Consider the following 114,267-nt stretch of genomic DNA (forward strand, 5'->3'; position numbering starts at 1 on the left):
GACATGGGCAATCCTCGCCCGCCAAATCTAGCAGACCACATCCCGAAATCAAAAGCGCCCGGCTTGTGGCCGGGCGCTTCGGTTACCTGAGATCTGAATGTGCTAGGCGCCGCGCATCATGCAGCCGGCGGCAAGCACGATGTAGCCGATGAGAACAATCCACACTGCGGCAAGAGGAATGAACGCAAGAACGCCAAGAGCGGCGAGAACGCCGATGATGGCGATGACAAGGGATATGATGAAAATAAGCTGAGTAGGCGCACTGAGATTCATGTGTGGCTCCTCCAACATGATTCGTACGCCGGCATTGTATCAGTGGGACCGTCACACACCAATGAGCAGGCGTAACGGGTTCGCCGGGTCGGCCAGAAGCTTCACCGCCAGGGCAACGCAGACGACAACCAGCAGCGGCTTGATCAGCCTCGCGCCGATGCGGATGGCAAGGCTGGCGCCGAGGCGCGCGCCGAGGAACTGGGCAACGCCCATCATCAGGCCGATCTTCCAATACACGACGCCGACGGCGGCGAAGACAGCGAAGCCGCCAATGTTGGAGGCGAAGTTGAGCAGCTTGGTGTGCGCGGTCGCCTTGAGCACGCCGTAGCCGGCAAGGCTGACGAAGGCCAGCATGTAGAAGGAGCCGGCACCAGGCCCGAACAGGCCGTCATAGAAGCCGACAAGAGGTGGAATGACCAGTCCGAACAGGAAGGACGACATGCGCTCGGCGCGGTCGACATCGTTCATGTTGGGTTTGAGCGCGAAATAGAGCGCGATGGCGATCAAAAGCACTGGCAGCAAGGCGCGTAGAAAATCACCGGGCACGATTGTAGCCAGCAAGGCGCCGACGGCGCTGCCGACCAGGGCCAGCAGTGCGGAAGGCAATTGCCGGCTAAGGTCGACTTGGCCGTTCGCGGCATAGTGGATGGTGGCCGAGCCGGAGCCGAACATGCCTTGCAGCTTGTTGGTGCCGAGCGCGGCGGTCGGCGAGAAGCCGGCCAGCAGAAGCGCGGGAATGGTGATCAGGCCGCCGCCGCCGGCTATCGAATCGACGAAGCCGGCAGCGAAGGCGGCGAAGGCAAGCACGGCAAAAGTGTGGACACTGAGATCGATCATCGACGTTGTGGGTCTTGCGGCGAGAGAATATGTGGGCTTCGACCACGGCCACCCCGTTTGCGCAAGACCGATTCCGCGCTACCTATCTCGGATGAATGCAAAGGGGAGGCCGAAGGCAATGGCATTGCTCGACCAGATACGCTCGATCTTCGATGGCGACCCCGGCGTGCGCAAGGTCGCTGACGATCCGGTTCTGTCGGCGGAACTGTTGATGCTGTTCCGCATGATCCTCGCCGACGGATCCGTCTCGGAGAGCGAGATGGTCGCCTTCCGGCGCATCTGCAAGGAGGCGTTCGGCATTCCCGAGACGAGCATCGACAGCGTCATCGAATATCTCAACGACTTCGGCTACGAGACCAACGGTTCGCAGGCCATCGCGCTGTTCCGTGACCTCGACGTCGAGCGGCGCAAGTTGCTCGCCCAACACATGGCCGAGATCGCCAAGGCCGATTCGAAGCTGGCCGAGAATGAGGTCAGGCTCCTGCGGCGCACGCTCGACCTGCTCGACATCAGCCCGGTCGACGTGGTGAAGCCGCAGGACTAGGCGGTTTCGATGGCAGCCGGTGAGCCTGGCTGCCTATCCTTGTTCCTGTAATTTCCGCGCGATCGCCCGGTGCAGATCGGGCGCGCCTCTTACCAGTGCCTTGGCCGCCTCGGACTGTGGACGATCGAGCACTGTGCCGGTCTGGCCGCGCTCCACGATCCTGCCTTCGTGCATGACCAGCACCTCGTCGGTGATGGCGCGGGCGACGGTCAGGTCATGAGTTATGAACAGGTAGGCGACGCCGAGCTTCTGGTTGAGCTCGGCGAACAGGTCGAGGATCTGGGCGCGGATCGAGACGTCGAGCGCCGAGACCGGCTCGTCGGCGACGACCAGCTTGGGGCGCGTGATGATGGCGCGCGCGATCGACAGGCGCTGCCGTTGGCCGCCCGAGAATTCATGCGGGTATTTGTCCATGTCGCGCGGCCCGAGGCCAACCTCGTGCAAGGCGTGCGCCACCATCTCGCGCCGCTCGGCATTCGTTGGTTTTTTGTCCAGCACATGCAGCGGTTCGGCGACCAGTTTCTCGACCTTCTGGCGCGGGTCGAAGGAGCCGTAGGGATCCTGGAACACGACCTGCATGTCACGCCGCGCCGGCTTCAGCTCCGCCTCACTCTTGCCGGTGATGGCCTCGCCGCGGAAGTGGATCGTTCCGGCAGTCGCTTTATCCAGCGCCAGGATCATGCGGGCGAGCGTGGACTTGCCGCAACCGGAACGCCCGACCAGCGCCACCGACTGGCCCGGCTCTATCGACAGCGAGACGTCGTTGACGGCGCGGATGGGGGCGGCACGCGCGAAGAGCGAAGCGCGTCGTCCCGGATAGTCGCGCGTCACGCCCTCGACCTGAAGCAGCGGCTTGGCCGAGCCGGCGACGTGGGTTCGGGGGCGGGCCGGCACATGCATGGAGGCCTGCGCCAGTTGGCGCGTGTAGGGATGGAGCTGCTCCGACAGCGTGCGCGCCGTGTCGCCGGTCTCCATCACCTCGCCGTGACGCAGGATGGTGATGTTGTCGGCCATCTCGGTCACCACGGCGAGGTCGTGCGAGATGAGCAGCAGGCCCATGCGGTTTTCCGCGACGAGGTCGCGCAGCAAATCGAGGATCTGCGCCTGCAGCACCACGTCGAGCGCCGTGGTCGGCTCGTCGGCGATCAGGAGCTTGGGCTTCAGCGCGCAGGCAATCGCGATGACGACGCGCTGGCGCTGGCCGCCGGACAGTTCGTGCGGGTAGCGCGACAGCGGGAATTTCGCCTCGGGCAGGCCGACGCGGTCGAGCATCTTGCGCGCCCGGTCCTCGGCCTCGGCGCGGCTCGCCTTTGTGTGCCAGCGAATGCCTTCCGCCACCTGCTCGCCGATGGTCTTCACTGGATTGAGCGCCGTCATCGGCTCCTGGAACACCATGCCGACGTCGTCGCCGCGCAGCGCGCACATCTGGTCCTCGCTTGCCGCGAGGACGTCGATGCCGTCGAAAGTGATGCGCCCGCTGGCACGCGCCGCGTAGGGCAGGAGCCGCATCACGGTGAGCGCCGTCATCGACTTGCCGGAACCAGACTCGCCGACCAGCCCCATCACCTCGCCGGTCGCCACGGCAAGCTCGACCCCCTTCAGGATCGGCGTGTCGCCGATCGCCAGCGACAGGTTCTCGATCTCGAGCAGGCTCATCGCTGCCGCCGCGATTTGGGGTCGAGGATGTCGGCGATGCCGTCGCCGAGCAAATTGAGGCCGAGCACGGTGATGACGATCGCCATGCCCGGAAAGATCGCCATCCACGGCGCCACCACCATGCGCGTCTGCGCGTCGAACAGCATGCGCCCCCAACTCGGCATCGGTGGCTGCGCGCCGAGGCCGACATAGGAAAGGCCGGCTTCGGCCAGGATGCCCAACGCGAACTGGATGGTGCCTTGCACAAGGAGCAGCGTCGCGATGTTGGGCAGGATGTGCTCGATGGTGATCAGCGTTGGCCCCTTGCCGGCGGCGCGCGCGGCGAGGATGAACTCGCGCGGCCAGATGGCGAGCGCGCCGGCGCGGGCGACGCGCGCGAACACCGGGATATTGAAGATGCCGATGGCGATGATGGCGTTGATTGCGCCGGGTCCGAAAATGGCGGTTATCATGATCGCCGAAAGCAGGGCCGGGAAGGCGAAGACGAGGTCGTTCAGCCGCATCAGCGCCTCGTCGGCGAGGCCGCCGCGCGCAGCGGCAAAGGCGCCGAGCGGCACACCGACACCCATGCCGATGCCGACGGCGACCAGCGCCACGGCGATCGAGTTGCGGGCGCCGACCATGATCATCGACAGGATATCGCGGCCGAAATGGTCGGTGCCGAACCAGTGCGCCGATGAGGGCGCCAGCGTCTTGTCCGATATCACCAGCCTGGTGACTTCGTAGGGCGTCCAGGCATAGGAGAGGATCGCCACCGCCGCCACAAGTGCCGTGATGGCGAAACCGATGAGGAAGGATCGGTTGCGAAACGCCTTGGCCAGGAGGCTGGCCAAGGTCTCTTCGGGGATGTCGACATGCAGCGTCATTGCCGGCTTCTCAGGCGCGGATCGACGACCGCGTAGGAGAGGTCGACCAGGAGGTTGACGGCGATGACAGCGGCGACCAGCAGCATGACGACGCTTTCGACGACGATCAGGTCGCGCTGGGTGATGGCCTGGAACACCAGCCGTCCGAGGCCGGGCAGGTAGAACACATTTTCGATGATGATGGTGCCGGCGAGCAGGAAGGCGAATTGCAGGCCGAGAATGGTGAGCACCGGGATCATGGCGTTGCGCAGCGCGTGCCGCCACAGCACGGCGCGGTAGGGCATGCCCTTGGCGCGGGCGGTGCGGATATAGTCCTCGTTCAGCACCTCGATCAGCGCCGAGCGAGCGACGCGGGCAAGGATCGCGGCTTGCGGCAGCGCAAGGGCGACCGCTGGCAAAAGCAACGATTTCAGTGCCGGCCAGGCGCCGGCGCCCCAGCCGGGAAAGCCGCCGGCCGGCACCAGTCGCAGCCAGACGGCGAAGAGATAGATCAGCATCAGCGCGAACCAGAAGTTCGGCACGGCGACGCCAAGCTGGGCGGCGCCCATGGCGATAGTGTCGCCGGCTCGTCCGCGCCGGCTGGCGGAAAACAGGCCGACAGGAATGGCGATGGCGGTGGAGAGCGCCAACGCGATCAGCGCCAGCGGCAGCGAAACGACGACGCGTTCGCGCACGAGATCGATGACCGGCACCGAATAAGTGTAGGAGCGGCCGAAATCGAGGCTGAGCAACCCGCCCGCCCAATGCAGGTAGCGCAGGGCCAATGGCGCGTTGAGCCCCATCTGGTTGCGCAGCACCTCGACCTGTTCGGCGCTGGCGTTCATGCCCAGCATCAGTCGCGCGGGGTCGCCGGGAATGATCTCCAGCACCGCGAACACCACCATCGAGGCCAACACCAGCGTGGCGGCGGCGATGATCAGGCGCTTCAGGAGATAGGCACTCATCGGCACAACCTGCCGGAAAACCAACGGCCCCGGAAGCGGCTTTCGCCACCGGGGCTGTGCATTTCCGCCGGGATCAATCCGACCACTTCACCTTGGTCAGGTCGTTGGCCTGGATCGGCGCGTTCTCCCACAGGCCTTGCAGCTTGGCGTCCCAGACGCCGACTTTCGGCAGTTCGTAAAGGAAGCCGACCACGGCTTCGTCGGCGAGGATCTTTTGCGCCTGGCCGAGCAGTTCCTTGCGCTTGGCCTCGTCGGAGGTGAGGTTGAGGTCGGCGATGACCTTGTCGAAGGCCGGGTTGTCGTAATTGAAGTAGTAGTCCTTGCGCGAATAGATATCGATGTCGTTCGGCTCGGTGTGGGAGACGATGGTGAGGTCGTAGTCCTTCTTGGTGAAGACCTGGTCCAGCCACTGCGCCCATTCGACCGGGATGATCTCGAGATCGATGCCGACGTCGCGCAGCTCCGAGGCGATGATCTCGCCGCCAAGCCGTGCGTAGGAAGGCGGCGGCAGCTTCAGCGTCGCCTTGAAGCCGTTCTCGAGGCCGGCTTGCTTGAGCAGTTCCTTGGCCTTGGCGACATCATGCGGGTAGCGGCCGGTGAGGTCGACATAGTCCTTGTTGGCGGGTGACATGTGCGAGCCGATAGGCTGGCCGAGGCCGGCCGAGGCGCCGTCGATGATCGCCTTGCGGTCGAGCGCGTAGGAGATCGCCTGCCGGACCTCGAGCTTGTCAAAGGGCGGCTTCTTGTTGTTGATCGACAGGATGGTCTCACCCTCGGTCGAGCCGATCACCACATGGAAGCGCGGGTCGTCCTTGACCTGGGCGACGCTGTCCGGATCGAAGAAGGGGAAGGCCTGGATGTCGCCGGAAAGCAGCGCCGGCACGGCCGCCGCCGCATCGGGGACGATGCGGAACTCGGCCTTGTCGAGGGAGACGGGCGCGCCCCAGTAGCTGTCCGATTTCACCAGCGTGATCGACGAGCCCTTGACCCAGCCCTGGAACTTGAACGGGCCGGTGCCGATCGGCTTTTCCTTATTGGTGTCGGCCGATTTCGGCGAGACGATCACCGCGTCGCCCCAGCCCATATTGTAGAGGAAGGAGCCTTGCGGGTTCTTCAACGTCACCTTCACCGTCGCCGGATCGACGACGTCGACCTTATCGATCGCCGCGAACAGGCCCTTCTGCGCGTTGACCGAATTGTCGGCGCGGGCACGGTCGAGCGAGAACTTCACGTCGTCGGCGCTGAAATCGGCGCCGTCATGGAATTTGACGCCGGTGTGCAGCTTGAAGGTGTAGACCTTGCCGTCGTCGGAAATGCTCCAGCTTTCGGCGAGGTCGGGCAGCACCTCGCCGTTCGGACCGATGCGGGTCAGGCCCTCGAACACATTGGCGTAGAGCACCTCGTCGATCGCCGCGGCAGCACCCGCGGTCGGGTCGAGATGCGGGGGTTCGAGCGGAATGCCGATGACGAGGTCGGTCCTTGCGGCGAACGCCGAGGTGGCGGTGACGAGTGTCAGAGCCGCGGCGGCGAGAATGGTCTTCCACAATTTCATCGGGCAACTCCCCTTTGCTCAAACCGGGTGGATAGAAGCGTGATTTCGAGGTCGAGTAAATTGCGTTTCGTGCTGTCGGGCAGCGCCAGGCGGAATGTTTTTCCAGAAACAGGCGGGTTCGCCGGCCGGCGCTTGCCCCCTCGCGCCGGGATCAGCCAGCGACGGTGCCCCTCAGCAGCACGTTGAGGCCGATCGCCATCACCTTGGCCGATTCGACCATGTCGGTGATGCCGACCCATTCGTCGGGCCGGTGAGCGAGGTCGAGGATGCCGGGGCCATAGGCGATGCAGTCATAGATGTGGCCGATGCGGGCCACGTGCTTCTGGTCGTAGGTGCCAGGCGAAATCACATAGTCCGGCTCGCGGTCGAAGATCGCCATGATGCCTTGCGCCACGGCCTTGACCACGGGGGCGTCGCGTTCGGTCATCAGCGGCAGCACCTCCATCAGGTCGCGGATCTCGTAGTCGAACTTTTTCCGCTCGCGCTTCAGTCGCTCCAGGATGCCGGTCACCTCGCTCTTGACCGTGGCGAGGTCCTCTTCGAGCAGGAAGCGGCGGTCGATGGTGAGCCGGCACGAATCGGGCACGTTGGGCGAGGGCAGGCCGGGGCGGAAATCCTCGGTCTGGCCGCCATGGATGGAATTGATGTTCATGGTCGAGCGCTTGGCGCCTTCGGGCACCACCGGCATGCGCGTCACCTTGCGATCCAGCGCCGGGAACAATTCATCCTCGAAAGCCTGCAGCACGGCGCCCATGTGGCGTACGGCATTGTCGCCGAGGAACGGCATCGAGCCATGCGCGATCTCGCCCTTGGTCTCGATCTCGGCCCACCAGACGCCGCGGTGGCCGAGGCAGATGCGGTCCTTGTTCAGCGGTTCCGGAATGATGACGTGGTCGACTTTCGGCTTCGAGAAATAGCCGAGCCTGGCCAGATGGGCGACACCGCCGAAGCCGCCGGACTCTTCGTCCACCGTGCCCGAAATCTCGATGGCGCCCGGGAAGTCCGGAAACACCTCCATGAACGCCTCGGCGGCGATGATCGAAGCGGCCAGCCCGCCCTTCATGTCGCAGGCGCCGCGGCCGTAGACCCTGCCGTCCTTCACCACGCCGGCGAACGGATCGACGGTCCAGCCTTCGCCGGCCTCGACCACGTCGATATGCGAGTTGAAATGCACGCAGGCGCCGGGCGAGCGGCCGTCGAAGCGGGCGACGACGTTGACGCGCGGGTAGCGGTCGGTGTCGCCGGGCGTGCCCTCGGCACGGATGAACTCGGTTTCGAAGCCGAGTCTGCGCAGGCGCTCACCGACATATTCGGCGCAGGGGCGATAGGCCTCGCCTGGCGGATTGATGGTCGGGAAGCGGATCAGGTCCGCGGTCAGCGCAACGAGATCGTCGATCCGCGCATCGACGGCCTTAAGGAGTCGTTCGGTCATCTGTGAAGTTGAGCAACGAACAAGGCGATTTGGCAAGCACGATGGTGAAGCCGTTGAAATTACGTGTCACGACGGCAACTATGGCGGGAAAATCGTTCAAATTCGCTGCTTTGGATTGGCGAATTCATCAAGGAGTGTGTGTTACTTCATTCACCTGCCGTTAAAAAGATGAAAAACCGCGTGATGGCAGGCAAGGGGCAATCAAAGGGGTTTGATCGCATGAAAAAGACCGTTCTCATGGCAGCGGTTCTGGCAACGACACTGTTCGGCGCGTCGATTGAAAGCAAGGCCGCCGCGCTGGTGGCCAATATCGACGTGTCGTCGCAGACAATGACCGTCAGCAAATACGGCCAGGTGCTTTATCGCTGGAGCGTTTCCACCGCCCGCAAAGGTTACTTCACGCCGCGCGGCAGCTACCGTCCGCAATGGACGGCGCGGATGTGGTATTCGCGCAAGTACGAGATGTCGCCGATGCCCTATTCGGTGTTCTTCCGTGGCGGCTACGCCATCCACGGCACCGGCGCGGTGAAGTATCTCGGGCGCCCGGCTTCGCATGGTTGCGTGCGCCTGCACACCGCCAACGCCGCGACTTTCTATTCGATGGTGCGCGAAGCCGGCTACGGCAACACGCGCATCGTTGTCACCGACTGAGCGTACGCGATCGCGCCTTTCCGCGCCAAAGATGTTGCAGCAATGCTGCACTGCAACCGGAACTCGCATCGTTGCACGGTTTCCGGCGCTGGCATTGCTTGCGCAAATCCCTGGCGATGGTAGGTCTGGCAACGTTACTTTTTGATGCTTGGGGATTACAATGTATCGACTTGTTTTGAGCGCGGCGATTGCCGCAACCACTACTTCTGCCTTTGCGGCCGACGCGCCCGTCGTCCTGGATCAGGAACTCGCGCAGCCGCATATCTCCGGATACGGCGAAGTGTATCTTGGCGGCCTCTATTTCGCGACCCCCGGGGACGACGCTGACGGCACGACGGCGGGCGCCGCCGCTCGGGTCAACTTCCCGATCGACGCCCGCTGGAATATCCAGACCGACGCGGTGATCGACTCGCTTTGGGTCGAGGGCACGAACATCTACAGCTACGGCGGCGCCATCCATGGCTACTGGCGCGATCCGAGCGCCTATGCGCTCGGCGGTTTTGCTACGATCACGGGATATGGCGGCGAAGATTTCGGCGGTGTCGACCTATACTCCTTCTCGGTCGGCCCTGAAGCTCAGGCCTATTTCGGCAACGTGACCGTCTACGGACAAGTCTACTACGGCCAGTTGCGGGCCTCCGGTGAATCCGAGCATCTCGATAATTGGGGTGGTCGCGGCGTGGTGCGCTACTTCGCCCAGGACGACCTTCGTTTCGACGGCGAACTTGGCTTCGCGAGACTTTCGGCGAACGGCGCACACTTCGACACCGTCTCGGCGGCACTGCAGGCCACCTACCGGTTCACCGGCACGCCGTGGTCCGTCTTCGGACGCTACCAGCTGGATCACCTGACTTTCTCCGAAGCTTCGGGCAGCGTGAACATCCACAAATATGTGATCGGCCTGCGGGCCAGCTTCGGCTCGGACACGCTACTGTCGGAGGACCGCAACGGCGCCACCATGGATACGTACCGGTCGAATTTTAGCGTGCCGTTCCTCTAGGACCTGTTCCCCGGGTCAGGTAGGCAAGAGCTACATCAAGGCCGCGAAGATCAGTCTTCGCGGCTTTTCTCCACATAGAGGGCCTTAGTCCTCGATCTCCAGAAAACCTTCAGGCAGTGCAGACCGCGCGGGGGAAACCGCCCCGGGTGCCGGGGTGGCGTTGTGCGACGCTCAGATGGCCTCTTGCGCCCGCCCACGCCGGCTGCGCCGCCGGCCGCTCATCTCCCAGCGCTTGTGGAACCACATCCACTGGCCGGGATCCTCGCGCACCCAGCGTTCGACCACATCGGCGAGGAGTTGGGTGGTGGCGTGGACGTCGACGCTGCCGCCTTCGGTGCGCGGCAAGGTCAGCTTGTCCTCGATATCGAGGCGGAAACGGTTGCCCGGCAACCTGACGCAGCGGGCCGGATAGACGTCGCAATCGTAGTGGCGGGCCAGCATGCCCACCACCGGGTTGCTCTGGCACGGGCGACCAAAGAAGTTCGTCTCCAGTCCGCTGGAGAATTTCTGGTCGACGAGCACGCCGATATTGCCGCCGTTCTCAAGGATGGCGGCAAGCGCGAACGACGCGCCGGTCGAGGACGGCAGCAGTCCCCCCATGGTCGAGCGGCGCGTCGAGTGGATGTAGTCGGCGAGATAGGGGTTGTTGGGCGGGCGAAACAGCGCGGTGATGCTCATGCCGAACGTGGCGGCGGCCACCGGCAGCAATTCGAAATTGCCGAGATGGCCAGTGAACAGGATATGCGGTTTCTTCTCGCCGGCGATCTCGACGAAATGCTCCACGCCGCGAACCTCGACCCGGCCGGGCTTGGTCGCTTTCGGGTCATAGTCGAAGAGCGCGTCGAGGAAGATGTACTCGGCCGCGAGGCGGGCCATGTTGCCCCACATGTCGAGCGCGATGGCCTCGATCTCGGCGTCGCTCTTTTCGGGATAGGCCAGGCGCAGATTGTTGACCGCAACCCGGTGGCGTCCGACCCGCGGTCCGATGCGCCGGGCGACGCGGTCGGCAAAGTTGAGCGCCCGGTCAGGCGGCAGGCGGCGCAGCAGCGAGATCATCGCCATGGCCAGGCGAGCCACCAGCCAATGCTCCATCTGGCGCAGCCGCCGGCCGTAGCGGAACATGAAGTCCCGGCGGGCTTTCTTGAGCACCTTGCCGACCATTTGCCCTAAACGCGCAGAATGATCTTGCCGAACACGTCGCGGCCTTCCATGCGCTTCAGCGCCGCGTCGATGTCGTCGAAGCCGACCTCGGTGTCGATGACGGGAGCGACGAGGCCGGCCGCCATCTTCTGCATGGCATCGGCCATGTTCTCCATGCGGCAGCCGAAGGAGCCGAGTAGCTTCAGCTGCTGCTGGAAGAGCTGCATCAGATTGACCTGCGTCGAGACGCCGGAGGTGGAGCCGCAGGTGACCAGGCGGCCGCCGCGCTTCAGGCACAGCATCGAGCCGGCGAAGGTGTCGGCGCCGACATGCTCGAAGACGACGTCGACGCCCTTCTTCTTGGTCAGCTTGCGCACGACGCCTTCGAAACGGTCCTCGCGGTAGTTGATGACATGGTCGGCGCCGAGCGCCTTGGCCCTGTCGATCTTGTCGTTCGAACCGACCGTGGTGATCACGGTGCAACCCATCTTCTTGGCGAGCTGGATCGCGGCGGTGCCGATGCCGGAGCCGCCGGCATGGACGAGGATCGTCTCGCCGGGCTCGAGTTTCGCATTGTCGAACAGCATGTGCTCGACCGTGCCGAAGGTGACCGGTGCGACCGCCGCGCCGATTTCGGACACGCCGGGCGGAGCGGGCACCAGGAGGCGGGCCGGCAGGTTGATCTTCTCCTGCGCGAAGCCGTCGAGATGGAAGCCATGGACGCCGGAGACGTGCTCGCAGAGATTGTCTCGGCCTTCGCGGCAGGCGCGGCAAAGGCCGCAGGTGCGCGCGCCATAGATCGACACGAGCTGACCAGGCAGGAGGTTGGAGACGCCGGGGCCGACAGCCTCGACTTCGCCCGACGCCTCTGCGCCGACGACCAGCGGCAGCTTGCGCTTGGCGAAGGCCATGCCGCGCCAGCCCCAGACGTCGATATGGTTGAGCGCCACCGCCTTGATGCGCAGCGTCACTTCGCCGAGCGATGGCGGCGGGGGAGGCGGCAGGTCCACCGTTTCAAGACGGCGGTCCTCGATAAGTTGCAATGCGCGCATGGGGCCTGTCAGTTCAGTCTGGCTGAAAAAGGTCGCTTAGACCGGTTCCCGCGCCATGACAAGGCAGGTGTTCTGGCCGCCGAAGCCGAAAGAGTTCGACAAAACGGTGCCGACCTCGGCGTTCCGCTTCTTGTTTGGCACCACGTCGAGCACGATCGCCGGATCGGGATTGTCGTAGTTGATGGTCGGCGGGATGACGCTTTCGCGCATCGTCATCAGCGAGAAAGCGGCTTCGACCGCGCCGGCGGCCGACAGTGTGTGACCGATCATCGACTTGTTCGACGAGATCGGCATCGATCCGATACGCTCTCCGAAGACGGTCGACAGCGACAGATGCTCCATCTTGTCGTTTTCGGGCGTCGAGGTGCCGTGGGCGTTGACGTAGTCGATCTCGTCCTCGCTCAGGCCGGCGTCGGCAAGGGCGGCGCGCACCGCGGCGATCGCTGGCGAGCCGTCCGGCTTGGAGCGGGTACGATGGAAATCGTCGGCCTTTTCGCCGCAGCCGCGCATGATTCCGAGGATGGTGGCGCCGCGGGCAAGCGCCGCTTCGAGCGATTCCAGCACCAGCGCGCCGGAGCCTTCGGCCAAGACGAAACCGTCGCGGTCCTTGGAGAAGGGTTTTGACGCCTTTTCCGGGATGTCGTTGTGGGTGGAGAGCGCCGACAGCAGCGAGAAGCGGATCAGCGCCTCGGCGGTCGCCGAGCCATCGGCGCCGATCGACAGCGCCTTGTCGCATTCGCCGCGGCGGATCGCCTCGACGCCAAGCTGGATGGCGGTGGCGCCCGACGCGCAGGCGGTCGACAACGTGATCGGCAGGCCGCGCGTGCCGAAGCGGTCGGCCAGCCGGTCGGCGATCGAGCCGAACTGGGTGGTCTCGAAGATGTCGAGCTCCTTCAGCGCCCGCGCCACCCGCAGCAGCCTTTCGGCGCCGGCGTCCTTTTTGTCGGAATTGTAGAGCGAGAAACGGTCGGCCCAGTCGAGCTCGACCGGCGGCGAGGCAAGGAAGAGCGGGCCGGCGAAATCGCCGCTGGCGAGGCCGGCTTCCGCCACCGCTTCCTGCGCCGCGGTCTCGGCAAGCTCGTAGGTGAGGAGGCTGGCGCCCTTCGAGCTCGACGGCAGGAAGTCGACCATGCCGGAAATGCGGGTGTTCAGATGATCGACCGGAAAACGGGTGATCGGATGGATGCCGGATTTGCCGGACGTGAGCGCTGCCCAATTGTCGGCCTTGCCGACGCCAAGCGACGTCACCACGCCGATGCCGGTGACGGCGACGATCGGCCTGCCCATGTGGTCGTTCAGATTGGCCATGATTTATCCCTGGTGGTCACTCAGGCCGCCTTGATCAGCCCCATGCCCTCGAATTGGTGATAGCCGATCGCCGTTGCAAGGACGGTCGCGGGAATGCCGGCAAACGGCTTCTCGGTCGCGGCATCGAAGGCGGGATAGGCGGCCTTGCGATCGACGGCCAGCGCCGCCAGCGCCACGGCGAAGGGGAATTGCGCTTCCTTCATATGGCCGGTCAGCGTCGAGAAGGCACGTGCCGCGATCGCCGGATTGGCGTCGAACGCTGCTTTCTCGGCGGTGGTGGCGGCATGGGCGCCGGAAGCGCCCGAGATCGCCAGCAACTCGCCCTTCGGCAGCGCGGTCTGTTCAAGCAAGGCCGCAATCTCGGCATCGAGCCCGCCATTGCGCCGTCTGGCGCGACCGGACACGATGGGGCCAAGCTCGGCGTAGATCCTGCGGCCGCGGCTTGCCGCGTGCTCGCGCTGCTCCAGCACCAGGAAGGCACCGCCGGAGCCCGTCACCACGCCGCCGCCTTCGCCGCCCTGCCTTTGCCAGACCGGTTTCCAGGCGCCACGATGCAGGTAGCCGGCCAGCTCATAGCCGAGCAGCATGTCGGAATGTTCGGTCTGGAAGGCGCCGCCGACCAGCACATGCGTCGACTGTCCCGAGCGGATGCGCGCGGCGGCCGTCTCGACGGCGGCGACGCCGGCCCCTTCCTCGCCCATGAAGGTGCGCGAGGAACCGGTGACCTTGTGGACGATCGAAATGTTGCCGGCGAGCAGATTGGACAACTGGGCAAGGAACAGAGTCGGCCGCAATTCGGTGGTCAGCTTCTCGTTGAGCAGCACGTCGCGGTCGTTGCGGCTTTCGGAAGCGGCGAGGATCGCGGCATCGACCGCCTCGTCGCGCTCGCCGCCGCCGGCCGCCACCACCATGTCCATGGTCGCGCAGAGCTCGTCATTGCCCTTGATGCCGGCATCGTCCAGCGCCAGGCCCGCGGCATAGGTGCCCAGCCGCTGCCAGGTCTCCATTTGCCGCTGGTCGCCGCGCTTGGCGATCTGCAGGTTCCAGTCGATCTCCGGCAGCGGATGGATGGTGTAGGGGGCAAAGCGCGCGGCATCGAGCACCGGCTCAAGGCCGGGCTGGGCAAGCTTCTGCCAATGCGCGTCCGGACCCTCGCCCAGCGAGGAGACAAGGCCGATACCGGTGATGACGACGTCGTGGGAACTCATGGGCGGCTGTTTTGGGTCAGCGGGCAGGGCGCGTCAAGGGCGCACCCGAACCGCCTCAGGCGTTCTTGGCCGCGACCAGCGCGTCGATCTTGGCGCACAGGTTCCTCATGACGAAGTAATCGTCGGTCGAGGCCTTGCCGTCATTGACCTCCTGCGTCCACTTCTCCAGCGGCACCTTGATGCCGAATTCCTTGTCGATGGCAAAGACGATGTCGAGGAAATCGAGGCTGTCGATGCCGAGATCGTCGATCGTGTGGCTTTCGGGGGTGATCGTCTCGATATCGATCTCGCTGGTGTCGGCAATGATCTTGGCGACTTTGTCGAACGTGGTGGACAAGGGCTCTTCCTTCGGTTGCGGGCGGAATCTGTCCGCATCTTGTTTGGGCGCTGTCTAATCGGTTTTTCCGGGCAGGAAAAGGCCTGATAAGCCCGCTGCAGATGGGATGCCTGCCTTGCAACCGCAAGAAGGGCCGCCGGATGGCCGGCGGCCCTTCCCATTTGACGTAACGTCAGTCCTTGTTTTGATGCATGTCGTGGTCCCAAAACCGGAACCACTTTTGGGCGACATGCATCATCAACCTTCGCGGAGCTTGACCAGGTCGTTGAGCAGCCCGCCCGTTCCGTTGTGGACGGTCAGCCGCTCGACCTTGCCGGCGATGGTTTCCAGAGCCTCGAGCTCCTTTAGCCGCAGCATCACCGGGTTCTCGGCCATCACCCTGGCCGTGTTGAGAAGCGAACGCGTCGCGTTCGTCTCCTCGCGCCGGCGGATGACGTTGGCCTCGGCCTGCTTCTCGGCCGAAACCACCTGGTTGAGGATCTCGCGCATCTCGCCCGGCAGGATGACATCCTTGAGCGCGATATCGCTGACCTCGAGGCCGATCGCGGCCATGTCGTCGCGGACCTTGGCCGCCGCCTCCTCGTCGACCGTCACCTTCTTTTCGAGGATCTGATCGAGCGTGAGCACGCCAAGCGTCTTGCGGAACGCGTACTGCAGGGCGCGGTAGAGGGCTTCCGAGAAGTCCTTCACCGCGCTCACCGCCTTGACCGGATCGACGACCCGGTATTCGGCGGCGATGTTGACGCGGATCGTCACGCGATCCTTGGTCAGCACTTCCTGCCCGGCGACGTCGAGCGACTGGCGCTTGAGGTCGACGACCTTGATCTGCACCATGCGCCCGACATTCCAGAAGCCGTGCACGCCCGCGGCAAGCGTCCGCGCCAGCGCTCCATCGACGAAGAGCAGCCCAGCCTGGCCGTCGACCACCGGGTGAACGGACATCAGTTCCGTCTTCCGGGCCTGGCCGAGCCGGCGCATCAGCGCCGGATCGATCGCCAGGTCGGCCGATGTGTCGACCAGCGTCACCTTCCACGGTCCGGCATCCGTCCACAGCACGAGCTTGCGGTCTGGCGCCAGCATGGCATGGAGGTTGCCGTCACGCTCGATGACGGCGACATCCGTGCGCCCGGTGCGAACGACGGTGAAATGACGCGCGGCCACATCCGGGAGCTTGTCGAACAGCGCCTTCTCGTAGGCCGAAACGAATTCCGGGTTCTTCAGATCGTGCCGGGACACTTCAAGGCTTCCGCGCCGGTTGGCGAGCCAATGCTCACCCGGCATCAGGACAGCCTTGATCTCCCCCTTGTAGAGGGTGACGGCCCGTTCGTTTTCCTTAACAAGGACGCGCTCGCGCCCAAGAACCTTATCGAGAATGGTCATTGTCTTACTCCTGTCGGGCATGGCCCCATGCGAGGCGTCAACTCATGCGTCGATCGTCCTTTTCGTTTCTCGTTTCTCTTCACGCCCCGGGTACGAATGATCCGGAGACCGGTGGCATCTGCGCACAGCGGACCTTCGGGAGCGGATCGCGAGGCAGCGAAGCGGGCGCCGGAGGCCTTGGCCTCCCTTGCCGGCGACGCTGCGCCTTGATCATCACCGCGGGCCTGGCCGCGAGCCGATGGCGTCGGACCTTTCGATACGGCCTTGGCCCGAAGGCTTCGGCCGTCCGTCAGCTCTTCCGCATTCCGGTCCCCGGACCGTATTGGATAACACCACCTAAAGGTGTCGGCTTATCAGGCCGTTGGAGAAGGAATCGAACCTTCGACAGTCAGATGCGAAATCTGATGCTCTAACCAAACTGAGCTATCCGTGTCGTGGGTGTGGGAATTGAACCCTGCCTCCGGACCCAAATCCGGCGCTCTCCATGAGCTACACCCGCAAGTCCCAACACTCCGAAACGGCGCCGTACACAGGGCGGCAAAGCCGTCTGCGCGGGCGGAGGCAAAAGCTCCAGCCGTTGTGCTCGCTTCGGTTTTCGTGACCGGGAGCGCGCCTATAGACCCTGCGACGGGTTGTCGCAAGCGGTATTGTCCCGGAGAAATTGCGGCTTCTTTCGATGGTGGCATTTCGGCAACAGCTGCAACCAAGATCGCAGCCGTCAGAACGTGACGCGGCCAAGCACCCTGAGCCCGTCGCCCTGTGGTTCGACGACCACGGCTTCGCCTTCGCGCGGCGCTACCCCGGTCAGCGCCACGATGTTTTCCAGATGGGTGACCAGGACGAGATTGTCGGAGCCGGAGTAGCCGCGGATTTCCTTCAGCGTCGCGACGAGCTGCGCGGCCTTCTCCGCCGGATCGGTCTTCAGGAGGTCGAGCGGCGCGAAGGCCTCCGGTTCGGCCTCGAAGGCGATGCGGGCGGTGTCGAGACAGCGGCAGTAGCGGCTGGAGAGCACGCGCTCGATGGGGGCGGCGCGGGCGGCGAACAGGGCGCCGATCCGGCTTGCCTGCTGCTGGCCGCGCGCCGACAGGTTGAGCTGGGTCGGGCATTTGGCGATGTCGAAATTGGCCGGATCGGCAGCGCCGGTGACCATGGCATGACGCAGCAGCACGATATGGCCGCCGTCGCGCAACAGTGCCCAGCCCGCATCTGTCGCATGCGCCGCGGCTGGGGCGACGAGCAGCATCAGCGCCAGCAGAAATCGAACCATCGGCCATCCTTCTTGCGTCCGCCGGCGATGATGGCGGTGTGCGGCATATAGGGACCGCAAAGCCGACCGAAAGACAAGCACGGGCTATTTCTTCGCCAGCTGCTGCTTCACCAGCTCGATCTTCTTGTCGGTGAGCGGGATCGGCATCGTGTTGCCGGCTTCGGCAAAACCCTGCTTGGCATTTTCGAAGAATTCGATGGCCTTACGGTAGTCGGCCTTGCCGCCGCCAAAGCTGGCGCGGTTCCACTGGACGTCGCCGAGATTGTTCTGCGCGAAGGCCCATTGCATTGGCTGGCTCTCGCGGGTGAACACCTTGAGCGTCGCCTGGAAGGCGGCTTCGGCCTCGTCCAGATATTTGCCTGTGCGCCCGAGAGTGCCGAGATTGAGCAGGCTCATGCCGATGCCGTTCTGCGCGTTTGCCCAGTCGACGGGCGCTGTCTCGAAGGTCAGCACCTCGAGCGCTACCCGGCGCGCGGCGACCGAGTCGGCCAAGGTCCTTGTATCTGCCTCGCTCATGCTCAGCCAATGCAGCGCCGAGCCGAGGCCGGCTTGCGCCAGCGCCCATTGCCGCGGCGTCGTCTCCCGCTTGTATTCGCGCAGGGCGTCGCGGTAGGCCATCGCCGCATCCTTGTAGTGCTCCGGCTTGTCGGACAGGCCACCGAGCAATTGCAGCGTGTTGCCGAGATTGTAGGCGGTCATCGCCCAGTCGAGCGGGAAAGCGCGCCGGGTGTAGATGCGCCGCGCCGCCCGGAAGGCCGCAACCGACTGCTCGAGCCGCGCCGGGTCGAGCGTGCGCTGGCCGAGCGTCTGGTAGACCGAGCCGAGATTGTTCTGGGTGGAGGCCCAGTCCATCGGGAACCGCTGGCGGGTGAAGACCGTCAGCGCATCGCCATAGGCCGTCGCCGCTTCTTCCAGCTCGGCGGTGCCGAGATCGAAGCGGGCAGCGCTGCTCAAAGCATTGCCCAGATTGAGCCGGCTGGTCGCCCAGGAGACCGGGAAGGTGTCGCTCGTCCGGACTTCGAGCGCGGCGCGGAAGGCCGTTGCCGCCTCGGTGACCTTCGCCTGGTCGTTGCGCAGAGTGCCCAGCGTCACCAGCGTGTTGCCGAGGTTGTTCTCAACCATCGCCCACTGCACCGGCGCCTTCTGGCGCGTGTATTCCTGCAGCGCCAGCCGATAGGCGGCCTCGGCCTCGGTGAGGCGTTCGCCGCCGGGCTCCCGTTCCGAGAGCGCGTACAGCGCCAGGCCGAGATTGTTCTGCGAGGCCGCCCAGTCGAGCGGAACTTTGTCGCGGGGGCGCTTCTCCAGCGTCGCGCGCATGGCTGCAACCGCCTCGTTCAGGCGCTTCGGATCGCTCTCGCGCTCGCCGATCTTCAGCAGCACATTGGCGAGATTGTTCTGGGCCGCGGCCCAGTTGAGGTCGTCTCTCTCGCGCTCGAAGACGGCAAGCGAGTCACGGAAGATCTGGGCTGCCTGTTCAAGCCGGGCCGTGTCGGTCTCGCGTTCGCCGATGGTCTGCAGCACCACCGCCATATTGTTGCGGGTGATCGCCCAGTCGCGGTTCTGCTCGCCATTGGGAATGAAGTCCAGGATGATCCGGTAGGCGTCGATGGCCTGCTGCAGCGCCTGTTTGTCGCCGGTGGCATCGCCATGGGCGTTGAGCGCCTCGGCCTCCTGGTTCTTGTAGTTCCAGCGCAGTTTGTCGTCCCATTTCTCGACCAGCGCGAAGGCCTTGCCGTAGTCGCCGGCCGCCGATTTGTAGTCGAAGACCAGGGCGGAGGCATCGGCGCGCCTGGCATAGATGGCGGCGTCGGCGAGCCGCTTCTGCCTGACCAGTTCCTCCGCCTGGTCGACGGCGCCGCTGGTCTGCTCGACCCGGCCTACCGCTTCGTCGAGGAAGTTGCGCGCGGTGACGATGGCGCCCTGGCCGATCGCCTTGTCGGCCGAGTCGACGAGACGCTTGATTTCGGGATCGTCGGTGCTGAGCGCGTCACGCTCGGACAGCATCTTCTTAAGCCGTTCGGCCTGCGCGTCGAGAACCTTCTGCAGGTCGGTCGGATCCTCCGGGATCTTGTCGGTGCCGAGCGCCCTCAGCACGCCGTAGAGCGCGTCGAGCGGCACGCCGTCCTGCAAAGAGGCGAGTTCCACCTGCGAGCGCTTCGGATCGGGCAGGTCGGCGATCGTCAAAAGCAGTTGCCGCCGCTCGCCGGTGATCAGCCCGTCGTCACCAGTCGGCTCCACCGGCGCGACGCCGAAATAGAGCAGCCGGCGCAGGCTTTCGTTGACCCAGGGCCGCTGCCGGGCTTTGGTGTCGAGATAGACCTCCTCGGTCACCATGCGCATGACTGAGCCGAATTCGGTGCCTTTCATCGCGACGAGATGGCGCAGGAGCGCCGCCGCATAGGGGCTGTTCTCGCCGGTGGCGCCATCGAGCGCCGGACGTCCGGGCTCGGCGGCGAAGCCGATCACCGTTCCAAGGTTTTCGGTGGCCGGCGCATTGTCGAGCGCCTTGGCGCCGCGCAGCGGTTCCAGCCCACCGGCGCCGATCGGCGTGGCCGAAGCGGTCGGCGCAGGGCGCAGCACTGCGCCCGGCGGGAACGGGTTGGTGCGGCAGGCATCGAGCAGCATGATCGTCACCGGCACCGTCTTCTTCAACTCGTCCATGACGGCGGAGATCGGCACCATGGCATTGTCGGCATCCTTCAGCGACGACACGTCGGCGTCGACCGGGACCATGTAGTTCTCGCCGCCGGCCTCGATGCCGTGGCCGGAATAGTAGATGAAGGCGACATCGGCGCCTTCGGCATCCTCGACGAAGCGCTCGAGGTCCCGCTTCAGCTTCGAGGCGTCGCGATCGGTTACGCTGCGCGCGTCGAAACCGAGATCGGTCAGCATCTTGGCCATGTCGCGGGCGTCATTGGCCGGGTTGGGCAGGGCAGCGATGTGCTGGTAGTTGGACTGGCCGACGATCAGTGCCACGCCCTTGAGGTTCTCCGCGCCCCTGGCCAGGGATGCCGCGAGACAGAGCAGGCCGGCGACGAAAACCGTCAGCCATGCCCCTGCCGAAAGATGATGGTTCGGGGTTTTGACCAAACCCATTCGCCGCGCATCCGCCCTGATGATCCCAAGCCTCTATAGCGCTGCCAGCCGGCCATGATCAAATTGGGGCGATAGCCGGGGAGGGCCTTTTCCGTAGGTGGCGCAATTGCGCCGCGATCTGGGCTCGCCTATCACGGAAAAAATGTCTCCGCTCACCGAAACCGTCCTCTTCGTCTTCAGCCTCGTCGCGCTCGGCTACCTTGCCGGCCTGACCGGCTATCTGAAACCGGCAAGCGGCGAGGGCATCTCCGAATTCGCCATCAACGTGGCGATGCCGCTGCTTCTGTTCCAGACGATGGTGAAGTCCGATTTCCACGGCGTGGCGCCATGGTCGCTGTGGGGCGCCTATTTCTCGGCGGTCGCGATTACCTGGGTCGCGGGCCATCTCGTGACCACGCGGGTGTTCGGTCGGGATGCGCGCGTGGGTATCGTCGGCGGCGTGTCGTCGGCCTATTCCAATATCGTCCTGCTAGGCGCCCCCTTTATCCTCGGCATATTCGGACCGAGCGGATTCGAGGTCCTGTCGCTGCTGGTCTCCATCCATTTGCCGATCATGATGATGGTCTCGATCATCCTGTTCGAGATGTTCGGCCGCGGTGCTGAGGAGCACGTTCATCCGCTACGCGTCGTCAGGAGCTTCCTCAGGCGGCTTTTCGTCAATCCGCTGATCATCGGCATACTGGCAGGGCTCGCCTTTCGTCTAATCGGCGCGCCGCTGCCCGAACTCGTTTCGCGGCTGGTCGATGCGCTGGCCGACACGGCCGGGCCGGTTGCACTGTTCGCCATGGGGCTCAGCCTGCGCCGCTTCGGCATTTCCGGCAACGTCCGGCCGGCGCTTGCGTTGTCGGCGTTGAAACTCTTCCTGATGCCGGGACTGGTGCTTGGCCTGGTCTGGCTGCTCGGCCTGCCGCCGCTGACGGCCAAGGTGGCGGTGGTGGCGGCGGCGCTGCCTTCGGGCATCAATTCCTATCTCATCGCCGTCCAGTTCAACACCGGCCAGGCGCTGGCCTCGAACCAGATGACGATCGCCACCGCGAGCGCGGTGCTGACCACGTCCTTCTGGCTGACGGTGGTTCTGCATGTCTTCGGATAGCAGCAGACCGCCTTTCGGCTCTCGCCTTCGCTGGTCCAACCCCTATATGCCATCTTGCGATTGCTTGCCGGCCTTTCCCTAGGTTAAGAGCAGTGGCTCCAGCGTGCGGTCATTGCGCACGCGCATCGAAGATATCCAGAAAAACGGCCGATCAGCGCGCCGAACGGAGGCTAGACCATGCTTCAGAAAACCAGCCATTTCATGCGCCAGGCCAATCTCATCAATGGCGAATGGGTGCAGGCCGACAGCGGCCAGACGGTCGACGTCAACAACCCCGCCACCGGCCTCAAGATCGGCACAGTGCCGAAGGCCGGCAAGGCCGAGACGCGCCGCGCCATCGAGGCCGCCGAGGAAGCCTTCAAGACGTGGCGCAAGACCACCGCGCTCGAGCGTTCGAAGCTTTTGCGCAAGCTGCACGACGCGATGATGGACAATCAGGACGTGCTCGCCGAGCTGTTGACCATCGAGCAGGGCAAGTCGCTGTTTGAATCGAAGGGCGAGATCGGCTCGGCTGCCGCCTACATCCTGTGGTTCGCCGAGGAAGGCCGCCGCACCTATGGCGACATCGTGCCGTCGCCCTGGGGCGACCGCCGCATCCTGGTGACCAAGGAGCCGGTCGGCGTCATCGCCGCCATCACGCCATGGAACTTCCCGTCCTCGATGCTCGCCCGCAAGCTCGGCCCGGCGCTGGCCGCAGGTTGCACCGCGGTGGTCAAGCCGGCCTCGCAGACGCCTTATTCGGGCCTCGCCTGGGGCGCGCTCGCCGAAGAGGTCGGCTTCCCCAAGGGCGTCATCAACATCCTGACCGGCTCGGCCGCCGAGATCGGCGACGAGATCTGCGCCAACCCGCTGGTCAAGAAGATCACCTTCACCGGTTCGACCGAGGTCGGCAAGATCCTGATCCAGAAGTCGTCCGTGACCGTCAAGAAAGTGTCGATGGAGCTCGGCGGCAATGCGCCGTTCATCGTCTTCGACGACGCCGATATCGACCGCGCCGTCGCCGGCGCCATCACCGCCAAGTACCGCAATTCCGGTCAGACCTGCGTCTGCACCAATCGCTTCCTCGTGCAGGCCGGCGTCTATGACAAATTCGTCGAGAAACTGGTCGTCGCCAGCAACAATCTGAAGGTCGGGTCCGGCCTCGAAGAGGGCGTGCAGCAGGGACCGCTGATCGACGGAAAGGCGGTCGAAAAGGTCGAGGAACTGATCGCCGACGCCACGTCGAAGGGCGGCAAGGTGGTGGCCGGCGGCAAGCGCCATGCGCTCGGCGGCTCGTTCTTCCAGCCGACGGTGATCGCCGACGCGACGTCGAAGATGCGCTTCATGAAGGAAGAGATCTTCGGCCCGGTCGCTCCGGTGTTCAAGTTCGAGACCGAGGAAGAGGCGATCGCCCTCGCCAACGATACCGAATTCGGCCTCGCCTGCTATTTCTACACCAGCGATCTCGGCCGCGCCTTCCGTGTCATGGAAGGGCTGAAATACGGCATGGTCGGCGTCAATGAAGGTCTGATCACCACACCGGAAGCGCCGTTCGGCGGCGTCAAGGAATCCGGTCTAGGCAAGGAAGGCGGACATCAGGGCATCGAGGACTATCTCGACACCAAATATGTCTGCATCGGTGGCCTCGGCCTCTGACAGCAAACGGAAGGGCAGGCGCAAGGCCTGCCTTCCTGTATTGCATACCCGGTCGGGACCGGCCGAGTCGATAGATCAACGAACTGACTTTCGGGCATGATGATGAAGGACGGCGAGGTCTTCGGCACGACGCAGGCGGGCGAGCCCGTCCGCCGTTTCACCATTCGTGGCGGCGGCCTCACCGCCAACATCATCGGGCTTGGCGCCATCGTCCAGGACCTTCGGCTCGCCGGCCACGACGCGCCGCTGGTGCTGGGCTACGACCGTTTCGAACCCTATGAGACCGACAGGGCGTTCTTCGGCGCGGTGGTCGGCCGCTTCGCCAACCGCATTCGCGACGGTCGCTTCACCATCGCCGGCAAGCGCTACCAGACAGAGCGCAACTTCCTCGACAAGCACACGCTGCATGGCGGCTCGGAAGGCTATTTCCACCGTCCGTGGACGGTCTCGCTGCATGGCCGGGATTTCGTCACGCTGACTTTGCATGACCCCGACGGCACGATGGGCTTTCCCGGCGCGCTCGACGTGACCTGCACCTACCGGCTCAAGATCCCCGGGACGCTCAGCGTCGAACTGACCGCCACGACCTCCGAGGAGCCGACGCTCTGCAATCTCGCGCAGCACTCTTACTTCAACCTCGACGACGGCGGTGCCGGTGATATCCTCGATCATCGGCTGATGCTCAATGCAGGCGCCTACACGCCGGTCGATGCGGAGATGATCCCGACAGGCGTGGTGAAGCCGGTCGACGGCACCCCATTCGACTTCCGCCAGGCGCGGCAGCTGCGCATGGAGAGCGAGGGCGAGCAGCTGCCCTACGACCTGAACTTCTGCCTTGCCTCCACGCACGGGTCGCTCAAGCAGGCCGCCTGGGCGCAAGGCGCCTCATCGGGCGTCGAGATGGAGGTCTGGACCACGGAGCCCGGTCTGCAGCTCTACACCGGCCAGTATCTGGCGCCGACCTCGGCAGGGCTGGAGGGGCGCCACTACAAGGCCTTTTCAGGCTTCTGCCTGGAGGCGCAGGTCTGGCCGGACGCGCCAAACCGGCCCTATTTCCCGCAAGCCACGCTGTGGCCGGGCCAGATTTATCATCAGGTGACGGAATACAGGTTCCGACTGCCTTAAGCTCTGCCGACATTTAGGTGAGGCCGGCCTGACCTAAATCTCAACAGACCTTAGCGTCGAATGCCGCTCGAAGCGTCTCGAACGGCGCCAGCGCGCCGCGCACCTGCACGACGGCGGCTGCGACGCGATGCGCGCGCAGCGCCGCGTCGGCCGGTGAATGGCCGGCCAGTCGCGCGGCGAGATAGCCGCCATTGAAGGAATCGCCGGCGCCCGTGGTATCGACCGGCGTCGCGACATGCACGGCCGGAACCGGTTGGAAGGCGCCGTTGACGGCGATCAGCGCCGCGTCCTCGCCATTCTTGACGACAACTTCGCCGACCAGTCGGCCGAGCCTCTCGGCGGTCGCCTGCGGGGTCGTATCGCCAAACAGCATCTGCTCGTCGGGAAAGGTCGGCAGAGCGATATCGGCGACGGCAAGCGCCTCGGTGATTGCCGACTGCGCTTCCTCGCGGCTGTGCCAGAGCCGCGGCCGGTAATTGGGATCGAAGGCGACCAGTGAGCCGGCCGCCCGCGCCTTGGCCACCGCCTCAAGCAATGTCTTGCGCGAAACCTGCTCCAGAATTGCCAAAGTGATTCCGGAAAAATAAGCAAGCGACTGGTTTTCAAGGCTTTTCGCCAAGGCCTCGGGATCCGACGCCAGTTGCCTGGCGGCGGCGTCGGCGCGCCAGTAGGTGAAGGCACGCTCGGCGCCGGTAAGCGTGATGGCGTACAGGCCGGGCCGGGCGCCTGGAATGACAGGGCTTTGGCCAATGCCGATGCCGTTTTCGGCGAAGAAGGCGATCTGGCCTTTCGAGAACGGGTCGTCGCCGAAGGCCGAGACATAGCTCGCCGGCCGCTCGCCGCTCAACGCATGCAGCGCCCACAGCGTGTTGAACGTGTCGCCGGCAAAGCCCATGCGCCAGTTGGGGCCGGTCTGGCCCGACAGCTCGAGCATGCATTCGCCGATCGAGGCGACGCCGTTTGCAGCCATCTATCTCTCTCCCGGTGCATGTTGCCCAAAAGTGTGCAGCAGTTTTTGGGACAACGACCTGCACAAACCAAAGTGCCGTTGCTGTAGCTTTTTGCAGCCGGCAACGCCATGCTTGGCGGCGCCCGATTTTTGCGCCAGAAGCGTTTTCCCACAGTCGCGGCGGGACGCGATCCACCCGCTGGAACGTTGTGCTTTGAGAAGGAACCGGTTTGGCATCCCTATGGCGCTATCTTCTCGCGGGTCTTGGTCTGGCCGCCTTGCTGGCAGGCGTCCTAGCGATCGTCTATCTGACTGCCCCGCAAACGGCGCCTGGCCCCGACACGTCGCGCTCGAAGACGACGGCAAACGGGCTGTTCGTCGCCAGCTTCCAGCCGGAACGGGGCGTGATCAGGCAAGGCGAATTGCAGTCCTGGCTGCTGACGCTGAAGACGGTCAAGGGCGATCCGGTGGAGGGTGCGGCGATCACCGTTTCCGGCGGCATGCCGCAGCACAATCATGGGCTGCCGACCAGCCCGCAGGCGACCGACTATCTGGGCGATGGGCGCTACCGCATCGACGGGCTGAAGTTCACGATGAGCGGCTGGTGGCAGCTGCGCTTTGCCATTTCCGCGGCGGCCGGGTCGGATACGGTCGTCTTCAATCTGGTGTTGTGAACTAGATGAACCGCAATCTCCTCTGTCTCCTCGTGCTTGCGGTGACGGTCATGCTTGCCGGCTGCGGCAAGCCACAATTTTCCGACGCCGAGAAGAAGTCCATCGCCTCGCTGGCGCTGAACACGCTGCCGCCGCTGAAACCCGATACCACCAACCGCTTCGCCGACGCGCCGGCGGCGGCGGCGCTCGGATCGACGTTGTTCTTCGACCAGGGCATGAGCCGCGACGGCACGGTTTCCTGCTCGACCTGCCACAAGATCGACCGCCAGTTCCAGGACGACCTGCCGCAAGCGGTCGGCATCGGCCGGACCAACCGGCGCACCATGCCGCTGGCGGGTGTGGCGCGCGACCCCTGGTTCTTTTGGGACGGGCGGCGCGACAGCCTGTGGGCGCAAGCGCTGACGCCGCTCGAAAACCAGTTGGAGCATGGCGGCAACCGCGCCGCCTTCGCGCATTACATCAAGAAGCGCTTCGGCGAGCGCTATGAGCGCATCTTCGGGCCGCTGCCCGATCTTTCGACGGTACCGGCCAACGCCAGTCCGCTTGGCACCGATGCGGAGAAGGCGGCCTGGAACGCAATGCCCGACAGCCAGGCCGAGGACGTCAATCGCGTCTTTGCCAATATCGGCAAGGCGATCGCCGCCTTCGAGCGGTCGATCGAGCCGCCGCAGACGCGCTTCGACCGCTTCGCCATCGACCTGGCGACCGGTGCCGAGCCAAAGGGTGACGCGGCTTTCTCGCCGGAGGAGGTCCTCGGGCTGAAGCTGTTCATCGGCAAGGCCAATTGTGTGACCTGCCACAACGGTCCTCGCTTCACCGACAACTTTTTCCACAATACCGGCGTGCCGCCGGTCAAGGACCTGCCGCCGGATCGCGGCCGCATCGATGCGGTAGCGCAGGTCGAAACCGACCCGTTCAACTGCTTCGGCGCCTTTCGTGACGGCGACGACAGCGCCTGCCGCGAGCTGCGCTTCATGGTCAAGGACGGGCCGCAACTGGCGCGCGCCTACAAGACGCCATCGCTGAGAGGTGCGGCCACGCGCGCGCCCTACATGCATGCTGGGCAGTTCTCCTCGCTCGACGAGGTCGTCGCGCATTACTCGAAGGCGCCGGCGAGCGTCGAGGGCGTTTCGGAGGTCCATCCGCTGCAGCTTTCCGACCGAGAACGCGCGGCGCTGGTGGCGTTCCTCAAGACACTGTCGGAATGAGTTAGCGGTCCTTCACCGTTTCCATCGCCACGAATGTCGAGGTCTGGGCGACGTGGGGGAGCGCCGAGATGCGCTCGCCGAGCACGCGACGGTAGGCGGCGATATCGGTGGTGCGGACCTTCAGGAGATAGTCGAAGCTCGACGCCATCATGTGGCATTGTTCGATCTCGGGCACCGCCTGCACGGCGCGGTTGAAGGCGTCGAGCGCGGCCGAGCGGGTGTCCGACAGCTTCACCTGGACGAAGGCGACATGGCCCTCACCCATACGCTCGCGGTCGATGATCGCCTGGTAGCCCCTAATGTAGCCGTCCTTCTCCAGCCGCCTCACGCGCGCCTGCACCGGCGTCTTCGACAGGCCGACCTTGCCGGCCAGCTCCGACATGGAAAGCCGCCCGTCGCGCGCCAGCGCCGACAAGATGTTGCGGTCAATGCGGTCCAATTGGTCTTCTGTCATCGAATTTGTGGTCCGATTGGTGAGAATACTACGCAAATGATAGATCAATTGGCCCACATTGTCGATTTCTTTGGACCGACCGAAATCCGCAACTGTGCTAGTTTGCGCCATTCGGTCCGGTGACCGCCGGTCCGCTCCCTGATGCTCGCTCCACAGGACCCCGCCATGCCGCTCGACGCCATTCGCCAACAGATCCGTGCCAACTATCTGCCCGACGAAGACGAGGCGGTGAAGCGCCTGTCGGATGCGACCGGGCTCTCGGCAGATGGTCGCAAGGCGATCTCGGCCCGCGCCGCCGATCTGGTGCGTGCGGTGCGCGGCTCGACCGATCCGCGGCTGATGGAGGTGTTCCTCTCCGCCTATGGCCTGTCGACCAAGGAAGGCGTGGCGCTGATGTGCCTTGCCGAAGCGCTGCTGCGCGTGCCCGACGCCGAGACGATGGACGACCTCATCGCCGACAAGATCGCGCCGCACGACTGGTCGGCGCATTCGGGCAGCTCGAGCTCCATCTTCGTCAATGCCTCGACCTGGGCGCTGATGCTGACCGGGCGCGTGCTGGACGAGGGCGAGGGCGGTATCGAAGGCACGCTGCGCGCCATGGTGCGCAGACTTGGCGAACCTGTGATCCGCAAGGCGGTTGCGGCCGCCATGCGCGAAATGGGCGAGCAGTTCGTGCTCGGCCGCACCATCGCGGAAGCCGTCAAGCGCGGCCGGCCGATGACGCAGAAGGGCTATCTCTATTCCTTCGACATGCTGGGCGAGGCGGCCCGCACCGAGGCCGACGCGTTGCGCTATCACAAGGCCTATGCCGACGCGATCTCCTCGCTCGATGCTGGCTCCAACGGTCCCGATATCCGCCACAACCACGGCATTTCGGTCAAGCTGTCGGCGCTGCATCCGCGTTACGAGGTGGCGCAGAAGGACGCGATGCTGCCGGTGATGGCCGAGCGGCTGCTGTCGCTGGCGCTCGCGGCGCGCCATTCGCGCATGGGCCTCAACATCGATGCCGAGGAGGCCGACCGCCTCGACCTGTCGCTCGATGTCATCGAGCGCGTGCTGGCCGAGCCGGAGCTCGCCGGCTGGAACGGGTTCGGGGTGGTGGTGCAAGCGTATGGGCCACGCGCGGCCTTCGTCATCGACTGGCTCTACGCGCTGGCAAAGAAGTACGACCGCACCATCATGGTGCGGCTGGTCAAGGGCGCTTATTGGGACACCGAGATCAAGCGGGCGCAGACGCTGGGGCTCGCCGGCTATCCGGTCTTCACCCGCAAGACCAACACCGATGTCTCCTACATGGCCTGCGCGAAGAAGCTGCTGTCGATGACCGACCGCATCTATCCGCAGTTCGCCACCCACAATGCGCATACGGTGGCCGCCATCCTGTCGATGGCCAAGGATCGCGACTCCTTCGAGTTCCAGCGCCTGCACGGCATGGGCGAGGCGCTGCACGAGACGGTGCGCCAGGCCGAAGGCACGCGCTGCCGCATCTATGCGCCGGTCGGCGCGCATTCCGACCTGCTCGCCTATCTGGTGCGCCGTCTGCTGGAAAATGGCGCCAATTCCTCCTTCGTCCACCAGCTCACCGACGAGGAGGTGGAGCCGGAGGACATCGCGCGCGACCCGCTTGAGACGGTCGAGAAGCAGGGCCCGGCCGCCAACCCGGCGATCGTCCGACCCGCCGCGATCTTCGGCGCCGGGCGCCGAAACTCGAGGGGGGTGGACATCACCGACCCGGTGACGCTGGCCGCGATCGACAAGGCCAAGGCCGAGTTTGCCGGACCGGACCGCTGGCACGCGAAGCCGATCACGCGCGCCGCCGGCTACGGCAAGGAGCGCAAGGTGGTCAATCCGGCGAAACCCGACGAGGTTGTCGGCACGATCCACGAGGCCGCCGCCAAGCAGGTCACCACCGCCGTGCGCATCGCGGTCGAGGCGCAGCCGGCCTGGGCGAAGCGTCCGGTCGCAGAGCGCGCGGCGATCCTCAACCGCGCCGCCGACCTCTATGAGGCCAACGCGGCCGAATTCTTCGCGCTCGCCACCCGCGAGGCCGGCAAGTCGCTGGCCGACGGCGTCGCCGAGGTGCGCGAGGCGGTCGACTTCCTGCGCTTCTACGCCGCCGAGGCCGCCAATGCGGAGACGGGCACCGAGGCGCGTGGCGCGATCGTCTGCATCTCGCCATGGAATTTCCCGCTTGCCATCTTCACCGGCCAGATCGCTGCCGCCCTCGTCACCGGCAACTCCGTCATTGCCAAGCCGGCCGAGCAGACGCCGCTGATCGCCTTCCGCGCCGTCGAGATGCTGCGCGAGGCCGGCGTGCCCGAAGACATCATCCAGCTTCTGCCCGGCGACGGCCCCTCCGTCGGCGCGCCGCTGACGGCCGATCCGCGCATTGCCGGCGTCTGCTTCACCGGCTCGACCGAGGTCGCCAAGCTGATCGAGAAGCAGCTGGCCGAGACGGCGGCGCCGGACGCCATGCTGATCGCCGAGACCGGCGGACTGAATGCGATGATCGTCGATTCCACCGCACTGCCAGAGCAGGCGGTGCGCGACATCCTCGCTTCCGCCTTCCAGAGCGCCGGCCAGCGCTGCTCGGCGCTGCGCGTGCTCTACGTGCAAAAAGACGTCGAGAAGAAAATGCTGGAGATGCTGAAGGGCGCGATGGAAGCGCTCAACCTCGGCGATCCGTGGCTGATCTCGACCGATGTCGGCCCGGTCATCGATGACGAAGCGCAGGCGTCGATCAGCGACTATTGCACGAAGATGGGGCTGCAGGGCCGGTTGATCGCCAAGTTGGAAGCACCGAAAAATGGCCGCTTCGTCGCGCCGCATGTCTTCCGCGTCAAGGGCATCGAGGAGATGGAGCGCGAGGTGTTCGGCCCGGTGCTGCATGTCGCCACCTTCGACGCCGACGAGATCGACGCCGTCATCGCCGCCATCAACCGTAAGGGCTATGGCCTCACCTTCGGCCTGCACACCCGTATCGAAGGCCGCGTCCAGCATTTCGTCGACGGCATCCATGCCGGCAACATCTACGTCAATCGCAACCAGATCGGTGCCGTGGTCGGCTCGCAGCCTTTTGGCGGCGAGGGGCTTTCCGGCACCGGGCCGAAGGCCGGCGGGCCGCATTATCTGCGGCGCTTCCGCAAGGGGCCGGAGGCCGGCACGCATGTCGCCGAGGGCCACAAGGTGACGGCGACCGAGCTCGCCGACAACCTGCCCGATCCGGCGCTGGGCGGCTGGTCGACGCGGCCCGACCGGGTGGCGATCCTGAGGAAGCACCTGCGCGGCAAGGGCGCGGCGGCCATTGGCGCGGCGGCAAGCATCGATTTCGGCCAGGTCGATCTACCAGGCCCGACGGGCGAGGCCAACACGCTGTCGCTCGCGCCGCGCGGCCGCGTGCTCTGTCTCGGACCGGATCCGGACACGCTGCTGGCGCAGGCGATCCAGGCGCTTGCTGCCGGCAACGCCGTGCTTGCGGTGGCGCCGGGCGCGCCGGCGGCGCTGTCGGCGCTGACCGGCAAGGGCCTGCCGATCGCGGCCATAGACGGCCGGCCGGACCCGGTCGAGGCGCGCGCGCTGCGCGTCGATGTCGTCGCCTTCTCGGGCACGCCGGAGGCAGCGCGCATCGTGCGCAAGGTCATTGCCGAGCGCACCGGCCCGATCGTGCCGCTGGTCAGCGAGGTGCTCAATCCGGCTGCCTATGCGCATGAGCGCGCCGTCTGCGTCGACACCACGGCGGCGGGCGGCAATGCCAGCCTGCTGGCTGCCGCGTAGTGCCGAGCCCAAGTCCGGTGCGTGTGTTGCAAGGAGGCCGCGCACCCGGATAAACATGCGCCGACCGATCATGCGGCGAGGCCGAACAGATGGAAGACAAATCGCCGTTCGCGCTTCCGCGAGTCAGCGTGGTCATCACCAGTTACAACTATCGCGCCTATGTCGAGGACGCGATCCGTTCGGTCCTGGCGCAGACCTATCGCAACTGGGACTGCGTGATCGTCGACGATGCCTCGACCGACGGCTCGGCCGACCACATCCGCGCGCTGCTTGAAAAGATCGGCGATCCGCGCCTGCGTCTCATGGCGCGGCCGCAAAATGGTGGCCAGCTCGCCTCACTCCGCGACGGCGTTGCCGCAAGCGAAGCGCATTTCGTGGCGTTGCTCGATTCCGACGACGTCTGGCTGCCGGACTTCCTGCTTGCGCATCTGTCGGCGCATCTCAGCACGACGCAGCCGGCGTCACTATCCAGCTCCGATCTTTTCATAGTCGATTCCGAGCGCGCCTTGCTGGCCGGCAGTTTTGTCATGCTGCATAAAACCGGACAGGGCGCGGACGGGACCACGATCTCGCGCAGCAGCCAGGTCGGCGAGATGGCACGTGAGCTCGCCTATCCTTCAGAGCATCCTGTCACCTATTTCGGACCCAGAACCTATGGCTGGATGTGGGCGCCGACATCGTCGATGGTCTTCAGGCGTGGCGCGCTGGAGCCCGTCCTGGCATTCCCGTTCAAGGTGACGATCGGCACCGACTATCTGGCGGCGACATGCGCGCACCTGGCCGCCGGCAGCCTCATCCTGTCTGAGTGCCTCGGCCTCTATCGCCTGCATGGCTCCAACGCATCTGGCGGTCTTGCCTATGCCGGCGGCCGCATGCAGCTGTCACCGGCGTATGCCTCCCTCGACGCCGCGATGGGCGCGGACGTATACGACTATGTCCTTGCCAATGCGGAGCGGCTAAGTGCCATCCACGGCAGGGATTTCGTGTCCGGGTTCCTGTCCAGCCATGTGCGGCGGTTTGGTGATTTGGCCAGCGATCCGCGGCTTGCGCCATTTATGGAGCGCAAGAGCCTCTTGCGGAAGGCGCGCAAGCGCTTCGTGCGGACGCTGCGTCGGCTGGCTGGCGGTTCTTGAGGCCAAGCCGGATATCCCGTCAGGCGCCCTCGACGACCGAAAACCCTTCGAATTGCGGATGGCCGAGATAGTGCACCTTGGAGGTGCCTGCGTTGCGGTGCGCGGCGCGGAAATTCTCCGATCTGGTCCAGGCGACGAAATCCTCGTGGCTTGCCCACACAGTGTGCGAGGCAAACAGCGTGTAGCCTTCGGCCTCGTTCAGTGGACCGCGCAGCAGGTGGAACTGTCTGAAACCTTTCATTTCAGACAGGCTGGTATCACGGTTCTTCCAGGCATGCTCGAAGGCTTCTTCCGAGCCGTTCTGGACCTTGAAGCGGTTCATGGCGATGTACATGGGGTTCCTTTCAGAATGGCGAGCCAAGAGTTGATGGATCGAAGGTGCCGGGTTTCAAAATGGCCCGATCGCACCGGTGAACTCCAGGCGGTTGCCGACCTTTGACGGGATTGGGGGAAAGGGTGCGGCCTTGCGGACGAAGCCGAGCACGAGCTGGTCGAAGCTTGTCGATCCCGAGCTTTCCAGGACGCGCAGTTCATCGATGTTGCCCCGACTGCCGATGATGAAAGTGACAACGGTGTTGTTGCGCGCCGTCGCCTGTACCGAGGGTGGGACAGCTCGATAGACGCGGCCAAGCTTTCTGATGACGTCGCTGCGATAGCTCGCCTCTGCCACCGTTCCTACCTCGTTTTGTTTCCGACCTTTGCTCGCCGTCCGTTCGGAACGGTTCTCGCCATCCACAGCGCCGCTTTTGTCTTCGGTCTCGCGAGATTTTTCGATGACCGGCCTGGCGGTCGGAATTGGCGGTTGTGCTGGAGCGGGAGGTGGGCTTTCGGTCTGAACGTCCGTGGGTGTTGGCTTCCTGTCGTCCTGCACGCTTTCGCCGTCATCGCGCGGGACGCTGGCGACAAGGATGTCCGGCTCTACTGGCCTTCTTTCAGCTGCCTCCTGCGAAGGCTGTGGTTTCGGCGCCTCGGTGGGCCGAACCGGTTCTGTCGGCTTCACTGTCTTTGTCGGTTGCACTGGCTTGGGCTGCCGCGGGGCCGGCACCAAGGCCACATTCACAGCCGCCGGTTCCGGGTTGAGCGCACTGCCCACGACATCGGTGCCAGACCGGTCGCTGCCCTCCGTCTGGGCCGAATCCTGAAAATCGTTTCTCGCTGAAGGCGAGATCAGTAATGCCGCCACCACCGCACCATGGATCAGGCACGAGGCCACGATCGCCACCGGCCATTTGCCGCTCTCTGCGCGGGAACGCACGTCCGCCAGCGGCTCGCCTGAGGCGATCGCCAACTGGTCGCTCGTGTCGGAAATTTCAACGATATCCTGCATGGCGCGACACCGAAGCTGCCGCGACCAATCCGTAGTTGTCAAATCAAGAGTCAGACCGCGAAGGCGATGCCGGTTCGGGTCGAGGTCTTCAGCCCGTGCATGCAGGCAGCGGGCTCCACGCCTGCGCCAGCGCATTCGGTCGCACTGTTGATCAGCACGCGGCTGACCTTGGCGCAGTCCGTTCCGGCAAGATCGAAGCGCGTCACCTTGGTCTTGCCGGCGGGAAGGTCCTTGAAGTCGAGCACGGTCAGGCGATCGACGACGCCGGCCCCGTTGAACAGCGCGATCTCGAAGGCCGCCTTGGACAGGTCGGCGCCGAGCCCGTTGTTGACCATGAAGGTCAGCCGGCAGCCCTTGTCGGACGGCTGCGCGGCATTGAGTTCGAGGCTGAGTTGAGGAACCGGCGCGGACTGGGCCCACGCCGGCGCCGCCGTAAGCGACATCGCCAATGCCGAGGTCAGCAGACGCAGGGATGTCGCCATGCTCGTCATCGTCGTCAGCCTCCAAAGCGGATGGTCGCCGCCAGCTTCAGCGTGACGCCGGGTTCGTAGAGGACGGCGGTCGTGCTGCCGTTCAGCGGGTTGGTGTATTTGACGTCGAACAGGTTGTCGGCGCGGAAGTCGACCTTGAGGTTGTCGGTTGCCTGGTAGCTGGCGAAGGCGTTGACCAGCGTATAGTCCTTGGCCACCGGATTGCCTTTCGGCTTGGCGTTGTATTGCACCTCGCCGCCGACAGTCAGCTTGTCCTCGAGGAAACGCAGGCCGAGCTGTGCGGTGACCTGGGAGGAGGGGATGGTGGCAAGGTCGGCGCGCACGCCTTCATATGAGATGGTGTGGCCGTTGACGATCGAGGCCGAAAGACCCGCGTAACCCCAGCCGGCGTCATAGACGCTTTCCAGCTCGAAACCGTTGATCTTGGCCTTGGCGAAGTTCTGGTACTGGAAGCAGATCGGGATGCCCGGGCCGAACGGGCAGCCGCTGGTCGGATCGAAAGCCGACAGCACGACCCCGTCGATGTAGTCGTCGACATTGTTGTTGAAGTAGGCGGCCTTCAGGCGCAACGCGTCGCCGGGTTCGAGGATGTCGTTCTGCTTGTAGTTGACGCCGAATTCGACGGTCTTGCCGGTCTCGGGCCGCAGATCGGGATTGGGCAGGAACGGGAAGGTGACGCCGGCCGGATGGTTGCCGCTGATCAGCGTCTCGGTCAGCGACGGCGAGCGATAGCCTTCCGCGTAGGTGCCATAGAGCTGCAGGCCGGCAAGACTGGCGCTTTCGAACGGAGACACCCCAACGGTGACGCGCGGCGACAGCCTGTCGCCCGATGTCTCGTTGCTCGAGTCCTTCAGGCTGTAGCTGTCGTAGCGCAGGCCGGTGATGACCTCGAGCCATTCCCAGGTGAGCTTGTCCTGGATGTAGGCGCCGGAGACATTGCGCTTGCCCGACGGTGTGTAGAAGCTGTCGCCGCCGGCCGTGCCACCGGTCTCGATGTCGTCGCCGACCCAGTCGCCGCCATAGGTCAGCTCGTGCGCGATGCCGGCGGTCTCGAATCGCGACGTGTTCCAAATGTCGATGCCGGTTGTGCCGACATCGAAGGTCGAGGTCGAGCCGGCCGGCAGCACGACGGGCAGACCGGTTTGCGGATCGAACCGGTTTTGCGCAACAAGCGTCGTCAGATCGAGGTTGGTCTTGTTGTAGGAGGCGTTGATGTGGAGGTCGAGCCAGCTCTTGGCGTCATCGGTGATGTTGTAGCGGGCGGTGAAGGTGTTCGAATTCAGGTCGACATCGTTCGCCGGCACGCCGCTGCTGGTCTCCGTCCAGCCGTCGCTGGAGCCGACCCAGCCGAGCTTCAGTTCGCTGTTTTCGCTGGGGCGGATCGTTGTCTTGAGCAGGCCGCTCAGCACGTCGAAGCCGGTGCCGGCGACAGTGTCGCCGCCGCCATTCTTGTAGTCGCCATAGTCGCGGTAGACGATGTTACCCAGCACATCCCAGTTCTCGTTGAGGCGGTGGGCGCCGGTGGCGCTGGTGGTCCAGCCCTTGCCGTTGCTTTCATAACGGCCGGTGAGCGAGCCGGCCCAGTTTTCCTCCGGCTTGAGGAAATCCTCGGCATCCTTGGTGTCGAAGAAGACGACGCCGCCGATGGCGCCGGAGCCATAGGTGTTGGCGACCGGACCGCGGATCACGTCGACCGATTTGATCAGCTCGGGGTCGACATAGAAGGTCGACTGCGTGCCGTGGTCGGAGCGCTGGAAATCCTGCCTGGCGCCGTCGACGATGACCGCGACACGGCCGAAATCCTGCAGGCCACGGATATTGATGCTGGAGCTGACGCGGCGCGCGTCGGCCTGCACGGTCACGCCAGGCACGCCAAGTAGCATCTCGTTCGGCGTCGTCGCCATGCGGCGGTCGAGCTGCTCCCTGTCGACATGGCTGGCGGAGGCGAGAGACTGGATCGCCGTCTCGCCGGTGCGGCTTAGGACCAGGATCTTGTCGAGCAGCGTCGCCTCAGCCGGCTTCGTCTCTTCCGTGTTCTTTGACGAATCGACCTGCGGCTGAGCGGCCTGTTGCGCCTTTGCCGGCGATGTCAGGATCGCGATTGCCGCCGCGCCGGCCATGAGCGCAGCCATTCCCCTTGCCATAGAGCGTCTTGCCGGGTCCGCGTTCTCGTCCGCCAGACCCAGCCTTTGCCAATTCGCCAACCCCATGCCCCAACTCCAGATTCCAGTTCGAAGCTGGCTGGCCGAGGCTCGCTGGCATTTTTCATCGCATCCGGCGCGTTAAATGTTGACTCATTTAGTCCGGTATTGCACTGGTTATAAAACATGATTATTCGAGTCAAGAAATGAATCGGCATTTTATGAAGGCGCCCGGCCAGGTGGCCGGGACAGAAAAGGGACCGACCCAGATGAACACCCACAACGCAAACGATTTCCGCTATCGCGTCCGTCGTTCCGAGGATGTTGCCACCCGCTTCGACCGGGTTCCGTTGGCGGTGAGGACGCTCTCCAGCAACACGCTGTTCCAGGGCGAGCACGAGATCGGCATCGAGCATCACGGCGCCCTCTACCGGCTGAAGATCACCCGCCAGGGCAAGCTCATCCTCAACAAGTAAGCAGCAGGCAAACAGGCGGAAGGCAGATATGGACCAGCGCGTGAAACCCACACCGCATGAAATCCGGCGGGCGCGGGAAGACAATCCGAAAGCGCGCGAGCGCGACCTTGCCGCCGAGCTCGGCATCTCGGAGGCGGAACTTGTGGCGGCCCATTGCGGGCATGGCGTCGTGCGGGTCGAGCCACGCGTCAACCATCTGCTGACAGGCCTTGAAGCCGTCGGCGAGGTGATGGCGCTGACCCGCAACGAGAGCGCCGTGCACGAGAAGATCGGCGTCTACGACAAGGTCGTCACCGGCAACCACAACGCCATGGTGCTCGGCGAGAACATCGACCTACGCATCTTCCCGAAAGTCTGGGCGCACGGCTTTGCCGTCGAGAAGCGCGACGGTGGCGATATCCGCCGCAGCCTGCAATTCTTCTGCGCTTCGGGCGAGGCGATGCACAAGGTGCATCTCAGGCCCGCCTCAAACCTCTACGCCTACCAGAAGCTGGTGGCGGAACTGGAATCGTCCAACCAGGAGCCGAACGTTTCTGTGTCGGCAGGCGGGAGCGACGACGAGGCCGAGGTCGAGGGGCAGACGGCCAGCATCGACGACCTGCGCGACCGCTGGAGCAGGCTCGCGGATGTTCATCAGTTCTTCGGCATGCTGAAGACGTTGAAGCTCAGCCGCCGCCAGGCCGTGCGCATGGTCGGCCAGGATTATGCCTGGCTGCTCGACAGGGATGCCGTCGGCGCCATGTTCCATCACGCCGCCGAAGGCGCCATGCCGATCATGTGCTTCGTCGGAAATCGCGGCTGCATCCAGATCCATTCCGGTCCGATCAAGTCAGTCAAGCCGATGGGGCCGTGGATCAACGTGCTCGACGAGACGTTCCATCTTCATCTCAGGAACGACCACATCCACGAGGTCTGGGCCGTGCGCAAACCGACCAAGGACGGCCACGTCACCTCGCTCGAAGCCTATGGCGCCGACGGCAAGATGATCATCCAGTTCTTCAGCAAACGCCATGAAGGCGGGGGCGAGCGCGAAGACTGGCGGTTCCTGGCCGAGAATCTGCCGCGCGTTCCAAGCCCGACCGCCGCCTGATGAGGATGACCATGGTTTGCTTGCCCAGGCTGTCGCCGCTGACGCTTGCCCCGGCGATCGCACTTTCGCTGCTCTTTGCTGTCCCGCAGGCACGCGCCGAGAAGGCCGCAACGGCCTTTACCGATACGTCGAAGGTCGTCGCCATCGGCGGTTCGATCACCGAGATCGTCTACGCGCTCGGCGAGCAGAGCCACCTGGCCGCCCGCGACTCGACCAGCCGCTATCCGGAAGCCGCGCTCAAGCTGCCCGACGTCGGCTACATGCGCCAGCTGTCGCCGGAAGGCGTGCTGTCGGTCAATCCGTCGGCAATACTGGCCCTGCATGGCAGTGGCCCGAAGGAAGCGGTCGAGGTGCTGAAGAGGTCGCGCGTTCCCTTCATAGAGGTGCCCGAGCACTACACCCATGACGGAATCCTCGAAAAGATCCGCGTCGTCGGCAAGGCGCTCGGCGTCGACGCCAAGGCGGACAGGCTGGCGGCCGAGGTGGATGCCGCACTGAATGCCGCCGAGAAGCAGACCGCTTCGATCACGGAGCGCAAGCGCATCCTGTTCGTGTTGTCGACGCAGGGCGGCAAGATCCTCGCCGCCGGCAGCGAGACCGCCGCCGACGGCATCGTCAGGCTGGCCGGCGGTGTCAATGCTGTCGAGGGCTTATCCGGTTACAAGCAGATGTCGGACGAAGCGATCGTCACCGCCAGGCCCGACGTCATCCTGATGATGAAGAATGCCGGGCCGGCGGTATCCGACGACGAGCTGTTCTCGAACCCGTCTATCGCCTCGACGCCGGCCGGTGTCGCCCGGAGGGTCGTCCGCATGGATGGCGGCTACCTGCTCGGCTTCGGGCCGCGCACGGCCGAGGCCATCCACGACCTTGCCGTCTCGCTTTATGGCGGCCAGGTAACGGACTGAGCCAATGGCGGATCAGTCGATCGCCGGCGCGGCGGGCAGGATGGCGGCGGCGATCGAGGGCGACCGCTCGGCGCGCGCGCGTCTCGTCATTCTGCTTCTTTGCCTGGCGCTCGCCGTCTCGGTGCTGCTGTCGCTGACATCGGGCGCTTCTGACGCCTCGGCGGTCGGCGTGGTCCGCGACTGGCTCCTCGGGTCCGTGCCGGGCGATGCGGCATTGAGCGCGCGCGACCGGCTGATCGTCTACGACATCCGCCTGCCGCGCGTCCTGCTCGGGGTGCTGATCGGCGCCGCTCTCGCCGTGTCGGGCGCGGTGATGCAGGGGCTGTTCCGCAATCCGCTCGCCGACCCCGGCCTGATCGGCGTCTCGGCGGGCTCCAGCCTCGGCGCTGTCGCCGTCATCGTGCTCGGCGCGACCTGGCTTGCGCCGCTCACCTCGGCGCTCGGCACGCTGGCCTTGCCGCTAGCGGCCTTCACAGGCGGGTTGGCGGTGACGCTGCTGCTCTACCGTATCGCGACAAGGCAGGGCCGCACGTCTGTCGCCACCATGCTGCTTGCCGGCCTCGCTCTGGCCGCGCTTGCCATGGCGCTGACCGGCATATTGATCTTCATGGCCGACGACCGGCAGTTGCGCGACCTGACCTTCTGGCAGCTCGGCTCGCTCGCCGGCGCGACCTGGCAGAAGATCGGCTCGGTCGGGCCCGTCATCGTTCTGGCGCTGTCGGCGATGCCGTTCCTGGCGCGCGGCCTCAACGCGCTGGCGCTGGGCGAGGCGACCGCAGGCCATTTGGGCATCCCGGTTCAACGGCTGAAATACACGGCGATCATTGGCGTCTCGGCGGCGGTCGGCGCATCGGTGGCGGCGAGCGGCGGCATCGGCTTTGTCGGCATCGTCGTGCCGCATCTGCTGCGGCTGCTGATCGGGCCGGACAACCGCTATCTGCTGCCGGCATCCGCCTTGCTCGGCGCCTCATTGCTGCTGCTGGCCGACGCCGTCGCCCGCACCATCGTCGCGCCGGCAGAGCTGCCGATCGGCATCGTCACGGTGGTCGCCGGCGCGCCGTTCTTCCTGTGGATCCTGCTGCGCAAGCGCGGCGTGATCGACCTGTGAGGCCGGCATGATCGACGCGCGCGATGTTTCGGTGGCGATCGGCGGCAAGCGCATCGTTGCCCATGTGGATTTCGCCGCACGGCCTGGCGAAATCGCCGCCATCGTCGGGCCCAACGGGTCCGGCAAGACGACTTTCCTCAAGGCGCTGTCGGGCGAGCTTGCCTATACGGGCGGCATCGCGCTCAACGGGCGCGACCTCAAGGCGATGAAGCCGGCGGAGGCGGCGACCTATCGCGCCGTGCTGCCGCAGGCGGCGACATTGTCCTTTCCGTTCACGGTGCGCGAGATCGTCAGGCTCGGCCTTGTCGGTGGCCACTCCGGCGTGCTGCCGGGCGAGGATGCGCGGCTGCCCGAACGGGCGCTGGCGCGCGTCGATCTCGACGGTTTCGCCGGCCGCTTCTACCAGGAGCTCTCAGGCGGCGAGCAGCAGCGCGTGCAGCTTGCCCGCGTGCTCTGTCAGGTCTGGGCGCCGGTGCTCGACGGCAAGCCTCGATATCTGTTCCTCGACGAGCCAGTGTCCAGCCTCGACGTCAAGCATCAGCTGATCATCATGGACATTGCCCGCGACTTCGCCAGGCGCGGCGGCGGCGTTGTCGCCATACTGCACGATCTCAACCTGACCGCCATGTATGCCGGCCGCATTCACGTCATGCATCGCGGCCGGCTCGCCGCCGCGGGCGCGCCGAGAGATGTGCTGACCGATGAACTGATCGAGAAGGTGTTCGATTGCCGGCTGAGAGTGGGCGTATTGCCGGCAGCCAACATGCCGTTCGTGCTGCCGCAGTCCGCGGCCTAGCCGCGGATAGCAATCAGGCGGCGGGGGCTCGCTGCTCCAGCATGTCGATGCCAAGCAGATGGCGCACGTTCGGGCGCGCTGCCACCAGGTCGGCGATGGTGTAGCGGGAAAGTACGGCGAAGAAGGCGTTGAGCGCCTCGCGCAGCGCCGAATTCAGCGCGCAGCTGTCGACCAGTGGGCATTCGGCCGCATCGTTCTCGAAGCATTCGGCCATGGCGAAGCTCTCTTCGGTCACCCGCACGACGTCGAACAGGCTGATCTGCTCGGCCGGGCGGCCGAGCCTGACGCCGCCATTCCTGCCGCGCACCGTCTCGACGAGGCCGTTCTCGACCAGCGGCTGCAGGATCTTGAACAGGAACAGCTCAGACACCGAATAGGCGGCGGCGATCTCCGGGATGCGGCTCAGCCGTTCGGTGTTGGCGGCGCAATACATCAGGATGCGCATGGCGTAGTTGGTCTGGCGCGTCAGCCGCATTTCATCCTCATGAACCAGTAGCTTGGGCTCAATATGGCCTATACCTTGGAACAATTCCAGACTAGCGGCGCACGATAGATGAATAAGCCCGTCAACTTTATGTGCGCGGTGGCGCAAATCGTGAGCCGGACGGGGTTTGGCGGGCATTTGGCCGGCAGCGACCCTAGATAAGGTCGCAACATCGATCAGGAGCGGCTCAGCATGTCACAAGCGGCCCCGGCTATGAACCATGTCCGATTCGACACGGACGCCGATGCCAAGCTTGCTGCGCTGCGGCGCACCAAGCTGGTGGCCGCCGCGGCGCTGGCGCTTTGCGTTCTTGTCTTTGCGCTCGCCAAGTCGTTCGAGGGCGCCTATCCGTGGCTCGGCTTCGTCGCCGCCTTCGCCGAAGCGGCGACCATCGGCGGCCTCGCCGACTGGTACGCGGTGGTGGCACTGTTCAGACGCCCGCTCGGCCTGCCGATTCCGCACACGGCCATCATCCCGGAGAACCAGAACCGGATCGCCGACAATCTCGGCCGCTTCATCGAGGTGAATTTCCTGGCGCCGGAGCCGGTGCGCGAGAAGCTGGCCGAGGTCGACTTTTCCGCCTTGGTCGCCGACTGGCTGGCAGATGCCGAGCGCGCCGCCGGGCTGTCGCGCTTCGTCGTGCGCCTAGTGCCGCAGACGCTTGCCGCCGTCGAACAGTCCGGCCTGCGCGGCTTCGTCACCAGCCGCATGCTGGATGAGGTCGAGAAAGTGCCGCTGGCCCCGCTCGCCGCCGAACTCCTGTCAGCGCTCACAGACGACCGCCGCCACCAGAGGCTGTTCGACGAATTCACCAGGGTGATCGGCCGCTTCCTCAACGACGAGGAGGCGCTCTCCGCCATGCGCGAGAAGATCCGCGAGGAACTGCCGTCGCTGTTCAATCTGTTTCGCGCCGACGCCTACCTTCTGAAGAAGATCGTGGCTTCGGCCGGCACGCTGCTCGAGGAGGTGCGGGCCGATCCCGACCATCCGATGCGGGCCGAATTCGACCGTTTCGCGCAAGGCTTTATCGAGCGGCTGAGGACGTCGAAGCAATATGCCAGGCGGGCCGAGCAGCTGAAGCGCGATTTCCTGGCGCGGCCGGAAATGAAGGCGCTAGCGGGCAACATGTGGGAAAGCCTGCGGCTGTTCATCGAGCAGGACGCCAGGGCGGAGAATTCGTTGATCCGCGCCCATCTGGCCAACATGTTCGTCGAGGTCGGTCGTCATCTGGCCGGCGACGCGCAGATCAGGGCCGACATGAACCAGGGCTTCGTGGTGGCGCTGTCGTCCTTCGTCGACAGCCAGAAGAGCGGAGTGTCGAAATTCATCGCCGATCAGGTCAAGCGCTGGGATCTCGCCCAGCTCACCCGGCTGATCGAAATGAACATCGGCCGGGACCTGCAATACATCCGCTTCAACGGCATGATCATCGGCGGCCTTGCCGGCATTGTGCTCTACACGGCCGAACGGTTGTTCCTCGTCAATTGACGCAAGCGTGGCGTGCTCTATTCTTCTTCCCCGGGGGGAAGGCCATCACGGCAGATCGGGGAGCAGAGACATGGCGAAACAACCGGAATCCGACTCGTTCCTGGACATGTTCAGCAGATTCGGCCGCGACCTGAAGGTGCCGAATGTCGATGTCGAGGCGATAATCAGCCACCACCGCAAGAATCTCGAAGCGCTCGAAAAGTCCGCCAAAGCAGGCGCGGCCGGGGCGTCCTCGCTGCTCACCCGGCAGCGCGAGATGGTGCAAGAGGCGCTGCGCGAAATCACCGATCTGGCACAAAACTACCGGGCGCCCGGCAATCCGCAGGAATTGATGACGAGGCAGGCGGAGTTCGCGCGCAAATCCTTCGAGACGGCGCTGAAGAATGCCGGCGAGGTGGCTGAAATGGCCAGGAAATCCGGCACCGAATCCATCGAGATCCTGCGCGAGCGCATCAAGGACGCGATGGCGGAAATTCGCTCCGGCTACGAGAAGAAGTGACGCTTCGCGCCAGCTTTGCTTTGCTGCCTGCGGTAAGTCCCGGGCGTGTAGAGGGCTGCGTTGCCTTCCGGTGGCACTGTGGAAGAGCTGCCACCCATGCCAGCAAAACGCACCCTGTCGGAACCGAATTGCCAGGCGGTGAATTGACAGGGGGCTCCGCTTCGTGATCGGGAGACAGGCAAAGCGATCGGGAAAGCAGGAATGACGGAAGCACGGCCGAGGACGCCGCCGACCTTCGAGCAGCTGAGGACGATGGCCGGGGAGGAACTCGGAGTCTCGGAATGGACGACGGTCGACCAGCGCCGCATCGACCAGTTCGCCGAATGCACAGGCGACCACCAGTGGATTCATGTCGACCCTGAAAGGGCGCGGCGGCAGAGTCCGTTCCGCACCACGATCGCGCATGGCTATCTGACGCTTTCGATCATCGGCGCGCTGGCGCTGGAGATGGGCATCGTGCCCGAAAACACCCAGGCCGCCTTCAATTACGGCTTCGACAAGGTGCGCTTCCTGGCTCCGGTTAAGGTCGGATCGAGAATAAGACTCCGCATCACGCTGCTGTCGATGGAGGACAGGGGTCCCGGCCAGTATCTGATGAAGGCCGCCAACACGGTCGAGATCGAGGGCGAGCAGAAGCCGGCCCTGACCGCCGAGACGCTGGTCATGCTCTACGAGCGCCGCAAGCGGGCAGGAGTTTAGCCCTAAGCCCGCGTCTTGCGCCTAGCAGCCGCGCGCCGGCAGAATACGGCAAGGCCAAGCGCAACCAGCGCAAGCGCCATCGCGACCCGGAATGTGAGCTGCATGCCGAGCAAGGTCGCCGTTGCGTCCGTTCCTGCCGACGCCGCGGCGAATATGGCGCCCATCAGCGATGCGCCGGTGATCAGGCCGAGATTGCGCGACAGGTTGACGAGGCCCGAAACGACACCGCGCTGGTCGGCGGTCGCACCGCTCATCACCGCGGCATTGTTCGCGGTTTGGAACAGGGCATAGCCGCTGCTCAGGGCCAGGACCGGCACGACGTAGCCGGGAATGCCGAACGCGATCCGGATCGACGACATGGCAAACGCGCCGAGGACGAGCGAGGACAGGCCGGCGATCATCATCGGCTGGGCGCCGAAGCGGTCGACCAGCCGCCCGGCCGGCAATGCCGCCAGCGTCGCGACCAAAGGCGCCGTGGACAGAACCAGTCCGACCGTCGCGGGGTCGAGGCCGAGCGCCCGGGAGAGGTAGAACGGCGCCACCACCAACTGGCCCATCACCACCGTCGCCACGATGAGGCTCATGGCGAGGCTTGCGCTCAGCACAGGGTCGCCGAATGCGGCCAGCCGCACGAGTGGCGTTTCGACCTTCAATTCGATCACGATGAACAGGGCAACGCCGAGCGCAGCAACGGCCAGGAGACCGAGGTTGAGCAGGCCGAAGCTGCCCCTGCCCAGCGTCATGGCCAGCGCATAGGCGGCCAGCGTCAAAGCGATCAGAACCGTTCCGAGCGGATCGAAGGCCTTGCTTTCCGGCTCGGATCTGCCGCCGGCGGGCAGAGCGCGCCAGGCGAGCGCGAAAGCCAGCACGCCGAACGGCACATTGACCAGGAAGATCGCCCGCCAGCCGGCGCCGGCGATCAGCAACCCGCCGAGCGACGGACCAAGCATGGTGCCGATCGACGACATGGCGCCGAGCAGGCCCATGGCGCTGCCGGTTCTGGCCTTGGGGACGGTGCCGGCGACGAAGGCCAGCGTCAGCACCATCATCACCGCTGCGCCGAGGCCCTGCGCGGTGCGCGCCGCGATCAGCAGGCCAAGCGTCGGGGCCAGCGCGCAGAGCGCGGAGGCGGCCGTGTAAAGGGCGATGCCGCCAAGCAGCAGCGGCCGGCGGCCGGCGATGTCGGCCAGCCGCCCGGCGCTGACGATCATGGTGGTGATGGCCAGTAGATAGGCCAGCACTACCCATTGCACGGACTGGAACGACGCGCCGAACGCCTGCATCAGCGCCGGCAGGCCGACGCTGGCAATGCTGGTGCCAAGCGAGGACAGCAGCGTTGCGAGCGACAGGCTTGCAAGCGCCAATCCAACGGGCCGGGCCGGGTTCGTGGCGTTGTCATTCCAGCCGGTCTCGGCTTTTTCCGCGATGTCTGTCATGGCTGTACTCCTTTGCCGCTCATTCCCGGTGGGACATCGCCAATGGCGATCTGTCGGCTGGTGGTACGCCCGTCACTGACATGGCGGAAGGCGCAGCATTTGCAGCTTATTCATGCATGCGGCGCCATATATCCGTGCTATGGTCCGGCCATGCCGTCACCCGATCTCAACCTGCTTGCCGCGCTGGATGTCCTGCTGAGCGAAGGTAGCGTGGCGCGCGCCGCCGAAAGGCTGCGCCTCAGTCCGTCGGCGATGAGCCGCACGCTGGCGCGCCTGCGCGAGGCAACCGGCGATCCGCTGCTGGTTCGCGCCGGCCGGGGTCTGGTGCCGACACCACGGGCGCAGGAACTGCGGCTGCAGGTGGGCCGCGTGGTCGAGGAGGGGGAGGCGCTGCTGCGTCCCGCCAAGCTGCTCGACCTGCAAGGCCTGGACCGGACCTTCACGCTGCGCACCAATGAGAGCTTCGTCGAGGAGTTCGGGCCGCGGCTTGTCGCCCGTGTCGGGGCGGAGGCTCCCGATCTGCGGCTGCGTTTCGCGCCGAAGTCCGACAAGGATGTGGCTTCGCTGCGCGACGCGAGCATCGATCTGGAGATCGGCGTCGCCGGCGAGACCGGACCCGAGGTCCGCATCCAGGCGCTCTTCCGCGACCGCTTCATCGGCGCGGCGCGGGCCGGCCACCCGCTGGGCGATGGCCCCATCACGCCGGAGCGTTTCGCAGCCGGCCGCCACATCAGCGTTTCCAGGCGTGGCCGCGAGAGGGGACCCATCGACGAGGCCTTGGGCGAGCTTGGGCTGCGGCGGACCGTGGTATCGATGGTCTCAGGATTTTCGGCGGCACTCGCCATGGCGCGCGCGTCCGACCTGATCGCCAGCGTCCCCGAGCGGCATACTGAAGGGGCGCGCGCCCGCATGTTCAGCTTTGCCTTGCCGGTCGCGACAGCGGAGGTGACCATCTCCATGCTCTGGCACCCGCGCCTCGATGCCGACCCGGCGCAACGCTGGCTGCGCGATTGCGTGCGCGAGGTCTGCGCCGCTTCCCGCTGACCGAACTACGCGGACATCGCCGCTTCGAGCGCCACCAAGATCCGCTCGTCATCCGACTGGGCAACGTTGAAGCGCAGGAAGCGCCCGGCCGTCTGCGACAGGCTGAAGGCGTTGCCCGGCGCCAGCACGACATTGGCCGACAGGGCGCGGCGGGCCATGTCGGCCGCATCCAGGCCCTCAGGCAGGCTGCACCACAGAAACAGGCCGGCCGGCTGGTCGATCCACGGCGTGATGCCGATCGCCTTCAGGCGGGTGCTCGTTTCGGCCATGGCGCGTGCAAGCCGGACGCGCAGCGCCTCGACATGCTTGCGGTAGCTGCCGTCCTTGAGCAAAGTCAGCACAAGGTCGGCCGCCAGCCTGCCGCCGCCGAAGGTCGTGGCGATCTTGAGATCGGTGAGCTGCTCGATCCAGTCGCGTGGAGCGGCAATGAAGCCGCAGCGAACCGAGGCCGACAGCGTCTTGGAGAAGCTGCCGATGTGGACGACATGCGCCAGCCCGTCGAACGCCGCAAGGCGCGGCGCCGGGCTATGCTCGAAATCGGCGAAGATATCGTCCTCGATGATGGTGAGATCCGCCTGGTCGGCAAGCTTGAGCAGCCGATGGGCGGTGACCGGCGACAGGATCGCGCCAGTCGGATTGTGGATGCCGGAATTGGTGATGTAGAGGCGCGGCCGATGCTCGGCCAGCGCTTGGGCGAACAGGTCGATGTCCGGCCCCGACGGCGTGTAGGGAACGCTGACGACCTTGGCGCGGTGCGCGCGCAGCAAGGCGTGGAAGTTGAAATAGCAGGGATCGTCGACCAGCACGGTGTCGCCGGGTTCGATCAGGAAGCGGCAGAGGAGATCGATGGCCTGTGTCCCGGACTCGGTCAGCATGATCTGCTCCGGGGAGGCTTCAATGCCGTGCTCGGCCATGCGTCGCGCCAGCAGTTGCCGCAGCGGCGGCAGGCCGAGCGGCGTGCCGTAATCGGCAAGCGTCACGTCGTCGGCGCGAGCCGCCGAGCGCAGCGCCCGGCGCAGGGCGGCCTGCGGCATCCATGAGGCCGGCAGCCAGCCGCAGCCGGGTTTCAGCACCTCGTCGCCCGCCTCTAGCGACTGGCGCGAGACCCAGAGCGGATCGACCTCGCGATCGAGGCGAGGGCCGATCTCGGCCAGCGACAGCGGCGCCAATGGTCCGGCGGCATAGAAGCCGGATCCAGGCCGGGAGCGGATCGCGCCTTCCGCGGCGAGGCGCTCATAGGCCTCGACAACGGTAGATTTCGAAACCCGCATGGATTTGGCAAAGGCGCGGATCGAGGGCAGCCGCGCTCCAGGCGTCAGGCTGCGCGCGGCAATCCGCTGGCGGATCGCCGCCATGACAGTTTCGACAAGCGTGGACGCGGCAAAAGTGCGCCCAGCGTCGGTTTCCAGAACGAGTTCGGTCATCTGTACTGCTCGAATGGCCATTACAGTTTTGGCGAATTGTACCGCATTGTCTCTGGCCATTCCATAGGGGTCGGCCCGATAGAGGGCGAAAGAAGTGGGGCCTGCAATGGACAAGACCGCGAGCGGCTGGGCGAACGGATTCATCGGTGTGTTGATCTTCAGCGGTTCGCTGCCGGCGACGCGTGTGGCGGTGGCGGATTTCGATCCGACATTCCTGACGTCTGCAAGAGCGGCGATTGCCGGACTGCTTGGCCTGGCGATGCTGCTCCTGTTCCGCGAGAAGCGCCCTGAGCGGAGCGATGTCTTGTCGCTGGTGATCGTGGCGCTGGGTGTCGTGGTCGGCTTTCCGCTACTCACTGCGCTGGCGCTCAAGCACGTCACTTCGGCCCACTCTATCATCTTCGTCGGCCTGCTGCCGCTGGCGACAGCGATCTTCGGCGTGTTGCGCGGCGGCGACCGTCCAAGACCGGCGTTCTGGCTGTTCTCCTGCCTGGGCAGCGCGCTGGTCGCCGGCTTCGCCCTGATGCAAGGCGTGACCGCGTCCCCGATCGGCGACGGGTTGATGCTCGCCGCCATCATCGCCTGCGGGCTGGGCTATGCCGAGGGCGCCGCGCTGTCACGCAGGATCGGCGGCTGGCAGGTGATTTGCTGGGCGCTGGTGCTGTCGCTGCCGGTCATGCTGGTGCTGTCTTTTGCGACATTGCCGCCATCCTTTGCCAGTGTCGGCTCCAGCGCCTGGATCGGTCTGGCCTATGTCTCGCTGTTCAGCATGTTGATCGGCTTCGTGTTCTGGTATCGCGGCCTGGCGCAAGGCGGCATCGCCGCCGTCGGGCAGCTTCAGCTGCTGCAGCCCTTCTTTGGCCTGGCTCTGGCGGCGACGCTGCTGCACGAGCAGGTCAGCCCGCTAATGATCGCCGTCACCGTCGCCGTAGTGTTTTGCGTCGTCGGCGCCAAGAAATTCGCGAAGCAGGAGTTGACGGGACGCGCGGCTTCGGCGTGACGGCGCCGTCCGCTCCTAGAACTTCGTCACCACGCCGATGCCGATGCCCTCGAAGCCGCCCATGGCCATCAAGGCCGCGGGCGCTTCCTCGAGGCTGATCTTCTTGCCGACCAGCAGTTCCGGCTTCAGCTTGCCGGTGCGGATCATCTCCATCATCGCCGGGTAGCGGTAGGCCTGCATGCCATGGCTGCCGAGGATCTCGAGCTCGAAGGCGATCACCTTGTCCATCGGCACCTGCGGCCTGGCGTGGTCTGCGAGCATCAGGCCGACCTGCACATGACGGCCGCGCCGGCGCAGATTGGCGATCGAGTTGAACGAGGTGGTCGGATGGCCGAGCGCGTCCATCGACATATGCGCGCCGCCATTGGTGATCTGCTTGACCGCCTTGACGACGTTGGGCGTTGTCGAGGCGTTGATGGTCGCCACCGCGCCGACCTTCCTGGCGAAGTCCAGCTTCTCGTCGGTGAGGTCGATGGCGATGACGTTGGCGCCCATCGAGCTGGCGATCATGATCGCCGACAGGCCGACGCCACCGCAACCGTGCACGGCCACCCATTCGCCGGGCTTGACCCGACCCTGGTCGACGATAGCGCGGAAGGAGGTGACGAAGCGACAGCCGAGGCTGGCGGCGGTGGCGAAATCCATCTCGTCCGGCAGGCGCACGAGGTTGGTGTCGGCATGGTCAATGGCGACATATTCGGCGAACGAACCCCATGTATTGAAACCGGGTTGGGACTGGTGCTCGCAGACCTGGTGATTACCCGAAGTACATTCGAAGCAGCGGCCGCAGCCGACCGCGAACGGCACGGTGACACGCTCGCCGGCCTTCCAGTGCGTGACCCGCTTGCCGGCGGCAACGACAACGCCGGCCAATTCGTGGCCCGGCACGTGCGGCAGGCGGATGTCCGGGTCGTGACCCATCCAGCCATGCCAGTCGCTGCGGCAAAGTCCGGTCGCCTCGACCTTGATGACCACGCCTTCCGGCGCCGGCTTCGGGTCGGGAACGGTCTGGATCGTCGGCGCCTCGCCGAATTTCTCGAACACGACGGCTTTCATCGGCAACTCCCAATGCTTTGCCCGGAATGGTGCGGCTATTCCGCGTCTATCTGATTCTCCGGCGCCGCCTTGCGGAAAGCCGGCAGCGCTATGCAGGCGGCGTGGATGCGCGAAATCACCGGGTAGGGCGTCATGTCGACGCCGAAACGGGCATTGTTGGTGACCTGAGCCACCAGGCAGATGTCGGCAAGGCCGGGCCTGTCGCCGTGGCAGAACGTGCCGGTCTCCGGCGATGAAGCGAGAATCTTCTCAAGTGGCTGAAAACCTTCGTTCACCCAGTGCCGGAACCAGTTGACGACATCCTGGTCGCCGGCGCCGAACAGGGTGCGCAGCGAGGTCAGCACGCGCAGATTGTTCACTGGGTGGATGTCGCAGGCGATCATCTGCGCCAGCATCCTGACACGGGCTCGGCCGAGTGCGTCCTTCGGCAGAAGCGGCGGCTCGGGCACGGTCTCGTCGAGATATTCGATGATCGCCAGCGATTGGGTCAAAAGCCGGCCGCCTGCGAGGATGAGCGCCGGCACCAGGCCTTGCGGATTGACTGCCAGATAGGCGGCTTCGAGGTGCTCGCCATGGCGCAGATGGTGCGGCACGTATTCGTAGCCCAGGCCCTTCATCTCCAGCGCAATGCGCACCCGGTAGGAGGTGGAGGAGCGATAGTAGTTGTGGAGGATCAGCTCGCTCATCGGACTATGCTACCGGCTGGCCGATGGTGATTTCGATAATGCCGATGCCATCGACGCCGCCGGTCATCGTTTCGCCCGGCCGGACCGCGCCGACGCCGGCCGGCGTGCCGGTGAAGATCAGGTCGCCCGGCTCCAGTTCCACCGCTTCGCTGCAGATAGAGACGATGTCGGCCAGCGGCCAGATCAGCTCGGCGAGGTCGGCATCCTGCCTGACCTTGCCGTCGACGGCGAGCCAGATGCGGCCTTTCGAAGGATGGCCGGACTTTTGCGCCGGGACCAGCGGGCCGCATGGGGCGGAGCGGTCGAAGGCCTTCGACCAGTCCCAGGGGCGCGCCGCCTTTTTTGCTTCGTCCTGCAGGTCCCTTCGGGTGAGGTCGATGCCGACGGCATAGCCCCAGACATGGTCCAGGGCCTTGTCGCGCGGAATGCGCAAGCCAGCCTTGCCGATCGCCGCGACCAGTTCGATCTCGTGATGCAGGTTCGCCGTCAGGGGCGGGTAGGGGATGGTGGCGCCGCTGTCGACCACGGCGTCGGCCGGCTTGGTGAAGAAGAAGGGCGGATCGCGTTCGTCATTGCCGAGTTCGCGGGCGTGCGCGGCGTAGTTGCGGCCGACGCAGAAAATGCGGCGCACTGCGAAGCGTTCCTGCGAGCCAGCGACGGCAACCGACGGTGTCGCAGCCAAAGGGAGGACGAACTCTGTCATGCATTTCTCTCAGTCATGCCCGCGTTGCTGGCACATTCGACCGATTTGACCAACCCGGCAAGGGATACGCGATCGCAAGATGCTGGTCCCGTCGCCGGGTGCCTGTTGAATATCAGCCGACAAGGCCACCCTGACGTTCAAAAAACGTCGCGGCCAAAAGAAACCGCGCTGTGGGCCATGCTGCGGGCATGTCGTTTATTTCGTTTCCGGGTATGGCCGACCTAGGCACTGCGATCGGCGGCAAGGATGGCGAAATACTATTTGCCAATAATCTGGCCTCGGTCGCGGGATTATCCTATTCTGAGCGCAAGTGAAGCGACCTCATCATGACCGCAGTCAACGATCGCGCCCGGTTCCTCATCATCGACGACCATCCGCTGTTTCGCGAGGCGCTGCACAGCGCCGTGCAGATGGCCTATCCGGACGTCGATACGGTCGAAGCGCGCTCGATCGCCGAGGCGCTCGACCTGCTCGCCAGCCCGAAGCCATTCGACCTGGCGCTGCTCGACCTCAGCATGCCCGACGTGCATGGCTTCGACGGGCTGCTGCAGCTCAGGACCCGCCATCCGCGCCTGCCGGTGGTGATCGTCTCCGGCTATGAGGAGCCGCGGATCATTTCCGAGGCGCTGTCCTATGGCGCGGCCGGCTTCATCCCGAAATCGGCGCGCAAGAGCGATCTCGCCGCCGCCATCCGTTCGGTGATGGACGGCGCGATCTATGTGCCGGAAACCTATGAGGTGCAGCCGCCCGATGCCGACAGCATCGACCGCGCCGACATGGTGCAGCGGCTGGCGCGGCTGACGCCGCAGCAGCTGAGGGTGCTGCAGATGCTGCGCCAGGGCATGCTCAACAAGCAGATCGCCTATGAGCTGCAGGTCGGCGAGACCACGGTCAAGGCGCATGTCTCGGAGATCCTGCGCAAGCTCAACGTCTACAGCCGCACGCAAGCGGTGATCGAGGTGTCGAAGCTGGATAATGCGGAGCTGTTTCGGGACCAGGCGGGATTTTGAAGCTGGGGCGCTGAGCCTATCCGAATGATATAGACGAAATGATTTCTCTCGTTTCGTCTAATTCCTTGTCGATAAGATCGTTCTCCTCACCTTGAGCGAGATACGTCACGAATGCAAAGTCGTCTCCATTCGACAAATACCAGGCAGATAGGGTCTGATCCACAGTCCTTGATGAGACGCCAACACACATTGCGGCGCCAAACTTCTTCTCAAAAATGCGCCCGATATCTATGAAATTGTCCTGACAAAACTCGATCATAAAGGACCTAAGAACGTCGAAATCCGTGTTTGGTCTCTCCCCGCTACGATATTTCGCAATAGAGAACTGAAAAGCGCCGATGCCCGATGCTTTGGCCAAGGTAGGTGGCGACCCCTCGGGAAGGTCGTCAGTTATATCTTCCCACCCGGCAGGTAGGTCGAAGGTCAGGCCATGGAATTGTACAATCATTGCGATTTCCTAGATCACTCCTGGGCTACTTGCTCAAGCTCGCGGCCGTCGACGAAAAGCCGAGCAAAACCCCCATCAGCGGGCCACAGGGAAAAGTAATTTCCGGTGTCTTCGATCTCTATCCGGCCAGCGGAAGCCGATTCGCCGAAGAATCGAAACTCTACTTCCGTTGATGGATCGATCAGATACTGATGTGCCCAAGGTTCCACGACGACCCGGATCGGTCTGTCGGTGTTGTTTCTGTAGAGGATGGTTTGGGTCAGAAGCATCGGCACCAGCCGCTAAGCCAACAGATGCGCTAGCAGCGCCCTCAACTGCGCCGGTTTCAGCGGCTTGCGCATCAGCTCGATGCCTGAGGCGCGGGCGGCCTTGGCGACGGCCTCGGAGCCGTCGGCGGTGACAATCAGCGCCGGCACGGCGCGGCCGAGATAGTCGCGCACTTCGGCGATGGTGGCGGTGCCGAGGTCGCCGCCGTCGAGATGCTGGTCGGCGATGACGATATCGGGCACCCAGTCGGTGTCGCCAAGCAGGTCGAGCGCGTCGTCGGTCGAGGTCGCCGCGCGGACCAGGCACTGCCAGCGCTCGAGCAGGAAGGTCATTGCCTGCAGCACGTCGGCATCGTTCTCGACCAGCAGCACCTTGGTGCCGAACAGGCCGTAGCCGCGCGGCCGCTCCAGATCGGCGGCGCTGGCGATCGTGTCGGCCGCGGCCCCGATGCCGACCGGCACGTCGATGTGGAAGATCGTGCCGCGGCCCACCTTCGACGAGAACGTCACCGGATGACCAAGGGCGGCGGCCATGCGGCGCACGATGGCGAGGCCCAGTCCCAGCCCGCCGCCGGAAAGCCCGGTGTCGGTCAGCGCCGTGCTGCCGCGGTGGAACTCCTCGAAAACCGCCTCGCGCTGGTCCTCGGCAATGCCGCAGCCGGTGTCGGCGACATCGATGCGGATGATGTCGCCGCGATGCCTCGTGCCGACCAGCACGCCGCCGGAGCGGGTGTAGCGCAGCGCGTTGGAAAGGATGTTCTGCAGGATGCGGCGCAGCAGCGTGCGGTCGGAGCGCACCAATGCGTTCACCGGCCGGAACTTCAGCGTCAGGCCCTTCAGCTCGGCCACCGGCAGGAAGTCCGAGCGCAGCGAGGAAAACAGCGTCTCCAGGCTGACGTCGCTAATCTCGGGCTGCACCACGCCGGCGTCGAGCTTGGAGATGTCGAGTAGCGTGCGCAGCAGGTCCTCCATCGTCTCCAGCGAGCGTTCGACCTGCCGCACCAGCTTCTTGCCTTCCTCGCTGGTCTGCACTTCGGCCAGCGCCGAGACGGAAAGATGGGCGGCGTTCAGCGGCTGCAGCACGTCGTGGCTGGCGGCGGCCAGGAACCTGGTCTTGGACAGGTTCGCCAGCTCGGCGGTTTCCTTGGCGGCGATGAGATCGATGTTGGTCTGCTCGAGCCGGCGCAGCGTCGAATGCAGCTCCTCGGTGCGCGTGCGCACCCGGTTTTCCAGTGAGATCGCGGTCTGGAACAGCGAGAAGGCATTGCCCTGCTGGTCCATCGAGCGCTCGACGCGGCTGACGAGGGCGGCGTTGATCTTCTTGAGCTTTTCGAGGTCGTTGATGTCCCTGAGCGGCATGGGGCGACCTGCGCGCTATTCGGCCGCCAGCCGATCGCCGAAGGCGATGCCGGTGAAGGTCTGGTTGAGATGCATCGAGCGGTACTGTTCGCCGTAAGTGCCGAAACCGATGACGTTGTTGACCCGGTAGAGCTCCGAAATATCCCGGAACACCTGGCGGTTGCGCGCGTCGAGCCGCCGCAGCACGCAGTCGAAGCCGAGGATCATGTCGATGCTGCCCAGCCGGTCCCTGACGTCGCTGAGCGCGGCGCGTGTCGCCTCCACCATGTTCTTCGGCTGGGCGATGGAGAGCACGACGCCATCGTCGATGGCGCAGAAGAAGGAGAGCGAGCCGTCGGTATGCATCCTCTGGATCGAGCGGCAGTAATATTCGCCGCCCACCTTCACCACTACCGGATGCGAGGCGAAGCTCAGCGGCGTCAGCGTATGCGGCAGGATCCCCACCGAGGCGGCATATTCCTCGGCGGCGTTGACGGCGTTGAATTCGCGCACGACGCGGTGATCGGGATCGGAAGCGGTCACCACCAGCTTCTCGTCGGTAGGGATGAAATTGTCGGTCTTGAAGACGTGGAAGGGGATTTCGGTCGCGATCAGCATGATGATGGCGCTGTCGGAGGCGACCTTGCCGTTCGAGATCAGCGTGGTCGTCTCGAATTTGAGATCGTCGCCCGCCGAGCCGCCGATCAGCGGAATGTCGTCCAACCCCCAATGGATGGCCGACGTCACCGCCTCCTCGGCATAGGACAGCCCGTCGATGAAGCAGAGCGCGAACGTATCCTTGGCCCGCTCTTGCCCGATGCGGCCGCTGAGCGAGCGCCTGAGCGCCGCGACCTCGCCGGTGATCCTGTCCATGCCCGACGAGGAGAGATTGTCGACCATGATGCTGGCCGTCGCGAACGAGGAGGACGGCAGGAGCAAAGCGAGGATGTGGCCTTCCTCGAGCCCTTGCGGCGTGATCTCGCCGGCGGTCGAGCAGCCGGCATAGGCAAGGCCCGGAGCATGCTCCGTCAAAGCTTCCGACAGCACCGCCGCGTCGACCAGGCTCTGGGAGAAGAACAGCAGCGCGAAACCGGCGTCGATCGCCGCCGCTTCCGCCGCGACCGCGCGGGCAAAGGCGCCGGCGTCGGGCTCATCCGTGGTGAGCGCCGAGAGGCCGCATGCATAGCGCGTGCGCGAACTGGCCAGCTGCGTTCTCCTGCGTTTCCTCCGACGTGTTTTTGTGCGCGTCGGGCGCGCGGGCGTCGAAGGCATGTTGTCTTCAAGGGGAGGCTTTGGCAATGGGCCGCCCCCCTCCGGCGTGACCGAAAGTACAATATGCGGCGTTTCGGGCGAACTGCATTCTCGCGCCGTGGAGGGCTCGGTGTACTTTTCCCGCATTTTGTGCGGCATAAGTGAACAGCCGGCGCGCCGGGAGGAAAACGGCGCCAGGACACCAAGGTAGAATACCCAGGGAGGTTTCATGTCGGACATTTCGTTGACGGTGAACGGCAAACGCGTCAGCGGCGCCATCGAGGATCGCACGCTTCTGGTTCATTTCCTGCGGGAGGTCCTCGGCCTCACCGGGACGCATGTAGGCTGCGACACATCGCAATGCGGCGCCTGCGTCGTGCATCTCGACGGCAAGGCGGTGAAGTCCTGTTCGATGCTGGCGGCACAAGCCGCGGGGTCGAGCGTGGTGACGATCGAGGGGCTCGCCAACGGCGCCGACCTGCATCCGGTGCAGGCAGCGTTCAAGGAGCATCACGGTTTGCAATGCGGCTTCTGCACGCCGGGCATGATCATGACGGCGACCGACATGATCGCGCGCCATCCGGAAGGCCTCGACGAGGCCACGGTGCGCGCCGAGCTTGAAGGCAATATCTGCCGCTGCACAGGCTACCACAACATCGTGAAGGCGATCCTCGCCGCGTCGAAGACGATGTCCAAGGGCGCCAAGGGCAAGGCCAGGCAAGCTGCGTGAGAGACACAAGGGAATAGGGGAGTAGGGCAGTAAGGCAGTAGGGAACCAGGAGGCAATTTCCCTACTGCCTTACTCCCTTACTGCCCTACTCCCCTACAATTGGGAGGAATTTCTAATGGGTATTGAAGGTGTTGGCGCCCGGGTGGCGCGCAAGGAGGACAAGCGGTTCATCACCGGCGCCGGCCGCTATGTCGACGACATGGTGGTTCCCGGCATGAAGCATGCGGCCTTCGTCCGCAGCCCGCACGCACATGCGCAGATCAAGAAGATCGACGTCAAGAAGGCGCAAGCCATGCCCGGCGTCATCGGTGTCCTGACCGGCAAGGAGATCAAGGCGGACGGCATCGGCAACCTGATCTGCGGCTGGATGATCCATTCCAAGGACGGCACGCCCATGAAGATGGGCGCCTGGTCGCCGCTGGCCGTCGACAAGGTCCGCTATGTCGGCGATGCGGTCGTCGTCGTGGTGGCGGAAACCAAGAGCCAGGCGCGCGACGCCGCCGAAGCCGTCGAGATCACCTACAAGGAACTGAAGGCGGTGGTCGATGCGACCAAGGCGCTGCAGAAGGGCGCGCCGCAGGTCCACGCGGAAGCCGAGAACAATCTGATCTTCGACTGGGAGATCGGCGACGCCAAGGCGACCGACGCGGCGATCAAGGGCGCGGCGCACGTGACCCGCATGAGGATCGTCAACAACCGGCTGGTGCCCAACGCGATGGAGCCGCGCGCGGCGCTTGGCCATTACGACAAGGCCGAGGACCACTACACCTGCTGGACGACCTCGCAGAACCCGCATGTCGCGCGGCTGGTGATGAGCGCTTTCTATAACATTGCGCCGGAGAACAAATTGCGCGTCATCGCCCCCGATGTCGGCGGCGGCTTCGGCTCGAAGATCTACATCTATCCGGAAGAGATCGTCTGCCTGTGGGCCTCGAAGAAGACCGGCGTGCCGGTGAAATGGGTCGCCGACCGCACCGAAAGCTTCCTCTCCGACGCGCATGGCCGCGACCATGTCTCGACGGTGGAAATGGCCTTCGACAGGAACAACCGCATCACCGGCCTCAAGGTCGACACGATCGCCAATCTCGGCGCCTACATGTCGCTGTTCTCGTCCTGCGTGCCGACCTATCTCTACGCGACGCTGCTGTCGGGCCAGTACGACATCCCGGCGATCCACGCCAATGTGCGCACCGTCTACACCAACACCGCGCCCGTCGACGCGTATCGCGGCGCGGGGCGACCGGAAGCGACCTATCTGCTGGAGCGCACCATGGAGACCGCCGCGCGCGAACTCGGCGTCTCGCCGGCGGAGCTTCGGCGGACGAACTTCATCACCTCCTTCCCGCATCAGACACCGGTGATCATGAATTATGACGCCGGCGACTACGCCGCTTCACTCGACGCGGCGATGAAGGCATCGGACTATGCCGGCTTTGCCAAGCGCAAGGCTGCGGCCGCCAAGCAAGGCAAGCTGCGCGGCATCGGCATGAGCTGCTACATCGAGGCCTGCGGCATCGCGCCGTCGGCCGCGGTCGGCTCGCTCGGCGCCGGCGTCGGCCTGTGGGAATCGGCCGAGGTGCGCGTCAACGCTGTCGGCACGATCGAGGTGCTGACCGGCTCGCACAGCCATGGCCAGGGCCATGAGACGACCTTCGCGCAGCTGGTCAACCAGCGCTTCGGCGTGCCGATCGACAGCGTGTCGATCGTCCATGGCGACACCGACAAGGTGCAGATGGGCATGGGCACTTACGGCTCGCGCTCGGGCGCCGTCGGCATGTCGGCGATCTCCAAGGCGCTCGACAAGGTCGAGGCCAAGGCGAAGAAGATCGCCGCCCATCTGCTCGAGGCCGACGAGAGCGACATCGTCATCGAGAACGGCGCGCTGAAGGTCGCCGGCACCGACAAGAACGTGCCGTGGTTCCAGATGGCGCTCGCCGCCTACACCGCCCACAACCTGCCGGCGGGCATGGAGCCCGGACTGAAGGAGACGGCCTTCTACGACCCGGCGAATTTCACCTTCCCGGCCGGCTGCTATATCTGCGAGGTCGAGATCGATCCGGAGACCGGATCGACCGAGATCGTCCAGTTCGTGGCCGCCGACGATTTCGGCAACATCATCAACCCGATGATCGTCGAAGGGCAGGTGCATGGCGGCATTGCCCAGGGCGTCGGCCAGGCGCTGCTGGAAGGTGCCCATTACGACGCCAGCGGTCAATTGCTGACGGCGAGCTACATGGACTACACCATGCCGCGCGCCGGCGACCTGCCGTCGTTCAAGGTCTCGACCTCGAACACGCCGTGCCCGAGCAATCCGCTGGGCATCAAGGGCTGCGGCGAGGCCGGCGCCATCGGCTCGCCGCCGGCGGTGATCAATGCCATCACCGACGCCATCGGCATCACCGACATCGCCATGCCGGCATCGCCGTCCACGGTGTGGACCGCGATCCGTTCGAAGACCAAGCACTGAGGGAGGGAGCAAGCATGTATTCGGTCAATTATCACCGCGCCGCCTCGGTTGCCGAGGCCGCCAAGCTGCTGAAGAACGGCGATGCCAAGCTCCTGTCGGGCGGCATGACGCTGATCCCCGCCATGAAGACGCGGCTTGCCGCGCCTTCGGACCTTGTCGATGTGTCACGGCTGAAGGAGCTTCAGGGCGTCAAGGTGTCGGGCAAGACCGTCACCATCGGTGCCGCCACCACGCACTACGATGTCGCCAACGACGAAAAGCTGAAAAAGGCCTGTCCGGCGCTGGCCAACATGGCGTCGCTGATCGGCGACCCGGCAGTGCGCCACAGGGGCACGATCGGCGGGTCGATCGCCAACAACGATCCGGCCGCCGACTATCCGGCGGCACTTCTGGCACTGGGGGCGACGATCGTCACAAACAAGCGCGAGATCGCAGCCGACAAGTTCTTCAAGGGCCTGTTCGAGACGGCGCTGAAGGATGGCGAGATCATCACGGCCGTGAGCTTCACCGCGCCCGCCAAGGCGGCCTACGAGAAGTTCCGCAACCCGGCCTCGCGCTACGCCATCGTCGGCGTGTTCGTGGCCAAGGGCAAGGATGGGGTCCGTGTCGCCGTCACCGGCGCCGGCGACGATGGCGTGTTCCGCTCGAAGGAGATCGAGGCAGCGCTGGCGAAGAGTTTCGCGGCCTCCGCCCTCGATGGCGTGAAGGTGTCGGCGAAGAGCCTGATGAACGACATCCACGCCTCGGCGGAGTACCGCGCCAATCTGATCGCGGTGATGGCCAAGCGCGCCGTGGCCGCCGCCGGTTGATTGCCGCGAGGCGAAAACTGCAAAAAAGGGGCCGTGGCGGCCCCTTTTCTGTTGCCTCTCGCAGAGCCTGTCAGGCCGCCTCGCGGCTCTTCCGCTCCGACAGATAGCGGCGCAGGCCGGCTTCGCCGCGCGGCGTCGTCCAGCGATGGTTCCAGGCAAAGGCCGGCCTCAGCAGCGGCGCCAGCAACTTCAGGATTGGCCTGAGCACCGTGACTTGCCAGATCAGGTTGACAAGGGTGCCATTCCCCGATGGCGACAGTTCCGCCCGCCACAGGCCGTCGAAATCGCCGAAGGTCTTGACCACCACCAGCCGGCCGGGTGCAAGCTCGGCCGCCTCGATGATGAAGTTCAGTTCGTAGGGCAGCGCGCCACGCGCGCGAGCCTTGGCCCGCGAGCCAGCCACCCCCTTGCCTTTCTTGTCGAGCGGCACGACCTCCTTGTAGACGTCGCCCCACCAAAGCGGCAGCAGCTCGGCGTCTGACAGCACATCCCACACTTCCTGTGGAGACGCGTCTGGAATGTCCCAGCTCTCGTCGAAACGGAAGACGTTGCTCGGCATGACGGTTCGCCCCCGATGGCGGAGACGATTAGTTTAGCGACGGCTTCCTTATCGCGCCAGTGCCGCTCCCGGCGCGCCTTCAGGTGAGCTGCCGGAGGTAGTAGCGCACGGCCTTCTTGCCGCCATGGATCACCGCGTCGCCGACCTCGGCGAAGCCCAGCGCCGCATGGAAGGCATCCGAAGCCGGATTGGGCGGATCGGCATTCACCTCGCAGGTGACGATCGCCTGGCCAGCGCGCCTGACATGGTCGAACAGGTCCTCGTAGAGCCGGCGGGCGTGACCACGGCCGCGCGCCGCTGCCGCGACGACCACCCGGTCGACATAGACGAAACGCGGGTAGCGTTCGCGAAACCAGAGGAAGTTCGGGCTGTCGTAGCGAGCGTCCTGGTCGAAGGTCATGATGAAGGCCTCAAGCGCACCGATGCGACGCGCGTAGAAGGCCTCGCCGAGCATGAAGGAGAGCCGCTCGGGTTCGAGCCAGGAGAGTTCGGCCGCATGCCGGTTGTTGAGGGCGAGGACGGCAGGTTCATCCTCGGCGGCAACCTCGACGATCGGCGAAGGCATGTCCGGCATCATGCCTCGCCCCTGGCGGCGGCGATAGTCGCCGCTACCAGTGCCCCGTCGGTCACGGTGGTGCGGTATTCGCGGTCGAGATCGCTGCCGCCCATGCCGACGCGCGGGTTGCGGTAGCGCATCGCGCTCGGCACATCGGCGAGTGCCGCGAAATGCATTTCCTTCAGTCCGGTCCGGCTCAGCACTTGGGCGATGTTGTCGGGATCGAGCCCACCGCAGCCGAGGATGATGATGCGCTCGCCCGCCTGGCGGACGAGCGCGGCCAGAAGCTCGGCGCCCTCCAGTGCCGAGTCGCGCTGGCCGCTGGTCAGCACGCGGCCGACCTTGCAGCGGACCAGCGCCTCGAGCGCCTCAACCGGGTCGCGCGTCATGTCGAAGGCGCGGTGGCAGGTGACGTTGAGCGGGCCAGCCGCGCGCACCAATTCGCCCATGCGGGCCTCGTCGATGGTGCCGTCGGCATTCAGGCAGCCAACGACGACGCCGGCGACGCCGAGATCGGCGAGCGCGCTCACATCGGCGAGCATCGAGCGATATTCGGTGTCGCTGTAGAGGAAATCGCCGCCGCGCGGCCTGACGATGACGTGGAACGGAACGGTGGCGAGCTCGAGGGCCGCGCGCACCGTGCCGAGGCTCGGCGTGATGCCGCCCTCGACCAGGCTGGCGCAGAGTTCGACCCGGTCGGCGCCGGCGGCCTGCGCGGCAAGCAGCCCGTCAATGCCTTCGACGCAGAGTTCGATCAGGGGCAGGGGAGATTGTTTGGTCAAGGTGGGGTCCGTCCATGATTTTCGGCGACAGCCCTAGCATCGGCCCCGTTGCCGCGAAAGCGGCAATGATCGGTCCAGCAAGCGACGGGCGGCCGGCGTTCTCCAAGCTGTGCTTGACAGTCAAATAACCAATGAGTTATGAGTAAATTCATAGCCGACGGGTTATCGATTGAGGCGGGCGCTGTGACGGCACGGCCGCCGCCCGGCCCGTGACAGCGGTCGGCGAACCAAGGAACCCTGGAGCAGCCAGGACCCTCCGGATGCTCGGCATCCGGGGCTTGCAAGAACACGCCCGAAGGAGACCATTGTGCAAGCACGACTGAAGAACCCCGTAATGCTCATCCCCGGTGCGCTGCAGGCGCTGATGGCCCTGGACAAGTCGACCGAGGCCGCCGATGTGCCCTATGTCACGCGCAAGCTCGTCCATCTGCGCGCCAGCCAGATCAACGGCTGCAGCGTCTGCGTCGACATGCATGCGCGCGAATTGAAGAAGGCCGGCGAGAAGGACGAGCGCATCTTCGCTGTCTCCGCCTGGCGGGAAACGCCCTATTTCACCGAACCGGAACGTGCCGCACTTGCGCTGGCCGAAGCGACGACCCGGCTGAGCGATCGGGCCGACGCGGTTCCCGACGATGTCTGGAACGAGGCCGCCCAGCACTATGATGAAAAGCAACTGGCCGCGCTGGTGGTGCAGATCGCGCTGATCAACGCCTTCAACCGCCTCAACGCCGCCACCAGGCAGCCGGTCGGCGCCTGGGGCTGAGGGTGGCCTACTGGCGCAGCACCGTGTTCTTGGCGCCTTGCTCGACCTGATCGATGACGAGCAGTTTCACCGGGTCGTCGCCGACATTGGTGGCCTGGTGCCACTGGCCGATCATCTCGACGATGAAATCGCCGGTCTTGTAGGTGTTGCTGTTGCCGGTCTCGACATTGGTCACCTTGAGCGTCCCCGCCTCGACATAGGCAAAGCGGGCAAACGGGTGCTTGTGGACCGGCAAGGTCGCGCCGACAGCGATCTCGAAGGTCGAGACGATGACCTCGACGTTCTTCTGCGGCAGCGTGATCGGCTGGCCGGAGGCCGTCGTCGTGCGATCGGCGAGCGGCGTCACGACGACGGGTGTTGCGCCGCTGTCCAGAGCGTTGGCGGCGGTTGTGGAAAGCGCGACGGTCAGCAGCGCCGATGCCAGGGCGATTCGCATGGTTCCTCCTCGAGTTTGCCGGACCATCGCGCGACGGGCGTGCGGGCGCAAGATTCGATGACGGTCTGCGCACCGTCACCGCCAGCACCGGGGCTGTCATGGTCGTGGCCGACAACGTTCCAATGAGGAGTGCGAGACGAGGAGTATGAGAAATGAAAGAATTGCGCGTCAGCAACCGCCTCGGCCCATTCTCATCAGCCTTTCAACGCTTCATGAGGTCACCGTTGAACCGGATCTCGTAACCGTATGAACCGCTCGGCAGGTCAGCGGCCGCCTGCCGGAAACTGTCTTCTATCCGGGTCGTGTAGCGACCTTCATTCTCCAGCCTGTCCCACAGGACAAAGCAGACTGCCAAGGCAATCACAATGAGCACCGGTCGCATCGGAAATCTCCCTCAAGAGCTCCCGACAAAGCGCTTGCATGATGATCCTGCTTCAGCGGAAATACAAGCGATTGCTAATATATAGTCGCCAACGCCTGGCGTGTGCGCCTCTCTCAGTGGAGCGGCGGCTTAATGATATCAGCTTGCCGCGCTAGCCCGCGATGGCCATGCCGATGACAATTCCAAGCCCGATGGCGATACCCATCAGGAGCTTGCCGGCGAGGTCGAGAGCGATGGCGCGGACGACTGCGCGCATATCTCTGCGGGGCTGCGCTACAGCCCTTGTCAGGTTGTCGAAAGTCGCTTCCACGGTTGCCACCCTGCGATCTTTTGAGGGCAGCCTAGATCATATCTCGGGTTATGTGAATCCCCATTTTGCTCTATGGGTGGCGAGCCCACAGGCGGCCGCCAGGAGACGCAAGGCGCATCTCCGTTATAGGACAGCGACCAGCCGAAACCCGCTCAGCGCGCGTTCAGGCGGCGCTTGGTGGCCGGCCCGGGACCGCGCATATAGTGGAGCTCCGGCCGGTAGCGCGGTGCCACGAATTCTCGAAAGGCCGATGCCAACCGAATGAGGGTTACCCCCAGGGCCCAGACCGAGAACATTGCGGGAGGGCCGAACAGAAGCTTGTGCGACATCATTGTCCCAACCTCAGATGCCGGTGCCGATATGGAACAGCGTCTTTGTGCCGGCATGCCTGAAGCAATGGACGCAAGGACCGTGCCATGCCTGCCCGGCGCACGATTTGCCGCCTGAACCGACGCATGCAGGCGTCTCGCAATGGGTCATTTGCCGCTGGCACCACAATTGCACTGTCAGCAATGCCGGGTGTTGGGACCGGCACTTGGGGCGCAGGGGTGCCTCGCCGCTCCGCGAATGGAGCGGCGAGGTTTCTGCTTTTCAGCCAGCCGTCAGGCAGTTCCACATGCACCATCGACGGGACGAGCGGCAGCCTCTTTCAGCCAGTTGCTCGGTTCGATCGGCGTTGGGCGATGGCTCGGACGGGGCGCCATACGTCTGCGTGAGGCTGCCTGAGGGCTTGGGCGATGTCGTCGAAGAGCGCTTCCATCCTGAATCTTGGATCGGATCTCAGGGAATGTGAATCCCCTGTTCCCATCAAAGTCTAACGATCAAGAAAGCGCACTGGAAAGCACGTGTGGTAACCGTTGATTCAACCATGGCTGGTATATAAGGGAGGAGTGGCGGCTCCGACGGTGCGGCTGGGGTGCTAGGTGTCGGAGCCGCCTACGCAGTCAGGGGTGAGTTGACCGCGCTGTCTCAAAATAGGACAGCGCGGTCTACGATTGGTTAATTCAGCAACAGCTAACGGAAAGGACCGTGCGATATTGAATCAAATTCGATATCGCGGGATGTCCCGTGCGCAAACCTGCCGGCGTTGGCCTGTCTTCCAAAGCGTCGAATTCGACCGGTTGTCCGGTTTGCCTCAGCGTCTTTCGGGCATCGAGCGGCAGGAACGAATGGCTGCAGGAGCCAACTCCCGCTGCCTGACGGTGGCGGGCCTTTTAGTTAGCCCACCACCACCCTCCGGCTGGACCGCAGGCGTGTGGTCTCGATGTCATCACGGGAAATCCCGATGTCGCTGAGCAGGTCGTTCGGTGACTTGGTCAGCTCGTCCATTGCCTTCAACTGCGCCTTCTGTTCGGCTCGGCGACTGAGCCAATCGACAAGAGGACCAACTGCGACAAGAGAAAGGTTCACAAGCATCGGAGTACTCCCTTCACCGCTGCAGGAAACTGCATGCAGCCTAGGCCGATGCGTCGATGCGTCTGTGACAAACCTCACAGACCCGTTCGGCAAAAACTGCCCAGCTGCCGACGGTGGCGGGCTTTCGCGCGATGATTATGCTGGTGAAATATGTTCGCGGACCGTTCGACCTTTCGCGTGACATGTCGATCCGCCGCCGCGAGATGTGAGGGAGGCACCGGTGCCAAATCCAAACGGTGATAAAAAGTCCTGGATGATCGGCGATGGTCCGCTGCTTCGGGGGCGGGCTCTTTTTACTGGCGCACTATTCGCCCTAGTTGCGGACAAAACGCGGTTGACGTACCGTTAACTAGTCGCAATCATTTCGGATTGTGCAGGGTGAGGGCGTTTCAATGAAACTCGTTGTCTTTGGCGTAGCAATGGTATTGGCCGCCACCGGAGCAGCTGTTGCGAAAGAGAAGAAAAAGGTGGCCACCGCTCAGGCTGCAACCTCGTGTTCTGCAGCTCATACGAAGGCTGGCAGCAAGCCGACCCCGAAACCGGGTTGCAAATCGACAGGCACCGTAGTTGCGCGCCCGTCAAATCAGGCCGCAAATTTCTTGGACCATCACTTAGGGTACGACACCGATCCGTGGATCCGAACCGGCTATTGATGGCGGCTTCGGCTTCCGGGCCTTTTTCATGTCGCGTTCACATCGCACGGACTTGCCGATAAGTCGCAGGAAGCCCTGGAAATCAACGGGACGGCACTAACCGGCAAGCATCAGCCCAGCGGCGATCCCGGCACCGATCGCAATTCCGGTTATCAAGTTGCCGGCCAGGCGAAGCGCCCAGGCAACAGCTATGGCGCGCCGATTCGGTCTCGGCCGGGCTCGCTGCAGGCCAATCAAATCATTAGAAACGTGGTCCATGGGACGTTCTCTCCTTCGCGTGTAGATCAGCGCCTGGCGAAGTCGAGTTGTGTGGATATGCCGTGGATCAGCCGTTTTTCGGCCGTTCCTGAAAACCCTGCATGCCTTGAAATTGTTGGCTCCCCGGGCCGAATGAAACCGCGAACTACGAGCTGCCGATCCCCCTCGAAACTACGCCAGAACCTTCCGTCAAGATTCGCAAGCGTGACCGCGAGCGCGCGAAGCGCATCGAATTGGCCGGCGGGCCTGGGCCATCCCTCCGAGACCGCGCTGTCGCATTTGCCCGAAAAAAGGGTGAAGTGCGAACGCGCGAGATGACTGAGATCGGAATTCCCCGCTGCTATCTGGCCCGCATGTGCGACGAGGGTCTGCTCAGCAAGGTTGGCTATGGACTCTACCGCGCCACAGATCGCGAGGTGGTATCATCAGATTTTGGCCAAGCCGAGGTTTGCGGAGAGCGTTTTTGACGTCGTTAACACGCGCGAAGAGGCGCGAGCCCTGCACTTCTGCCGGGCCCATGGTGGCGAAAAAGGTTCGCGCGGTCACCCTCGGGTCCGGGCAGGATGGTGACCTCCGCGCCGCAGCCGAGGCCGTTGTCGATCATGCGAAGCGGCCCGATGATAGCTTCAGGCGCTGGCGATAGGTGCCTGAGACGTGTTCGCCGGCGATAGCCGCAGATAGTGTCCGGCTACTAGAGTCATCACCAAACCAGGACCCCCGGAGATTAACAGGCCGACAACTGGAGCAGTCATCTATTGCCGCCCCGCTGGGAAGAATGACCGGCGCCCTCGCTGGGAGGTTGCCCGAATGGCGCCGGCCAGACAGTCCTTTTCAGGTCCGCCGCTCTCCAGACATAGCCGAGTCTTTCCGTAGCGTCAGGTGGTGGCGGACTACGCTTTGGCTTTCCGCTTCGCAGGTGCCTTCTTGGCTTGTGCGACGGGTTCAGCCTTGCGGCCAAGCCCGATGGACTTCGCCAGTTGCGAGCGCTGAGCGGCGTAATTTGGAGCTGTCATAGGGTAGTCTTGCGGCAAGTTCCATTTGGCGCGATAGGCGTCCGGTGTCAGGCCGAAGTCCGTGCTAAGATGCCGCTTCAGGGATTTGAACTTCTTGCCGTCTTCGAGGCAGATAATGAAGTCCGGCGTCACCGACCTCTTCGGGTTGACTGCGGGAGTTTGCGGTTCAACGATAGGCGCGATCGGCGTGCCAAGTCCGGACAGCGAAGCATGAACCGATGCTATCACGTCCGGCAAGCCAGACACCGGCAAAGGATTGTTGCTGACATATGCTGAGACAATGTCGGCGGTTAACTCAGCTAGTTCGGTAGCGCGGGTATCGTTTTGGTTGGTCATTGGTTGGTCCTTTTGTCTGATTTATCCCCTCTCTATTGGTTGATGATCAACGACGCAACCGCCCTCCTAAGCCTGGTCTATCGAACTGCATTGGAGCCGACGCTGCATTCGTACCTTCTTCGGGCAACCCTTTGATGTTATTTCAGAAGTAGTCGCGACCGTAGAACGAAAGAGGCTCGTGGAGCGAAGGTGCCTGCCGAGTATCCGGTTTGGCTGGGGTTCTTGAAAGCTTTTCGAACTTTCTGGGTCGCGCCTCAGCCCGAATTGCGGGTGCTTATGGACAAGGTGGGACACTAGGTTCGGTTCTGGGATAGGTTGGTAGGCATCGACCTTCTGGCACGTGCGCCTTCATGACAGCATGACAGGGTGCGTCAGCACGATTCTTAAGCGCTGTACGTTCTGAATGGCAGCACCTCAAAGTCCGCCGTAACGATCGACTTAGCCACTTCTTGAAAGCGGCCATTGACAGCGACCACACCGAAGCGCCCGCCCGCTGATGGCAACCGCCTCAATAATAGCAAGGACCGGGACCTTATCGCTAACATGTTGGCACCTGCCGGCACCACCTCTGCACGTCACATATCTCACGTGGGAGGGGACCCTTGCCTGAGTTGCGGTGAGAGCCGGATTGAGGGCCCCGGCCTCGGCGCGCCAATTTCAGTTCAAGCGCTCGCCGGGTGTTCGTGCAATTGCTCAGACGTCGGCAAGGTAAACTGGAATATGGCGCCGGTAGGTGCATTCGTCTCGGCCCACAACCGCGCGCCCTGGGCGTCGATGATTGAGCGGCAGATGGATAGCCCCATGCCCGTTCCGTTGGGCTTCGTGGTTTAGAAGGCCTCGAAAACACGCTCCAAATGCGTGGGTTCAATACCCGGCCCGGAATCACGCACTGCCACGAGGACATCTGGCGGAGGCGGAGGCGGACGGTCTAAAACAGTCGGTTGTACCACGCGAGCCATTGCATGGAGACGGTCGTTAAAAACATCGTCATCCCGTCCCCTGTGTTAACCGCGATGCCATGTTGTGGGACGGTGTCGAAGCACTCTATCGCAAGGGAAACGACCGACGCGGATGCCGGTGAGACGACATTTCCCGCGTCGGTCACTGCGGCATTGTATTTAGGGGGTAATGCCGCCTGCCGAATCTAGCACATACGCGCGCTCGTGCTATGTCGGCGTCTTTCTCTGCGGTGCGACATAGCGCGTCACCAACCTGACGGTCGAAACGTCCACTGTCACCGGCGGTGACAGGTTCAGCGTCACGGTCTTCTCATCGACACGAAGGACATCGCCGGTCAGTTCAATCAACTGCCCTTTCTTCAGTGTCGATGTGCGGTCCACAATTGAGTGTGGGAAGCCGGTAGGAGGGGATCGAGACGCTTAACCCGATCTTGGGTGATACGCCGTCGAACCCTCGCGGTGATCGCGACCTCATCGCCAACTTTGATGCCCTTACCCATGCATGGAGTCTGGGGCGAGCGAGAGCTTAGTCAAGCTGTTGCTAATATAAAGCTCGATCGGTCGTTCATCTCCCATATGCTTCGACTAACGCTGCTGGCACCGGATCTAGTGGAAGGCATTCTCGACGGGCGCCAGCCTCCGACGATGCAGTTGCAGCCCCTTTTGCGAGGGTTTCCCGTTGAGTGGGACCTGCAAAGACAATTGGCGTACTCAGCCAGTTCATGACCGCTTTGCGCCGCATGCCGGCCGTAGAGCCCGGCTTCGCAGCTCCCTGAAAGCGGGCCTGCCGTCGATTAGGGCTGGAGGTCGTGGTAGCACCAAAAACGGACGACCAGCCGTTCTCCAGCCGAAGCAGCTATCGCCTATGCCTAGGGATCGCCAACTTGGATTTAGATCGAGCAGGTGCTTTACCACAGGCATCTCCCACTGTGCGGTCTTTGAGATCTCGGTGCGTTGCAACTCGCGATCGATGCGCTAGCCTGGCAGAGCTATTCCGGCAGCCCAGCCTTTCGCAAACCTTCTGAAAACAGAGCCATATCGGCCGCACGCCTGATTGAAACGACCTCAGTGAGATTGGAAATTCGTTCGCTAGGATCGAGGGCGAGAATTCGGCTCACCACCTTTTGCGCATCATCCGTCCGGCCAGCGAGAGCATAGCTTGCAGCGGCGAAGCGCAACGACGCCAAAAAGTCCGGCTTTTCCCGTAGCGACCTTTCCGCCCAAGATGATGCCTCCTCAAATCGACCAGCCAAGAGATGAGCCATTGCAACCGCATTCAGCATATCGAACATGAACGGATCGACTGGACTCATGCGTATCGCGGTAGCCAAGCGCTGGAGGGCGGCTTCCGTATCACCTAGGTCCGCTCTGACCCAGCCGCTGAATAGCCACGCAGTAGCCAGGTTCGGATTGAGCGCAAGCGCGCGATCAATAAACGCTGCCCCGCTATTGTAGTCGCCAACGACAAACGCGAGCGCTTCCCCGCCGAGTGAGAGCGCAACCGCGTCATCCCTGCCCAAATCCACTGCCTTCAGAGCCAGGCGTTCTGTTTCGACGGTTTCCTGCTCACGATCGGCCATCCAGCCGTTCGCCTTGCGTATGACGGCACAGAACGCGGCCATGCCGTATGCCGAGGCGAATTCAGGGTCGAGCTCGATGGCTTTGTAAAACAACTGAAGGGCGTTTGCAGTAGATTCCCTGGTCAACTGGTGGAGGCTTGCTATCCCGCGCAGATAGTAGTCGTAGGCGTCAAGGTGCTCGGTCGGCTTGCGCTTGGCTCGCTCGATCTCTGCCTGTTCCAGCTTCGGAGCGATCGCTCCGACGACGCTCCGGGTCACTTCCTCCTGCAGGTCAAAAACGTCCTCCAGCCCGCCGTCGAAACGGTCGGCCCATAGATGTGCTCCCGTTGTCGCGTCGATAAGCTGCCCGGTGATGCGAACCCTGTTCGCCGCCTTGCGCACGCTTCCTTCAAGGACGTAGCGCACACCAAGCTCGCGTCCAACCTGCTTGATGTCCACTGCACGTCCCTTGTAGGTAAAGCTCGAGTTGCGCGCGATGACGAACAGCCAGCGCGTCCGGGACAGCGCGGTGATGATCTCCTCGACCATGCCGTCAGCGAAGTAGCCCTGCTCGGGGTCGCCACTCATGTTGTCAAATGGCAAGACCGCGATGGACGGTTTTTCGGGAAGCGTCAGCGTATCCCTTGGGGAGAATACCGAAGCGGTTTTCGCTCGACTGACCCGATAGGCGCGCACCGACTCCACGATGTTGTGGACCTGATGGCTACCGAGGTCGGTGTAGGCATAGTCTAGTTTGCCCTTGACCTGCTCGTAAACGTTGCTCGCCACGCAGACACCGCCAGGTTCTGCAAGCTTCTCGAGCCGCGCGGCGATGTTCACGCCATCACCGTAAATCGTATCGTCCTGTGCAATCACATCGCCCAAATTCACGCCCATGCGGAAAGTCATGCGCCTGCCCTCGGGCAAACTTGCATTGTGAGCGGCCAGTCCCTCCTGGGCTTCGACCGCACACTGCACCGCGTGGACCGCGCTGGCGAATTCGACAAGAAGGCTGTCGCCAGCGGAACCGACGATGCGTCCGTGCAACTCTGTGATCTTGGGCTCGATCACTTCGGCGCGAAGCCTCTTCAGATGCGCAAGCGTGCCAATCTCGTCGGCTCCCATGAGGCGGCTGTAGCCGACGACGTCGGCAGCAAGGATTGCGGTGAGGCGTCGCTCCATAGCTGGTGTCCTGCCTGTTCCGTAGGTCGAAGCTCCGGGCGGTAAGCGTATTCCAGTCCTACCTCCAATGCGAGCGTGCAGTGCCGGCGCCTGCAGCGATGAACTCACCACATTCCTTGGGCGTTCCGCACATGGGGGTCGTTATGGTCCAATCGCGGGTGCTGCCGAAGGGCTACTTTGGGGTTAGCTCACGACATCAGACCTTGGAGGTTGAACGTCCGCTATCGTTTTTTCCTGAACAAAAGTGGACCTACCTATCCCGGCCCCAAAGTGGCTAATCCCTATCCTAAGATTCTAGCCGGTTGTCGTCGGTGAGGAATCTAGTTCGAAAACGTGCCTTTGGCTGACCGCGCAAAACTGCAAACACCCCGCCCTTCCGCAGCGCATCTCGTTGAAAATGCTCAGATTCAAGGCTTGGGGTTAAAACAGCGCACTCCCCAGGTATGGAGAATAAAACGCGAAAGGTGGGGCAACGTGAGTGAGACCCGCAACCTCGCGGCGATCCTGGCCGACGTCGTCGGATACAGCCGGCTGGCTGGGTCGAACGAAGATTCGATTGGCTGATCGCCGCCGATGATCTTGGACACGGTCTTACGTTATGGACGGAGTGAAGGGCAGCTTTTGCGCCTCTCTTCGGTCGGTTCGTACGCCTTCGATCGACAATTACGATTGGCGGTCTCCGGATAGACTACTCGGGGACATCTCCGTCATACGCGGGCAAGTCGCCAATTTCATCTATCCAGGTCTGCGCCGAGCCGCGCCAGCATTGAGCCCGCGGGATGAGGTCGGCGCGCTGACGCAGTGAGCCAACCCGCAGTCCGAAGAAGCCGTCCTTGCCATCCTCCGGTCTCGAATAGACCGAAGTTCCGCATTCCGGGCAGAACGCTAAGACGCGACGGTTTCCGCTCGCGGCAGTTTTCACGTATGTCTTTGGTTCGCCCGAGAGAAAATTGAACATTCGATCGACCACCGGCACTGTCACACGGAACGCCGAGCCGGAGAGAGTTTGGCAATCCGTGCAATGGCAGATCTCGACTAAGTTGGCATGCACCTCAGCCTCATAGGTGAGGTAGCCACACAGACAACGACCATCGACCTTCATTGTCACTCCGCTATCTGCAGGCGCTGCCGGCGATCCTAGACAGCGTCCATCCGGTAATCTGAGCCTGCCGCAGTGGGTAGGCATTGGCAAGTTCCGGGCCGTCGGCGGTTGCACTGGTTACTACCAAGGCCGCGCGTTTAACGGCGAATTTCCATCACCAAGATCGCTGCAATGACGACCGCGATGCCGATGCCTTGAAGGAGCGAGACACTCTCGCCTAGCACAGCTATGGCGAAAAGGACGCCAAGCACCGGCTCCAGGTTGCTGATCATTGCGGCCCGCGACGCGCCGACGTAGGCCATACCTGAAATAAACGCGAGCGTTCCTATCGTGGAGGCGATGGCGACGCCTACAAAGCCAGTCCAAGCGAGCATCGTCGTGGGCAAGGCCAGGGTGCCAAAGAGCGCAAAGATCACCGTGAGCGTGGCTGCCGCCGACAACATCATGTAGAAGCCGATCGAGATCGCCTTTGCTTCTGCGGTGGCGCGCGAGCCGCAAACAACGATGATCGCGGTCACGGCCATTGCCAACACGGCGAGGGCCAGCCCAATGCCGCTCAACCTTTCGAAGGATAGGCCGATCGCTAGGTAAAGCCCCACCAGCGCGGCGACGAGCGCGCCGATGGATATGATGGTCAGTTTCTCCTGACCGAGCACCACAACGATGAACCCGACAAGCACGGGATGAATGAAGTAGATCAGGATCACAAGGCTGACCGGCAGATAGTTCACTGCCCCGAGATAGCCGTAGAGCATGACGGCATAGGCCACGCCCATTCCCAAGGCGATCCGCATCGGCCGGCGCGGAATTGCCAAAGGCTGGCGCGACACCAGCAGCAGCATGAACGTGATCAAGACTGAAAAGATGCTTCGACCGGTGATAACGCTAAGCGTATTGCTACCGCCCTCATAGGCGAGCTTGGCGAGGCTTGGAACAATGGCGATCGCGATTGTGGAGAGGACGACCAGCCCGACGCCGAGCGCCCTTTTTCTGACGTCGATCCCAACTATGCCAGCATCGGCCATCAACCGACCGCCGCCCTCGAAGCCGCTATCTTATAGCAGGAGCTTCTGCCATGCCATACGCATGGACGTTCGCGATCTCGACGACGAATACTTGGCGCTCATAAACGCGAGACGCCGCTTCAAATTGAGGAATATTCCGTGAAAGAAACCACTCTTTCTTCTGCACTCGACGCGAAATCACCGGCAGGGGCCGATATCCGTTTCATCATGGACGGCGCTACTGGGAATATGATCCACAGCACCGTGCCACCCCGTCAGACCAATAGAGCAACGATTCACGCCACGGTCAGCGAGTTCTGGTATGTGTTGGAGGGAGTGGGAGAAATCTGGCGAAGAGACGAGATAGAAGAGCGTGTGACGGCGCTCGTGCCCGGAGTGTCTGTCGACATACCAGTTGGCACCGCCTTTCAATACAGAAACGTTGGTGACATCCCTTTCAAGTTCATCTGCATCTCAATGCCTCCATGGCCGGGAGATCACGAGGCGTCGCATCTGGTTGGTGCGTGGGAGCCTTCCATCTGACTTGATATGCGGGTGTGACTGCGGCCTCCGGGCGATTGTCCTTGCGCTGCCCTCAGACACCGTCGGCGCTAACGTCATTGGCACCTGGATAGTGCGAGCGCATTGCATCGCAGATTTTATGAACATCAACGCAAGGCCGGCGTCCGCCATCACGGCCTTTTGGGCCACGACGCTGATCGGCGCGTGGCCAGTGGAATCGGCAGCTCGGCGCTGATCAGGCCAAAGCATGCTCCATGTTGGGCAACGAACCCAGCAGACAAGGCGGCAAGCAGATCGGATCCTCCGACGATAGGCAGCGCCATAGTGGAGCTCGGAACCGTCAGCGCGACGCGTCGCGAGAGTCCCCTTGTCGCCAGAGCTTCGTCGACTAGTCCCTTGCGATCGCCGGTGGCTACCAGCAAATGGTTCATTGCACAGTATCGCTCGGGACGACAGCGTCCAGCGACAAGCCAGGTGCTCCCGCCCTGAAGCGGTCAAGGCCGCAACTGCGCTTTCGCAGCTTCTTTTCGGGCTGGAGACTGTTTCCAGCTTGATTTTCTACCATGATGCCGCTCCGATGATGGCCGCGCGATCAGGCGCGTCTATGGGGCAAGGACTTGGCGCTACAGATTGGCAGCGCGGTTCTCGACATTGAGCGGGGCACTCTCCGGCGCAACGGCGAGATCGTGCCGATACGACCCAAGACCTTGGAGTTGTTGACCTACCTCGCACGAAATCCCGGTCGGGTACTTAGCAAGGAAGAATTGCTAGAAGCGGTCTGGCGGGGGATCATCGTCTCCGAGGATTCCCTCACCCAGTCGATCCGCGACGCCCGCAAATCCATTGGCGATGAAGCACAGGCCCTGATTAGAACGGTGCCTCGCCGCGGCTATCTGTTTCAAGCGCCGGAGACTGGGTTCACTCCGACGCCATTCGCGGATGCTTTGCGAGCGGAGCCGATGGTGGCCGTGCTGCCGTTTCGGGTCGATGCCGCCGACACCGTTGGTAAGGCGCTGTTCGACGGGGCAGTCGAAGAGATCACGAACGCACTCTCCTGCTTCAAGACCGTCGCAGTGTTGGCGCGCTATTCGGCCTTCGCGCTGGCGCAAAATTCTGGCGCAGAGCTTCGCGCCACCGCCCGAAGTCTAGGGGTCGATTATATCGCCGAGGGGTACGTCGAGAGCGGGGGCGCCGACTATGCAGCCCGCATAGAGCTATCCGAGACGACATCCGGCCGGCGCGCCTGGGGGCAGGGCTTCAGCTTCGCCAAGGGTGAAATCTTTGCGTTCCAGACGTTGGTGGCGCAAAGGATCGTCACCGCACTGGTCGCCAACATAGAAAATGCTGTCATGCGTCGGGGATCGGTGGCGCCGCCATCCGCCAACGTCGATGCTTATCTCCACTTCCTTCGTGGGAAGGAACTGCTCCGCAGCTATGGAGAGGGTGTCAACGAAGCGGCACGGGACCATTTCCTCAAAGCAATCGAACTCGATCCAACTGCAGGGCTCGCCCACGCTTATCTCGCACTTGCTGATGTGATCATCGGTGGCTACGGCGATTCGCCACGCGCAGTACTTGATCAAGCGCGCGACCGAGCGTTGCATGCTATCGCCCTTAGCCCCGACGAAGCGCGCTGCCACCGCATGTTGGCGCTTACGCTGCTTTATCGCGGGCAGGACGAATACGACTCCGTCGAGGAGCATTTCACTCGAGCGCTAGACCTCAATCCCTACGACGCTGATACGCTTGCCCAGACAGGCTATCTTCGGGCACTGCGCGGGGATGCCAAGGCCGGACTGGAGCTGCTCGACAAGGCAGTTCAGCTCAACCCGATTCATCCGACCTGGTATTATCATGACCGCGGCGAGGCCTTGCTGATCGCGGGGCGCTATCGTGACGCTGCCGCCTCTTTCACTCGCCTTCCTCGCAAGAGCGCCTGGCAATGGGCTCGGCTTGCGGTGTGCTACGCCGCTACGGGCGATAGCGACAAAGCGCTCGCTTGCGTTCAACAAGGCCATGCGCTGGTGCCCGATCTTACGATCGAGCAGATCGTCAATGAGTGCCGGATGGAGCGGGCCGAAGACCGCGAGCAACTGCGTCAGGGTCTGTTGGTTGCCGGCTGGGACACAGGCATTTAAGCGCTCGGGGCGGGACCCGCCTACGATTTTTCGGGTCGACTGTGTATTTCCGCCTGGTCGCCCGAAGGCATTGCAGAGGCGTCCATCCACATCGCGCCTACGGCATGGCCATCCGGATCGGCGAGGTCTCGGGTATACATGAATCCATGATCTTCGACCGGATTGATGTCGGCTGCGCCGCCGTTTGCCGCAGCCGCGGCGGCCATCGCATCGACGGTTTCGCGACTCCCCAGGGACAACGCCAGCATCACCTCGCTGGACGTTGATGGCGGGATCGGAGGGGTGGTCATCGTTTGCCACGTGTCACGGCTGAGCAGCATGAAATTGATTTCATCGCTCCATACCATCCCGGCAGTTGTCTCGCCGGTAAATTGGGGATTGTTCTTGAACCCGAGAGATTCATAGAAAGCCTTAGATGCCTTCACGTCGGTCACTGGGAGGCTCACGAAAATCTTCTTGGTCATGGATCATTCCTTTGGTTCTCGAGATGTCAGTCGAGCGAGTGGCGCTTGCTTGAAGACGGATGACCGCCTGCAAATCCGACATGGCATCTTTTTTTTTGATCGCCCCAGGAAGCGGCTATGCCGAGGCTCAGCCTAAAGCCGGGGCCGCAAGAGCGCGCCAAGACCATCGGCGACAACCTGCCCCACAATGGGTCATTTGCTGCTGGCACCGCAATTGCATGGCCAGCAATGCCGGGTGTTGGGACCGGCACTTGGGGCGCAGGGGGGCCTCGCCGCTCCGGGAATGGGGCGGCGAGGTTTTTCAATTCCAGGCTGAAGGCCGCGTGTCTCCATCTCCCTGGCAGTGAAGGAAGCAACGGGAGGAGCCGAGTTGAATTTTCCTCGCTAGAATGATGATCGGACAAGTTCATCATACAGCTTGAGAGGCCAAGTCCGTTCCGCTGATTGGAGCATGTCCTGCTCTTGCGCAGCCTTTATGAATGCATGGAAGGCGACCTCGGGTTTGCTCTCCCCCTCTCTAGCAGCAGCAAGCAGGCGTTCGGCCTCTTTGAATGTCGGCATTTTCTTATTTTCCCATGCGCCGCCAAGGGCCTTCTCTGCGTCGCTGATCGAGCAAACCAGCATTATCCGCCCATCTGAAAATCGGATTTTGATTGGATGAAATGCAGTCATCGGCTGGGGGCTGTCCTTCTCCGCGAACAAGGAAAAACGCGAGCAAACCGAGATGGTTGCAGCCTGTCGGTGGAGCGGCGCGGATCGTCGCCATTAACGGGGTGAGCCCCAGCACGGGGAACCACTGCGGAACAAAAATTCGCGCGTCTCGTTGGGGATTGTATATTTGACAAACCCAAGGGGCTAAGCGCATACCGGGAGTTGTAGTTGCAGCGGTCGATTTCCCTAGGGGATGTAGCCGCTCCCACCGAAAAGCCCCGCTGCTTGTCCCTCTCGCAGCGGGCTTTTTTCATAATGCGGGCGTTAGGATTGTTGGCTAGATCAGCAGCCAATCCGAAATGTGAGTTGGGAGGTCGCTTGCGTTCTCGATGCCAGCAAGGCCACCATCAGGAAGGTTAACGGTTGCGTGGGGCGCGAAATGCTCGGCCGGCCCGGTTGGATGATCGGCAGCCGCAGCGGGGAACAGCGTACTGATATCGAACGAGGAGGGTGGGGCATGGTCCTGCGCTTGGATCGGCAGGTGATCGAGCGCTGGAAAGATTGCAGGCTTACCGGACATGGTTATCCTCCATCGAGCGCCCCCACGCCGGTCAAAATTACGGGCATATTAGCAATCGCGCAATTGAGACCAAAGGCCCCAAGGATTGCCAGACCTTGGGCTTCTACCCAGTCGTAGGCCGATAACACGCGGAAGTGTTTCCTTAGCCCGGTTTGTGCCGTGTTTGCCTGTGAAAACGGGGATGGCCGGTGCAGTTGGGATTGCGGGTGCGCACTGCACCGGCCACTGCGGGATTGGTATAAGTCCCCCGCTGCTTAAGCTATCGGCACATTAGAACTTTCTCAATTACGACTGAGGGCCCAAGTCCTGCGGGGCCTAATGATGGTTAACCATCCCTGCTTTCAATAGGTCGTTACTTCTTCGGTGTCTGAGGTGGCACTAGTGTGACGTAAGGTGTCCTCGGCTCCTTGCCGGGCTCCCGGTAAAACGGGGCCAACTCGCCGGGTGGTCCGAGTGATTTGATGTAGAGATAAATGGAACGCAAGTCGCTGTCGCTCATGGCCTGGACTTGGTACCAGGGCATCGGCGGCAAATTGACCTTGTTCTTGAGGTGGTCGACCCATTTGTCCTCGTTAAAGCCCATCGCCGAGTCCCTGAGGTTTGCTGCATAGGTGGTCCCCCATGGACCCTGCCAGCCAATGGAAGAGCCTTTCAAAGCTTTCTCCGGATCGATTTTCCCATCGGCTTTGCTTCACGGTATCCTTCCGTGTGGCAGAAATGGCAGCCGCCGATGATCGAAATATACAAACCGCGTTCGACGGAAGCCTCCTCGGCCGCCAGTAGGGTGGATGGCACGATGCACAGAGCAACGGCCGCACAAAGGTCGATTGTTCGCATATTCGCTGGCTCGCCATGACTGATTGCCACCCATCATACGCGAATTATCAGAGGCGCCTAATATATGCGAACGGCGCGGGACAAGAAGTCGCCTTCCTCGTTGAAAATGCCGGCCGGATGTCTTTGTGCCCCAATCGCGTTTCCGGCCGGCCTTGATGATAGGCCCGCTGCTTGCCCTGGCAGCGGGCCATCACGCTTCGCAGGATCGACGAAAACGCGCGCTGTCGTGGCTCACGCGCCGCTCCTGGCAACGCTTGCGCCGTCATATCAGATAAGCCTAATGTATTTGATGATCTGGCCATTGAGGGGGTGCGTCGGCGCATCTAGGTTGGGCGCTAGCATCGCCGCAGCTTGCGCTTTCGGAATGCCGGTGGCATCGGCACATGACTGGTATGAAAAACAGTGCTGCCACGACGTGCATTGCGAGCCGATGGCCATGGCGCGGTTCGCGAAATGTCAATTCGCTTCCAACCGTGACCCCCTTTTCGCGTCCAATCGCGACCCCTCTGGGTGCCCAGGTTTGGGCTTATCCGGGTAGTGCATAGGAGGGACCCGCGCCCGGAGCGCAGCGCCCTCGGCGTTGCGCGGAGCGGAGGGCGTGGGAGGTTCCTGTGCACCCACGCGGGTAAGCCCGGGAGGGGGTCCGGCGGGCCATTCGGTTAACGTGGGGAATCAAACGGCCGCCAGTTATACTGGCGGCCGTCCCTTTTTTGGATCGTCGCCCCCAGCCCGATCACCAAGTCACGAAATGACGCTTTGGCCGGACCGTCTAGGTACGAGCAGAGATCTGAGATTGGATGGTGCATAGTGAATAACCGTAGCCATCAACCGCGTCTCGGAAGTCTGCGGCTTATTCAACGACGGCGAAAAGCGACCATTCACCAGGCACCCCCTTTAACGAGTACATGCCTTGGTCAATGAACCCGATCCCCGAGCCGACAACCAGGTCTTTGACCGTATTGGACACCAGGATACTGCCCGGCGACACATTGCTGCAGATGCGTGACGCAACATGCACCGCGAGCCCACTCAGATCGGTCTCGCGCCGCTCGCATTCACCGGTATGCAGTCCAGCGCGTATGGTGAGGCCGAGACGCGACAGTTCCTGTATGATTGCCCGCGCGCACTGGATAGCCCGGGTTGGCCCGGTGAAAGCCAAAACGAAGCCATCGCCCGTGCGGTTGACTTCCTGGCCACCGAAGTTCTTCAGCTCTCGTCGCACGACACCGTCATGCGCTTGCAGAGCCTCCTTCCATTTGAGGTCTCCGATTGCCGCGAGCTTTTCGGTCGATCCAACAATATCGGTCACGAGCACGGTCAGGAGGACCCGCTCGGAGGGCGGACTATTTCGGGTTCCAGTCAGGAACTCCTGCACTTCACCTACCAGTCGTTCCTGGTCACCCCACCACGGTAAGTGATCGTCGCCGGGAAGCACGACCAACTTAGCGCCTGGAATATGATCGGCAAGATATTGGGCTTCGGGGACAGAATGCCAGCGGTCTCCGCTGCGATGCAGCACTAGAGTAGGCACCTGAACACTCGGCAAAACACCGCGGATATCGACTTCAAAACTCAGATCGTTGAGCGCTCGAACTGCACCCGGACTTGCGGAATAGCGAAGATAGGCGCCGAACCATGAGCGCGCCGCCTCATCCTTTGCCATGCTCGGCGCAGCCTGGTCGAGCTCAAAAGGCTCACCCCAATTCTCTTCCATGAGCGTGTTCCACGCGTCACGATCCTCTAGCGTTGTGCCCCACGGATAGTCAGGCGCCCAGCTTTGCCTAGCATAGCTCCCGCAGAGAATAAGCGCGGCTGTACGTTCGGGATGAGTTGCGGCGAACATTGCCGCCATGTAGCCCCCCTCGGACACGCCAAGGAGGGCTGCCCGTTCCGACCCGGCAGCATCCATGACCGCCCGGATATCATCCACTCGCTCTTCGAGCGTCGCGGGCCCGACATCTCGATCGGATAGACCCATGCCCCGACGATCGAACCTGACCAAGCGCGAGAAATTGGCGAGACGCCTGAAGAACCGCGCATAGTCGGGACTTTCCCATGCATACTCCAAATGGGAGACCCAACCTTGCGCATAGACAAGATCGATTGGCCCGTCACCAAGGACCTGATAGGCGATCGATAGATTGCCGCACTTCGCGTACTGGGTGCGTGGAGCCATGGCGGTTCGAATCCCGGAAACGAAGCCAATCTCAACCGTGGACTGGAGATATGCGATCAAGCACCGTTGAGCCTGCTTCGGACGCCACAATCAGGCCACCAATGGTAGCACGTGGCCAAGTTCCTAACCTTAGCAATCTGCATGCGGTTCATGCGTGCGTGAATTGAGGGCCAAAGGTTCCTGTTCTTGCGCTACTCTGATGGTCCGTTTGGTCGATTGCGGTCGAACGCTTGCCAGCTGGTGACGACGTCGTACTTCAGTTTTTTGTGGCGCTGCCGATAACCCGCCAATCTCAGCGGAGACCCAGAGATCCTTGCCGCCCGGCGTGGTGGAACGCAGAAATGTTGGCATGCCGGGTCGCCCTGATTTCTTTTCTGGAATCGACCTAGAAAATCTGCCCGTCTACCAGCCTACAAGGTCCCGGTAGATGAACAGATCTCGCGGCAAGGAGCAGTTAACTCCCCACATTAGCATGCGCTGGGCGGGCGCCTCGAAGTCGTCGGCCGCCAGCGGGTGGGGCGCAAGGCGAACCGCAAGGCGACGCTGCGACGCGCCGCTGACCACTACTGATCGAGTGAAAAATTTGTCCAGACGGCCCGATGCCTCACGGTGGGGGGCCTTCGTTTTGCAGACTGCGGCCGTCGCTTAATGGTTATGGGACTGCTGGAAGCCGGCCACGTCGTACTGAGAGACGCCCTTCGTGCGGCTGCTCGCCCGCGTAGTGTGTTCCCGCATTGCCATCGGGGTTGAAGGCCGAGCCCGGAGCTGCACGCGGTTTGTCACCGTGGCGAAATAGAGGTGACGAGCGGCCCAGCAGTCTGTTGGGGTATTGTTCGAACTGACCGCCGGGCCTGAGCGGCTTGGGGCTTCTCCGCCGAGTGACATTTGCCGCCCGGCCGAGGCGCGCGCGGACGCTCTCCGGGCGTAAAGAAGCGGCCGGCCAGAACGCGCGAAGGGTGAAGCCTGCTATATGCCCACAAAGAAAAAGCCCGGCGCGGGGGGGCTCCGGGCTTTTCTTTGTGGGAGAGTGTCGCTCCATACTCAAAACCGCCTGGGCGACACCGTCAGCATATATTAGACTTTGTGAATAATTCGTTGCCGAGAAGGTCCTCTCGGCGTTTGCGGTCCCCGCGCAGCCAGCGGCCGACGGCACTGGCAAGCATCAGGCCGGCGATTGCGGCTCTGGCGAGTGCGCCAGTCGATGGTCGTCGCTTCGCGTTGCTAGTCAGGGTCGCCTCCCGACATGGAGCCCCCGTGGGACCCCGCCGCCGTAGCTGTCGGAGCCCCTGTTTCCGAGCTCATGGCCAAGCTGCGTACACCGCCCGATTCTAAGTTCCGCCCTGCACCCAATCGAGCGCATGATACGCACTATTTACTTCGTCCAACCCGGCGCCTAGTTCGGCGATCCCTCGCACGCCTCCAATCGGATTGGCGAGCAATCACATAAGCGAATGGGCGGCCAGCGTCGTCTTGTAGTAGTTGACTAAAGCCCAAAGTGCTTGGCGCAGATTGCCTCCTCGAATGCAATAGAGCCAGCGCCACCTTCGCGCGTACGCACAAGCGAAAGGTTGGTCGTTGCCCTTTTTAAAGAATGAACCTCGTTCCTTTACATCGCCGGATGCCTGCCACCGCGGTCTGGCGAGCCGGGAGCGCGCGTAGCGTACATCGTGCCGAGGGCCACCGCGCCGCCTAAAAGACCATCGGCACGACCAGACCGCCGGGTGTTTTATGTCAGTGTCGCCAAGTGGACCGGCTACAGCGTCACAACTCGCAACTTGGCTGCTTCATAGTCGAATGAAACGCGGTTCCGCCCACGTTGTTTCGCTTCAAAAAGGCATCGTCCTGCGGTGCGAAGGACATCCTGAGTATCTGCATCATGAGAGATTTCCGCACCACCGATGCTGACCGTCACCTTCACACCGTCTTGTTGTGCTTTCATCGCAGGAATCCGCTCGATATGACGACGGATGTTCTCCGCAATGGTACTTGCCTGCTCCTTGCGGATGTGGCGCAACAAGACCCCAAACTCTTCTCCACCAAGGCGCCCAATCAAGTCCCCTGGGCGCGTGGCGTAGACAAGCGCCTTTGCTATCCGAACCAGAGTCTCGTCACCCTTAGAGTGTCCGTGCTTATCGTTGATTGAAGAGAAGTGATCGGGATCGATCAGGAGGAGTGTGTCGCATTCCCCTTCATCGCGGCTTCTGTCCATCCTTGCCATGAATTCACCGCGGCTAAGCAGTCCCGTCATCGGGTCATGACTGGTGACGAAGGTGAGCCTGTCATGCGTCTGTGTCAGGGCTGCATGTGACTTCTCCAACTTGTCACATGTTTCCCGAATCATTTCCGCCTGAGTGAAGATGTAGGCACTCACCGGCATCCCGATGAGGATGGGTATAAAGGTACATTCCACCCAGCTCAGCCAGTCGATAGGCATCTGCAGCGCAAGCCTGGCCGTAAACGACAAACCGAAGGTCCCGACGACTGCAATTATCGTCACGACCATTGATTTTCCCAGAATACGCTTGGTGCGCGGCGTCATATTGTCCCTTCAGAGACTGGCGATAGTTCTTTAGACACCGTCGCTGAACAAGCTCTTACGAAGTCCATTAAGATTATTTTGGACTTGAACGGCAGGAAGCGAAAGTGCCGCCGATCACGGCCGACACAGCGAGCAAGGTGCCGACAGAGCGGCGCATTTTGGCAACGGTTAAAATTCGAGTTTTTCGAATCTGCCGGCGTTAGTTTTCAGATGCTATTCCATGCTGCATGGATGGTGAGCAGTGAATATGCGTGGCCCAGGTTGGATCAGAGATATGCGGCAGGCTGAAGCTGAGCAGATGCGGGAGCGAATCGCTCGGCTTGAATGCGAACTTATCAATGCGGCCGCGTCGAAAGGCAAATCCAAGTTGCAAGACATCGGTCACGAGCTTCAATCGCAGAAGGCGCGGCTAGCACGCCTCGAACAATGCCTAGCGTGGATGCCGAAGCGGCACTGATGTCGCGCCCCATTGGCCCCGGCCCATGTTTCGGCAGACGCTTGCGAAGAGAGGCTCTGCGCTGGCCCCCCGCAAAATTGTCGCTACTACTTTCGACGGGCGGCGGGCGAGGAGTTTTTTGAGAGGCCAACCCCTCCATCCGCCGCTTGGAACGTCGTGCAGATGGCGCGCCCTGTACGGGCGCGCACTTACGAGGGCGTAGTTTAGTTGCGCGATCGTCGGTCGACCCAAGCCCCATGAGCAACCAAGCCAAAGGCCTTAGCTGTCCGGCCGCGTAATAGCCAGTCGGAGCGCTGTCCGGTTTGTAAGCCCGACTTTCCGTCACCAAGGTTGATGCCGATACGAAACTCGACTTGCGGCCGACCGGTTTGATTTCGCTCGTGCATCGTTCGCTGGATTGCCACGGCGCACTCGACGGCTGCGATAACACTGCCGAATTCGACCAGCATGCCATCACCCATCTTCTTAACGATGCGGCCATGACTCCGGGCAACGGCCGGATTGAACGTCTCGTCCCAAATCCGCTGCAACGCGGAATGAGTTCCCGCCTCGTCTGCCTCCATCATTCTTGAGTAGCCAACAACGTCCGTAGCCAAGATGGCGGCGAGTCTACGATTGATTTGCTGCTGCATCAGGCGCACCCCCCGCCGCGGCACGCTGAGTGACCATCGGCACTTCTTGAAATTATACCGTAAACACGGCGGGCGCGGAGCAAATCTATGCAGTCTTGAAAATCGATCGGATCTCAAGCCGCCCGTTGACTTTGGGAAGGTGGTTTGGCCACGGACGAGGTCGTAGGGCGAACGCGATAGAAGTACCCCTTTCCGGGCGCAAATAGCCACCGAGCGGCCAAACGGCGACTCGTGGCGCGCGCAAGGTTGACCATTCTAGGATAGACTCTTTTGTGCGCGAACTCTTCGACCGCTCTCGCGATGCCGGCAGGCGTTCTCAGGTCGAGTGCACGTGGTAGGTCTACGCGCAACGCAACTCATGGGGCGCAGAGCTGACCTTCGTGCGGGCAGACTTCGACGTCGGCAGTTGGCGCAAACCACTACCTTCAGCGTGGTCGCTGGCAATGTCTGCTTTCAGGCAGTGGCGAGGCGAACTTGAACGGCCGATATTTGCCGCTACTAGACATTTTGCATGCCGAAGCGGCACACCTTCAGATACCGTCGCCGCGAACAACGGCGGTAAGGTAGCCGTTTCAGGGCGCTTCCACCCCGATGACGTAACGCTGCAGCACCGGCCCGACATTGGCAATGATGTCTTTTGGGTCATGGCCACGACCGGCGGTGTAGTCGCAGCAGACAGCGGCACGTTGCCAATCCCAGCAACTGGCTGGCGACGAGCCCGGCGGGTCAACCGGCGCCGCAGGGTTGCCAAACGCCGCAACGACCGGTCTGAACTGATCGGCGAATAACGCGCACCTTCTCGGCGGCGAATTCGTTCAACGCCGCTGAGCTCACGATGATGACCATGCCGGTGGCGGTGGGCGAGCCCTCCCATGTCCTGAGAAAACGTCTAATGATCGCGTCACCGATGGAAGCCCGGTCGGTCACCCGCGGCCGCGGCCGACGTTGGGCGACGAGGCGTAGGCTTTTTGCGCTCGCCCTCGGTGAACCGTAATTGATCCCGCTTGAAACCGGCTAACGTGACAGCTGGCGCCCCAGTGCGTGCGACAGCTCCTACAATGGCAGTTCCCCACCCATAGGGCTCGTAGCGCACCGCACCGCGCACGCACCCGACAGAATACGCCCTGCCAGGTTCTTGCATGATCACCTCCTCCGTGCACAGCGCACGGTGCCAGCCCTTCGAGAGACCTCATACGGCTTGAGGCCAGATGTTCTGGTTGAGCCGGAACAGGTTCGCCGGATCGTACTTGTTCTTGAGCGCGGCGAGTCGGGCATATTTTTCCGGGCCATAGGCAGCCGCGACCCGGTCAGGGCCCTCGTCCGCGGCAGCGCCGAGATAGTTCACATAAACGCCACCCGAAGAATAGGGCGCCATCGCATCCCAAAGACCGCGAACCCACTGCGGCGCTTGCTGGCGCCAGATGCCATATATCATGCTGGAGCATAAGGTTCCGGATTCGTCATAAAGTTCGACAGACCTGGAGCGGCCCGCTGCCATCTGCTTTATCGGAAAGTGCCAAAACATACATTTTCTTCGGCTCCAGTCCTATAACGGATGCCTCCAGAATCTAGGTCAGACCCTGACCGAACAGAGATACGCTGGTCTGGGCCTTCTTTTCCTCGTCACCCTTCGTTTCGAGCCTCAGGTGAGCTGCAATACCAGCCGTGCCGAGCGGCTGCAGGTTCTGCAAACCGTCGCCTTCTGGAACCGCGTTCGAAACGTAGTTGACCGCCTGCGCAGCCTGGCCGATCGGGATTGTTGCAATCAGCTTGTTGGTCAGCGTATCGATCGCGGCCATCGCATCTGCATTTTCAAGGCCTACATAGACGCGTGTACCGTCGCCCGGCGGCCAGATGCCGTGGGGCAGATTGCCGACCGGGATCGTTACGAGCTGCTCGAAATCGTCGGTCCGAAAGACTTTGACCTCGTTCGAACCGCCGACCGTTACATAGGCGAAGCTGCCGTTCTTATTGGTCACAAGATTGACGTGGTCTGTGATTGGCCCCGTATCGATCGTCTTAATCAGATCGAAAGGCGCCTGGGCGTTGAAGACCTGCGTCTTGCCGACATCCTTCAGGGTGAACCAGACCTGCTTGCCGCCGCCTCATCAAGCGGGCAATCGCTCCAAGGTCGGCGCCGGCCTCACGTGGCGCAGGGTCGTCGAACCCTGCACCGACAAGCAACGACCTACTGGAAATTGAAATACAGTGCCGGCGGGTACTGCGACCCGTCAGTGGCCGGCACATTTGCCTGCGCCGCGGGCTTGACCCCGCCTGTGGCCATGTTGTCCAGCGGCGGCTTGGCCTGCTCGGCCTTGGCGGCAACGTCCTGCGCCACCGGGACTTTCTTCTTGGCCTCCGCCGCCTGCGACAGGGCAAGCACGACGAACAGCCCTGACATAACGAATTTCCTGACGGTTTTCCTCTCCTGGCTCTGTGGCCTCATGGCTTGAAACCAGACTTGTCGAGCACGGCGACCTGATTGCCGTCGATGTAGAAGCGGATCGCGTGCGCCTCGGTGTCGATGTCTATGCGCGTCGGTTGCGCGGCCAGCGCCGCCGGGGCGGTCCTGGCATATTTCGAGGGAAAATCCCCGGCCGGCGCGTAGCGGAAGAGTAACGCCAATGCGATGCATCCGGCGGTAAAGACAATGAAGGTCAGTCTGGAAGAGGTGGTCGAGGTCATCTAGTCGTTCCTTCAGGTTGAAATGGCATCTACGGTTCGGTTGCTCCAGAAATCGAAGCATGACATTTGGCGTAACAAAGCTCTGTTCAAGGACCTTATGCCATATGACCACAGCTAGAAGGCGGCAGCGGCCGGCGGGCGCGAAACAGTTATGGTACTTTCGGCGCGCATACGCGCGACCCGCGCACTAACGCCCAACAAGAATTCCGCACAACAGATTTCAAATGTCGGGTTTTCTTTACTAGCGAATTCGTTATTGCCGCACCAAAGAACCGCTTCTTTTATAGCCGCCGACATCAGATAGCCTTGGATGTCGCACCACATTAACTAGTATAATTTCGTAAGCCAGATGACACGGTCAGGTCGCTGCATTGTTCGACGGCAATCGTCGATACATTTGCAGGAAAAAAGACCGAGAGATACTAAGCCTATATTCGATATGTAGCGCATGTTTACTCCTTTCAATTGATGAATAATCTGAAGAATGTTGAGTAAATAAATTAACCCATCCTTCGTTGTCTTTAAATAATCAATGCCGCTTGAAGATACTTCTTCGACAGGACTAATTATCTCGATGACGGTGGTGACGTCTTGTGCTATGTTTTGTTCAGCCTGCTGCAAAAATTGCAGCGGTGATGCCGGAGGCTGCCGATGCGTTACCTGAGGTCCGCTCACTATATCAATGTGGTGGCCAAGACCGGCTCGATCCGCGCCGCCGCGGAACTGCTCGCCATAACCTCGACGGCGCTCAACCGGCGTATATTGGCGATGGAGGCCGAACTCGGCGTTGCGATTTTCGAGCGACTGCCTCACGGCGTGCGATTGTCCAGCGCCGGCGAACTTCTAGTGCAGCACATGCGCAACCAGTTATCCGATATGGAGCACCTGAAATCGCAGATTGCAGACCTTGCTGGCGCCCGGCGCGGCCATGTGGCGATCGCCTGCAGCCAGGCGCTATTGCCCTACCATCTGCCGATGCAGATCTCACTCTACCGCAAGGAACATCCGAATGTGACCTTCGGAGTGCACCTGCGCGACCGGGAGGAGGCCGAGCGTGCCTTGGTCGATCACACGGCCGACATCGCCATCGTCTACGAGCCAACCCGGCTGGCTGCTTTCATGACGCTGATGCGGGTGCACCAGCCGGTGCATGCGGTTATGCGGCCCGATCATCCGCTGGCTTCTCACGAGACGGTGCGCTTGCGCGCTTGCCTCGACTATCCAATCGCGCTTCCCACATCAAGTTACGGCGTGCGCTACCTGCTCGACATCGGGGCGCAATCGTCATCGCTGCAGCTGGAGCCGGTGATTCAATCGGACAGCTTCGAATTCCTGCGCAACCACGCTATCTCGGAGGATATCATCAGCTTCCATTTCCCAATTGGCCTGTCCCACCAGACGATGACCGGTGACATGATCTCCCGACCGCTCGACCCGCGCGACGTGCCCGCTGGCATGCTCTATGTCGGCCAACTCAAGGGCCGCACCCTACCGGTGGCCGCTGCCCGTTTCGCCGACCAGCTTTCTGACTCGCTGGCGCAGCAGTATGACGTGTCGTGATGGCGCCTGCCACTCAGCTTGATGCACTGGATAAGGCTGTCGGGGTTGCGGCAGCATCGGCTCTGCAAACCGGGCCGTCTTGGGCAGCGATAACGGCGCGTCGTTTAATTAGCCACAATGTCAGGAGATTGTGCCCGCCGGCGGCCGCCACCTCCAGCGCCCGCTTGGCGCTTTCCTGGCCCTTAGGGCTGGTCGCCCTGTCCTCCGCCCTGGATGTTCAGACTGAAACGGCGAGGTGGATGGGTCGATTAGGTGCCGCCGCCGCGGCGGCGACACTGGCGCTCTACGCTGCGCTCCAGGCGGTGGACGGGGTCGCCCTCAAACAGGCCGTAAACGCGTGGGCGAGCGCCCCGGACGCCGAGAAGGCGGCGCGCTTCGCGAGCGCCGAGGCAATCCGCTGGCTCGAGTGGGGGATGAGGAGCTACCAGGACTTTACACTGGGTCTCGCCTTGCTTCTGTTCGCAGCCTCTGCGTTGCTGACAGCTTGGCTTCCGCGGCCGATCGCCTATCTGATGGGGCTCTCCGGCCTCACCCACCTAACGCAGGGCTGGGTGGCCGGCTCCGAAGGCTTCTCGCCAACGCAATCGGTTGCAATTGTGCTGGCCTGGACCCTGAGCCTGATGTGGATGATCTGGCTTGCCGTCGTCGCCTGGCGGATGGAGGGTTCGGACCTCTCGAAGGCGTGGGCCGCCCCGCAGCCATGTAGTTGCTCGAGCTCGCGCATAGTGCCCCGCGTTCAATCCCGGCGGGGCGCTATGGCTACTGGAAGGTCAAGTGATTTCTGCAAAAATGATTCCGCCGCGATATCTCCAGAGTCGCGAAACCGTGCGCCCGGCGTTAAATAACTTGGCATGAACAGGGATTTGAGCGAGACGCAGAGTTCTGCCGGCGCTTCGGCTACGGTTGCATTTATCGATCTTGCAGGCTTTAGCGCCATCGCGGACGTTTATGGAGATGCAGCAGCAATCGACGTGCTTGAGATTTTCGAGAGCATGGTCCGCGAAGCCCTTAGCGGCTATGAACCTCCGATCAAATGGATCGGTGACGAGGCAATGCTCTCGTTTCCCGAGCCGGAAGTCGCGATCCAGGCGCTTGGAGCGCTGTTGCATGCATGCCGAAAAGAACCGCGCCTGCCGCTGACGCGGGCCGCGCTGAACCATGGGCCGGTCATCCGCCGGGCGGGTGATCTGTTTGGATCGACCGTCAACATAGCGGCACGCATTGCTGCGCTTGCGTCCCCCGGTCAATTGCTTGCGACCCAACCCATTGCCGATGCCGCTGCCGCCAAAGGCATCCTGGTTCGAGATCTCGGAAAGGTCGCCCTTCGATCGGTAGCTGGTGAAGTTCCCATTTATGAGATCGAACTTGCCCCCTCGCCTGACCCGGCCTGGATCGATCCGGTGTGCAAGATGCATGCTCCTTATGCATCCTATCGACGGGCTGCCCCGGAAGGGCCATGGTTTTGTTCGCTGCGTTGTGAAGAGGCATATCGGAAGTCGCCGCAGACCTATCCATTGGCTCGATGACACGGCTTGGCGCATTTGGCCCCTCTGGCGGAACGTCCACCTACTGATTGCTGCAGCAAATAGCTGACTGACCGCTCCCGGGCCCAAGCGCGACGTCCGAGTGGGCTTGGCGATGTCCGTAGTGACGCAAGACGGACCTAGCGAGCCATGGCATAGTTGTGGTCCTTTTTGACAGGCGAGCGAACCGCAAAATCGCCCGCAGCAAGGCCGGCGCCAAGGCATTGATATTGCTGTGGTCAAAACCTGGAGATTTTTAGAGCTACTCCCCAGCTTCGGAGAACAATGGTCATTCGGAGAGCAGTTTGAGGGAGAACGTTGTTTCCGCTCTCCCCAGCTTTCGGCCGCACATCCCGCAAACTCTGCGCTTGCGGGAAGCCATGAGGGGACCGGAGAATTGTTTGGACTTTGAGAGTGGTGTGGGAGAAGGGACTTGAACCCCCGACCCCAGGATTGATGCTTGGTGCCGACGTTGATTTTGTCAATTAAATCCGTCGCATGTCGCGTCCGACGCGTCTGCCGAGCTAAGCTCCCGCGGTGGCTGACGATCCGCTGTCGGCCGAGCCGATGGACGCCATGCTGACGGCGCACGCCGCTCTGTGGAAACAGTACTGCCGGCTGCAAGATGTCGTCGTGAGGACGGTGCCGCGCAGCGAGCTGTGTCGACGCTTCATGGCCATCCCCGGTGTCGGGCCGGTGACGGCGCTCTCCTTCGTGACCGCGATCGACGACCCGTTGCGCTTCCGCCGCTCGCGCGACGTCGCGGCCGACTTCGGGCTGACCTCGCGGCGCTGGCAATCCGGCTCGACGATCGACGTCCAGGGTCGGATCTCGAAGGCCGGCGACGCGGATGTGCGGCGTGCGCTCTACGAGGCGGCGTCAGGCCTGATGACGCGCTTCAAGGGCGCCGACAAGGTCAAGAGCTGGGGCCAGGCGATCGCCAAGCGCTCCTGCCACCGCAAGGCCTGTGTCGCGGTGGCGCGCAAGCTGGCCGTGATCATGCATGCGCTGTGGAGCGACGGCACGTTCTACGTCGGCGATCCGGCGGCAAGCCAGGCGAACGCCGACCGGCGTGCGCACGACAAGGCCCGCAAGCTGCTGGGAGCGCATCGATGAGCAGAAGACCGACAGTTCAAACGCATGGCGTCCGCACGCTGACGGACGCCATCTGAGACAAGGAGATCCGCTCCGGCGGATGAGGACCGATGCAGACCAGGAACGACGGAACGCACGTTATCCTGCCTGCGGCCGCGCCGATCGAAAGACGGCCGGACCGCGCTCGATTGCCTGTGACGCTGCTCCGTCAGACCGATGGCAAATTGCGCCACGACGGCTCGAGCGCTGCATTCGTGCAGCCCAAACACCCCGTCGCAGAGCGCGGAAGACTGCACGGCGCATCGGAACTCGACCTCGGAATCCCGGATCGTGACGTAGAGTATAGATTCGTGTATTATCGCACTCTGGGAGAGGAACTACGATGTTGCAGAAGTCTCGCAAAACACAACCGATTAAGACGGCAGGATAAAAGCCCGCACATTGCGCGCTCTTACGGTCGTTGTGTTTCAGTGAGTTACAAGGAAATTTCGCAATGTGTGCGTACTACCTGCACATCGCGGCGAGGATGATTCCTGAATGATATCCGTTGTTTGATGCAATGTGCGGTGCCTCCATCATCGGCAGGGTTGAAACCGAGAAGGGGCGAGTCCGAGGCGGCGCCGCCTGGCTCGGCCATGGGCTATCTATCCTGACATGAGTGCGCGAGCCGTCGTGTTACGGTACCCGGGATGCCTCGGCATGAAAGGAAGAGGAGAGATCACCACGACCAGGATCAACCGCCGCGCCTTGCTGTTCCATTCCGGCGCCGCCGTCTTCGCCTCGACGGTGGCGGAAACGGGGCGCGCCACTGAGCCGCCGCACCAAGTCCGACTGCCTCCCAACAAGTTGCGGGCACTGATCGAAGCGCACATGACGGCATACGTCGGGTTCGTCAGGGCCGTCCATGAAATGGGTGGCAGCAGCGGTGACTGCGACAGGGCGAGCCGGGAGGAGGAGAAAGCGCTGCTGGCTGTCTGCGCTTATCCTGCGGTCAGCGATGGCGATCGCTTCGCCAAGGCCCGATACCTTTTAGAGATAGAGGCCCGCGGCGAACTCGACCTGCCACAGCACATGCAGGCTCTTCTTCGCTCGACGATGTCGAAGACATAAGACCGCCGCGCCGGTTAGCCTCTGTCAACTCAACCGTAGCCGTCTCGCTGGCAGTAGCGCGTCGAAGCTTCACAAGTGTCCGCTTTGCGCCTCATTAAGTCGCTCCGGGAGGTCGTTGCATTCCCTGAAACCGGACATCGCCGCAGTTCGGACCAATACGCCTTTTTCGCGCCGCGGGCGCTTCTCCACTCTAAGGGCCGAGGCGGCCTGATCAGCTCTTGGCCCATAGTCGAACCACGGCAATATCTGCTGCGGTTACTCGCAGTGAACAGCTTTCACCGTCCGCGGCGTGCTGCGGGGCAGGGGCGACCGCCGATTCCTTGGCAGTCTAGCCTTGCTGCCGCGTCCAGAGCGTGGCGTCGTCCAACCCTAACAGACGTCTCTGTTGTCGATTCCGGTCAGTGGCTGTGTCCGAAAGGGTGACTGTTTCATACGTCGGCACAATAGCGCGCCGGACTTGCTCTGTTGTTAGCTCGGTTCCCGTTGGAGCAGTTCAGAAGGGTTTCTTGGAGCCAACCATGCGGGAATATACGTCTTCGCAATTCGGTCGCGGCGGTCCAGATGGGTCGGTTCCTCCGTATATGGACCTCTGCCTGCTGTCATCGATCGTTCATGATTTCAACAACCTGCTCACGCCGGTGGTGATTGCCCTGGAAGACTTGCAGCGCCGCCGTGCCGGCACGGCGAGAGAGCTCGGAAAGATCGATGCAGCGATCTACTGCGCGTTTCGCGCGAAAGTCCTCGCCCGGCAACTTCTCGAACTTGCGAATTCGCGGCCGGCACTCCCGGAGCCGACGGATATTCGCCAGCTGCTGGAGCAGTTCCAGGCCGTACTTGCGAACGTCCTCTCACCAAACATCAGGCTGACCCTGCATGTGGCGGGCAGTCTTTCACTGGCCTTCATCGATCGAGAGCTCGTCGAACGCGCGCTTCTCAATCTCGTCCTGAATGCACGCGATGCGATGCCCGCCGGCGGCGATATTTCCATTGCCGCCGCATTGGAGTTTCCACCTTCGAGCAAAACGAGTCTGCCGCAACGTATGATCCGGCTGTCCGTCTGCGACAACGGTGTCGGGATGGATGACGGAACGCTCCAAATGGCGGGTAAGAATAATTTCTCGACAAAGGCGAACGGAAGCGGCCTTGGCCTCGCTGTCGTCAGGCGGATCGTGGAGAGTTTGAGCGGCGGACTCTCGATAATCAGCACCCTTGGACATGGCACTACGATCGATCTGTGGCTGCCAGCCATCTCCGCGGATTCCAGCAACTGAATTCAAACCAGCCAGGAAGGAATGCAACGATGGACGTTTCTGCTCTACTCGCAAAATGCTTGGCGGCGCTTCGAGAGTTCGTGGCACCGAGCTACAGGCCGAAACTGCACCAAATGCGTGACACTCGCCGCGCCATCATGGTCGAATCGAAACAGGTGCTGCCGCTCCTGCGCAACCCTCCACGATAGGCTCGTCAATTCGTCCGCAGGAGGGAATTGAGTGCGTTTGGCGGTTCGCGATCCTCCCAGGTCAGGTCCGATTCCTGCCTGAGCCGCCTGAATGCTGGCGGGCCAAGCGCTCGCCATCATTCGTCTAAATCGCCCGTACTAGCCCCTAACTCGTCCCATCGAAAGTTTCGGTGCCCATGAGGCACGCCAAATCAGGAGTATTTCAAATGTCCAAGATCGCTCTCACCGCCGCCGCCATTCTTCTTGCAACGGCCACCGCATTCGCCGGTAGCGACCACCATGGGTCGGAGAATGTCAGCGAACCGAGGTCGCCTGTCAGCATCGACCATAGCTTCACCGCGTCCATTCGCACCCGGGTCAATCATGACAGCCCTGACTCGGCTACCGGTGTCTTCCAGTCCGAGCCTGGCCAGGGCATCTGGGGCCGCTGAGCGGCCCCAGTCACCGTGACCTGATGTCAGGAGACAGAAGTGATCAAAATCGCACTTGCTGCCGCAGCGGTGCTCGCCATGTCAGGAATAGCCCTTGCCGGCAGCGCCCACTACGGCACGATCAATAGTAACCACTCGGGTTTTGTCGACCAAACCTTTACCGCGTCGATCCGCAAGCCCGCCATGGGCAAGCATAGCATTGTCGATCCCAGGACGACGACTGTGGCGCCGACCGGTGAAACCTGGCCAGAATTCAACCGGGGGATCTGGGGCAACTGATCTCGACGACAACTGTGTAATGCCAAAAGCGGCGAGCCCAGGTTCGCCGCTTGCTCACGTCCGTCGTGCGCCGGCGCACGTTGGTAGTGAACGAACTGCGTCTATCCCGGAACGGCGTTGGGAGCGCGCTCGACCTTTCGAACATTGGAACACATGCCGTCGGCCACACGCGCGGGATCGGGCGATAACCGCCGTTCGGCGACAGTCGCAGGACCTGGGCGAACCGTTGCCTCCTCATGGCGGCGACCTCGACCTTCGGGGAACGTGGGCATTTAATACCTCGGTCTATGCTTCCTGAGTGAAGGACTTAAGCAGACTGGATGAACAGCAAATGCGCGATCGCTGCAGGGTGTAGATCTTCCGGGAGCCAGGGACTTTCGCGTGCCGCCATCCCCAGCCGGCACCGGTCAAGCGGATATACAATTCCTAGATCCACGATACGACAGGATAGGCAAGCCTATCTGTTTGGTAGCGTAGCCATTTTAGCCACCAGGTGCGACTTTTCCGAAGCGATCTTCTTTCTGAAGCCGCCGACACGGCGATGACCGGTCCTTGGCACTCAGGCTGACACCGGTTCAGGCACACAATGCATAACCGCCGATATAAAGGAGTTTCTCTCATGCTACCTCTGCTGCAGGCATTGCATCGAATTGCTGCTCAGCGCGGCGATGGATTACGGCCGGAATTTCTGCGGATGGCAGGGAAGGGAACATCCCCACGCACCATCGCGATTCGAACAGAGTTCGCCGCGCTGGCCGACTACTACCAAGCTCCTGTCGCATCGGGGGATGCGTCGAGCGGAGAGGAAATTGCAGCATGCGAACTTGGTCTCACATGGCCCAACTCGTGCGATCGTCTCAGGACGTCCTTCGATCCACGCTACCGGGCTGAGCTCCGCCACATGCGGTGCCCAGGGCCTGCCTGCGGCGGCTGTGCAGGTATGGGCGACGCAGAATGCGTATCGCAAAAACTGCAAGGCGAGCATCGGCAATGACCAAGCACCTTGTCGATCCTGAAGTTATATCCAGCGCTGTGGCGAGCGGCGAGCTCCGATCGCCAGTGTCGGCCCCTCTGCCGCTTCTGACGCCGGTGACCTCGGATGAAATCGTACCGGTACAGCCGACCGGGCGCCGGAACATCAAGCGTGTCCTTGCCGCCGTCGTGGTTCTGGCGGGCACCGGTGCAGGCGCTTACTATGGGCACGATTACTGGACGACAGGTCGATATCTGGAATCGACCGATGACGCCTATGTGAAGGCTGATTCGACGACAGTTGCACCGAAGGTCTCGGGTTACATCGCCGAGGTGCTGGTCCGCGACAACCAGAAGGTCACGGTGGGGCAGGCTCTGGCGCGCATCGACGACCGCGACTTCCGCGCCGCGCTCGACCAGGCCGAGGCCGACATGCGGGCCGCTGAGGCGACCGTCCGCAATCTCGACGCTCAGATCGTTTTGCAGCGGGCGCTGATTGAGCAGGCGAAGGCAACGGTCGCTGCAACTCAGGCCTCGCTGAGGTTCGCCGCGGTTGACGCCGACCGTTACGCCACGCTGGCCAAGAGTGGCACTGGAACAGCGCAGAAGGCCGAGGCCAGCCGCGCCGGGGCGGACCAGCTCGCCGCTGGGCTGGTGCGCGACCAAGCTGCGGTCGTTGCGGCTGAGGTCAGGATCGATGTTCTCGCAACCGAACGCGACAAGGCGCTTGCTCAGGTGGACCGTGCGCAGGCCGCCGGCGAGCAGGCCAGCCTCAATCTTTCCTATGCGACTATCACCGCGCCGGTCGACGGTACGGTCGGCGCGCGCACGCTGAGGGTCGGTCAATATGTCGGGGCCGGCACTCAGTTGATGGCGGTGGTGCCGCGGAATGCCGTCTACGTGGTCGCCAATTTCAAGGAGACACAGCTCACATATGTTCGCGACGGTCAGCCGGTGCGGGTTGCCATCGACGGCTTCCCTGGTGTCGAGCTTGAGGGCCACGTCGACAGCCTGTCACCGGCAAGCGGTCTCGAATTCGCACTGCTGCCGCCCGATAACGCGACCGGCAATTTTACCAAGATCGTGCAGCGCATCCCGGTGAAGATCACGATCGACGGCGACGAGCTCGGTGGTCTGCTAAGGGCCGGCATGTCGGTCGAGCCTACCATCGACACCAAGGCGACGGTGCTTGCCGCGAATGGCCGGTCCGCACGGCCCGACACGCTCTCCTTCAATTGGAAGACCGAGGCCGCGGCGGAGCGCGCCGAGTAGGAATTCGCGGGCATTTGGGCTCGTCTCCCTGCACGCTAGGAGTGGCAGCCATGACAAGCATTGCGTCGTCTATCGCGGCTCCGGCTCGAACTGCCCGGAACGAGACCGGAACCGCTGGCACTACCGCTTCGCCGCGCGTCTGGGTGGCGGTGGTCGGCTCCACCCTCGGCGCTTTCATGGCCGTGCTGAACATTCAGATCGTCAATGCCTCGCTGGCCGACATCCAGGGCGCCATTGGAGCCGGCATCGACGATGGCGGCTGGATCTCGACCGCCTATCTCATCGCGGAGATCGTCGTAATCCCGCTGACGGGATGGCTGTCCCAGGTCTTCTCGCTGCGCAACTACCTCATCACCAACGCAGTGCTATTCCTCGCCTTTTCAGTGGCTTGTGCCTTCGCCGCCAACCTCGGACAGATGATCGTGTTGAGGGCCATCCAGGGTTTCACCGGCGGCGTGCTCATCCCGATGGCCTTCACCATCGTCATCACACTGCTTCCCAAGGCGAGACAGCCGATCGGATTGGCGCTCTTCGCAATGTCAGCAACCTTCGCGCCGGCCATCGGCCCGACAATCGGCGGCTATCTCACCGAGAACTGGGGCTGGCAGTACATCTTCTACGTCAACCTTGTGCCCGGCGCGTTGATGGTCGGCATGCTGTGGTTTTCGCTCGACCGCCAGCCGATGAGGCTCGCCTTGCTCGGCAAAGGCGACTGGCCTGGCATCGTGACCATGGCCGCCGGTCTCGCGGCGCTGCAGACGGTGCTCGAGGAAGGCAACAAGGACGACTGGTTCGGCTCGCTTTTCATCCTGCGGCTGGCGATCGTCGCGGCCGTGTCGCTCTCGCTATTCGTCTGGATCGAACTCACCTCGAGCCATCCGCTGCTCAACTTGCGGCTGCTCCTGCGTCGCAATTTCGGCTTCGGCATCCTGGCCAATTTCATGCTGGGAACGGCGCTCTACGGCTCGGTCTTCATCCTGCCGGTCTATCTGGCGCGGATCCAAGGCTACAATGCCGAGCAGATCGGCTTGGTGCTCGCATGGACCGGCCTGCCGCAGCTCCTGCTGATCCCACTGGTTCCCTACCTGATGCAGCGCTTCGATGTGCGTCTTGTAATCGTGACCGGCTTTGCGCTCTTCGCTGCCTCGAATTTCATGAACGTGCACATGACCGCCAACTACGCCAGTGACCAATTGTTCTGGCCGAACATCGTGCGGGCGATCGGCCAAGCCCTGGTTTTCGCACCGCTCTCGGCGATCGCCGTATCAGGCATCGAGCAGGAGAACGCCGGCTCGGCATCGGCTTTGTTCAACATGATCCGCAACCTTGGCGGCGCCGTCGGCATCGCGCTGTTGCAGACCTTCCTGACTAAGCGCGAGCAGTATCATTCGAACGTGCTGGTGCAGTCGGTCTCATCGTTTGAAGAGGCAACGCGTTCCCGCATCGCGAAGCTCACCGCCTACTTCCTGTCGCATGGCGTAAGCGATCACGCGCTTGCCGCGCAGAAAGGGGTGATCGCGATTGCACTGAGGGTCCGACAGCAGGCCTACATCATGGCCTTCAGCGACACGTTCTTCCTGCTTGGGATTGCCCTGGTGGTTGCGCTCGCGGCCACTCTGCTCCTGAAGAAGCCCGACCATATCGAGGGCGGCGGCGGGCACTAAAAGCGGCGTGGCAACACGATAGGTCAGGGTCGAGCCACCGACGTATGAAGTGTTAGATGGCGCTTTCGGTGCCGATTCCGAACTACGCGCAACTGATCGACCTCTCTACGGTGCCACGACGGGAAAGAGCCAGGGCAAGTACAGGCCTGCCGGAGGCACAGGCGTCAGGAGGAACCGCATTGAAGGCAACCCTGCTTTTGGCGGTGTCAGCGCGTCCTATAGGGGCGCATGATCCTCAATATCCGCATCGATTCTGCCAGGGGGCGCTCCGGATGTCGGCGGCAATGGCCCGCTGCCGTGTCCGAAACCCCTAGCGATGTCCAATGGGTTGTCAGCCTGACCGATGCCCGCCGCAGCTCCGAAGCGGCGGGCAACCTGCAAGAAAGAGCCCCGGCGCTGTGCGCTGGGGCCGATATGCATCGCATTTTCAGTGGCTGGCTAAGCTGCCTGCAGCGGGACACTCTTGGGCGCGCGGGCGTTTCGCGCGGCCCAGTCGAGTGCGAAGTCCGCGACCTCCTCCCAGCCTGGCTGAAGACAGGTCCAGTGCGAGCGGTTGGGATAGATCTTCAGCTCGGTCTTCGACGGCGCCTGCTTCTGCTTTTCGAACATGGCCTTGGTCATCTTGGCCTGGGCTATCAGGTCGATACCGCCGCCAATGAGCAGCAGAGGTGCGCGATTGGGGTTGTCCCAGCGGATCTTCCCTGCGGCCGAGACCAGGCCGTCCCAGTAGATCTTCCCTGGCGTCGGGACAATGTAGCGGTCGTACATGGTATTGACCTGCGCTGCAGGCACGGTCTGTGCGAAGCGCGTTCTGAAGAACGTCCGCGACATGGTCATGGCGCGGCGCCAACTCCCCCAGGAAAAGAACACAGGGAAGGTCGACTTGATGGTCTGCCACCCGACCAGTACGCCGGAAGTCGGGGCGGGGTCGATGGCGACACCGACCACGCCGAGCCCCCGGTCAAGCAGATGCTGCGTGACGGTACCGCCAAACGAGTGCCCGATCAGGATTGGTGGCTCGGGCAACGCGCGGATGAGCCGATCGTAGTGATTGATGAGCTCGTTGATGCCGACCCGGGCGAGGGCGGGGTTCGGGGACGCACGTAGCTCGCTTGGAGATCGATCGTCGAGCGGCCATGATGGAGCGATGACGGTGTAGCCCCTGGCTTCGTAACGCGCCTTGAAGCCTTCCCAGCAGTGGGCGTTCAGCCAGGCGCCGTGGATTAGCATGATGGTCTTGGACATTGGTCGCTCCGTCGGTTCTGCTTGATATGCCCGTGCTCCGCATTTGCTCGATCGACCAGCGCCGATAAGAGCCATCAGAACGCTACGTCGAGGGGGCGCGCGCAGTCGACTGCATCAAGGCCGTGGATGGCTAGTACAGGGGAGCAGGATGTCCCGCGCGCTGGGGTAGTGCCGACAGGCAAGAGGCAAAGCCGCCGTTGGCTTGAATAGTGCCGACGTTCGGACGTTTTGCGAGGGGTCACCTAAGCTCGCGACGGATTTGCCATAGACCTGAGAATGGCATGACCGACGCCTCCGTCCGATGTTGCGCGGGCTGCGGCGGGGGCAATCTGCTCAGCGACGCCGGGCGGCCGTCCGTGGAGGCACATGCCGATCCACGGGAGCCAGCGGTGGAGGCGGTCGTGATGGCCGCGGGAATGGCGATCAACAGGAGACAAGTATGAACACGAACGTGAGCTTGGACGACATTTCACACTCCGGTCGACCGGGGTCCGACGAACTGGTTCCGTCGCGCTACGCACTCAAGGTCGGCGACATTGACGTGTTGGTTATCAGCGATGGAGTGTTACCAATTCCATCCCAGACGATCGCATACAATGTCGACCCGGCCGTCCGGACAGCTTGGCTGGAGGACGAGTTTCTGTCGCCGGAGATGCTCGAGTGGCCGCTGAACGTGGTCGTGGTGCGCAGTGGCGACCAGACCATACTCGTCGACGCCGGGCTAGGGGCGGACCCGGACTTGCACCTGCCGCGGGCCGGGCAGTTGGTTCATCGACTGGAGGCCGCCGGCATCGACCTCGCATCAGTGACTGATGTGGTGCTGACCCACATGCACATGGACCACATTGGCGGGCTGCTCGTCGACGGCGTGAAGGAGCGGCTGAATCCAGACCTGCGGATTCACGTGGCAGCCGCCGAGCTCAAGTTTTGGGAGTCGCCAGATTTCTCGCGCGTCTCCATGCCTCAGGGATTCCCGGATGCGCTTCGTCGGGCGGCCAAGCGTTTCGCGAATGAATACCGTGGCCAGTTGCGCCCGTTCGATCACGAGCACGAAGTGGCGCCGGGGGTAGTCGTCCAGCGCACTGGCGGCCACACCCCCGGGCACAGCGTGGTTCGCCTGGCGTCCGGCGGCGACCGGCTGACATTCGCCGGGGACCTTGTATTCCAGGTCGGGTTCGACCATCCCGACTGGCACAACGGCTTCGAACACGACCCAGAGGAGGCGGCCCGCGTCCGCATCAGTCTTATGCGGGAACTCGCGGCGAACCGCGAGCCGCTGGTGGCCACTCACCTGCCGTTCCCGTCCGTCTGCCATGTGGCGGTGGACGGCGACGCCTTTCGTTGGGTTCCGGCCGTCTGGGACTACTGACCATCTTGCTGGGCTAGGACCAGACCCGCCGAGGTGACGTCACAGTCGAGAGACATAGCGCCATGATCGTCTGTTCGTGCAATGTGTTGACCGATCAGGATGTCCGCTCCGCTGTTGAGGCGGAGCGGACACGCTCGACCAGTCAGGTCTATAACCGTCTCGGCTGCAACCCCAAATGCGGCCGCTGTGTGGTCACCATCCGCCGCCTCACGGATGAGGAGTTCGGCAGGGCCCGTTCGGCAAAGGCCTGCACGCGACTATCGCAACTCTGACTCGGCTGCCGCCGGCCACAGCGTGGCTTTCCGCGCACAGCCGTGGCATGCCACGGCCGCGGAGACAATCAACTCCTGTATCGTCGTGGGTTATGCAGCCCCATACCGAAGTATAGGTTGGGCATCGAAACCTCTGTGCTCGATCGCACTTTGGCGTAGTAGCGCTGCCGATCCCAATTCCGCTATCTAAGTTCCGACGGTGACGTCACACGTTGGTGGGGCATGTACGGACTACCTATGACAAGCATCAAGCGCAGCTCATTGGTTGACGTGTGGCGGACGCGCGGTTGATAATATGCTGTGTAAACGCAGCTAATTTCGTGTCCAGCAGATCTCCCTGAGGCGAGGATCATGGGCGTGCTAGATTCAGCATCCGGAGCATATTCAGGAAGCGAAGGCCGCCCGATAGCGATTCTCGTGGATGATGACACAGAAGTCCGCGACTCCTTGGAGGAGTTGCTGAATTCGGTCGGTATTGAATCGATATCGTTCTCTTCGACCCAGGCAGTGCTGGATGCAGAGCTTCCAGATCGCCCGGCTTGCCTTGTCCTCGATGTGCGCATGCCGGGTCTGAGCGGCCTCGATCTCCAGCATCTTCTACTGGCCAAGGGCATCCAGACGCCGGTAGTGTTCCTGACGGGGCACGGCGACATCGCGATGAGCGTGCAAGCGATGAAAGCGGGAGCGGTTGACTTCTTGACCAAACCTGTGCGCGACCAGACCTTCCTCGACGCGATATCGGTCGCCGTCAGCACCGATATCGCCCGGAGAGCGGCGGCGACCGTATCGCGCAAGACCATGGCGCTCTATGAGACGCTCACTCCCCGTGAGCGTGAGGTGCTCAGGTTTGTCGTCTCCGGGGCGATGAACAAGCAGATCGCATTCGATCTCGGCATCAGCGAAATCACCGTGAAGCTCCATCGGAGCAACATGATGAAGAAGATGAATGCAAGATCCCTCACGCATCTTTTGAGTGCTTGGCAGTCTTTGCCGGCCGAGGCGCGCTGATTGCCACTCGAGATGCGGCTCCCGCTCTGGGGACAATATGCTCGCAGCCAGAAGCAGTGGTCGGCAGGACCGAGGCTGATACCGGAGCCGGCGGATGGGCGGTTTCGAGAGGGTCTGAAATGGGACTGACGTCAATGACACAACGCCGCGCCGTGGTTGCGGCGATCGGCGCTGGGTCAGTCTTACTTGCATTCTTTGCCGGAGAGCCTTCAGGCCTGCTGGTCACCATTGCAGTTATATGCATTTGCCTCGGATGGAAGACCGGATTGGCGGCGATTGCCGCAGCCAGCCTGTTTTCGGCCGTGATGCTGCCGGCCTACGGGGCCGAGAATGGCGCCGTCCGGTTGCTGGCGTTTGTTGCTGCCGCGCTTGGCCTTTGGCTTGTGGTGAACATTTTCAGAAGGATGAGCTTTTTTGACCGCGTCTACCGGGGAGCTGGACCGAGTATCGCCGATATTCCCGGCTTCGGCTGGTCTGCTAACGCGGACGGGCGCCTTCGAGTCCTCAACGCTGCAGCGCTCGAATACGTTGGCATTACCGTGGAAGAAATGCGCGAGATCATGGATGCAGACGACTCCTGGTGGCTGAGATTTGTTCATCCCGACGATGTTGAGACGACTATCGCGAAATGGCGCCACAGTCTGCAGACCGGCGAGCCGATGATCGAGGAGCAGCGCTTGCGCCGGTTTGATGGCACCTATCGATGGTTTCGCGAAACAGGGGTTGCTTCGCGCGATGAGCGGGGGCGAATAGTCGGCTGGTATGGCCATACCGAGGACATCGACGACCGGCGCAGGGCGGAAGCTGCGCTACGCCAGAGCGAGAGAGAACTGAGGCTCTTGGTCGATACGGTTCCCACCATGATCTGGCTGATGACGCCGGCGGGATTGCCGTACTATTTCAACAAACGGTTCGTCGACTGGGCAGGCATCGACTCGACCAAGGTCGAACCGCGTGGCACCCGGCAATTCGCCTCGCATGTGGAGTTGTTCCATCCTGATGATCGGGCCGCCGTCAAGGCCGTCTTCCAGAAGTCCTTTGCCCGCGGAGAGTCACTGCAGCACAAAGGCAGGCTGTGTCGGAAGGATGGGGAATATCGCTGGATCGATTCGCGCTTCGAACCGCTTCGCGACGAAGATGGCGCTATCCTTCGCTGGTACGGCGTCAACTTCGACATCGACGATGAGGTCCGCGCTCAGGAATCCCTGCGTCTTGCGGACGAACGGCTCGCGCGCGCCTTACGCGCCGCCAGCCTGTCCGAACTGTCGGTGTCGATTGCCCACGAGCTCAACCAGCCGCTGCAGGCGGTCGTGTCCAACGCCGGCGCTTTCCAGAGATGGCTGAACGCCGATCCGCCAAATTTCGATCATGCCAGCCGGGTCGCCCAGAAGATCATCAAAAACGCCGACGCGGCGGCGCAAGTGATCAGCCGCATCCGGGCGCTGTTCAGCAAGAGTGAAGGCGAACCGCACGCAATCGATTTGAACTCCGTGATCCGGGAAGTCTGTGACCTGCTGGGTGACGGGCTCGCATCGAGCAGCGTCAAGCTGGACCTTCATCTAGACCCCCACCTTCCTGCGGTGGCCGCAGACCGCGTTCAGATGGAGCAGGTCGTCCTCAACCTTGTTCGCAATGGCATCGAAGCGATGCAGGACGTCGCCACTAATATGCGAAGCCTGCTGATCGTCTCGCGACATCAGAATGACGGCACAGTCGAAGTCGAAGTGCGAGATCGCGGCCGCGGGCTTGGCAATCCGGAAATGATTTTCGAGGCGTTCTACACGACCAAGCCGGATGGAATGGGAATGGGCCTGGCAATCTGCCGGTCGATTGTCGAGGCACACTGCGGACGGCTATGGGCCGAAAATGTCGAGACCGGGGGGGCATCGATAACCTTCAGCCTTCCCATCAGCGCTGCCAACTCCGCCAGCACACCTGACGCTGCAACTGTAATCGCCGGAGTGGGCGCTTTCAGAGGCTGATCCGGGAATCGGCAATCGACTGCCCGATCTCGATGAGCGTGTTGACCACAATGTACAGGATCCCGAAGACCAAAGCGACGCCCAGCACTGCCGGCAGATCGGCGCTGGCAAACGCCTGTACGGCGTAAAGACCCAACCCAGGCCACCCGAAAACACGCTCGACTACAAGCAGATTGCCCAAGAGAAGACGGATCTGCAGGCCGAGCATGGACAGCGGGGCCGTGGCGGCATTGCGCAAGCCGTGTCGGAACAGCACCTTCGTCTCGCTGAGACCCTTGCCGCGGGCGGTGCGAACATATGCCTGGCTCATGACGTCGTGAAGCGCACCGTTCAGGCTTCGCCCAACTGCGATGCCGATAGGCAACGCCAGTGCAAGCGCGGGCAAGATCAGGTGAAGCAGTGCGTCGCCGCTGACTTCGGGGCGGCCGACCAGTATTCCATCGATGACGTTGAGCCCCGTAGGGCCTGCGAAGTCGGGGTAGGAAAGTCGGCCCGCTCCGGGAAGCCAGCCGAGCCGGAACCAAACAAAGTAGGTTAGAAGCAATGCTGACAGAAAGATCGGCGTGGAGCCCACCCCCACTATGGCCAGCCTAATGCCGCGCGATCCCGGGATCAGGAACTGAAGCGCCGCCATCACGCCGGCGAGCGCCACTCCCAAGGCGATCGACGCCAGCACGAGTTCAAGCGTGGCGGGAAGATACTGCCGTATATCATCTGATACCGGCTGTCGGGTCCTTACCGACGTCCCCAGATCCCCATGCGCGAGGCGCAGCAGAAAGCGTCCGTACTGAACAACAGCCGGGTCATCCAGTCCGAGCTCCTTGCGCATCGCTTCGACCGTTTCCGACGGAGCGTTCGGCCCGGCGATGGCGCGCGCCGGATCTGCGGGGATGATGCTTTGGAGACCGAAAACGATGAAGCTCATCACCAGGAGAACGACGACTGCGCCGGCAAAGCGTTTGGCGAGATATGCCAGCACCTACGCCCCCCTCAGCGCGGCGCGAATGCCGTCGCCCGCAAGGTTGGCGAGGAGGCAGAGGATAAAGATAATCGCTGCGGGCAGGATCGGCAGCCACCAATGGACGGTGAGACTGTCGAGGGTACGCGCCGTCATGGCCCCGAGTTCGGGCGCCGGTGCAGGCAGTCCAAGGCCGAGGAACGACATCAGCGACAGCGTCATGATAATGTTGGCGACATCCAGTGACGCCCCGATGAGCAATGCCGGGACCGCTCCCGGCAACAAGTAACGCAACAGCAGGCGCGGACCGCGGACCCCGGCGATTCGGGCCGCCTCGACATGAGGACGGGCCTTGAGGCGACGAATGTCATCACGGGATATGCGCGCATACCAGGGCCACCAGAAGATGGCGAGTGCAGTCATCGTGTTGACGAGCCCAGGGCCAAGCGAAGCCACGACAGCGAGCGCGATGATCGTTCCTGGAAGGACCAGGAACAAGTCGACGATCCGGTCTATGACCAAGTCGACCTTTTCGCCCATCAGGCCGGAAATCAGTCCGACCAGGGAACCCAACACAAGACTGAAACCGATAACGACAAGCCCTGGCAGCCACGTGTATCGAACGCCGAGGATCACGCGCGAGAACAGGTCGCGGCCGATCTCGTCAGTGCCGAACCAATGTTCGGCCGAAGGCGGCAGGTAGGCTCCGGCGACGCGCAGCTGCGGGTCGAACGGCGTGATCCAGGGCGCCAGCACGGCCACAACGGTAACGACCGGCAGGCCGACAATGCCGACGCTTTCAAGCCAACCGGCACGCCGGAAGAAATCGCGCCAGTTGAACCGAGGTCGAGCGGGAAGCGTGTCCGGCCTGCTGGTCATCGCCCGTGTCCCGCCTGCAGGCTCGGCATCGCCGAGATCAGGGAGCGCGTGTAGGCGGACTGTGGCGCGGCTATGATGGCATCCGGGTCGGCGACCTCGACCAACTCGCCGTCCTTCAGCACCGCGACACGGTCGGCGATGATCCTGGCGGCCGCCAGATCGTGGGTCACGAACAGCATCGCCATGTCGAGTCGCCGCCGAAGGTCGCTAAGAAGGTTCAATGTGGTGGCCGCCAGCGACACGTCCATGGCGCTGATCGGCTCATCGCAGAGCAGAAGCCTTGGCGGGACGATTACCGCGCGAGCTAGAACCGCGCGCTGGCACTGCCCGACCGACATCTCGGCCGGCAGCGCGTCCATCAGCACCGGATCGAGCCCAACCAGCTTTATCGCCTCACCGACGCGACGGCGGCCGTAGTCGCTGTCCAGCGAAACGGAGCGCAGTCGCTCCCCGATCTGCTCGCCGATCGTAAGCCACGGCGTCAGTGCCGCAACGGGGTCCTGAAAGACGACTTGTGGAGGAAACTTGTCGAAGCGCGTAACAGTGCCGCTCTCCGGTAACACGAGCCCGGCGGCAATCCTCAGAAGGGTAGACTTCCCTGCGCCACTCTCGCCCACCAGCGCCACGCACTCGCCAAGCTTGATCGAGAGGTTGATTGACTTGAGAACGGGCTGCGGTTGGCGGCGACCCCAAAATGATCGGGCGCCTGTAGGATACGCTTTTCCAACGTTGGATAGCCTCAAGGCGGCGGTTTGCTGGATCGTTTGAGGCGGCCAGGGTTGCGCACCGGCGCGCTGCGCAGAGATCAATGGGGTCTGTTCCTGGTAAAGACAGGCGACTGCGCCACCGTGGACGGAGGCAGGCTCCAGCCGAGGGCGGATCGCTGTGCAATCTGGCTGGACGATCGGGCAACGTGTCGCGTAGGCGCAGGCGTTTTCGGCATTTTTTGTGGGCCTGCGCTCGGGCGGGAGCGTGGGAAGCGGTCGCTGTCGATCAGAGTCCAGATCGAACCGAGCAGCAAGCAGGCCGGCGGAATAGGGATGCGCGGCATTTCGGATCACGTCCTGTATGCGGCCCATTTCAACGATGCGTCCGGCGTAGAGAACCAGGACGCGGTCGGCCAGTGATGCCGCCACACTCAGATCGTGCGTAACGAACAGGATTGCCGTCTGCTGCTCGCGGGCGAGATCGCGCAACAGGTCCAGGATCTGCGCCTGCATGGTGACATCGAGCGCGGTAGTCGGTTCATCGGCGATAAGCACTTTCGGTCTTGCCATCATGGCCATGGCGATCAGCACGCGCTGACGCTGTCCCCCCGAGAGCCGGTGCGGAAGCGCATCGGCGATGCGGTCGGGGTCAGGCAGGCCGGTTCGGCTGAGCCAGTCTTCGATCGATCCATTTGCCCCGCCATTGGATTCTCGCATCTGGCGGCGGATCGTCATCGTGGGGTTGAGCGCGCTCATCGGATCTTGCGCGATGACGCGGACAAGTTGGCGGCGAGCCGATTGCCAGGTGCGCCGTCTCGCGCCGACGAGCTCGATTCCGGCAAGCCGGATCGAGCCACTGACCTGCGGCAGATATTCGCGCGGCAGGAGTCCCTGAAGCGTCAGCCCGATGCTTGTCTTGCCAGAACCGCTTTCCCCGACCAGTGCGATGATCTCGCCCGGAAACATGTCGAAACTGATGCCGTCGAGGACGCGGGAAGGGCGGCCTTCGCGGCTGAGAAAGACCGAGAGATCTTTAACGGCGAGGACTGACTCGATCACAGGTTCGGACATTCGGTGCGAAGGCTTGATCATCTGTGGTGCGAGCCTGAGCTGCTTTCCGGAATGAATCGGACAGCTGGAATTCAGTGTCCCCAGCGAACGGTGCTGAAGTCGATGTTGCCGGGTGGAAATACTGGACGCAGTCCAAGGTCCTTCAGACCCTTGGCGTGAACAACCACATCGTTGACGTTGACAAGCGGGATGACAATGCCGGCATCGAAGTACATCTGGCCCGCCTTCTCGTAGAGGGCGTCGCGTTCTTTGACGTCGGTCAACTTCCCGGCCTGATCCACGATGGCATCGGCTTCCGGCACGAACCGGCCAAAAAAGTTGAGGGGGCCGTTTTTTGTGAAGAACACCTTGGCCTGGTTCTCGGGATGGGCGGCGTCGGGGCCGGCGATCGTGAGAAGCAAGTCGGGAGGGTTTGGGTCGTCCTTCAAGGTATAGGCAGCGCCGGAGGGCAGCACATAGGCCGTTGCCTTTACGCCGATCAACGCCAGTTGCGCTATCATCAGGTCGGCGATACGCGCGTAGCTTGGGGCCGCGCTATGGAGGCCAATGACCAGACTGACCGCGCCATGATTGGCGATCGCGGCTTTCGCCGCCTCGAAGTCGGTCGGAAACCGGATCGGATTCACGGGGTCGAGCATCACGTTCGGATATACCGACTTCGACAGGGTTGCGAACTCTCCAAAGGCGTCCTTGATCCATAGCGCCGGGTTGATCGCTGTCAAAACGGCCTTGCGGACCTCCGCATCTTCAAGCGGCGAACTCGGCTTAACGAAAAGGTCGTAGGGGATCATGCTCGGGGCGGAAGTGATCTCCAGCCCCTTTGGCAGGCCGGTGAGTTGCGCGAACGGATAGTTGATCGGGACCGCATCGATGGTACCCGCCTGCAATTGAAGTATCTGCTGGCTGATATCGGGCACGACAGAAATCTGGATCTGCCGGAAGAACGGTTTGTCGCCCCAGTAGTCGTCGTTGCGTTCGAGCACATAGCGCTGACCGCGTTTGAATTCAGCCAGTTTGAATGGACCGGTGCCGACCGCATGCTCATTGAGCCAGGTCTTCGCAAAGTCGCCGTTATCATGCTCGGCGAGCGCCGCGGGACTGACGATCTTGGGGCCCCACGGACTGGAAAGGGCATCGAGGAGCGAAGGCTGGGGGTGGCCCAACGTGAGCACCACTGTCGAATCGTCGGGCGCGCTCATGTTCTTCACGTTGGCCAGGAAGTAACTCAGGCTTAGCCCACGATCACGTCGCCTTTCGAACGACTTTATGACCGCTGCCGCATTCAATGGCGTGTCATCGTGGAACTTGACGCGCCCGATCAGGTGGAATGTGTAGGTCAGCCCGTCATCCGAGATCTCCCAGTTCTTGGCGAGCCGACCAACGATCCTGGTCGAACCCGGCTCGTATTGGACAAGGCCTTCGTAGACATTGTTGATTGCGCTCATCGCGCCGGTCTCAAACCCGTTGTCCGGATCGAACGTGCCGATATCGGCCACATACGGAATGCGCAACACATCCTGAGCGAGCGCCGGCGCCATCCAAAGCAGCAGACCGAGCACGAGCGCCAGCATTCGGATGCCAAAGCTGGGTCTGGAGGATTGTTTGGCCGGACGAGAGTAGGACGTCTGCATCAATTGTCCCCGTTGGCCTGTTCTTTCGGCGAGGGACTGCGGCAAGCCATATGCACTCAATCCTTGGCCGAGGAGGGCGCCCCTTGTTCAACGCAGCATTCGCCGATGCCTCGAGAAACTCCTTCGTCGGCATCGGCGCCGTCAGCCAGACAATACACTGCCTGGTTGCACGATACGACAGCCTACCGATAGCCGTCTATGAGTCTCGGGCAGAGGATACCCTATCCCTGGGCATAGATTGTTGAAGCACGAATGCCTGCTCAGCAAGGTCTTTCGAAACCGAGGGGAGCACTGCAGCAATGTCAACTATGATCCGACCGGGCGAAGTTGTGCTAAAGACATATCCACCCCGTCGCCCGGGGTAGCCTTCACACACGAAGGCATCGGTCCAGTGCTTGCCGTGACCAGGATTGCGATCCACTGGGTGCACCCCGGCAAGACCATCGGATCGCATTCTAAATACCCTTGCAGAATTGGCCCGCGGCTGGCGTCGGCGCATTCTGGTCGCACGACCGCAATCCTCAATGGAGGAGCCAATGTATGATCTGACGAGAATGCCGCCGCGCCGCACATCTCTTGTCGTACCAGCTTTCGTGGCCCGGACCGCTATCGTGATGTCATCAGCCACACGGTTGGCATCTGCAATTCGCGAATTCTTGGCACCCCGCTACAGACCAGAGCTCCACTATATGCGAGGTCCGGGACCCGCCTGCGCGCGTCGCCCGATCAAGGTTGGGGCGAGGCAAGTCCAGCCGGCAGTTCATCAACCGCAGCAGGACACAGCCTGGAACGGATATGTCCAATGAACTGTATCCACTGCGGCTCCACCTTCCACCGGCGACCGTACCACTACTACTTCTGCTCGCAGATGTGCTGGGAGGTTGCCAAGAGGGACACAGCCTGGAGGATACTGGCGGATGGTTTCGGCCCGTTCACATCGCCAGTTAAGTCCACTTCTTCTCGGTATCCTCGACCTTCCTGGTCGGGCCATCGCGCACGACGCCCCGACCGGGAGGAAGCCTCCTTGGGCCTGTTGCAGCAAAATGGACTATGATGGGGTACGGTCGTCGGTCGTACTGGAAGAGGAGCAAGGAGTAGATGGCTATCGCGACACGATCCCGGTCGGAGGCAGCGCGCTGTCCTGACGGGTGGAACGCTCATTCCCGCTACCCCCGGCGATGTGCCATGCCCTCGACTAACCGCCCCAGTCCTTTGCATCGCTAGACAGATGCTTGCGTAGAATAGTCTAATACGTTCAACGGCCTCATTCTTCTCCAGCCTGCCACGATCTCAGTGTTTTTCGAATGGGTAGGCCATCCATGAACCAAAGGAGAAGAATATGACAAGTGAAGTAGCAAGCAAGGGGTTGGAATGGACCAACCTTATTCTGGGCGCTTGCCTGACCGGCGCTGCCTTCAAGTTCGCCGAGTTGCCCCTCGCGGCTTGGAACGCGGGGATTATTGGCTCGCTGATTGTATGCTGCTCTGCCGTGGCGCTCTATCGCTACGGCGATTGGGCCGAATGGTCCAATCTCACATTGGGGGGCTGGGCAGTGGTCGCTCCATTCCTGCTCGGCTTCCGGTCGGCGCAGGGACCGATGTGGACGCATGTTGTGATCGGGCTTTGCGTTGCCACCATCGCCGTCATGCAGCTTTCGGCAAGTCGCAAGTCCGCGAGCTCGTCCTCCAGCGGTAGGTCCGAAGCCCGCAGATAATGTGGTCCAAACCGTGACCACCGAGGACGGACTCGCGGAGTTGCTGCGGCCGTCCTCGGGAAGCGGTTGGCTGAAATGATGGGCGACAAGCCACCGCGCGTCGTGGCCGTAGGGCCTGCGATGCCAGTTGGCGGAGCGGCGTATCCAGGGATTGCTGCTGCCGAAGTGTCGGAAATCCTGGACGATCGGATAATGCTCCCTAGCCCTGCGTCTGATCGACCCCAGCCCTGAGACTTGGCGGGCACGCCTCTCAATCCGTCTCGTCTCATGGATTTCCATGAGATGCGGCCGAAGTACGCTGAGGCTACGGTGGGGCGTGAATTCGCCAGCCCAGATCCAGACGCCCGGGACAAGTGCTATACCCAGCACTGACAGTTCCCATGCCTTACCTGTGCTGGAGGAGCAGCAAATGATGCACGTCTGGTCGCACCGCCCCCAATTGGTGCACCTGGGGCTTTTTTTCGCTGCATATGTCCTGGGCTGCGGATTCGCCCAGTTGCTCGCAATCGTGCCTGGGACAGGTATTTCCATCTGGCCCCCGAGTGGGCTTTTCATCGCCACCCTGGTCCTCGCCTCCAGGCCAAGTTGGCCGTGGTGGGTAGCGACTGGCTGTCTGGCCGAACTGTTCAGCAATTTCCTGTGGTTTCACAGTCCGCTGCCTGCTGCCTTCCTGATCTTTGCCGGCAACGCTCTTGAGGCGGTTGTCGGCGCATGGCTCGTGAACCTGACTTGCAGGCGGCCGGTCCGGCTGGAGACCCTGCAGGAAGTTCTCGCATTCGTAATATTGGCCGCCGGGGTAGCACCTGTCGCAAGCGCAACGGTCGGAAGCGCCACCCTTGCGTGGTTTGGCATGCAATCGCAAACCTTCACGGCTGCCTGGCCGTTGTTCTGGATCGGCGACGCGACAGGGGTCCTGATCGTGGCGCCGCTGGCACTGGTCGTGTTCCACAACTGGCGTGACGTGACCCAGATATCAAAGGCTCGGTGGATCGAAGTTTGCGTCCTGGGGTTGTTCTTTTTGGGCGTTGCCACTCTTTCTCTCAGCGGTTACCTGCCCTTCGCCTACATAATCATGCCGCCTCTTCTTTGGGCCGCGGTGCGCTTCGAGTTCAAGGGCGCAGCCGTCGCCTTGGTCCTCCTCGCGCTGATCACGGCGGTATTCACGATATCCGGTGCCAGCCAATTCGCCGGCGATCCCGAATCGCTGAAGCAGAAGCACATCATGCTTCAGTTGTTTCTGGCCATTTCGGCATTCTCGGCGCTCATCGTTGCCGCAATATCCAGGCAGCACCAGCTGGCCCTGCGCACATTGCGCCAAAGCGAAGGCCAACTTCAGCGGATGATCGATGCACTCCCGGTCCGGGTGTGGAGCGCGACGTTGACGGGCCAGCCGTTGTACTTCAACAAGCGATACCAGGACCACTTCCGCGCCGTTATCCCGAACTTCGATCCTCTCCAGCCTCCGCGCATCGAGACATTGGTGCAGGAACTGACTCATCCGGAGGACGCTGCCGAGGTTCAGCGGACGATGCAGAACTGCTTCGCAACCGGTAACGCCTCCTCGATGCGGTTTCGTTGGCGCGAGAAGGACGGCGACTACCGTTGGGCGGAATGCCGGGTAGCACCACGGCATGACGATGACGGAGAAGTTGCCGAATGGTACGGCGTTTCTCTCGACATCGACGACGAGGTGCGCGCGCAGGCGGCGCTGCGTGAGCGTGAGCGAGAGCTATCACTGCTGGTCGACATGGTCCCGGTCAACATTGGCCGCATGGCGCCTGACGGCGAACCGACTTTCTTCAGCAAACGCACGCTGGAATCTATCGGCGTGGACAACGTTGCGGCTTTGGATCGGAAAGGGATGAGCCGCGTGGCAGCTATGATAGGGGCAACCGTCCATCCGGAGGATGGACCCCGCATGAGGGAGGTACTTGGCCACGCCCTCGCAACCGGCGAACCCTACACCATGAAGTATCGCCGCCGCCGCGCAGATGGCGTGTACCGCTGGATGGAGGGCCGCGCAGAGCCGTTGCGCAATCAAACGGGAACGATCGTGCAATGGTACGTGGCTGCCATGGATATCGACGATGAGGTGCGCGCTCAGGAGGCATTGCGCGACCGGGAGCGAGAGCTTGCGCAACTCGTGGATATGGTTCCGAGCATGCTTTGGCGGTTGAGTTCGGAGGGCGAGCCGACCTTCTTCAACAAGCGCCTGATGAATTTTCTCGGCCTGGACATAGCAGATGCAGACAAGCCTGGGATGATCCGGCTGTCTGATGTCATAGAGACGGCCGTCCATCCCGATGATGCCGCAGGCCTGACGGAAGCACTCAACCATTGCTTCGTCACTGGCGAGCGCTTCTTCAGGAAGTATCGCCTGCGGCGTGCGGATGGCGCCTACCGCTGGGTGGAGGGCAGCGCGGAGCCGCTACGAGATGAGAGCGGACGCATCCTCGAGTGGTACGGGCTCACGCATGACGTCCACGATCAGCTGCTTGTCGAGGAGGCGCTTCGCCGGAGCGAGCGACAGCTGCAGCAGCTCATTGACACCGTGCCAGTTCAGATGTGGTGCGTCTCGCCGAGCGGGGAGCCAGCCTACATCAACAAAACCATGGTGGATTATATCGGTCTGAAGCTGGAAGATTTTGATGCCGAGGGCGGATTGCCAAGTGCAATCGAAACGATCGTCCATCCAGATGACAAGGCCGCGTTGCTGGGCGCCTTGACCCATTCCTTCAGAACGGGTGAACCGTTCGAGCTGAAGTTTCGCAACCGCCGATGGGATGGCTCATACCGATGGACGGAGGGCCACGCGGATCCACTCCGCGATGAGAGCGGTCGCATTATCCGGTGGTACGGCGCCAACCTTGATATCCACGATCATGTGACATCTCAGGAGGCATTGCTCGAGAGAGAACGCTTCCTCTGGCAGCTCGTCGAAACGCTGCCGGCGATGATTGATTGCGCCGCGCCGGATGGCGAACCGGTTTATCGCAGTCAGCAGCTGCGCGAATTTCTCGGATACGACCTTGAAGAATTGGACGGGACAGGAAAGACCCGGCTGGCCGGCACACTCGACGCCGGCGTTCATCCCGACGATGTGGCGGGGGTCAAGGAGAGATACGCCCATTCGCTAGCCACCGGCGAGCCTTATGCGCGAAGGCATCGTCTGCGGCGTTTCGATGGCGAATATCACTGGGTCGAGACGCGCGCCGCGCCGATGCGAAACGCCGGAGGCGCCATTGTGCAGTGGAACGTGATTTGCCTGGACATCGACGGCGAGGTCCGGATGCAGGAACAGCTGCGTCTTGCCCAGGAGAACCTTGCGCGTCAGAGCCAAGCGGCCAGCCTG

The 114,267-nt window shown here is 62.9% G+C and carries 103 protein-coding genes, 1 tRNA gene and 4 pseudogenes (2 of these 108 running past the window's edge); 46 read left to right on the forward strand and 62 right to left on the reverse strand.

The genetic code is table 11. The features are described 5' to 3' along the window. From JG743_RS14540 to JG743_RS14550, 3 genes are all read right to left on the reverse strand, one after another. Positions 1-5 carry the 5' end (the start) of a helix-turn-helix domain-containing protein gene (locus JG743_RS14540; protein WP_202301554.1) on the reverse strand. 829 nt of this gene lie to the left of the window's left edge, so only the first 5 of its 834 coding nucleotides appear in the window; its start codon is at positions 3-5; the stop codon falls past the left edge of the window. Between the two features lie 97 nt (positions 6-102). Next, complete coding sequence (locus JG743_RS14545) at positions 103-273, reverse strand: hypothetical protein (protein ID WP_126054125.1); 171 nt, start codon at positions 271-273, stop codon at positions 103-105. Between the two features lie 51 nt (positions 274-324). Further along, complete coding sequence (locus JG743_RS14550; RefSeq protein WP_202301558.1) at positions 325-1,110, reverse strand: TSUP family transporter; 786 nt, start codon at positions 1,108-1,110, stop codon at positions 325-327. 118 nt (positions 1,111-1,228) lie between these two features. Here JG743_RS14550 and JG743_RS14555 point away from each other — a divergent pair, with 118 nt between their 5' ends. Then, positions 1,229-1,654 (forward strand): TerB family tellurite resistance protein, encoded by a 426-nt coding sequence (locus JG743_RS14555; RefSeq protein ID WP_202301572.1) that lies wholly within the window; start codon positions 1,229-1,231, stop codon positions 1,652-1,654. 33 nt (positions 1,655-1,687) lie between these two features. On the opposite strand, the gene JG743_RS14560 is transcribed toward JG743_RS14555, so the two are convergent. From JG743_RS14560 to JG743_RS14580, 5 genes are all read right to left on the reverse strand, one after another. After that, a complete protein-coding gene (locus JG743_RS14560) occupies positions 1,688-3,310 on the reverse strand; it encodes an ABC transporter ATP-binding protein (protein WP_202301574.1) in 1,623 nt (540 codons plus the stop codon). Continuing rightward, positions 3,307-4,176 carry an ABC transporter permease gene (locus JG743_RS14565; protein ID WP_202301576.1) on the reverse strand — a complete coding sequence of 290 codons (870 nt, stop codon included), beginning with the start codon at positions 4,174-4,176 and terminating at the stop codon, positions 3,307-3,309. The genes JG743_RS14560 and JG743_RS14565 overlap by 4 nt, the downstream gene beginning before the upstream one ends. Next, entirely contained in the window at positions 4,173-5,120 is a 948-nt protein-coding gene (locus JG743_RS14570) for an ABC transporter permease (protein WP_202301578.1), read from the reverse strand. Before JG743_RS14570 ends, JG743_RS14565 begins: the two co-directional genes overlap by 4 nt. Before the next feature lie 73 nt (positions 5,121-5,193). Next, positions 5,194-6,672 carry an ABC transporter substrate-binding protein gene (locus JG743_RS14575; protein WP_202301580.1) on the reverse strand — a complete coding sequence of 493 codons (1,479 nt, stop codon included), beginning with the start codon at positions 6,670-6,672 and terminating at the stop codon, positions 5,194-5,196. A 151-nt stretch (positions 6,673-6,823) separates the two neighbouring features. Next, complete coding sequence (locus tag JG743_RS14580; RefSeq protein ID WP_202301582.1) at positions 6,824-8,104, reverse strand: acetylornithine deacetylase/succinyl-diaminopimelate desuccinylase family protein; 1,281 nt, start codon at positions 8,102-8,104, stop codon at positions 6,824-6,826. 219 nt (positions 8,105-8,323) lie between these two features. On the opposite strand from JG743_RS14580, the gene JG743_RS14585 reads away from it, so the two are divergent. Both JG743_RS14585 and JG743_RS14590 read left to right on the forward strand, forming a co-directional pair. Next, positions 8,324-8,755 (forward strand): L,D-transpeptidase, encoded by a 432-nt coding sequence (locus JG743_RS14585; protein ID WP_202302619.1) that lies wholly within the window; start codon positions 8,324-8,326, stop codon positions 8,753-8,755. A gap of 175 nt (positions 8,756-8,930) precedes the next feature. After that, positions 8,931-9,755, forward strand: a complete 825-nt coding sequence (locus JG743_RS14590; protein ID WP_202301584.1) for a hypothetical protein — start codon at positions 8,931-8,933, stop codon at positions 9,753-9,755. 171 nt (positions 9,756-9,926) lie between these two features. Here JG743_RS14590 and JG743_RS14595 read toward each other — a convergent pair whose 3' ends face one another. The 9 genes from JG743_RS14595 to JG743_RS14635 all read right to left on the reverse strand — a co-directional run bounded on the left by JG743_RS14595 (position 9,927) and on the right by JG743_RS14635 (position 20,543). Continuing rightward, positions 9,927-10,916: a lipid A biosynthesis lauroyl acyltransferase gene (locus JG743_RS14595; RefSeq protein WP_202301586.1), complete on the reverse strand. Its 990-nt coding sequence runs from the start codon at positions 10,914-10,916 to the stop codon at positions 9,927-9,929. Positions 10,917-10,921: 5 nt separating this feature from the next. Then, a complete protein-coding gene (locus JG743_RS14600; protein ID WP_202301588.1) occupies positions 10,922-11,947 on the reverse strand; it encodes a zinc-binding dehydrogenase in 1,026 nt (341 codons plus the stop codon). Positions 11,948-11,983: 36 nt separating this feature from the next. Then, the gene (locus JG743_RS14605) at positions 11,984-13,255 is read right to left on the reverse strand and encodes a beta-ketoacyl-ACP synthase (protein WP_202301590.1); all 1,272 of its coding nucleotides are present in this window, start codon (positions 13,253-13,255) and stop codon (positions 11,984-11,986) included. 20 nt (positions 13,256-13,275) lie between these two features. After that, entirely contained in the window at positions 13,276-14,463 is a 1,188-nt protein-coding gene (locus tag JG743_RS14610) for a beta-ketoacyl-ACP synthase (protein WP_202301592.1), read from the reverse strand. Positions 14,464-14,518: 55 nt separating this feature from the next. Continuing rightward, on the reverse strand, positions 14,519-14,800 hold the full coding sequence (locus JG743_RS14615) for an acyl carrier protein (protein WP_202301594.1): 282 nt from the start codon (positions 14,798-14,800) through the stop codon (positions 14,519-14,521). A 237-nt stretch (positions 14,801-15,037) separates the two neighbouring features. Then, positions 15,038-16,180 (reverse strand): slipin family protein, encoded by a 1,143-nt coding sequence (locus tag JG743_RS14620; protein ID WP_202301596.1) that lies wholly within the window; start codon positions 16,178-16,180, stop codon positions 15,038-15,040. Between the two features lie 361 nt (positions 16,181-16,541). Continuing rightward, a tRNA-Arg gene (locus JG743_RS14625) sits at positions 16,542-16,609 on the reverse strand. Between the two features lie 289 nt (positions 16,610-16,898). Further along, entirely contained in the window at positions 16,899-17,447 is a 549-nt protein-coding gene (locus JG743_RS14630) for a histidine phosphatase family protein (RefSeq protein ID WP_202301598.1), read from the reverse strand. Between the two features lie 84 nt (positions 17,448-17,531). Then, on the reverse strand, positions 17,532-20,543 hold the full coding sequence (locus JG743_RS14635) for a caspase family protein (RefSeq protein WP_202301609.1): 3,012 nt from the start codon (positions 20,541-20,543) through the stop codon (positions 17,532-17,534). Between the two features lie 142 nt (positions 20,544-20,685). On the opposite strand from JG743_RS14635, the gene JG743_RS14640 reads away from it, so the two are divergent. The 3 genes from JG743_RS14640 to JG743_RS14650 all read left to right on the forward strand — a co-directional run bounded on the left by JG743_RS14640 (position 20,686) and on the right by JG743_RS14650 (position 24,396). After that, on the forward strand, positions 20,686-21,636 hold the full coding sequence (locus tag JG743_RS14640; RefSeq protein ID WP_202301611.1) for an AEC family transporter: 951 nt from the start codon (positions 20,686-20,688) through the stop codon (positions 21,634-21,636). Between the two features lie 177 nt (positions 21,637-21,813). Continuing rightward, positions 21,814-23,271: an NAD-dependent succinate-semialdehyde dehydrogenase gene (locus JG743_RS14645; RefSeq protein ID WP_202301613.1), complete on the forward strand. Its 1,458-nt coding sequence runs from the start codon at positions 21,814-21,816 to the stop codon at positions 23,269-23,271. 96 nt (positions 23,272-23,367) lie between these two features. Further along, on the forward strand, positions 23,368-24,396 hold the full coding sequence (locus JG743_RS14650; protein ID WP_202301615.1) for an aldose epimerase family protein: 1,029 nt from the start codon (positions 23,368-23,370) through the stop codon (positions 24,394-24,396). A gap of 40 nt (positions 24,397-24,436) precedes the next feature. On the opposite strand, the gene JG743_RS14655 is transcribed toward JG743_RS14650, so the two are convergent. Then, the gene (locus JG743_RS14655) at positions 24,437-25,366 is read right to left on the reverse strand and encodes a sugar kinase (protein WP_202301618.1); all 930 of its coding nucleotides are present in this window, start codon (positions 25,364-25,366) and stop codon (positions 24,437-24,439) included. Between the two features lie 209 nt (positions 25,367-25,575). Here JG743_RS14655 and JG743_RS14660 point away from each other — a divergent pair, with 209 nt between their 5' ends. Continuing rightward, on the forward strand, positions 25,576-26,019 hold the full coding sequence (locus JG743_RS14660; protein ID WP_202301620.1) for a FixH family protein: 444 nt from the start codon (positions 25,576-25,578) through the stop codon (positions 26,017-26,019). A gap of 5 nt (positions 26,020-26,024) precedes the next feature. Continuing rightward, positions 26,025-27,227, forward strand: a complete 1,203-nt coding sequence (locus JG743_RS14665; RefSeq protein WP_202301622.1) for a cytochrome-c peroxidase — start codon at positions 26,025-26,027, stop codon at positions 27,225-27,227. 1 nt (position 27,228) lies between these two features. Here JG743_RS14665 and JG743_RS14670 read toward each other — a convergent pair whose 3' ends face one another. Next, on the reverse strand, positions 27,229-27,681 hold the full coding sequence (locus JG743_RS14670; RefSeq protein ID WP_202301631.1) for an Lrp/AsnC family transcriptional regulator: 453 nt from the start codon (positions 27,679-27,681) through the stop codon (positions 27,229-27,231). A 165-nt stretch (positions 27,682-27,846) separates the two neighbouring features. Between JG743_RS14670 and putA the strand changes: the two genes are divergently transcribed. Together putA and JG743_RS14680 are read left to right on the forward strand one after the other, a co-directional pair. Beyond that, complete coding sequence (gene putA / locus JG743_RS14675) at positions 27,847-31,455, forward strand: bifunctional proline dehydrogenase/L-glutamate gamma-semialdehyde dehydrogenase PutA (RefSeq protein WP_202301633.1); 3,609 nt, start codon at positions 27,847-27,849, stop codon at positions 31,453-31,455. Positions 31,456-31,544: 89 nt separating this feature from the next. Further along, positions 31,545-32,588: a glycosyltransferase gene (locus tag JG743_RS14680; RefSeq protein WP_202301635.1), complete on the forward strand. Its 1,044-nt coding sequence runs from the start codon at positions 31,545-31,547 to the stop codon at positions 32,586-32,588. Positions 32,589-32,607: 19 nt separating this feature from the next. Here JG743_RS14680 and JG743_RS14685 read toward each other — a convergent pair whose 3' ends face one another. The 4 genes from JG743_RS14685 to JG743_RS14700 are packed head-to-tail and all read right to left on the reverse strand — an operon-like array spanning position 32,608 to position 36,538. After that, positions 32,608-32,922, reverse strand: a complete 315-nt coding sequence (locus JG743_RS14685; RefSeq protein ID WP_202301637.1) for an antibiotic biosynthesis monooxygenase family protein — start codon at positions 32,920-32,922, stop codon at positions 32,608-32,610. Positions 32,923-32,976: 54 nt separating this feature from the next. Further along, positions 32,977-33,915 (reverse strand): energy transducer TonB family protein, encoded by a 939-nt coding sequence (locus tag JG743_RS14690; protein WP_202301639.1) that lies wholly within the window; start codon positions 33,913-33,915, stop codon positions 32,977-32,979. Positions 33,916-33,965: 50 nt separating this feature from the next. Continuing rightward, a complete protein-coding gene (locus tag JG743_RS14695) occupies positions 33,966-34,406 on the reverse strand; it encodes a hypothetical protein (protein WP_202301641.1) in 441 nt (146 codons plus the stop codon). A gap of 5 nt (positions 34,407-34,411) precedes the next feature. Beyond that, positions 34,412-36,538, reverse strand: a complete 2,127-nt coding sequence (locus JG743_RS14700; protein ID WP_244673142.1) for a TonB-dependent hemoglobin/transferrin/lactoferrin family receptor — start codon at positions 36,536-36,538, stop codon at positions 34,412-34,414. Positions 36,539-36,816: 278 nt separating this feature from the next. Here JG743_RS14700 and hemP point away from each other — a divergent pair, with 278 nt between their 5' ends. The 5 genes from hemP to JG743_RS14725 are packed head-to-tail and all read left to right on the forward strand — an operon-like array spanning position 36,817 to position 40,925. Then, a complete protein-coding gene (hemP, locus tag JG743_RS14705) occupies positions 36,817-37,023 on the forward strand; it encodes a hemin uptake protein HemP (RefSeq protein ID WP_126054152.1) in 207 nt (68 codons plus the stop codon). A 28-nt stretch (positions 37,024-37,051) separates the two neighbouring features. After that, a complete protein-coding gene (locus JG743_RS14710) occupies positions 37,052-38,113 on the forward strand; it encodes a hemin-degrading factor (protein ID WP_202301646.1) in 1,062 nt (353 codons plus the stop codon). An 11-nt stretch (positions 38,114-38,124) separates the two neighbouring features. Further along, positions 38,125-39,021 (forward strand): heme/hemin ABC transporter substrate-binding protein, encoded by an 897-nt coding sequence (locus JG743_RS14715; protein ID WP_202301648.1) that lies wholly within the window; start codon positions 38,125-38,127, stop codon positions 39,019-39,021. A 4-nt stretch (positions 39,022-39,025) separates the two neighbouring features. Then, positions 39,026-40,129 (forward strand): FecCD family ABC transporter permease, encoded by a 1,104-nt coding sequence (locus JG743_RS14720; RefSeq protein WP_202301650.1) that lies wholly within the window; start codon positions 39,026-39,028, stop codon positions 40,127-40,129. A gap of 7 nt (positions 40,130-40,136) precedes the next feature. Next, positions 40,137-40,925, forward strand: coding sequence for a heme ABC transporter ATP-binding protein (locus JG743_RS14725; protein ID WP_202301652.1), 789 nt, complete (start codon positions 40,137-40,139; stop codon positions 40,923-40,925). Positions 40,926-40,938: 13 nt separating this feature from the next. Here JG743_RS14725 and rirA read toward each other — a convergent pair whose 3' ends face one another. Beyond that, positions 40,939-41,400, reverse strand: coding sequence for an iron-responsive transcriptional regulator RirA (gene rirA / locus JG743_RS14730; protein WP_202301663.1), 462 nt, complete (start codon positions 41,398-41,400; stop codon positions 40,939-40,941). A gap of 201 nt (positions 41,401-41,601) precedes the next feature. Between rirA and JG743_RS14735 the strand changes: the two genes are divergently transcribed. From JG743_RS14735 to JG743_RS14745, 3 genes are all read left to right on the forward strand, one after another. Then, complete coding sequence (locus JG743_RS14735; protein WP_202301665.1) at positions 41,602-42,897, forward strand: DUF445 domain-containing protein; 1,296 nt, start codon at positions 41,602-41,604, stop codon at positions 42,895-42,897. A 70-nt stretch (positions 42,898-42,967) separates the two neighbouring features. Continuing rightward, positions 42,968-43,396, forward strand: coding sequence for a phasin family protein (locus JG743_RS14740; protein WP_202301667.1), 429 nt, complete (start codon positions 42,968-42,970; stop codon positions 43,394-43,396). A 201-nt stretch (positions 43,397-43,597) separates the two neighbouring features. Further along, the gene (locus JG743_RS14745) at positions 43,598-44,095 is read left to right on the forward strand and encodes a MaoC family dehydratase (RefSeq protein WP_202301669.1); all 498 of its coding nucleotides are present in this window, start codon (positions 43,598-43,600) and stop codon (positions 44,093-44,095) included. 2 nt (positions 44,096-44,097) lie between these two features. Here JG743_RS14745 and JG743_RS14750 read toward each other — a convergent pair whose 3' ends face one another. Continuing rightward, positions 44,098-45,531, reverse strand: a complete 1,434-nt coding sequence (locus JG743_RS14750; RefSeq protein ID WP_202301671.1) for an MFS transporter — start codon at positions 45,529-45,531, stop codon at positions 44,098-44,100. Between the two features lie 150 nt (positions 45,532-45,681). Between JG743_RS14750 and JG743_RS14755 the strand changes: the two genes are divergently transcribed. Continuing rightward, the gene (locus JG743_RS14755; protein WP_202301673.1) at positions 45,682-46,575 is read left to right on the forward strand and encodes a LysR family transcriptional regulator; all 894 of its coding nucleotides are present in this window, start codon (positions 45,682-45,684) and stop codon (positions 46,573-46,575) included. 5 nt (positions 46,576-46,580) lie between these two features. Here the strand turns inward: JG743_RS14755 and JG743_RS14760 are convergent, their stop codons facing one another. Next, on the reverse strand, positions 46,581-47,999 hold the full coding sequence (locus JG743_RS14760) for an aminotransferase-like domain-containing protein (protein WP_202301675.1): 1,419 nt from the start codon (positions 47,997-47,999) through the stop codon (positions 46,581-46,583). Between the two features lie 106 nt (positions 48,000-48,105). On the opposite strand from JG743_RS14760, the gene JG743_RS14765 reads away from it, so the two are divergent. After that, positions 48,106-48,999, forward strand: coding sequence for a DMT family transporter (locus JG743_RS14765; RefSeq protein ID WP_202301676.1), 894 nt, complete (start codon positions 48,106-48,108; stop codon positions 48,997-48,999). A 15-nt stretch (positions 49,000-49,014) separates the two neighbouring features. Here the strand turns inward: JG743_RS14765 and JG743_RS14770 are convergent, their stop codons facing one another. Genes JG743_RS14770 through JG743_RS14780 form a run of 3 tightly spaced genes read right to left on the reverse strand, consistent with a single transcriptional unit; the run spans position 49,015 to position 51,444 of the window. Then, complete coding sequence (locus JG743_RS14770; protein WP_202301678.1) at positions 49,015-50,055, reverse strand: zinc-dependent alcohol dehydrogenase family protein; 1,041 nt, start codon at positions 50,053-50,055, stop codon at positions 49,015-49,017. 35 nt (positions 50,056-50,090) lie between these two features. Next, the gene (gene maiA / locus JG743_RS14775) at positions 50,091-50,741 is read right to left on the reverse strand and encodes a maleylacetoacetate isomerase (RefSeq protein ID WP_202301680.1); all 651 of its coding nucleotides are present in this window, start codon (positions 50,739-50,741) and stop codon (positions 50,091-50,093) included. A 4-nt stretch (positions 50,742-50,745) separates the two neighbouring features. Continuing rightward, positions 50,746-51,444, reverse strand: coding sequence for a fumarylacetoacetate hydrolase family protein (locus tag JG743_RS14780; RefSeq protein ID WP_202301682.1), 699 nt, complete (start codon positions 51,442-51,444; stop codon positions 50,746-50,748). A gap of 326 nt (positions 51,445-51,770) precedes the next feature. Between JG743_RS14780 and JG743_RS14785 the strand changes: the two genes are divergently transcribed. After that, positions 51,771-52,454, forward strand: coding sequence for a response regulator (locus tag JG743_RS14785; protein WP_202301683.1), 684 nt, complete (start codon positions 51,771-51,773; stop codon positions 52,452-52,454). A gap of 16 nt (positions 52,455-52,470) precedes the next feature. Here the strand turns inward: JG743_RS14785 and JG743_RS14790 are convergent, their stop codons facing one another. Genes JG743_RS14790 through JG743_RS14805 form a run of 4 tightly spaced genes read right to left on the reverse strand, consistent with a single transcriptional unit; the run spans position 52,471 to position 55,778 of the window. Next, complete coding sequence (locus JG743_RS14790; protein ID WP_202301684.1) at positions 52,471-52,902, reverse strand: hypothetical protein; 432 nt, start codon at positions 52,900-52,902, stop codon at positions 52,471-52,473. A 14-nt stretch (positions 52,903-52,916) separates the two neighbouring features. Beyond that, complete coding sequence (locus JG743_RS14795) at positions 52,917-53,171, reverse strand: hypothetical protein (RefSeq protein ID WP_202301685.1); 255 nt, start codon at positions 53,169-53,171, stop codon at positions 52,917-52,919. Between the two features lie 12 nt (positions 53,172-53,183). Next, positions 53,184-54,527 carry an ATP-binding response regulator gene (locus JG743_RS14800; protein WP_202301686.1) on the reverse strand — a complete coding sequence of 448 codons (1,344 nt, stop codon included), beginning with the start codon at positions 54,525-54,527 and terminating at the stop codon, positions 53,184-53,186. Positions 54,528-54,542: 15 nt separating this feature from the next. After that, positions 54,543-55,778 carry an FIST signal transduction protein gene (locus JG743_RS14805; protein ID WP_202301687.1) on the reverse strand — a complete coding sequence of 412 codons (1,236 nt, stop codon included), beginning with the start codon at positions 55,776-55,778 and terminating at the stop codon, positions 54,543-54,545. A 208-nt stretch (positions 55,779-55,986) separates the two neighbouring features. On the opposite strand from JG743_RS14805, the gene JG743_RS14810 reads away from it, so the two are divergent. The 3 genes from JG743_RS14810 to JG743_RS14820 all read left to right on the forward strand — a co-directional run bounded on the left by JG743_RS14810 (position 55,987) and on the right by JG743_RS14820 (position 59,763). Then, complete coding sequence (locus JG743_RS14810) at positions 55,987-56,487, forward strand: (2Fe-2S)-binding protein (protein ID WP_202301688.1); 501 nt, start codon at positions 55,987-55,989, stop codon at positions 56,485-56,487. Positions 56,488-56,602: 115 nt separating this feature from the next. Continuing rightward, positions 56,603-58,954 carry a xanthine dehydrogenase family protein molybdopterin-binding subunit gene (locus JG743_RS14815; RefSeq protein ID WP_202301689.1) on the forward strand — a complete coding sequence of 784 codons (2,352 nt, stop codon included), beginning with the start codon at positions 56,603-56,605 and terminating at the stop codon, positions 58,952-58,954. A 14-nt stretch (positions 58,955-58,968) separates the two neighbouring features. Continuing rightward, positions 58,969-59,763, forward strand: coding sequence for an FAD binding domain-containing protein (locus JG743_RS14820; protein ID WP_202301691.1), 795 nt, complete (start codon positions 58,969-58,971; stop codon positions 59,761-59,763). Positions 59,764-59,833: 70 nt separating this feature from the next. Here the strand turns inward: JG743_RS14820 and JG743_RS14825 are convergent, their stop codons facing one another. The 3 genes from JG743_RS14825 to JG743_RS14835 all read right to left on the reverse strand — a co-directional run bounded on the left by JG743_RS14825 (position 59,834) and on the right by JG743_RS14835 (position 61,660). Beyond that, a complete protein-coding gene (locus JG743_RS14825; protein WP_202301693.1) occupies positions 59,834-60,322 on the reverse strand; it encodes an SRPBCC family protein in 489 nt (162 codons plus the stop codon). Positions 60,323-60,401: 79 nt separating this feature from the next. Further along, a complete protein-coding gene (locus JG743_RS14830; protein WP_202302620.1) occupies positions 60,402-60,896 on the reverse strand; it encodes a GNAT family N-acetyltransferase in 495 nt (164 codons plus the stop codon). Further along, positions 60,896-61,660 (reverse strand): copper homeostasis protein CutC, encoded by a 765-nt coding sequence (locus JG743_RS14835; protein WP_202301695.1) that lies wholly within the window; start codon positions 61,658-61,660, stop codon positions 60,896-60,898. The genes JG743_RS14830 and JG743_RS14835 overlap by 1 nt, the downstream gene beginning before the upstream one ends. A 307-nt stretch (positions 61,661-61,967) precedes the next feature. On the opposite strand from JG743_RS14835, the gene JG743_RS14840 reads away from it, so the two are divergent. Then, positions 61,968-62,423, forward strand: a complete 456-nt coding sequence (locus JG743_RS14840) for a carboxymuconolactone decarboxylase family protein (RefSeq protein ID WP_202301697.1) — start codon at positions 61,968-61,970, stop codon at positions 62,421-62,423. 7 nt (positions 62,424-62,430) lie between these two features. Here the strand turns inward: JG743_RS14840 and JG743_RS14845 are convergent, their stop codons facing one another. The 3 genes from JG743_RS14845 to JG743_RS14855 form a co-directional block, all read right to left on the reverse strand. Beyond that, positions 62,431-62,859 carry a cupin domain-containing protein gene (locus tag JG743_RS14845; protein WP_202301699.1) on the reverse strand — a complete coding sequence of 143 codons (429 nt, stop codon included), beginning with the start codon at positions 62,857-62,859 and terminating at the stop codon, positions 62,431-62,433. Between the two features lie 202 nt (positions 62,860-63,061). Then, positions 63,062-63,241, reverse strand: a complete 180-nt coding sequence (locus tag JG743_RS14850) for a hypothetical protein (RefSeq protein WP_202301701.1) — start codon at positions 63,239-63,241, stop codon at positions 63,062-63,064. A 1,528-nt stretch (positions 63,242-64,769) separates the two neighbouring features. Continuing rightward, positions 64,770-64,967, reverse strand: a complete 198-nt coding sequence (locus JG743_RS14855; RefSeq protein ID WP_202301703.1) for a hypothetical protein — start codon at positions 64,965-64,967, stop codon at positions 64,770-64,772. A gap of 392 nt (positions 64,968-65,359) precedes the next feature. On the opposite strand from JG743_RS14855, the gene JG743_RS14860 reads away from it, so the two are divergent. Continuing rightward, the gene (locus JG743_RS14860) at positions 65,360-65,620 is read left to right on the forward strand and encodes a hypothetical protein (RefSeq protein WP_202301705.1); all 261 of its coding nucleotides are present in this window, start codon (positions 65,360-65,362) and stop codon (positions 65,618-65,620) included. A gap of 491 nt (positions 65,621-66,111) precedes the next feature. Further along, the gene (locus JG743_RS34165; RefSeq protein ID WP_274608536.1) at positions 66,112-66,345 is read left to right on the forward strand and encodes a type IV toxin-antitoxin system AbiEi family antitoxin domain-containing protein; all 234 of its coding nucleotides are present in this window, start codon (positions 66,112-66,114) and stop codon (positions 66,343-66,345) included. Positions 66,346-66,768: 423 nt separating this feature from the next. Here JG743_RS34165 and JG743_RS14870 read toward each other — a convergent pair whose 3' ends face one another. The 6 genes and pseudogenes from JG743_RS14870 to JG743_RS14890 form a co-directional block, all read right to left on the reverse strand. Continuing rightward, positions 66,769-67,227 carry a MucR family transcriptional regulator gene (locus JG743_RS14870; protein ID WP_202301707.1) on the reverse strand — a complete coding sequence of 153 codons (459 nt, stop codon included), beginning with the start codon at positions 67,225-67,227 and terminating at the stop codon, positions 66,769-66,771. Between the two features lie 662 nt (positions 67,228-67,889). After that, a pseudogene (locus JG743_RS34655) lies at positions 67,890-68,039 on the reverse strand (ATP-binding protein); the annotation flags it as partial. Between the two features lie 354 nt (positions 68,040-68,393). Continuing rightward, positions 68,394-68,534 (reverse strand): hypothetical protein, encoded by a 141-nt coding sequence (locus tag JG743_RS34170; protein WP_244673144.1) that lies wholly within the window; start codon positions 68,532-68,534, stop codon positions 68,394-68,396. A gap of 641 nt (positions 68,535-69,175) precedes the next feature. After that, positions 69,176-70,927 (reverse strand): adenylate/guanylate cyclase domain-containing protein, encoded by a 1,752-nt coding sequence (locus JG743_RS14880; protein ID WP_202301709.1) that lies wholly within the window; start codon positions 70,925-70,927, stop codon positions 69,176-69,178. Between the two features lie 688 nt (positions 70,928-71,615). After that, complete coding sequence (locus JG743_RS14885) at positions 71,616-72,029, reverse strand: GFA family protein (protein ID WP_202301711.1); 414 nt, start codon at positions 72,027-72,029, stop codon at positions 71,616-71,618. A 137-nt stretch (positions 72,030-72,166) separates the two neighbouring features. After that, positions 72,167-73,054, reverse strand: coding sequence for a DMT family transporter (locus tag JG743_RS14890; RefSeq protein ID WP_202301713.1), 888 nt, complete (start codon positions 73,052-73,054; stop codon positions 72,167-72,169). Positions 73,055-73,192: 138 nt separating this feature from the next. Between JG743_RS14890 and JG743_RS14895 the strand changes: the two genes are divergently transcribed. Together JG743_RS14895 and JG743_RS14900 are read left to right on the forward strand one after the other, a co-directional pair. Continuing rightward, the gene (locus tag JG743_RS14895; protein ID WP_202301715.1) at positions 73,193-73,576 is read left to right on the forward strand and encodes a cupin domain-containing protein; all 384 of its coding nucleotides are present in this window, start codon (positions 73,193-73,195) and stop codon (positions 73,574-73,576) included. Positions 73,577-74,172: 596 nt separating this feature from the next. Continuing rightward, a complete protein-coding gene (locus JG743_RS14900; protein ID WP_202301725.1) occupies positions 74,173-75,693 on the forward strand; it encodes a winged helix-turn-helix domain-containing tetratricopeptide repeat protein in 1,521 nt (506 codons plus the stop codon). A gap of 20 nt (positions 75,694-75,713) precedes the next feature. Here the strand turns inward: JG743_RS14900 and JG743_RS14905 are convergent, their stop codons facing one another. The 11 genes and pseudogenes from JG743_RS14905 to JG743_RS14955 form a co-directional block, all read right to left on the reverse strand. Then, on the reverse strand, positions 75,714-76,157 hold the full coding sequence (locus JG743_RS14905; RefSeq protein ID WP_202301727.1) for a VOC family protein: 444 nt from the start codon (positions 76,155-76,157) through the stop codon (positions 75,714-75,716). Positions 76,158-76,541: 384 nt separating this feature from the next. Then, positions 76,542-76,829 carry a DUF982 domain-containing protein gene (locus tag JG743_RS14910; RefSeq protein ID WP_202301736.1) on the reverse strand — a complete coding sequence of 96 codons (288 nt, stop codon included), beginning with the start codon at positions 76,827-76,829 and terminating at the stop codon, positions 76,542-76,544. A 316-nt stretch (positions 76,830-77,145) separates the two neighbouring features. Continuing rightward, positions 77,146-77,388, reverse strand: coding sequence for a hypothetical protein (locus JG743_RS14915; RefSeq protein WP_202301738.1), 243 nt, complete (start codon positions 77,386-77,388; stop codon positions 77,146-77,148). 352 nt (positions 77,389-77,740) lie between these two features. Then, positions 77,741-78,043 carry a hypothetical protein gene (locus tag JG743_RS14920; RefSeq protein WP_202301740.1) on the reverse strand — a complete coding sequence of 101 codons (303 nt, stop codon included), beginning with the start codon at positions 78,041-78,043 and terminating at the stop codon, positions 77,741-77,743. A gap of 1,032 nt (positions 78,044-79,075) precedes the next feature. After that, the gene (locus JG743_RS14925) at positions 79,076-80,461 is read right to left on the reverse strand and encodes an adenylate/guanylate cyclase domain-containing protein (protein ID WP_244673145.1); all 1,386 of its coding nucleotides are present in this window, start codon (positions 80,459-80,461) and stop codon (positions 79,076-79,078) included. Between the two features lie 1,693 nt (positions 80,462-82,154). Next, complete coding sequence (locus JG743_RS14930) at positions 82,155-82,940, reverse strand: GGDEF domain-containing protein (RefSeq protein ID WP_202301742.1); 786 nt, start codon at positions 82,938-82,940, stop codon at positions 82,155-82,157. Positions 82,941-83,600: 660 nt separating this feature from the next. Continuing rightward, positions 83,601-84,029, reverse strand: coding sequence for an adenylate/guanylate cyclase domain-containing protein (locus JG743_RS14935; protein WP_244673146.1), 429 nt, complete (start codon positions 84,027-84,029; stop codon positions 83,601-83,603). Positions 84,030-85,218: 1,189 nt separating this feature from the next. After that, entirely contained in the window at positions 85,219-85,464 is a 246-nt protein-coding gene (locus JG743_RS14940) for a BBE domain-containing protein (RefSeq protein ID WP_202301754.1), read from the reverse strand. A gap of 17 nt (positions 85,465-85,481) precedes the next feature. Beyond that, positions 85,482-86,128 (reverse strand): annotated as a pseudogene (locus JG743_RS14945) (YncE family protein); the annotation flags it as partial. An 89-nt stretch (positions 86,129-86,217) separates the two neighbouring features. Continuing rightward, complete coding sequence (locus tag JG743_RS14950; RefSeq protein WP_244673148.1) at positions 86,218-86,430, reverse strand: hypothetical protein; 213 nt, start codon at positions 86,428-86,430, stop codon at positions 86,218-86,220. A gap of 41 nt (positions 86,431-86,471) precedes the next feature. Continuing rightward, positions 86,472-86,714, reverse strand: coding sequence for a hypothetical protein (locus JG743_RS14955; RefSeq protein ID WP_202301758.1), 243 nt, complete (start codon positions 86,712-86,714; stop codon positions 86,472-86,474). A gap of 651 nt (positions 86,715-87,365) precedes the next feature. Here JG743_RS14955 and JG743_RS14960 point away from each other — a divergent pair. Continuing rightward, entirely contained in the window at positions 87,366-88,274 is a 909-nt protein-coding gene (locus JG743_RS14960) for a LysR family transcriptional regulator (RefSeq protein ID WP_202301760.1), read from the forward strand. A gap of 121 nt (positions 88,275-88,395) precedes the next feature. Here the strand turns inward: JG743_RS14960 and JG743_RS34770 are convergent. Continuing rightward, positions 88,396-88,458: pseudogene (locus JG743_RS34770) on the reverse strand (ATP-binding protein); the annotation flags it as partial. A gap of 55 nt (positions 88,459-88,513) precedes the next feature. Here JG743_RS34770 and JG743_RS14970 point away from each other — a divergent pair. The 9 genes and pseudogenes from JG743_RS14970 to JG743_RS15010 all read left to right on the forward strand — a co-directional run bounded on the left by JG743_RS14970 (position 88,514) and on the right by JG743_RS15010 (position 98,079). Next, a complete protein-coding gene (locus JG743_RS14970) occupies positions 88,514-89,119 on the forward strand; it encodes a hypothetical protein (RefSeq protein WP_202301762.1) in 606 nt (201 codons plus the stop codon). An 18-nt stretch (positions 89,120-89,137) separates the two neighbouring features. Next, the gene (locus tag JG743_RS14975; RefSeq protein WP_244673150.1) at positions 89,138-89,800 is read left to right on the forward strand and encodes a hypothetical protein; all 663 of its coding nucleotides are present in this window, start codon (positions 89,138-89,140) and stop codon (positions 89,798-89,800) included. 531 nt (positions 89,801-90,331) lie between these two features. Then, positions 90,332-90,913, forward strand: a pseudogene (locus JG743_RS14980) (transposase); the annotation flags it as partial. A gap of 678 nt (positions 90,914-91,591) precedes the next feature. Beyond that, positions 91,592-92,002, forward strand: coding sequence for a hypothetical protein (locus tag JG743_RS14985; protein WP_202301767.1), 411 nt, complete (start codon positions 91,592-91,594; stop codon positions 92,000-92,002). Positions 92,003-92,520: 518 nt separating this feature from the next. Then, positions 92,521-93,273, forward strand: a complete 753-nt coding sequence (locus tag JG743_RS14990; protein ID WP_244673151.1) for an ATP-binding protein — start codon at positions 92,521-92,523, stop codon at positions 93,271-93,273. A gap of 394 nt (positions 93,274-93,667) precedes the next feature. Further along, positions 93,668-93,892 (forward strand): DUF680 domain-containing protein, encoded by a 225-nt coding sequence (locus JG743_RS14995; protein ID WP_202301769.1) that lies wholly within the window; start codon positions 93,668-93,670, stop codon positions 93,890-93,892. A gap of 39 nt (positions 93,893-93,931) precedes the next feature. Beyond that, positions 93,932-94,171, forward strand: a complete 240-nt coding sequence (locus JG743_RS15000) for a DUF680 domain-containing protein (protein WP_202301771.1) — start codon at positions 93,932-93,934, stop codon at positions 94,169-94,171. A gap of 990 nt (positions 94,172-95,161) precedes the next feature. Then, positions 95,162-96,415: an HlyD family secretion protein gene (locus JG743_RS15005; RefSeq protein ID WP_202301773.1), complete on the forward strand. Its 1,254-nt coding sequence runs from the start codon at positions 95,162-95,164 to the stop codon at positions 96,413-96,415. A 50-nt stretch (positions 96,416-96,465) separates the two neighbouring features. Next, positions 96,466-98,079: an MDR family MFS transporter gene (locus JG743_RS15010; RefSeq protein ID WP_202301775.1), complete on the forward strand. Its 1,614-nt coding sequence runs from the start codon at positions 96,466-96,468 to the stop codon at positions 98,077-98,079. A gap of 438 nt (positions 98,080-98,517) precedes the next feature. Here the strand turns inward: JG743_RS15010 and JG743_RS15015 are convergent, their stop codons facing one another. Beyond that, the gene (locus tag JG743_RS15015; protein ID WP_202301777.1) at positions 98,518-99,324 is read right to left on the reverse strand and encodes an alpha/beta hydrolase; all 807 of its coding nucleotides are present in this window, start codon (positions 99,322-99,324) and stop codon (positions 98,518-98,520) included. A gap of 439 nt (positions 99,325-99,763) precedes the next feature. Here JG743_RS15015 and JG743_RS15020 point away from each other — a divergent pair, with 439 nt between their 5' ends. From JG743_RS15020 to JG743_RS15035, 4 genes are all read left to right on the forward strand, one after another. Continuing rightward, complete coding sequence (locus JG743_RS15020; RefSeq protein WP_202301779.1) at positions 99,764-100,693, forward strand: MBL fold metallo-hydrolase; 930 nt, start codon at positions 99,764-99,766, stop codon at positions 100,691-100,693. 62 nt (positions 100,694-100,755) lie between these two features. After that, positions 100,756-100,965 (forward strand): (2Fe-2S)-binding protein, encoded by a 210-nt coding sequence (locus JG743_RS15025; RefSeq protein ID WP_202301789.1) that lies wholly within the window; start codon positions 100,756-100,758, stop codon positions 100,963-100,965. A 351-nt stretch (positions 100,966-101,316) separates the two neighbouring features. Continuing rightward, on the forward strand, positions 101,317-101,973 hold the full coding sequence (locus JG743_RS15030) for a response regulator transcription factor (protein ID WP_202301798.1): 657 nt from the start codon (positions 101,317-101,319) through the stop codon (positions 101,971-101,973). Positions 101,974-102,107: 134 nt separating this feature from the next. Continuing rightward, entirely contained in the window at positions 102,108-103,955 is a 1,848-nt protein-coding gene (locus tag JG743_RS15035; protein ID WP_244673152.1) for a PAS domain-containing sensor histidine kinase, read from the forward strand. Here the strand turns inward: JG743_RS15035 and JG743_RS15040 are convergent. The 4 genes from JG743_RS15040 to JG743_RS15055 are packed head-to-tail and all read right to left on the reverse strand — an operon-like array spanning position 103,945 to position 109,201. Beyond that, positions 103,945-104,934: an ABC transporter permease gene (locus JG743_RS15040; RefSeq protein ID WP_202301811.1), complete on the reverse strand. Its 990-nt coding sequence runs from the start codon at positions 104,932-104,934 to the stop codon at positions 103,945-103,947. The genes JG743_RS15035 and JG743_RS15040 overlap by 11 nt on opposite strands. Next, positions 104,935-105,792: an ABC transporter permease gene (locus JG743_RS15045; protein ID WP_202301813.1), complete on the reverse strand. Its 858-nt coding sequence runs from the start codon at positions 105,790-105,792 to the stop codon at positions 104,935-104,937. It lies immediately after the preceding gene. Continuing rightward, entirely contained in the window at positions 105,789-107,591 is a 1,803-nt protein-coding gene (locus tag JG743_RS15050; RefSeq protein ID WP_202301815.1) for an oligopeptide/dipeptide ABC transporter ATP-binding protein, read from the reverse strand. Before JG743_RS15050 ends, JG743_RS15045 begins: the two co-directional genes overlap by 4 nt. A gap of 50 nt (positions 107,592-107,641) precedes the next feature. Continuing rightward, a complete protein-coding gene (locus tag JG743_RS15055) occupies positions 107,642-109,201 on the reverse strand; it encodes an ABC transporter substrate-binding protein (protein WP_202301817.1) in 1,560 nt (519 codons plus the stop codon). 614 nt (positions 109,202-109,815) lie between these two features. Between JG743_RS15055 and JG743_RS34660 the strand changes: the two genes are divergently transcribed. The 3 genes from JG743_RS34660 to JG743_RS15065 all read left to right on the forward strand — a co-directional run. Then, on the forward strand, positions 109,816-110,007 hold the full coding sequence (locus tag JG743_RS34660; protein ID WP_446720909.1) for a hypothetical protein: 192 nt from the start codon (positions 109,816-109,818) through the stop codon (positions 110,005-110,007). Between the two features lie 533 nt (positions 110,008-110,540). After that, the gene (locus JG743_RS15060) at positions 110,541-110,915 is read left to right on the forward strand and encodes an SPW repeat protein (protein ID WP_202301819.1); all 375 of its coding nucleotides are present in this window, start codon (positions 110,541-110,543) and stop codon (positions 110,913-110,915) included. 409 nt (positions 110,916-111,324) lie between these two features. Continuing rightward, positions 111,325-114,267, forward strand: partial view of a PAS domain-containing protein gene (locus JG743_RS15065; RefSeq protein ID WP_202301831.1) — the 5' portion only. 672 nt of this gene lie beyond the right edge of the window; 2,943 of the gene's 3,615 nt are visible here — the first part of the coding sequence; it begins with the start codon at positions 111,325-111,327; the stop codon falls past the right edge of the window.

Source organism: Mesorhizobium sp. 131-2-1 (assembly GCF_016756535.1).
GTDB lineage: Bacteria > Pseudomonadota > Alphaproteobacteria > Rhizobiales > Rhizobiaceae > Mesorhizobium.

Bases quoted from the DNA above. Each gene is read 5' to 3' on its own strand.
- JG743_RS15060 (WP_202301819.1), top strand. From the start codon at position 110,541: ATGACAAGTGAAGTAGCAAGCAAGGGGTTGGAATGGACCAACCTTATT.
- JG743_RS14860 (WP_202301705.1), top strand. From the start codon at position 65,360: ATGAAACTCGTTGTCTTTGGCGTAGCAATGGTATTGGCCGCCACCGGA.
- JG743_RS14870 (WP_202301707.1), bottom strand. From the start codon at position 67,227: ATGACCAACCAAAACGATACCCGCGCTACCGAACTAGCTGAGTTAACC.
- JG743_RS14565 (WP_202301576.1), bottom strand. From the start codon at position 4,176: ATGACGCTGCATGTCGACATCCCCGAAGAGACCTTGGCCAGCCTCCTG.
- JG743_RS14645 (WP_202301613.1), top strand. From the start codon at position 21,814: ATGCTTCAGAAAACCAGCCATTTCATGCGCCAGGCCAATCTCATCAAT.
- JG743_RS14985 (WP_202301767.1), top strand. From the start codon at position 91,592: ATGAAAGGAAGAGGAGAGATCACCACGACCAGGATCAACCGCCGCGCC.
- rirA (WP_202301663.1), bottom strand. From the start codon at position 41,400: ATGCGGCTGACGCGCCAGACCAACTACGCCATGCGCATCCTGATGTAT.
- JG743_RS14815 (WP_202301689.1), top strand. From the start codon at position 56,603: ATGGGTATTGAAGGTGTTGGCGCCCGGGTGGCGCGCAAGGAGGACAAG.
- JG743_RS14795 (WP_202301685.1), bottom strand. From the start codon at position 53,171: ATGCTTCTGACCCAAACCATCCTCTACAGAAACAACACCGACAGACCG.
- JG743_RS14690 (WP_202301639.1), bottom strand. From the start codon at position 33,915: ATGCAGGATATCGTTGAAATTTCCGACACGAGCGACCAGTTGGCGATC.
- JG743_RS14605 (WP_202301590.1), bottom strand. From the start codon at position 13,255: ATGGCCAATCTGAACGACCACATGGGCAGGCCGATCGTCGCCGTCACC.
- JG743_RS15015 (WP_202301777.1), bottom strand. From the start codon at position 99,324: ATGTCCAAGACCATCATGCTAATCCACGGCGCCTGGCTGAACGCCCAC.
- JG743_RS14800 (WP_202301686.1), bottom strand. From the start codon at position 54,527: ATGCCGCTCAGGGACATCAACGACCTCGAAAAGCTCAAGAAGATCAAC.
- JG743_RS14825 (WP_202301693.1), bottom strand. From the start codon at position 60,322: ATGCCGAGCAACGTCTTCCGTTTCGACGAGAGCTGGGACATTCCAGAC.
- JG743_RS14545 (WP_126054125.1), bottom strand. From the start codon at position 273: ATGAATCTCAGTGCGCCTACTCAGCTTATTTTCATCATATCCCTTGTC.
- JG743_RS14580 (WP_202301582.1), bottom strand. From the start codon at position 8,104: ATGACCGAACGACTCCTTAAGGCCGTCGATGCGCGGATCGACGATCTC.
- JG743_RS14695 (WP_202301641.1), bottom strand. From the start codon at position 34,406: ATGACGAGCATGGCGACATCCCTGCGTCTGCTGACCTCGGCATTGGCG.
- JG743_RS14820 (WP_202301691.1), top strand. From the start codon at position 58,969: ATGTATTCGGTCAATTATCACCGCGCCGCCTCGGTTGCCGAGGCCGCC.
- JG743_RS14810 (WP_202301688.1), top strand. From the start codon at position 55,987: ATGTCGGACATTTCGTTGACGGTGAACGGCAAACGCGTCAGCGGCGCC.
- maiA (WP_202301680.1), bottom strand. From the start codon at position 50,741: ATGAGCGAGCTGATCCTCCACAACTACTATCGCTCCTCCACCTCCTAC.
- JG743_RS14780 (WP_202301682.1), bottom strand. From the start codon at position 51,444: ATGACAGAGTTCGTCCTCCCTTTGGCTGCGACACCGTCGGTTGCCGTC.
- JG743_RS14970 (WP_202301762.1), top strand. From the start codon at position 88,514: ATGGGTCGATTAGGTGCCGCCGCCGCGGCGGCGACACTGGCGCTCTAC.
- JG743_RS14990 (WP_244673151.1), top strand. From the start codon at position 92,521: ATGCGGGAATATACGTCTTCGCAATTCGGTCGCGGCGGTCCAGATGGG.
- JG743_RS15045 (WP_202301813.1), bottom strand. From the start codon at position 105,792: ATGACCAGCAGGCCGGACACGCTTCCCGCTCGACCTCGGTTCAACTGG.
- JG743_RS14805 (WP_202301687.1), bottom strand. From the start codon at position 55,778: ATGCCTTCGACGCCCGCGCGCCCGACGCGCACAAAAACACGTCGGAGG.
- JG743_RS14880 (WP_202301709.1), bottom strand. From the start codon at position 70,927: ATGGAGCGACGCCTCACCGCAATCCTTGCTGCCGACGTCGTCGGCTAC.
- JG743_RS14680 (WP_202301635.1), top strand. From the start codon at position 31,545: ATGGAAGACAAATCGCCGTTCGCGCTTCCGCGAGTCAGCGTGGTCATC.
- JG743_RS14915 (WP_202301738.1), bottom strand. From the start codon at position 77,388: ATGTCCGGTAAGCCTGCAATCTTTCCAGCGCTCGATCACCTGCCGATC.
- JG743_RS14785 (WP_202301683.1), top strand. From the start codon at position 51,771: ATGACCGCAGTCAACGATCGCGCCCGGTTCCTCATCATCGACGACCAT.
- JG743_RS14640 (WP_202301611.1), top strand. From the start codon at position 20,686: ATGTCTCCGCTCACCGAAACCGTCCTCTTCGTCTTCAGCCTCGTCGCG.
- JG743_RS14665 (WP_202301622.1), top strand. From the start codon at position 26,025: ATGAACCGCAATCTCCTCTGTCTCCTCGTGCTTGCGGTGACGGTCATG.
- putA (WP_202301633.1), top strand. From the start codon at position 27,847: ATGCCGCTCGACGCCATTCGCCAACAGATCCGTGCCAACTATCTGCCC.
- JG743_RS14995 (WP_202301769.1), top strand. From the start codon at position 93,668: ATGTCCAAGATCGCTCTCACCGCCGCCGCCATTCTTCTTGCAACGGCC.
- JG743_RS14650 (WP_202301615.1), top strand. From the start codon at position 23,368: ATGATGATGAAGGACGGCGAGGTCTTCGGCACGACGCAGGCGGGCGAG.
- JG743_RS14575 (WP_202301580.1), bottom strand. From the start codon at position 6,672: ATGAAATTGTGGAAGACCATTCTCGCCGCCGCGGCTCTGACACTCGTC.
- JG743_RS14715 (WP_202301648.1), top strand. From the start codon at position 38,125: ATGGTTTGCTTGCCCAGGCTGTCGCCGCTGACGCTTGCCCCGGCGATC.
- JG743_RS14560 (WP_202301574.1), bottom strand. From the start codon at position 3,310: ATGAGCCTGCTCGAGATCGAGAACCTGTCGCTGGCGATCGGCGACACG.
- JG743_RS14960 (WP_202301760.1), top strand. From the start codon at position 87,366: ATGCGTTACCTGAGGTCCGCTCACTATATCAATGTGGTGGCCAAGACC.
- JG743_RS14600 (WP_202301588.1), bottom strand. From the start codon at position 11,947: ATGCGCGCATTGCAACTTATCGAGGACCGCCGTCTTGAAACGGTGGAC.
- JG743_RS14910 (WP_202301736.1), bottom strand. From the start codon at position 76,829: ATGACTGCATTTCATCCAATCAAAATCCGATTTTCAGATGGGCGGATA.
- JG743_RS14760 (WP_202301675.1), bottom strand. From the start codon at position 47,999: ATGACCGAACTCGTTCTGGAAACCGACGCTGGGCGCACTTTTGCCGCG.
- JG743_RS14745 (WP_202301669.1), top strand. From the start codon at position 43,598: ATGACGGAAGCACGGCCGAGGACGCCGCCGACCTTCGAGCAGCTGAGG.
- JG743_RS15050 (WP_202301815.1), bottom strand. From the start codon at position 107,591: ATGATCAAGCCTTCGCACCGAATGTCCGAACCTGTGATCGAGTCAGTC.
- JG743_RS14710 (WP_202301646.1), top strand. From the start codon at position 37,052: ATGGACCAGCGCGTGAAACCCACACCGCATGAAATCCGGCGGGCGCGG.
- JG743_RS14550 (WP_202301558.1), bottom strand. From the start codon at position 1,110: ATGATCGATCTCAGTGTCCACACTTTTGCCGTGCTTGCCTTCGCCGCC.
- JG743_RS14790 (WP_202301684.1), bottom strand. From the start codon at position 52,902: ATGATTGTACAATTCCATGGCCTGACCTTCGACCTACCTGCCGGGTGG.
- JG743_RS14890 (WP_202301713.1), bottom strand. From the start codon at position 73,054: ATGGCCGATGCTGGCATAGTTGGGATCGACGTCAGAAAAAGGGCGCTC.
- JG743_RS14750 (WP_202301671.1), bottom strand. From the start codon at position 45,531: ATGACAGACATCGCGGAAAAAGCCGAGACCGGCTGGAATGACAACGCC.
- JG743_RS14655 (WP_202301618.1), bottom strand. From the start codon at position 25,366: ATGGCTGCAAACGGCGTCGCCTCGATCGGCGAATGCATGCTCGAGCTG.
- JG743_RS14850 (WP_202301701.1), bottom strand. From the start codon at position 63,241: ATGCGACCGGTGCTCATTGTGATTGCCTTGGCAGTCTGCTTTGTCCTG.
- JG743_RS15035 (WP_244673152.1), top strand. From the start codon at position 102,108: ATGACACAACGCCGCGCCGTGGTTGCGGCGATCGGCGCTGGGTCAGTC.
- JG743_RS14830 (WP_202302620.1), bottom strand. From the start codon at position 60,896: ATGCCGGACATGCCTTCGCCGATCGTCGAGGTTGCCGCCGAGGATGAA.
- JG743_RS14670 (WP_202301631.1), bottom strand. From the start codon at position 27,681: ATGACAGAAGACCAATTGGACCGCATTGACCGCAACATCTTGTCGGCG.
- JG743_RS14740 (WP_202301667.1), top strand. From the start codon at position 42,968: ATGGCGAAACAACCGGAATCCGACTCGTTCCTGGACATGTTCAGCAGA.
- JG743_RS15055 (WP_202301817.1), bottom strand. From the start codon at position 109,201: ATGCAGACGTCCTACTCTCGTCCGGCCAAACAATCCTCCAGACCCAGC.
- JG743_RS14955 (WP_202301758.1), bottom strand. From the start codon at position 86,714: ATGACCTCGACCACCTCTTCCAGACTGACCTTCATTGTCTTTACCGCC.
- JG743_RS14555 (WP_202301572.1), top strand. From the start codon at position 1,229: ATGGCATTGCTCGACCAGATACGCTCGATCTTCGATGGCGACCCCGGC.
- JG743_RS15005 (WP_202301773.1), top strand. From the start codon at position 95,162: ATGACCAAGCACCTTGTCGATCCTGAAGTTATATCCAGCGCTGTGGCG.
- JG743_RS14700 (WP_244673142.1), bottom strand. From the start codon at position 36,538: ATGGCTGCGCTCATGGCCGGCGCGGCGGCAATCGCGATCCTGACATCG.
- JG743_RS14725 (WP_202301652.1), top strand. From the start codon at position 40,137: ATGATCGACGCGCGCGATGTTTCGGTGGCGATCGGCGGCAAGCGCATC.
- JG743_RS15010 (WP_202301775.1), top strand. From the start codon at position 96,466: ATGACAAGCATTGCGTCGTCTATCGCGGCTCCGGCTCGAACTGCCCGG.
- JG743_RS14585 (WP_202302619.1), top strand. From the start codon at position 8,324: ATGAAAAAGACCGTTCTCATGGCAGCGGTTCTGGCAACGACACTGTTC.
- JG743_RS14685 (WP_202301637.1), bottom strand. From the start codon at position 32,922: ATGTACATCGCCATGAACCGCTTCAAGGTCCAGAACGGCTCGGAAGAA.
- JG743_RS14635 (WP_202301609.1), bottom strand. From the start codon at position 20,543: ATGGGTTTGGTCAAAACCCCGAACCATCATCTTTCGGCAGGGGCATGG.
- JG743_RS15030 (WP_202301798.1), top strand. From the start codon at position 101,317: ATGGGCGTGCTAGATTCAGCATCCGGAGCATATTCAGGAAGCGAAGGC.
- JG743_RS14940 (WP_202301754.1), bottom strand. From the start codon at position 85,464: ATGATATATGGCATCTGGCGCCAGCAAGCGCCGCAGTGGGTTCGCGGT.
- JG743_RS14905 (WP_202301727.1), bottom strand. From the start codon at position 76,157: ATGACCAAGAAGATTTTCGTGAGCCTCCCAGTGACCGACGTGAAGGCA.
- JG743_RS14595 (WP_202301586.1), bottom strand. From the start codon at position 10,916: ATGGTCGGCAAGGTGCTCAAGAAAGCCCGCCGGGACTTCATGTTCCGC.
- JG743_RS14735 (WP_202301665.1), top strand. From the start codon at position 41,602: ATGTCACAAGCGGCCCCGGCTATGAACCATGTCCGATTCGACACGGAC.
- JG743_RS14885 (WP_202301711.1), bottom strand. From the start codon at position 72,029: ATGAAGGTCGATGGTCGTTGTCTGTGTGGCTACCTCACCTATGAGGCT.
- JG743_RS14935 (WP_244673146.1), bottom strand. From the start codon at position 84,029: ATGCAGCAGCAAATCAATCGTAGACTCGCCGCCATCTTGGCTACGGAC.
- JG743_RS14630 (WP_202301598.1), bottom strand. From the start codon at position 17,447: ATGGTTCGATTTCTGCTGGCGCTGATGCTGCTCGTCGCCCCAGCCGCG.
- JG743_RS14770 (WP_202301678.1), bottom strand. From the start codon at position 50,055: ATGAAAGCCGTCGTGTTCGAGAAATTCGGCGAGGCGCCGACGATCCAG.
- JG743_RS14610 (WP_202301592.1), bottom strand. From the start codon at position 14,463: ATGAGTTCCCACGACGTCGTCATCACCGGTATCGGCCTTGTCTCCTCG.
- JG743_RS14720 (WP_202301650.1), top strand. From the start codon at position 39,026: ATGGCGGATCAGTCGATCGCCGGCGCGGCGGGCAGGATGGCGGCGGCG.
- JG743_RS14845 (WP_202301699.1), bottom strand. From the start codon at position 62,859: ATGCGAATCGCCCTGGCATCGGCGCTGCTGACCGTCGCGCTTTCCACA.
- JG743_RS15025 (WP_202301789.1), top strand. From the start codon at position 100,756: ATGATCGTCTGTTCGTGCAATGTGTTGACCGATCAGGATGTCCGCTCC.
- JG743_RS14570 (WP_202301578.1), bottom strand. From the start codon at position 5,120: ATGAGTGCCTATCTCCTGAAGCGCCTGATCATCGCCGCCGCCACGCTG.
- JG743_RS14755 (WP_202301673.1), top strand. From the start codon at position 45,682: ATGCCGTCACCCGATCTCAACCTGCTTGCCGCGCTGGATGTCCTGCTG.
- JG743_RS14930 (WP_202301742.1), bottom strand. From the start codon at position 82,940: ATGACGCCGCGCACCAAGCGTATTCTGGGAAAATCAATGGTCGTGACG.
- JG743_RS14855 (WP_202301703.1), bottom strand. From the start codon at position 64,967: ATGCTTGTGAACCTTTCTCTTGTCGCAGTTGGTCCTCTTGTCGATTGG.
- hemP (WP_126054152.1), top strand. From the start codon at position 36,817: ATGAACACCCACAACGCAAACGATTTCCGCTATCGCGTCCGTCGTTCC.
- JG743_RS34660 (WP_446720909.1), top strand. From the start codon at position 109,816: ATGTCATCAGCCACACGGTTGGCATCTGCAATTCGCGAATTCTTGGCA.
- JG743_RS15020 (WP_202301779.1), top strand. From the start codon at position 99,764: ATGAACACGAACGTGAGCTTGGACGACATTTCACACTCCGGTCGACCG.
- JG743_RS14620 (WP_202301596.1), bottom strand. From the start codon at position 16,180: ATGACCATTCTCGATAAGGTTCTTGGGCGCGAGCGCGTCCTTGTTAAG.
- JG743_RS14950 (WP_244673148.1), bottom strand. From the start codon at position 86,430: ATGTCAGGGCTGTTCGTCGTGCTTGCCCTGTCGCAGGCGGCGGAGGCC.
- JG743_RS14765 (WP_202301676.1), top strand. From the start codon at position 48,106: ATGGACAAGACCGCGAGCGGCTGGGCGAACGGATTCATCGGTGTGTTG.